The sequence below is a fragment of the Blautia sp. MSK18_10 genome (assembly GCF_020553185.1).
Taxonomy (GTDB): domain Bacteria; phylum Bacillota; class Clostridia; order Lachnospirales; family Lachnospiraceae; genus Blautia_A; species Blautia_A wexlerae.
Window position 1 is genome coordinate 57,672 of record NZ_JAJCGT010000004.1, and the last position, 91,662, is coordinate 149,333.

Here is a 91,662-nt window from a genome sequence, read left to right on the forward strand (position 1 = left end):
TATACTGGCAGCAGACAGAAGCAAAAATGGATATGTGACATTAAATGAATTATATGCATATGTCGAAAAGCATATATCAGGATTTGATAAAATGACAGTAAAAACATATGGCGGATACTTGGATGAACCTTTATTTCATTATAATGTTGCCATAGATCATACAAAGCTTTCCATGAATATAAAAGATCAGAAAAAACTTTGTGCATATGTAACAGGGACAAAAGTGAAAGCAAAATGGACATCGAGCAATACATCTGTTGCTACAGTAAATTCTGGAGGAAAGGTGGTTGCCCAAAATCCTGGAACAGCGGTTATTACTGCAAAAATAAATGGAACAGAAGCTACATGTACTGTAAAAGTAAAAGATGTGAAATATACTCTATCGCAATTTGAAGATTATAACAGACTCAATAAATTGGTTCATTGTTTTGATATACCTATTGGTTTCTGTGCAAATCCGGCAATGAATGTAGGAAAGAAGCCTTCTGGCGTAGATTCCAAATTTATGATAGCATGCAGCGCATGGCATGTGGATGAAAAGTATTGGAAGGAAATTCCTGGAGTAGAAGGTTATGGTGAGTTTTCGATTGATGGCAAATATGTTGAACAGGAATGTAAAAAATTATTTGGGAAAAGTTGTTCAATAATGAAACTGACAGAATCTTTTATATTTGCGACACGAAAAGGAAATAAGATAAACCTTCCAGGATGGTCATCACCGTATAATGTAACAAGCAGAATCACTGGAATTGTGCAAAAAACGGCTCTGTCTTATCAGGTATATGTAACTTATACTGCAAAATCAGTTTATGGAAATTTAAGTATATCGGGAAAGCAAACAAAAGCGGTATTTACTGTAAAAAAAGTTCAGACAGCTCCTCATGGATATTATGTATCTGGATTCAAATTTTCATAAGAAAAAGTGTAAATGAGAAGCAAAAAGAATAAAGTTAAAGGAATATTTACGGATGAAAGCAGAAAAAAGTGAAATTATTGTGTTTTTCAGGGATATAATCGGAATCAAAGATAAATATGCACTGGAACAGCTTGGCAATCATTCCAGAAGATGGACGTTAAAGGCAAAATGCATTTTACTTAAGGAAAAAGATGTGGTTTCGGAAGTTTCTTTTCTGTATCAGCGTGGAGGAGTAGTAAAAGCATATTATGCGCTGGATAAAGAGGGAAAAAACAGAATCCATTGTTTTGCGCATCATGTGGGTGAGCCTGTTACCGGGATTGTGAATCTGGACAGACATATGGTTTCACTTCTGACTGTGGAGGCAGTTAGAGACTGTGAGTTGATTTCTATCTCTGCAGACTGCCTCAGAGAACTGGTACAGAGCTGTCAGGAAATTGCTCTGGCGTGTAACCGTATGATCGGAATCAATGTTATCAGGAATATGGAATATGAAAAAGTGATCACTTCCAGCAGAGTGGAAGACAGGTATCGTTATTTTCTGGAAATTTATCCGGATCTGGTAGAAAAAGTAAGCAAAAAGGATATTGCTTCCTATCTTAATATGACACCTGAGAGTCTGAGTCGCTTATTAAAAAATATGAAAAAAGAAAATTCTGAACAGTGATTTCGCTGTATGCAGAGGTAATCTTGCATACATGGAAATAAATTTACAGCAAACGGAGGATAAAACATGAAGAGAAAAGTTTTAACAATGTTGTTAGCAGTAACAATGTCAGCGACAGTGGGAAGCCCTGTCTGCGCTGCAGATTTTACAAGTGGAACGGAGAATGTATCTGAATTTTCCGGGAATGTTGTGGACAGTGAGAATGCATCAGAAAATACAGCAGATGTGGATACTGCATCTGAAGAGGTAAATGAGACTATGGATGCAGAAGAATCGGAAGATTCACAGAAATCAGATATGCCGGAATTTACAGATGAAGAAAGCGCAGATGACGAAGACTCGATTCCGGAATTTAATGATGACCAGGAAGATATACTCACAGACAGTGCGGGAAAGCCAGGTACTTCTGCGAAATATCCTTCCATGAAAAAAACAGGAAATGTATATACAGCGACTGTAAAGAATGCAACAGAAAAGAATTATGTAAAATTTGTTCCAAACAAAACAGGAAAATATGTGTTAAAGATGACAATTACATCCCAATATGGAACTTATACAAATAGTGTCTATGATGCATATAATTCTAAATTCAAAATGCTTGAAGGCATTTCCACAGGTGGCTATGGTGCCTATAAGCTTGAAAAAGGGAAAACCTATTATTTTGGAATGGGGATGGGGAAATCCGCTTCAAAAGTTGTCTTTCAGGCAGAAATTCTGGCTGATGTTGTTTCAATCAAACAGGTAAAAATTGATAAATCTGTTGCTTTTTATACTCCTATAGATTTTTATCAGGATCAATACGGAACAGATAATAAAAATCAATATAACGTCGCAGAACGTTGGAGAGGAAAAGGAAAAATAAAAATCACATATAGTGATGGAAAAACAGAGACAATTCGTACAGACCAGAGAAATAGATATGGTCAATGGCTCAGCAGATATATTATTTACAACGGTAAGAAATCCAGTCCAGAGCCAGGAACCTATGACGTACATTTAAAATATGACAATTCAAAAGCAGAAGCAGTTGTAAAAAATGTCAAAGTAAAGAAACTATCCGGTTTACCGACAATCAATGGAAGTGGCAGTAAAAAGTTTTCTGTAACCAACAGTGGCATGTATGCATGCTTTAAAACAGGTAAGAGTACAAAATACCGCGTTTCCGTATCTTTCCCTGATTATAATCTTGGCAGTCAGGGAATCAGCATTGAACAGGAGAAAAAAGGAAAACTTGAACATATAAATCATGTGCAAAATGGAGGTACCTGTACATTAAAGGCGAATACAGTATATTATTTTTATGTAAACTTACATAGTGGATGGGCGAATAATTCGACTGGAACACTTAAAGTAACTCCTGTAAATTAACCATATCAAGTCAGGGGCAAAATACTTTTTGACCCTGACATCATAAAATTTATAAACAAACCCAGAGGAACAAATCTGTAAATGCATTTAAGTATTCATAGATTTGTTTCTTTGTGTTATATAAAATAAAGTTTTAGATTTGTGAAAATTATATCAAACTTACAAACAATTTCATGGTCCAAAACAAAAATTGGAATTTAAAAATTGTTCGGATTTCTGTACAAAAACTCTTGTCAATTTTTTGACAATGTGTTATCATTAAGACGTCAATTTTGTTAGGAGAAAAGGAGTATTAAGATTATGAGCAGTAAAATTACTATCATTGGAGCCGGCAGTGTCGGTGCCACCATCGCGTACACTTTATCAAGTCAGGATATTGCATCTGAAATCGTTCTGATCGATATCAATAAACAGAAAGCAGAAGGCGAAGTTCTGGATATCATCCAGGGAACCTGCTTCAGAGATCCTATTTCCATCATTGCCGGAGATTATGAAGATGCCAAAGACTCTGACATCGTTATCATCACATCCGGTATCGCACGTAAACCAGGACAGACAAGACTTGAACTTACACAGACAAACGTAAATATCCTTAAGTCCATCACACCGGAGATTGTAAAGGCTGCACCAAACGCTCTTTACCTGATCGTAAGTAATCCGGTTGATATCATGACTTATGTATTTACAAAGATTTCCGGACTTCCGGAGAACCAGATCCTTGGTTCCGGTACCATCCTTGACTCTGCACGTCTGCGTTGCGGATTATCCGAGCACTTCCAGATTGCACAGAGTAACATCCATGCTTATGTATTTGGTGAACATGGCGATACATCCTTTATTCCATGGTCCGGAGCTTATATTTCCGGTGTAAGTGTGGATGAATATTATGAACTGGAGAAGAAACTCGGAAAAGATATTGAGCCGATTGACAAAGAAGCAATGCTTCAGTACGTACAGAAATCCGGCGGTGAAATTATCTCCAAGAAAGGTGCAACTTTCTATGCCGTATCTTCATCTGTATGCAAGCTCTGTAGCTTACTGGTATCTTCTTCCGAATCTATTTCTACAGTATCCACTATGATGCATGGAGAATACGGAATCGAAGATGTATGCTTAAGCACACTGACACTGGTAGGTCCAAATGGTGTACAGGGTAAAGTACCGATGAGAATGAATAAAGCTGAAATCGAACAGCTCAAGAAGAGCGCAGATACACTGAAAGAAATTATTGCTCAGATTGATCTTAATTAATAAATAAAACGTGACTGGTTAAAATCGCCTGTGGCGATAAGATTTTGAATTCAGGGGAGCAGAGAACGCGTTGCTCCTCTGAGTAAAAATTATTGTTTACTCCTTTTTTTATTCATCAGTCAAAATTCCATATTGCAGCGGAGGCAGAGGAATTTTGACTCTTATGAATAAAATCAGGAACGAAATAAAAAAATATCAAAAACCTCTTGTTAAAATGTTGTCAATATGATATAATATTTTTCGGAAATCGAGCTGATACACTCCTTTAATTGCGGAGGAAGGGTGTGCGAACTCTTTTATTTTCTATGTCTCAACAAAGATATAAAAAGTAATTGTATTAGACTTGATTTATATTTTTGTCCATATATTGTTAAAAAAAAGACAAGGACTAGCGACTGTTATTTACGGGCGCTATATATCGGGGCAAATTGCTTTTGGACCCTGATATCATTATTTGAGCAACATGAATTTATCTGAACAACTAAGAAAGGATAATGTTAAGTATGAAGTACAGTTATTATCCGGGTTGTACCCTGAGAAACAAGGCGAAAGATCTGGACGAATATGCCAGAGCCAGCGCCAGAGCACTTGGGTTTGAACTGGAAGAGATCGAAGATTGGCAGTGCTGCGGAGGTGTTTATCCTCTGGGAACTGACGAGATTGCTACGAAGCTTTCTTCTGTACGTGCTCTTAATCAGGCCAAAGAAAAGGGCCAGGATCTGGTAACAATCTGCTCTGCCTGTCATCACGTGATCAAACGTGTCAATGATGATATGAAAAATGTGGAGGATATCCGCACCAGAGCAAATAATTACATGCAGCTTGATGAGCCTTATGAAGGCGAGACAACAGTGCTCCATTATCTGGAAGTACTTCGCGACAGAGTTGGCTTTGACAAGCTGAAAGAGAAAGTAGTAAACCCGCTTACAGGAAAGAAGATCGGAGCCTATTACGGATGTCTCTTATTACGTCCGGGCAAGATCATGGCTTTTGATGATCCGGAGAATCCGACAATCATGGAAGATTTCATCCGTGCACTTGGTGCAGAACCGGTGATCTATCCATACAGAAATGAATGCTGCGGCGGTTACATTTCTCTCAAAGAAAAAGAAATGTCCCAGAACATGTGTCAGAAAATCGAAGACAGTGCCCAAGGCTTTGGCGCAGATATGCTGATCACAGCCTGTCCATTGTGTAAATATAATTTAAATAAAAACGCTTCCAGCGAACTGCCTGTATATTATTTCACAGAGCTCCTTGCAGAAGCCCTCGGAGTAAAAGAGGAGGTAGCGAAATGAGAAACGAACATTCAGCAGCAGAGAAAATTAAAGAAATCTCAGGAACAAATCCGCTGAAATGTATGAAATGTGGAAAATGTTCTGCTACCTGTCCATCCTTCAATGAAATGGATATCAAGCCACATCAGTTTGTATCCTATGTTGTAAATGAAGATATCGAAGCACTTGTCAATTCAAAGTCTCTCTGGAAATGCCTTTCCTGCTTCGCCTGTGTAGAGCGTTGTCCAAGAGATGTAAAACCGGGAAAGATCATCGATGCAGCAAGACAGTTAGTTGTCCGTGAAAAAGGCGGCGATTATCTGAAAGCAGATGAGATACCACAGCTTCTTGATCCGGAACTGCCACAGCAGCTTCTGGTAAGTGCATTCAGAAGATACAGGAGGTAAGCCAGCGTGCAGAGAATTGGTGTATTTGTCTGTCATTGCGGAAGTAATATCGCCGCTACGGTAGATGTAAAAAAAGTTGTTGAATTAGCTGCCAAAGAGCCGGGTGTCGTTCATGCAGAAGACTACCAGTACATGTGCTCAGAAGCAGGCCAGGCTAAAATTCAGGAAGCCATTAAAGAGAAAAACCTGACAGGCGTTGTTGTCTGTTCATGCTCTCCACGTATGCATGAGGCAACATTCAGAAAAGCAGCTGAAAGAGCTGGCCTGAATCCATACATGGTGGAGATTGCAAATATCCGTGAGCATTGTTCCTGGATCCACAAGGATATGGAAGAGGCTACAAAGAAGGCCGTGATCCTTGCCAGGGCAGCAATCGCAAAAGTAAACTTAAACACACCTCTTCAGCCAGGAGAGAGCCGTGTTACAAAGAGAGCCCTGATCATCGGCGGCGGTATTGCCGGAATCCAGACAGCCCTGGATATCGCAGATGCAGGATATGAAGTAGATATCGTAGAGAAGACTCCAAGTATCGGTGGAAGAATGTCACAGCTTGATAAAACATTCCCGACACTTGACTGTTCTGCATGTATCCTCACACCTAAGATGGTAGAGGCAGCAGCACATGAGAAGATCAATATCTATACATACAGTGAAGTAGAACATGTCAGCGGTTTCGTAGGTGATTTCACCGTTGATATCAGAAAGAAAGCAAGAAGTGTAAATATGGACAAATGTACAGGCTGCGGTGTCTGCCAGGAAAAATGTCCGTCCAAGAAGATTCCGAACGAATTTAACAGAGGATTAAATAACAGAACTGCTATTTACACTCCATTTGCACAGGCAATCCCGAATGTTCCGGTTATCGACCGTGAGAACTGTCTGAAATTTAAAACAGGAAAATGTGGTGTCTGCTCCAAAGTATGTCAGGCAGGAGCCATTGATTACGATCAGCAGGATGAGATCGTAACACAGAAATACGGTGCAATCGTAGTTGCTACAGGTTTTGATACCATCAAACTTGACAAATATGATGAATATGCGTACAGCCAGAGTAAGGATGTTATCACATCCCTGGAACTGGAACGTATCATGAACGCAGCAGGTCCTACAAAAGGACACTTAGAGCGTCTTTCCGACGGAAAGGCTCCGAAAGAGCTGGTATTTATCCAGTGTGTGGGAAGCAGATGTTCTGATGACAGAGGAAAGCCATACTGTTCCAAGATCTGCTGTATGTACACAGCAAAACATGCAATGCTGATCCGTGATAAATATCCGGATACAAATGTAACAGTCTTCTATATTGATGTGCGTACACCTGGTAAGAACTTCGATGAGTTCTACAGAAGAGCCGTAGAACAGTACGGCGTAAACTACATCAAAGGCCAGGTAGGAAAAGTTATTCCACAGCCGGACGGAAGCCTTCTTGTACAGGGATCTGACCTGATCGACAACAAACAAATCCTTAAGAAAGCAGATATGGTCGTTCTTGCAACAGCCATTGAACCGAACCCGGATGTTCGTAAGATCGCTACTATGCTTACAGCAAGTATTGATACAAACAACTTCCTCACAGAAGCCCATGCAAAACTCCGTCCTGTAGAATCTCCTACAGCAGGTATCTTCCTTTCCGGTGTATGCCAGGGACCGAAAGATATTCCGGAGACAGTTGCACAGGCTGGCGCAGCAGCAGTTAAGGCAATCGGCCTTCTTGCCAAAGATAAACTGACAACCAACCCATGTACAGCAAAATCCGATGAACTGTTATGTAACGGATGTTCTACATGTGCAAATGTCTGCCCATATGGAGCAATTTCCTATGAGGATAAACAGGTAAATGACCACGGTATCCGTGAAACAAGAAGAGTAGCCGTTGTAAATACAGCACTTTGCCAGGGATGCGGCGCTTGTACAGTAGCCTGCCCGTCTGGTGCTATGGATCTGCAGGGCTTTTCCAACAGACAGATTATCGCGGAGGTAGATGCAATATGTCGATAGAAACAAACGAAGAATTCAGACCTAAGATTGTAGCATTCTGCTGTAACTGGTGTAGTTACGCAGGTGCAGACCTTGCAGGAAGCAGCCGTCTTTCTTACCCGGCTGACGTAAAGATCATCCGTGTTCCATGTTCCTGCCGTGTCAATCCAATGTTCATCCTCCGTGCTTTTGAGAAAGGTGCTGACGGTGTGATCATGTGTGGATGTCATCCTGGAGACTGTCATTACAGCACAGGTAACTACTATGCAAGAAGACGTATGACACTTCTTTTCTCCATGCTCGACTACATCGGTGTGGAAGACGGAAGAACACGAGTAGAATGGGTTTCCGCTGCTGAAGGTGTGAAATTCTCCCAGACTATGAATGAGTTTGTAGAGAAGATCCATTCACTCGGTAAGAACGTAAGATTGGAGGATTTAAGATGCAGGAGCTGATAAATCGTGCAAAAGAACTGCTTGCTGACGGTACAGTTGCAAGAGTTCTGGGATGGAAAGCCGGAGATCTGCCTTACAATCCGGAACCGGCTTACTTTGAAACAGAAGAATCTCTGAAAGATTTTGTATATAACGGATTCTGCGGTGCAAACTTAAGCAAATATATGATCGAAGCTTCCAAACTGGAAGGCAAGACACTGGTTTGTTTAAAACCATGTGATACATACAGCTTTAATCAGCTGATCAAAGAGCATCGTGTAGACCGTGAGAAAGCTTATATCATTGGTGTTGGATGTAAAGGAAAACTGGATATCGAGAGAATCCGCAAACAGGGAATCAAAGGTATCGAAAGCATTTCCGGTGCAGAGATCACAGATGAGGCAGAAACACTGACTATTCAGACAATCTATGGTGAGAAGACCTGTGCATACAAAGATGCAATGCTTGAAAGATGTCACGTATGTAAAGGAAAAGAACATAAGATTTATGATGAACTTATCGGTGAGTCCAAAGACACAAAAGATGCAGACCGCTTTGCAGAAGTAGAGAAGATCGAAGCAATGAGCCCGGAAGAAAAATTTGCATTCTTCCAGAGCCAGTTAAGCAAATGTATCCGCTGCAATGCCTGCCGTAATGTCTGTCCTGCATGCAGCTGCCGTAAATGTGTATTCGACAGCAATAAGTTTGACAGTGCGCAGAAAGCAAATGTGGACTCCTTTGAAGAAAAGATGTTCCACATTATCCGTGCATTCCATGTAGCAGGAAGATGTACAGACTGCGGTGAATGCAGCAGAGTATGTCCTCAGGGAATCCCACTTCACCTGTTTAACCGTAAATTTATCAAAGATATTGATGCTTTCTACGGAGAATATCAGGCAGGAGAGGACACAACCTCCAAAGGACCTCTTACAAACTTTACATTTGAAGATGTTGAGCCGAGTATTGTGGCAGAAAGGGGATAATGTATGTATAAGATAGCAGCAGAAAATCTGCAGGCATTATTCCAGAAAATTGCCGCAGATCAGGATTTATATTTACCTGTCAAAGTCAGTGATCAGGTAAACTTCAGAGCATGGAGCCAGGACGCAGAAGTCTGTCTTGACACTTTAAAAACCGTAAAGTCACCAAAAGATGCTTTCTTTCCACAGAGTGAAAACCTTTATACCTGCGAAAAAGAAGGAAAGAACATTACCATCGAACCACAGGCATTACAGGAGAAAAACTTTGTTGTATTCGGTATGAAAGCCTGCGATGTACAGGGTGTAAAAGTTCTGGATAACGTATTTTTAAGTGATCCGGTAGATACCTTCTATGCAGCAAGAAGAGAGCATGGAACCATCGTTGCACTTGCATGTCATGAACCGGAAGAGAGCTGTTTCTGTAAGGTATTTGGCATTGACTGTGCAGATCCTGTTGCAGATGTTGCAGCATGGATGATCGAAGGCGAGCTTTACTGGAAACCTCTTACAGAGAAGGGCGAAGCTCTTACAAAAGCAGTTGCAGAACTTCTTAACGATGCGGATGAAGCAAAGGTAGAAGAAGAGAAAACTGCGATCCGCGCCATCGTAGAAAAACTTCCTTATTCCAATCTTTCTCTGGAAGGATGGGGACAGGAAGATTACATGGATCGTTTCAATTCTCCTGTATGGGAAGAACTTTATAAACCATGTCTGGCATGTGGTACCTGTACATTTGTATGCCCTACCTGCCAGTGCTATGATATCAAAGATTATGACACAGGACACGGCGTACAGCGTTACCGCTGCTGGGATTCCTGTATGTACTCTGACTTTACCATGATGGCACACGGAAATAACCGTAACAGCCAGATGCAGCGTTTCCGTCAGAGATTCATGCATAAACTTGTTTACTATCCGGTAAACAACAATGGAATGTTCTCATGTGTAGGATGCGGCCGCTGCGTTGAGAAATGCCCATCATCCTTAAATATCGTAAAAGTCATCAAAGCTTTTGAAAATCAGGGAGGTGAAAAATAATGAGCGAATGTACCTGCCATAAAAACTACACATTAGACACATTGATCCCGAAGGTTGGTGTGATCACAGATATCCGTCAGGAGACACCGGATGTTAAAACATTCCGTGTAAACGCTCCTGAAGGAGGAAAACTTTTTGAACATATGCCTGGTCAGTGTGCAATGGTCTGCGCACCAGGTGTAAGTGAAGGTATGTTTTCCATTACTTCTTCACCTACAAATAAAGAATATCAGGAATTCAGTATCAAGAAGTGCGGTGCACTGACCGATTATCTCCACAGCCTTCAGGTTGGAGATGAGATCACAGTCCGTGGACCATACGGAAATCATTTCCCTGTAGAAGATAAATTAAAAGGTAAAAACCTTCTGTTTATCGCAGGTGGTATCGGACTTGCACCTCTTCGTTCTGTTATCAACTATGTACTGGATAACCGTGCAGATTACGGAACAGTAGATATCCTCTATGGTTCCCGTTCCGCAGATGACCTGGTACAGTTAAAAGAAATCCAGGAAGTCTGGATGAAAGCAGAGGGAGTTAATGTTTATCTGACAATCGACCGTGAACAGGAAGGCTGGGACGGACACGTTGGATTCGTTCCTTCTTATCTGAAAGAGATTGGATTCGATACAAACAAAACAGCACTTGTCTGCGGACCGCCGATCATGATCAAGTTCGTTCTTGCAGGACTGGAAGAACTGGGCTTCTCCAGAGAACAGGTTTACACAACTCTGGAGCTTCGTATGAAATGCGGTATCGGTAAATGCGGCCGTTGCAATATCGGTTCCAAATACGTCTGCAAAGACGGTCCGGTATTCAGATGCGACGAGATTGATGAATTACCTGCAGAATATTGATAAGCAATGAGCAGTGCAGAAAGTGATGTGAAGGAATGCGTCATGCTTGCATATAAGCATTCTTTCACAGAACATTCTGTAGGGCGAACGCCCTCAAGCGAGAAGTAGCGTAGCGGATTCGAGCTTGTATGTGCTGCTGACGACAGATGATATATATAGAAAGGACTGGTAATCTCAAATGGAAAAGAATATGGTAAACGTATATTTTTTCGGTAAGAAATACAGCGTACCTGCAGAACTTACAATTATGACTGCCATGGAATATGCCGGTTATACATTAAAGAGAGGATGCGGTTGCAGACACGGATTCTGCGGAGCCTGCGCAACAATCTACAGAATCAAAGGTGAAAACGAGCTGAAAACATGTCTTGCCTGTCAGACACAGGTACAGGAAGGAATGTATGTAGCAAGCATCCCGTTCTTCCCTACAGATAAGAGACTCTACAACATCGAAGACCTGAAACCGAATCAGCAGGTAATGATGGAACTCTATCCGGAAATCTACAGCTGTATCGGATGTAATGCCTGTACAAAAGCATGTACTCAGGACTTAAATGTAATGCAGTACATCGCATATGCACAGAGAGGCGAACTTGAAAAATGTGCAGAGGAATCCTTCGACTGCGTAAGTTGCGGATGCTGTTCTGTAAGATGTCCGGCCGGTATTTCCCATCCGATGGTAGGTCTTCTGGCAAGACGTCTCACAGGTAAATATATCGCGCCTAAGAGCGAACATCTGGAGAAACGTGTAGAAGAAATCCACGAAGGTAAATATGATGATCTGATCGAGCAGATCATGCAGAAACCAATCACAGACATGCAGGAACTTTACAACAACAGAGAAATTGAGAAATAGGGAGGGCGTAAAACATGTATGCACCATATCCAGAAAATATGATGGAATCCATCAAAAAGGTAGAGGCTACAAGAGCACAGCGTATGGCAACAGAGCCAAGACGTCTGACAGCTGAAGAGAAAGACGCTCTTCTTGAGAAATTCCATCCGGATTATAATCCAGACGCGTTTGCAGAAATCAAAGTAGGACCGAACAAAGGACAGAAAGCTCCTCTGGAACTGGCAGAAATGCTTCATTCAACAAGCCGTCTGATCAACGAAAAAATTGACCTTACAAAAATTGATTATGATGTAGATGTACTTGTAATCGGCGGCGGCGGTGCAGGTTCTTCCTGTGCAATCGAAGCACATAATGCAGGTGCTGACGTTATGATCGTTACAAAGCTTCGTATCGGTGATGCCAATACAATGATGGCTGAAGGTGGTATCCAGGCAGCTGACAAAGAGAATGATTCTCCTGTACAGCATTATCTGGATTGCTTCGGCGGCGGACATTTTGCTGCAAAACCGGAACTGGTAAAGAGACTGGTAATGGAAGCTCCGGATGCCATCAAATGGCTCAATGACCTTGGTGTTGAATTTGATAAAGCAGAAGACGGAACCATGGTTACCACACACGGCGGCGGTACTTCCAGAAAGAGAATGCATGCTGCAAAGGATTATTCTGGATCTGAGATCATGCGTACCATCAGAGATGAAGTTCTGAATCTTAAGATTCCGGTAGTTGAATTTACTTCAGCTGTTGAACTTCTGAAAGATGAAAAAGGACAGGTTGCAGGTGCAGTTCTTCTTAACATGGAAACAGGAGATTATTCTGTTGCAAGAGCCAAAACTGTTGTAATCGCAACAGGTGGTGCAGGAAGAATGCATTATCAGGGATTCCCGACATCTAACCATTATGGCGCAACTGCAGACGGACTTGTACTTGGATACAGAGCTGGTGCTTCCCTTCTTTATCAGGATTCTATCCAGTACCATCCAACAGGAGCAATCTATCCATCACAGATCATGGGTGCTCTGGTAACAGAAAAAGTTCGTTCCGTTGGTGCACAGCTTGTAAATGCAAACGGAGAAGCTTATATTCATCCGCTTGAAACCCGTGACGTAAATGCTTCCGGTGTTATCCGTGAATGCGAAGAAGGCCGCGGCGTAGAAGTTCCAGGTGGACTGAAAGGTGTATGGCTTGACACTCCGATGATCGAGATCCTCGGTGGCGAAGGAACCATCGAAAAGAGAATCCCGGCTATGTTCCGTATGTACATGAACTACGGCATTGATATGAGAAAAGTTCCTATCGTTATTTATCCGACACTTCACTACCAGAACGGTGGTCTTGAGATTAACGGAGACGGATTCACAAAAGAAATTCCAAACCTGTTAGTTGCAGGAGAAGCCGCAGGTGGAATCCACGGAAGAAACAGACTGATGGGTAACTCTCTTCTGGATGTTATCGTATTCGGAAGAAATGCAGGTAAAAAAGCAGCTGCAAAATGCAAGAACGTAGAGCTTGGTGAAATGAACCTGGATCATATCTACAAATATGCAGATGAACTGGACAAAGCAGGCGTACATACTGATAAGGTATCTCCATTACTGCTTCCAAAATACGCTCGTCACGAACAGCGCTAATAAGATACTCAGAATGTAAAAAAGAGCTCCCGGTATCGATAAGGGATTACCGGTACCGGGAGCCTTTGATATAATGCAAAAGGGATATGTCACCTCCCGGTGAATATCCCCAAATGAAAGAAGGGAGCTTACCAGAATGCGTGAAGTAGAAGTAAGCAGACTTACAGATGTCATCGAAAAACTCTGTATCGAAGCAAATGAACATCTTCCGGAAGACGTAAAATGTGCGATCAAAACATGCCGCGCATGCGAAGACGGAGAGATTGCCAAGGGTATCCTTGACAATATTATTGAGAATTTTGATATTGCAGATAACGAGAACGTGCCGATCTGCCAGGATACAGGAATGGCATGTGTATTCCTTGAAATAGGACAGGATGTACATTTTGTTGGCGGAGATCTCACCGATGCGATCAATGAAGGTGTACGCCGCGGATACGACAAAGGATATTTAAGAAAATCTGTAGTAAAAGACCCGGTACGCCGTGGAAACACAGGGGACAATACACCGGCTATGATTTACACAGAAATCGTTCCTGGCGATAAAGTTAAGATCACAGTAGGACCGAAAGGTTTCGGAAGTGAGAACATGAGTCAGATCCGTATGTTCAAACCATCCGCAGGATTGCAGGGAATCAAGGATTTCATCCTTGAAGTAGTAGAGACCGCAGGACCAAACCCATGTCCGCCAATGGTAGTCGGAGTTGGTATCGGAGGAACCTTTGACAAATGTGCACTTCTTGCAAAGAAAGCACTGATGAGACCTCTGGATACTCAGAACCCGGATCCGTTCTATGCTGATCTTGAGAAAGAAATGCTGGAAAAAGTAAACAAGCTTGGAATCGGACCTCAGGGATTTGGCGGAAAGACAACAGCCATCGGCCTGAATATCGAAACAATGCCGACTCATATTGCAGGTATGCCATGTGCGGTTAATATCAACTGCCATGTAACCCGCCATAAATCGGAGGTGATCTGAGATGGAAAGAAAGAAAATTACACTTCCACTTACTAGAGAGCTGGCAAGAACTCTCCATGCAGGTGATCAGGTATTATTAACAGGTACTATTTATACATCACGTGATGCAGGACACAAGAGAATGTGTGAGGCCCTTGCAAAAGGTGAGAAAATTCCATTTGATCCTACAGATGCAACCATCTACTATGTAGGACCAACTCCTGCAAAACCAGGCGCAGTCATCGGCTCCGCAGGCCCTACAACCAGCGGACGTATGGATGCCTATGCACCCACAATGATGTCTGTGGGAGCAAGAGGAATGATCGGAAAAGGTGCCCGCCTTCCGGAAGTAGTAGACGCCATGAAGAAATATGATGGTGTATACTTCGGAGCTATCGGCGGTGCAGGTGCGCTTCTTGCAAAATGCATCAAAAAGGCCGAACTGATCGCATATGAAGATCTGGGAGCAGAAGCACTTCGTAAATTGTATGTAGAGGATATGCCTCTTGTAGTCATCATTGACTCAGAAGGTAATAATCTGTACGAGATGGGAAAAGCAGAATATCTCAAAGAACACGGAGATAAGTAATTCTGCAGATACATAAAAAAATAACTTCCATATGCTGTAGACATACAGTATATGGAAGTTGCTTTATATAGCCAAAATTATATATATATTGTATCCAATATATAAAAATCATATATACAATAATATGAATTATATCTTTTACATTTGACCTATAAACGTATAACATGATAATCAGGGTCAGGGACCCGCCAAACATGAGAAAGCAGCGATTTACGCAGTAAATCAGCGGATTTCGAATGTTTGAGAAAGACGGTAAAAGAATAAAGGCAGTTATCCGTACAGGAGATAACTGCAAATAAACTTGAACGGGGAAAATCATGAAAGATCATAATCAACACGAAATACAAATGTCGGAAGCCTTTTTAAACAGTGCATTCCTGGCACTGTCAGGAGGTTTTCAGGATGCTTACACCTATAATGCAAGAAACGAAGTATTCTGTAATGCACAGACAGGAAACGTCGTTCTTATGAGCCAGCACTTTATGGCAGGAGAACTGACAGCAGGACTGGGATACTTCTTTCCTATTATTTTCTTTGCACTGGGCGTATGGGTTGCGGAGAAAATACAGGCAAATTATAAATATGCGCAGAAGCTCCACTGGAGACAGGGTGTTCTGCTGGCAGAAATCCTGATCTTATTTACAGTAGGTTTCCTGCCAACCGAATACAATATGCTGGCAAATGCCATGGCATCTTTCGCCTGTGCAATGCAGGTACAGTCCTTCCGCAAGGTAAACGGATATTCCTATGCAAGTACTATGTGTATCGGTAATTTGCGCAGTGGTACAGCTGCGTTGTCAGTTTATTTTCGTGAAAAAAAATCAAAACAGCTAAAACAGGCGATGTATTATTTTGGAATCATCCTTATGTTTGCCTTGGGTGCCGGCATTGGTGGAAATCTGTCCATACGCTATGGAATCAGAATGATCTGGGTTTCCTGTGGATTCCTTATGATCAGCTTTCTGTTGATGTTTATAGAAAAATATAAGCATTTCCATGAGGAACATGAAATTAAATAATGCAGCCATTTCCAGAAAGGTCATTGAGAAGAAGATAATATTCTTTTCAATGATCTTTTTTTGTTTTGATATTGCTATTAAATTAACAACCCTGTTAAAGAAATTGCTTTTCATTTATATACATTTATGAATACTATACATCTATAACAAATTGTTATAAATTAATTTCAGAAAATTTCAAAAATGATATTGTGCAAAACAACTATATAATGTATAATATCAACAGCACATATGTTGAAAATAACTAAAGCTGCGTGGGAATCGATATATCGGTACTATATTAAAACCGATGTATCAAAATTACTATTTAAGGAGGGAACCGAATGTTAGACCAGTCTTATTACAGAAAAGCGGATGAGATCATCGAGCACTATGGACGTACAGCAGCATCGCTGATTCCGATCATGCAGGATATTCAGGCGGAATATCGTTACCTGCCGGGAGAATTGCTGACTTATGTAGCGAAAGAAATCGGAGTAAAAGAAGCCAAGGCCTACAGTGTAGCCACATTCTATGAGAATTTTTCTTTTGAGCCGAAAGGGAAATATGTCATTAAAGTGTGTGACGGAACAGCCTGTCATGTGAGAAAATCCATGCCTGTAAAAGAGGCTTTGATGAAGGAACTTGGACTGAGCAACAAGAAACACACTACAGATGACATGCTTTTTACCGTAGAAACAGTATCCTGTCTGGGTGCATGTGGACTTGCCCCCACACTGACTGTCAATGATGAAGTACATCCGAAGATGACTCCTGAGAAAGCTGTAGAACTTTTGAATAAACTGAGAGGAGAGTGCGTATGAGTATTAAGAGTAAAGAAGACCTGTTAAATAAGCAGGCTGAAGTAAATGAGCAGATTAAATCTTATACCTGCCGCGTTCTTGTCTGTTCAGGTACCGGATGTATCGCATCCGGAGCGCAGAAGATTTATGAAGAGATGTCAGTACTCTGTGAGAGAATTGATGGAGTAACAGTTGAAATGCAGAAGGATGTGCCTCATGTAGGCGTGATCAAGACAGGGTGCCAGGGCTTATGTGAACTTGGACCTCTGATGAGAATTGAACCATATGATTATCAGTATGTTCACGTACAGCCGGAAGACTGTAAGGAAATTGTGGAGAGAACTATATTGGAAGGGAAACCTGTAGAGAGACTGTTTTATCGTGATAATAATACAGTCTGTCCACATCCTGATGATATTCCTTTCTTAAATCAACAAACACGTATCGTTCTTGAAAACTGCGGAAAAATCGATGCGGAATCTATCGAAGAGTATATTGCTGTGGGAGGCTATCAGGCACTTGCAAAAGTGATGGGAAGCATGTCCCCGCAGGAAGTTATTGATGAAGTAACTAAATCCGGGCTTCGCGGTCGTGGCGGTGCAGGATTCCCGGCAGGCAAGAAATGGTCTCAGGTTGCACGCCAGGCAGAGAAAACCCGCTATGTTGTATGTAATGGTGATGAGGGTGATCCCGGTGCATTTATGGATGGTTCCGTCATGGAAGGTGATCCATATAAGATGATCGAAGGTATGACTATTGCAGCCTACGCAGTCGGTGCGGAGAATGGATATATTTATGTTCGTGCAGAGTATCCTCTTTCTGTAAAGAGACTTAGGATGGCGATTGAACAGGCAGAAAAATATGGCCTGTTAGGTGATAATATTTTAAATTCCGGTGTAAACTTCCATTTACATATCAACAGAGGTGCCGGAGCTTTCGTATGTGGAGAAGGTTCGGCACTTACCGCATCTATCGAGGGTAACAGAGGTATGCCTCGTGTAAAACCGCCCCGTACAGTAGAGAAAGGTCTGTGGGGTAAGCCTACAGTTCTTAATAATGTAGAAACCTATGCTAATGTACCGAAGATTATTCTTCAGGGAGCAGACTGGTTCCGCACCATCGGTACAGAGGGAAGCCCCGGAACAAAAACCTTCTCACTGACCGGTTCTATCGAGAATACCGGTCTGATCGAGGTTCCTATGGGAACCACACTCCGCCACATTATCTATGATATCGGCGGTGGATTGAAGAGTGGCGCCGCATTTAAGGGCGTCCAGATCGGCGGTCCGTCCGGCGGATGTCTGATCCTGGATCAGTTGGATGCACCTCTTGACTTTGATTCTGTCAAAAAATTAGATGCGATCATGGGATCCGGTGGTCTGGTAGTTATGGACGAGAATACCTGTATGGTTGAGGTTGCCAGATTCTTTATGAACTTCACCCAGCGTGAGAGCTGTGGCAAATGTGTTCCATGCCGTGAGGGTACCAAACGTATGCTGGAGATCCTGGAGAGGATCGTAGATGGCAAGGGTGAGATGTCCGATCTGGATGAGCTGGAAGAGCTTGCAAATATGGTTCAGAACATGGCTCTGTGCGGACTTGGCAAGAGTGCACCTCTTCCTGTTATTAGTACTCTCAAACGCTTCCGCGATGAATATGAGGAACATATCCGCGATAAGAAATGCCGTGCAAAAGTATGTACTGCTCTTCGTCAGTTCCACATCAACCCTGAGTTCTGTATCGGCTGCGGTAAATGTGCAAAGAACTGTCCGGCAGGTGCAATCTCAGGTAAGATTAAACATCCATATCACATTGATAACGACATCTGTATCAAATGCGGTGCATGTAAGGACAACTGTAACTTTGATGCAGTATATGTGGAAGCATAGAAGGGAGGATACACTATGGGCCATATGATAATTGACGGTAGAAAGGTAGAATTTACCGATGAAAAAAATGTCCTGTCTGTCATCCGCAAGGCAGGGATCAATATTCCGACACTGTGCTACCACTCAGAGGTATCCACTTTTGGTGCCTGTCGTTTATGTACAGTTGAAGACGAGAGGGGAAAAACATTTGCCTCATGTTCTGAACAGCCAAGAGATGGAATGGTGATCTATACCAATTCCGGAAGAGTCAAGAAATACAGAAAACTAATTGTAGAATTATTGCTTGCAGCACATTGTCGTGACTGTACAACCTGTGTTAAGAGTGGTGAGTGTGTCCTTCAGGAACTGGCACACAGGCTGGGCGTACAGACAATCCGTTTCAAAAATACCAGGGAATATCATGAGTTGGATACAAGTTCTCCTTCTCTGGTTCGTGATCCAAACAAATGTATTCTGTGTGGTGACTGCGTACGTGCCTGCGAAGAACTTCAGGGAATCGGAGCTTTAGGATTTGCATTCCGGGGAACTGAGGCCATGGTAATGCCTGCATTTAACAAAAAAATCGCAGAGACAGAATGTGTAAACTGCGGTCAGTGTCGTGTATATTGCCCAACAGGTGCGATTGCGATCAAGACACATATGGACGAGGCATGGGAAGCACTTGCTGATCCGAATATACGTGTAGTTGCTCAGATTGCTCCTGCAGTACGTGTCGCAGTAGGTGATCATTATGGACTGACCAAAGGCAAGAGTGTTATGGGTAAGATTGTCAATGCTCTCCACAGAATGGGATTCGATGAAGTTTATGATACTTCATTCAGTGCTGACCTTACTATTATGGAAGAGAGTGCCGAGTTCCTTGACAGAATTAAGAAGGGTGAGAAACTTCCGCTTCTTACTTCCTGTTGTCCTGCATGGGTGAAGTTTATCACAGACCAGTACAAGGAGTATATTCCTAATCTTTCTACCTGCCGTTCTCCACAGGGAATGCTCTCAGCAGTAATCAAAGAGTACTTCCGCGATCCGGAACATGCCGGCGGCAAGAAAACAGTTATGATCTCTATTATGCCATGTACAGCCAAGAAGGCAGAAGCAGTTCGTCCGAACAGCTTCACAGACGGTGAACAGGATACAGATATCGTTATTACAACTACAGAGCTGCTCCGCATGATCGATAACTTTGGTCTTGACTTTGCAACTCTTGATCCGGAAGCCTGTGATATGCCGTTTGGCTTCGGCTCCGGTGGTGGTGTTATCTTCGGTGTTACAGGAGGTGTTACAGAAGCAGTTCTCCGCCGCCTGACTCCGGATCACAGCAAAGAAACCATGCATGAGATCGCAGAATGCGGTGTTCGTGGAGATGAGGGAATCAAGGAATTTACAGTTCCTTATGAAGGAATGAACCTTAATATCTGTGTTGCCAGCGGCCTTGCAAATGCAAGAACCGTTATGGAACAGGTTAAGAATGGTGAGAAAGAATATCATCTGATCGAGATCATGGCATGCCGCCGTGGATGTATCATGGGTGGCGGACAGCCGACAAGATCCGGCGACAGAACCAAAGCTCTGAGAGCTAAGGGCCTGTATAATGCAGATAATACAACTATCATTAAGAAATCCGATGAAAACCCGTTAGTTCTGGAACTTTACAACGGACTTCTGAAAGGCAAAGAGCATCATCTGCTTCACAATGATTCCTATTAAGAAACATCTGTGATACCTGCCAGTAACAATATGTCCAAATGATAAATAGAATATTTTAAAGCTTCCTTGCATATTTTATAACAATACATGAAGGTTATGTGTAAATATGCAAGGGGGCTATTTTTATGGAAAATTTTCAGGTGTATCGTGATATCCAGGCCCGTACAGGGGGAGATATATACATAGGGGTCGTAGGACCTGTCCGCACAGGAAAATCTACATTTATCCGCAGATTCATGGAACTTGTTGCATTGCCGCAGATGTCAGATACAAAGCAGGCAGAGATCAGAGATCAGCTTCCTTTAAGCGGATCAGGCAAAATCATCACCACAGCAGAAACAAAATTTATTCCCAAAGAAGCAGTTCCCATCACTCTCGGAGAAGATCAGCAGGTAAAGATCCGCCTGATCGACAGTGTGGGTTTTCTGGTAAAGGGTGCATCCGGGCAGACGGAGGACGGTAAAGAACGAATGGTAAAAACTCCCTGGTTTGAGCAGGCAATCCCATTTCGCGAGGCCGCACGCATCGGAACACAGAAAGTAATTCAGGAGCATTCCACAATAGGTATTGTGGTCACAACTGACGGAAGTTTCGGTGAACTTCCCAGAGACAATTTTCCGGAGGCAGAAGAGAAGACTATTCAGGAACTGAAAAAACAGCAGAAACCATTTATCGTGCTGGTAAATTCGCAGATGCCATATAAAGATGCGGCTCTGAAAACAGCGGAAGAAATCCAACAGAAATATAAGGTAACTGCTCTGACAGTAAACTGTGACCAATTGAGAAAAGAAGATATTGCCAGGATTCTGGAGAAGGTTTTATATGAATTTCCTGTCAGTCAGATTCAGTTTTTTATTCCGCGCTGGGTAGAAATGCTTCCCCTGGAGCATGAGTTAAAACAGCAGATTCTTTCACAGATCAGGGATAAAATGAAAAGTATGCAGCATATACGTGATATCACAAAGGAATCTGTAAAATTATCCGGACCTTATGTACAGGATTCCCTTCTGGAAGATGTAGGCTTATCCGATGGAACAGTAAAGGTAAGAATACGCATAAAGGAAGAATATTATTACAGGATGCTCAGTCAGATGAGTGGAATCGAAATGGAGAGTGAATATGAACTGATCCATACAATGCAGGAACTGGTACATATGAAAGAGGAATATGTAAAAGTGCAGGCTGCACTGGAAGCAGTGCGTGGAACCGGTTATGGTGTGGTTGTCCCGAATCTGGATGAGATTGAGATCGCACAGCCTGAAGTGATCCGACAGGGAAATAAATATGGAGTAAAGATAAAATCAAAGAGTCCGTCTATCCATATGATAAAGGCAAATATAGAAACTGAAATTGCTCCCATAGTAGGAACAGAACAGCAGGCAAAGGATCTGATCCAGTATATTGACGAAGGCAGCCAGAGGGGGGAGAGTATCTGGGAGACTAATATTTTCGGTAAATCCATTGAGCAGCTGGTACAGGATGGCATCCGAAGCAAGATTGCAGCTATCAGCGAAGAAAGCCAGGTAAAGCTTCAGGATACCATGCAGAAAATTGTCAATGACAGTAAGGGCGGGCTGGTGTGTATCATCATATAGCTGCCGTATAATATGGTTCCTTTTAATTTTGCTTTTTAGCCGAACTGTGAAACAGTTATTCAGTTACAGGCAACGGAGAGCTCAGGTTACTGTGTCAATTACCGGTTCGTCAGTTTTTTTACTGTCAGTACTTTTTTCCCCTTCAATAACGACTTTATTAGGGAGGCATACGATGGTGCCTCCTTTTTCATCGATTGCCTTCTGTTTCATACACAGATGATCGGGGCATTGTGCAGAGATCATACGTGCCTGACCGTCTTTGATCTCACAGACATTTGTATCGTTGATTTTAATCGTCTGATCCTTTTCCAGAGAATAAGTTCCATATTCTTTTCCGTCTACAGTAATACGGATGGAACCATGACTGCCCTTATTTATAAGAGACATTCCTCCCCACATCGCAAGTGCAAGAATAAGGATACCACCTATAAAAATAAATTCTTTTTTCTTCAAAATATTGTACTCCATCTTTCTATAATAGCAGTAAGGTTTGTGTTACTGTTCACTGATAATATCCTGCAAAGCGTATTACTGAGAACGGAGTGAACAATAACAGGTTTGTTTTGTCTGCATCATAACATGAATAAAAAAGAATAGCAACCTTCAGATGTTTGTGGTATGGTTATAATAATAAAATGTACTCTCGGAGTCTTTATTGCACTTGCTTTTGCGGCTGATTTTTTGTTAGCTGCACCCGAATTTTATCAACGTACGCACCGCGTACGCCTCAAAAATTTGGGCACATCTAACAAAAAATCTTCTCACAAAATCAAGTACAAAAAGATTCCGAGAGTACATTGAAAGAGAACGGAGGAAATCTTTTATGGGAAAATATATTATGGCACTGGATGCCGGGACGACCAGCAACCGCTGTATCCTGTTTAATGAAAAGGGAGAACGTTTAAGTGTTGCACAGAGAGAATTTACCCAGTATTTCCCGAAACCGGGCTGGGTAGAACATGATGCAGATGAGATATGGGCCAGTATGCTGGGTGTGGCAGTAGAGGCAATGACCAAGATCGGAGCAGATGCTTCAAAGATCGCTGCGATCGGAATCACAAACCAGAGAGAAACTGCAATCGTATGGGATAAAAATACCGGCGTACCTGTCTATCATGCGATCGTATGGCAGTGTCGCAGAACATCGGAATACTGCGACTCGCTGAAAGCCAGAGGACTGACTGAGAAATTCAGGGAGAAAACAGGGCTTGTGATCGATGCTTATTTCTCTGCAACAAAAATAAAGTGGATTCTGGACAATGTAGAAGGAGCCAGAGAGAAAGCGCAGAAAGGGCAGCTTTTGTTTGGAACTGTGGAAACCTGGCTGATCTGGAAACTGACAAAGGGCAGAGTCCATGTTACAGATTATTCCAATGCATCCAGAACCATGCTTTTTAATATCAATACTTTACAGTGGGATCAGGAAATTTTGAATGAACTTGACATTCCAAAGTCCATGCTTCCCAAACCAATGCCATCTAGCTGTATTTATGGAAAAGCAGATCCGGCAGTCCTTGGCGGTGCTATCCCTATTGCAGGTGCAGCAGGTGATCAGCAGGCTGCTTTGTTTGGCCAGACCTGCTTTAATGCCGGAGAAGCAAAAAATACTTATGGCACAGGATGTTTTCTTCTGATGAATACAGGAGAGAAACCTGTCTTTTCAAAGAACGGACTGGTTACTACGATTGCGTGGGGATTGGACGGAAAGGTAACCTATGCATTGGAAGGATCAATTTTTGTTGCAGGTGCAGCTATCCAGTGGCTGCGAGATGAATTAAAGGTAATTGATTCCTCTGAAGATTCCGAGTATATGGCAAATAAAGTATCAGATACACATGGATGTTATGTTGTGCCGGCCTTTACAGGACTGGGAGCTCCCCACTGGGATCAGTATGCGAGAGGTACGATCGTAGGAATTACCCGCGGTGTGAACAAATATCACATTATCCGCGCAACGCTGGAATCTATTGCCTATCAGGTAAATGACGTACTAAATGCCATGAAAGCAGATTCAGGCATTAATCTGGCGGCATTAAAAGTTGATGGCGGAGCCAGTGCCAACAATTTCCTGATGCAGACACAGGCAGATATTATCAATGCACCGGTCAACCGTCCATGCTGTGTTGAGACAACTGCAATGGGGGCTGCTTATCTGGCAGGTCTGGCAGTAGGCTACTGGAGCAGTAAAGAAGAAGTGCGCCACAATTGGTCTATTGACCAGAAATTCTATCCGTCTATCACCGAAGAAACAAGAGAGCAAAAGATTAAAGGATGGAATAAAGCTGTGAAATATTCTTACGGATGGGCGAAGGATGAATAAAGCCGTTTCGGGATATGAAGTGAGAATTAACAGTTGCTTACATTTTATCAGCAAAGCTAAATAAAATTCAGTGTATTGACAATCTTACAGAGATAGTGGTACGGTAATACAGTAATTTCGGCAAAGGCCGATGATTTTGGAGTTTTACAAATTACATAACGAATATTGAGGTGCGAAAAAATGCAGGAAATGAAACCAATCAAAGAAGGTAAAGTACGTGAGATTTATGACAACGGTGACAGCCTGATCATGGTTGCGACAGACCGCATCAGCTGCTTTGATGTTATCCTGAACAATCAGGTAACCAAGAAGGGAACTGTACTGACTCAGATGTCCAAGTTCTGGTTTGACATGACAGAAGACATTCTGCCGAACCACATGATTTCTGTAGATGTAAAAGATATGCCTGAATTTTTCCAGCAGGAGAAATTTGATGGAAACAGCATGATGTGCCGTAAGCTTGAAATGCTGCCTATCGAGTGTATTGTGCGTGGATATATTACAGGAAGCGGCTGGGAAAGCTACAAGAAGACAGGTAAAGTCTGCGGCATTGAATTACCGGAAGGACTGAAGGAATCTGACAAGCTTCCTGAGCCGATCTATACTCCGTCCACAAAGGCTGAGATTGGCGATCATGACGAAAATATCTCCTATGAGCAGAGTATCGCTCACCTTGAGAAATATTTCCCGGGAAGAGGAGAGGAATTAGCTGCAAAACTTCGTGATAATACAATTGCACTTTATAAGAAATGTGCAGAATACGCATTAAGCAAGGGAATCATTATCGCAGATACCAAATTTGAATTTGGCCTGGATAAAGACGGAAACATGGTGATCGGTGATGAGATGCTCACACCGGACAGCTCCCGTTTCTGGCCTGCTGAAGGATATGAACCGGGACATGGTCAGCCATCCTTTGACAAACAGTTTGCACGTGACTGGCTGAAAGCAAATCCGGACAATGACTGGACACTTCCGCAGGATATTGTAGATAAGACAATCGGAAAATATCTTCAGGGTTATGAAATGCTTACAGGTAAGAAATTATAATAATTCAGAGATATAGCAGATACTGCTGTTCGAAACATTGATAAAAGTTCGGACAGCAGTATTTTTTGCTAAAATGCCACAAAAGTGTGGAAATCAGATAAATTTTTTGTTACACTAAAGTGAAGAAGGGAATGGAAGAGACAGGATCGTAATCATGGTATATGGTTATATTTTTTGTTTCTGGATTCACGAGAATATGTAAGGAGAAAAAGGGTTATGAAAACACTGAAAAAATTACTTTATATCATAATGGCAGTTGCTGTTTTGGCAGTGCCGGTATTTGGTGTACAGGCTGCGGAAAATGATATTCCTGTTACAGAGCAGTCCGGGGTATCCCCGACGTCATCTCCGGTTCCCATAAGAGAACTGGTTACAAAGGGAAACAAGATTTACTATTATTATAAGGGAAAAATGGTTAAGAACAAATGGAAGAGATATAATGGCTATAAGTATTATTTTGGCGCAAATGGAAATGCTGTGCGAGGAGGACAGCGTATCAACAATGTAGTTTATGTTTTTGATGAGAAAGGACGTTTATTTGAGAATAAACAGAATAAAATTGTAAAATCCGGATCCAATATTTATCATATAAGGACAAAACACGGCCGCGCCAGTATTGGATATTTTATCTATAAGAATAATCTGTATTATGCGGATCCAAAAGGAAGGCTGTATCAGAAGAAATCCAGACAGAACGGTCAGCTTTATTTTACCAATTCCGGTGCTGCGAGAAAAGATTATAATGCTCTGCTGAAAATGCGTGTGATGCAGATTGTATCGTCAATTACAAATTCAGGTATGAGTCAGAGCCAGAAGCTTTATGCATGTTGGAAATATGTTGTTTACGGAGGATTTTACTATGGTGGTCCGGATCCTAACATTTACCAGAGTGGCTGGGCGCGCAGTGAGGCATTGAGGATGTTTCGTACAGGATATGGCAACTGTTATGGATTTTCCTGTATTTTTGCTGCTCTTGCAAGAGAAATAGGATATACACCGTATATGATCTGTGGCCGGGTACCGGGAAGCAGAGATGGAGCGGCAGATGGATTTACCCGTCATTGCTGGGTAAAGATCAATGGTCTTTATTATGATCCGGAAGCACAGTATGCCGGCTGGATGAAAGGGGTTTATGGTTATGATTCCTATCCGATCAGTCACCAGATTCAGAGAATTGTTAACTTTTGTAAATTCTGATGTGCAGATAAGTTGATTAATTATATGAGAGGTGTTTCTATGGAAAGCAGAATTGCAGTGATCAGTATTATAGTAGAGAATTCAGATTCTGTAGAATGTCTGAACAGGATTCTTCATGAATATGGCATTTATATCATCGGCAGAATGGGGATTCCTTACAGGCAGAGAGGGATAAGCATTATCAGTGTGGCAATAGATGCACCTCTGGATATAATCAATGCACTGACCGGAAAAATTGGCCGGCTGGCAGGGGTTTCAGCAAAAACAGTCTATTCGAAAGCTTAGAGGAAATGAAAATATATGGCATCAGCAGAGTTGCAGATACCTGAACACATTCAGGAGACACAGAATATTACCAGAGAAGAACTGGAAATGATTTTACATACACAGAATCCACTGGTAACGGAAGAACTACGAAGAAGAGCACAACAGACCGCAAAAGCAATTTATGGAAATAAAATTTATGTCCGCGGTCTGATCGAATTTACAAATTACTGCAAGAACAATTGTTATTATTGTGGTATACGCTGTTCAAATACGGATGCAGACAGATACCGGCTTTCTTTGGAACAGATTCTGTCCTGCTGTGAAACAGGATGGAATCTTGGTTTTCGGACTTTTGTTCTGCAGGGCGGAGAAGATCCGCATTTCACAGATGAACATATTTGTCAGATTGTCCGCACGATTAAAGAAATATACCCTGACTGTGCAGTGACTCTTTCTATTGGAGAAAAGAGTGAAGAAAGCTATCAGACATATTTTAATGCAGGCGCTGACAGATATCTCTTGCGTCATGAGACAGCAGATGAAGATCATTACAGAAAACTTCACCCGGAACAGATGTCCCTGGTTTTCAGAAAAAATTGTCTGAAAAACCTGAAGAAAATAGGATATCAAACCGGATGTGGATTCATGGTAGGATCTCCGGGACAAACTGTAGATACACTTTACTGCGATCTTTTATTTATTAAGGAATTAAAGCCTGAAATGATAGGAATTGGACCGTTTATTCCTCACAAAGACACCCCGTTTGCTAAAGAATCACCCGGAACGCTGGAGCAGACGCTGCGATTATTGTCAATTATCCGCCTGATCCACCCACATGCGCTTCTTCCGGCAACAACAGCCCTTGGAACCATAGATCCCAAGGGCAGAGAGAAGGGAATTTTGGCAGGGGCCAATGTAGTAATGCCCAACTTATCACCGGTCAATGTCCGGGATAAGTATACCCTTTATGATAATAAGATCTGTACAGGTGATGAAGCTGCTGAATGCAAAGCCTGTATGGCAGCACGTATGAAGAGCATTGGTTATGAAGTAGTGACAGACAGAGGCGATTATAAAGCATGACTGCAGTTCACTCCTGAATAACTTAAGCACCCGCAATAAGCGGAACATAAAACTGAATATAGAAAAAACTAATCGGAAAGCGGCAGATAAGGAAGCCCCTGACCGAAAAGAAAGGAAACCAATCTATGTATAATCCAAAATCATTAAAAGCAGAGGAATTTATTTCCGACGAAGAGATCAGAGAAACCCTTGCATATGCAGATGCAAACAAAGAAAATGTGGAGCTGATCGACCAGATCCTTGCGAAGGCAAAAGAATGTAAAGGACTTACCCACAGAGAAGCCTCTGTCCTTCTTGCCTGTCCCATTCCTGAGAAGATTCAGGATATGTATGATCTGGCAGCGGAGATCAAGAAAGAATTCTACGGAAACAGAATCGTTCTGTTTGCCCCTCTGTATCTTTCCAACTATTGCGTAAACGGCTGTGTGTACTGTCCGTATCATAAGAAAAATCAGCATATTGCCCGCAAAAAACTTACTCAGGAAGAAATTGTAAAAGAAGTAACTGCTCTTCAGGATATGGGACATAAACGTCTTGCTATTGAAGCCGGAGAGGATCCGATCAATAATCCCATTGAGTACATTCTGGAATGCATCCAGACAATCTACAGCATTAAACATAAGAACGGTGCCATCCGACGTGTCAATGTAAATATTGCGGCCACAACTGTGGAAAATTACAGGAAATTAAAAGATGCAGGAATCGGTACCTACATTCTTTTTCAGGAGACTTATCATAAAGAAAGTTACGAAACACTTCATCCAACAGGTCCGAAACATAACTATGCCTATCATACAGAAGCAATGGACCGCGCAATGGAAGGCGGCATTGATGATGTAGGACTGGGTGTATTATTTGGTCTTGAACTTTACAGGTATGAGTTTGCCGGGCTTCTGATGCATGCGGAACATCTTGAGGCAGTTCATGGAGTAGGTCCTCATACTATCAGTGTGCCTCGTATCAAACATGCGGATGATATTGATCCTTCTGCTTTTGATAACAGTATCAGTGATGAAATTTTTGCCAAAATCTGTGCACTGATCCGGATTGCTGTGCCATATACGGGAATGATCATTTCCACAAGAGAAAGTAAAGCAGTTCGTGAAAAAGTACTTCCTCTGGGAGTTTCTCAGATCAGCGGTGCCTCCAGAACAAGTGTTGGCGGGTATGACGTTCCTGAAACAGAAGATGAAGTGACATCTGCACAATTTGACGTCAGTGACCAGAGATCTCTGGATGAAATCGTTAACTGGCTGATGGGTATGGGAGATATCCCAAGCTTCTGTACTGCCTGTTACAGAGCAGGAAGAACAGGTGACCGTTTTATGTCTTTGTGCAAAAGTAAACAGATTTCCAACTGCTGCCATCCCAATGCGCTGATGACATTGATGGAATATCTCCAGGATTATGCAAGCCCTGAGACGAAAAAAGTCGGACTGGAGCTGATTCAAAAAGAACTGGAAAATATCCCGGGCGAAAAGATAAGGAAACTCACAGAGGAACACCTTGCAGATATTGTAAACGGACAGAGAGATTTCCGATTCTGACATTCTCTGCACTTTTAACGATCAATAACAACACCTGAAAGAAGGGATTAATATGGCAGTGACATTGAACGAAACACCTTCCGGAAACCGTCTGCATATCGGAATCTTTGGCAAAACCAACAGTGGAAAATCCTCATTTATCAATACTTTTTCCGGACAGAAAGTATCGATTGTTGCGGATGTTGCCGGAACTACCACAGATCCTGTATACAAATCAATGGAAATCTATCCTCTTGGTCCCTGTGTCCTCATCGATACGGCAGGATTTGATGATGAAGGAGAACTGGGTGCATTACGAATAGAAAAAACCAGTCTGGCTGCACAGAAAACTGAACTGGCGATCATCCTTTTCTGTGGGGATGAAATGGCACAGGAATTAAAATGGTATAACTATTTTAAGAAACGGCAGACACCGGTAATCCCGGTGCTTGGTAAAGCTGATCTATATACACAGGAACAAAAAGAATATCTGATTCAGATGATTCAGAAAAATACAGGAGAAACGGTCTGTCCTGTCAGTTCTGAAACGGGAGAGGGAATCCGGAAATTAAAAGAGCTTCTGGCAGAAAAAATCCCGGAAGGCTACGGTAACAGAATGATCACCGGGAATCTGGTTTCCAAAGATGATCTGGTACTCCTTGTAATGCCACAGGATATCCAGGCACCAAAGGGACGGCTGATCCTGCCCCAGGTACAGACTCTACGAGAACTGCTGGATAAAAGATGTCTCATAATGAGTGTAACTACTGACCGGTATCCGGCTGCATTGCAGACTCTTTCCAGACCACCGAAGCTGATCATCACAGATTCTCAGGTGTTCCCATACATCTATGAGAACAAACCAAAAGAGAGCATGCTTACTTCCTTTTCTGTACTGTTTGCGGCATACAAGGGAGATCTTTCTTACTACATAGAGGGAGCAAAAGCAATTGACAGTCTGAAAGAAACTTCTCATGTACTGATTGCCGAATGCTGCACACATGCACCTCTGAAAGAGGATATTGGCAGAGTGAAAATTCCCCGGATGCTGAAAAAACGATTTGGAGAAAACCTGCAGGTAGAGCTGGTAAGCGGAACCGATTTTCCGGATGACCTTACCGGATATGATCTGATCATCCAGTGCGGAGCATGTATGTTTAACCGGAAATATGTGATGTACCGCATCGACAGGGCAAAGAAGCAACAGGTACCTGTGACCAATTACGGGATAACCATCGCACATCTTACCGGAATACTGGATCATGTGGCATTGCCGGAATGATGATTCCAATCCCGAAAAATAACAGATATTAACAAATACATAAAGACTGCTGTACAGTTAGATTACTGTATGGCAGTTTTATTGTTATATTACAGGAAATTAATCCTGCTAATCCTGCAAGCAGGATTCTTTTTTATAAATAATTGCTTCACAATTTGGATGAATTTCGCAAAATTTTCATGAAGATATTGACAAGCAGCCTATGTTAGTTTATACTAACTTACAGTTAGAGAAAGTTAACCATACCCAAAGTATTATCAATGCCCGATTATCAGGCAAGGGATAAATACTTTCCAATCCCCATATTAATATATCTAAAAGAACAAAAGGAGGATAATACATGAGTATTGTAATCGTAGGCGGACATGACAGAATGGTAGGACAGTACAAAAAAATCTGCAAATCTTATAAATGCAAATGTAAAGTATTTACACAGATGGAAGCCGACTTTGGAAAAAAGATAGGATGTCCGGATCTTCTGGTACTTTTTACAAATACTGTATCCCATAAGATGGTAAAATGCGCACTGGACGAGGTTGGCGCTTCTACAGATATTGTGCGCTGCCATACCAGCAGCGGAAATGCACTCAACGGTATTCTCGAAGCACGTTGCTGATAAATACTTTTCTTGTATATATTGCATAATATAGTGATAAATTAATGAAAAAAATTATTAATGTTTTAAACTGAAAAACTTTATCATTAAAAATTTCAATAAAGTTATTGACATCTAACCAAAATTAGAATACACTAACTACATGATAAAGATAATGTTTATCACTTATTAAATGCAAAGGAAGGGATGAAGAAATGCCGTTATCAATGGTAAATGCAGGTGAACCTTTTACAATCAAAAGGATCGGAGGCAAAGAAGAAGTGAAGAGACATCTTGAGGAGCTTGGCTTCGTAGTAGGAGGAGTTGTCACAGTTGTTTCTGAGATTAACGGAAGCCTGATCGTTAATGTTAAAGAATCCAGGGTTGCCATTGGAAAAGATATGGCAAGCAAAATTATGGTCTGAACCATAATTTCTTCCTGAAAGAAAAATAAAATTCCAGAGCGTATAGATTATGAAAATGATTTTTCAGACACGCTCCGGGGAAAGAAGGGAAAGAAACTTGAAGACATTAAAAGAAGTTCATGTTGGAGAGACCGTTAAAGTCCAGAAGCTTACCGGTGAAGGTCCGGTCAAGAGAAGAATCATGGATATGGGAATTACTAAAGGCGTGGAAATTTATGTAAGAAAAGTTGCACCTCTGGGAGATCCTGTAGAAGTAACTGTAAGAGGATATGAATTATCCTTACGTAAAGCAGATGCCGAAATGATTGTCGTGGAATAATTTTTTTGACATCATGTTAGGTCTTTCTAACAATTAGTGCCATCTAATAGTTAATAAAAACTAAGTATTAGTGATGACTAATAACTGTTGAGTGTGATATCAACAGCAGAAAGATTGGATAAAGCGATCAAAATAAAAGAGATCAAGAAATCAGAGGAGAGAGATTATGTCAGTAAAAATTGCACTCGCAGGTAATCCGAACTGCGGTAAAACGACATTATTCAATGCACTGACCGGCTCAAATCAGTTTGTAGGTAACTGGCCAGGTGTAACTGTCGAGAAAAAAGAGGGTAAGCTGAAGGGACACAAGGATGTGGTCCTCACTGACTTACCTGGTATTTATTCTTTATCACCATATACACTTGAAGAGGTAGTTGCAAGAAATTACATTCTTCAGGAAAAACCGGATGCGATCATCAATATCGTTGATGGTACCAATATTGAACGTAACCTGTATCTTACAACACAGATTCTGGAACTTGGGATTCCGGTCATCATGGCAGTCAACATGATGGATATCGTTGAGAAAAACGGTGATACAATACATATTGATAAACTGAAAAAGAAACTTGGCTGTGAAGTTGTTACTATTTCTGCTCTGAAGGGAACTGGAATCACAGAAGCTGCAAACAAGGCAGTTTCCATTGCCCAGAGCCACCGGAAAGTAACACCTGTCCATGAATTCTGCGATAAAGCAGAAGAGATCATCGGAGCAGTTGAGAATAAACTGACCGGTGTGGTACCGGAAGAACAGAAGAGATTCTTCGCGATCAAGCTTCTTGAAAGAGATGACAAGATCATTGAGCAGATGAATACATCCGTAAATGTATCTGCCGAGATCAAAGAAATGGAAAATGAGTTTGACGACGATACAGAAAGTATTATCACAAATGAGAGATATGTTTATATTTCTTCTATCATTGGTCAGTGTGTGACTAAGGCAAGAAAAGATAAGCTTTCCACATCTGATAAGATCGACCGTATTGTTACCAACAGATGGCTGGCACTGCCGATCTTTGCAGTTGTAATGTTTATCGTATATTATGTATCTGTAACTACAGTTGGTGCTTTCGTAACTGACTGGACAAACGATGTTCTGTTTGGTGAGATCATTCCTCCGGCAATTGAATCAGGGCTGAATGCGATTGGCTGTGCAGCATGGTTACAGGGACTGATCCTTGACGGTATTGTAGCCGGTGTGGGAGCTGTTCTCGGTTTCGTACCTCAGATGCTTGTACTGTTTGCATTCCTTGCATTCCTTGAGTCCTGTGGTTACATGGCTCGTGTAGCATTCATCATGGACAGAATTTTCCGTAAATTCGGTCTTTCAGGTAAATCCTTCATTCCAATGCTTATCGGCAGTGGATGCGGTGTTCCAGGTGTTATGGCTTCCCGTACGATCGAGAATGACCGTGACAGAAAGATGACAATCATGACAACTACATTCGTTCCCTGCGGAGCTAAACTTCCGATCATTGCCATGATCGCAGGTGCATTCTTCGGAAACAGCGGATGGGTTGCAACAAGTTGTTACTTTGTCGGTATTGCAGCAATTATCTGCTCCGGTATCATCTTAAAGAAAACAAAAATGTTTGCCGGTGATCCGGCTCCGTTCGTTATGGAGCTTCCTGCATACCACTGGCCAACAGTCAGCAATATCTTAAGAAGTATGTGGGAAAGAGGCTGGTCCTTCATTAAGAAAGCCGGAACAATCATCCTTCTTTCAACAATCATTCTGTGGTTCTTAATGAGCTTCGGATGGGAAGGCGGAAGCTTCGGTATGGTTGAAGAACTTAACGAGAGTATCCTTTCTAAGATCGGTACAGCAATCGCATGGATCTTTGCACCTCTTGGCTGGACAAAAGCCGGCGAAGGATGGAAGATGGCAGTTGCAGCTGTTACAGGTCTGATCGCAAAAGAGAATGTAGTAGCTACATTTGGTATGCTTTATGGATTCGCAGAAGTTGCAGAAGACGGTGCTGAGATCTGGGGTAACCTGGCAGCAGCCATGACACCGATCGCAGCTTACGGCTTCCTGGTATTCAACCTTCTTTGTGCTCCTTGCTTCGCAGCTATGGGTGCGATCAAGAGAGAGATGAACAATACAAAATGGTTTTTATTTGCAATCGGATATCAGTGTGGACTTGCATATCTTGTGTCTCTGTGTATCTATCAGATCGGTACACTGGTTACAGGCGGCGGTTTCGGTATCTGGACAGTGGTTGCATTCGCAATTATCATCGGATTTTTATATCTGCTGTTCAGACCTTATAAGGAAAGCGGCAGCCTTAATGTAAAGGTAAAGGGTATGGCAAAAGCCAGATAAAACAGTAATAAGATCAGAGCCTGCGTCCCATCTGGTGGTGCGGGTTCTGATAAACAGAATTGCAACTGTTTCATACCTTTTTCATCGCGGAGCGTGTTACTGAGAACGAAGTGAACAGTAACGTATCTTCACAGTTAGTGGACTGCTGATTATCAGATTGCAGTATAGTGATTATATGTGTATGATAATGATATAAAGCAGGAGGTGTCATTTATGGGAACATTGATTGTAGGAGCAATTTTGATTTTAATTGTCGGACTGATCATAAGAGGAATCGTCAGAGACAAAAAAAGCGGCAAGTCATCATGTGGCGGAGACTGCAGCCACTGCAGAGGGTGCCATTGAGAATCAGGCATATTACTGAAACCTGATGCCAAACAGCAGCCATATGTCAGGAAACAGAAATTAACAAGCGGAAGGATGATGTGATTTTGGGAGCAGCAGCATTACAGAGACAGGAAAATTGTAAAGAGCCCAATTACCAGAGAACCCGAATGCAGAAAGATGTTGTAATCCAGGAATTAAAGAAGCGAGGATGCAGGATTACCAAACAGAGAAGAATGCTGTTGGAAGTCATTCTTGAAAATGAGTGTTCCTGCTGTAAAGAAATCTATTACAATGCATCCCGCCTGGATCCGGGCATCGGATCAGCTACGGTTTACCGTATGGTAAATCTTTTGGAAGAAATTGGTGCGATCAGCAGAAGAAATATGTATAAAATCGTGAGAAATCCGGATTGTAAAGATGAAAGTGTATGCACCATTGAGCTGGATGACAATACAGTCCAGAAATTATCAAAAGACAGTTTTAACAATGTAGTTCTGACAGGACTGAAGGCCTGTGGATACATTGACAAACAGGAAATTGAGCGGATGTTCGTAAATTCCTGTGATTTTAAACATTGAAAACAAGTAAAAATTTAAATAGAGAACGAACTGATGACCGCCGGGAAATACTGAAGAGTATAATTTCCGGTGGCTTTCTTATATTTCTTCAGTTTTTTACGCTCTTTTGGCAATATGGTTTCCGGTAACCATCTTAACATGTCTGAAATGAGAACATTTCTCAATAAGAAAAAAAAAGTAGAAATACAGAAACTTTGGCTGTATAATACATGAAATATAAATAAGCTGATGTCGCAATAATGCGTTTGCCCATCATATTTATCTGAAAACAGTTCATAACTGTTCAGCACCGAAAGGATGCTGAGTGGTTACAATAAATTAAAAATCACAACAGGAGGATACATCAATGATTAAATTTGACGGTAAAAAAACAGGAATCTTTGCAGCAGGAGTAGCTTTCGGTACAGCAGGTATCAAGATTCTTACAAGTAAAGATGCAAAGAAATTATACACAAACTGCACAGCAGCCGTTTTACGTGCAAAGGCATGTGTAATGAAAACAGCTTCCGCAATTCAGGAGAATGCTGAGGATATTTATGCAGAAGCACAGCAGATCAACGAAGACAGAGCAGCAGCTGAGGAAGTGGTAGAAGATACAGCTGACGAAGCAGCAGAAGAAACAGAAGAGACAACAGATTTCAAAGAAGAGACAGAAGAAACAGAAGAAGGCAGCGAGGAATAATGAAATTTGCTATTAAGCATGAAATAAAAGGACGAATTCGTATCCACCTTGCGCAGAAACACATGACCTACAGACAGGCGGATATTCTGCAGTGTTATCTGGAGAAAGAGGCAAATATCAGCAAGGCATCGGTTTATGTAAGGACTCAGGATGTCGCTGTTGTCTATACCGGCAGCAGAGATGGGCTGATTCGTTTACTGAGCAGATTTTCCTATGAAACTGCTCAGGTATCTGAATCAGCACTTGAGAATTCCGGACGTGAATTAAACGAAACCTATAAAGAAAAACTGATCAACTCTGTAGTAATGCGTACATTAAATAAAATGTTTTTGCCATACCCGGTACGTGTAGCGATCACTACAGTGAAATCAGTGAAATACATTTATCATGGTGTACGTACTTTGATGAAGGGAAAACTGGAGGTACCTGTTCTGGATGCAGCAGCAATCGGTGTATCTATGCTCCGCGGTGACTTCAATACTGCAGGTTCCACCATGTTCCTGCTTGGAATCGGTGAGATCCTTGAGGAATGGACACATAAGAAATCCGTCAATGACCTTGCAAGAAGCATGTCTATCAATGCAGAGAAAGTATGGTTTGTAAATGAAGACGGACAGGAGGTTCTTATATCTGCTTCTTCTGTTAAAGCAGGTGATCTGATACGCGTACATATGGGTAATGTGATTCCGTTTGACGGAGATGTTGCAGCAGGAGAAGCAATGGTCAACCAGACTTCTCTGACAGGTGAATCTGCGCCTGTACGTAAAGCAGAAGGCAGCTTTGCCTATGCAGGAACTGTTCTGGAAGAGGGCGAACTCACTGTTAAGGTTAAAGAAGCAGCAGGTTCCAGCCGCTATGAGAAGATCGTCAACATGATCGAGGATTCTGAGAAGTTGAAGTCCTCTGTGGAAAGTAATGCAGAACATCTTGCAGACAGACTTGTACCATACACTCTTGCAGGTACAGGGATAACTTATCTGCTTACCAGAAACATGACGAAAACCCTTGCGGTACTTATGGTAGATTTCTCCTGCGCACTGAAGCTTGCCATGCCTGTTTCCGTATTATCCGCTATACGTGAGGCAAGTACTCACAGTATTACTGTAAAGGGCGGTAAATATATGGAAGCAATGGCTGATGCCACGACTATTGTATTTGACAAGACGGGTACACTTACAAAAGCAAAGCCTGTAGTTTCAGATGTGGTATCTTTCAGTGAAGAGCTGAGTTCAGATGAGCTTCTGCGTATTGCAGCATGTATGGAGGAACATTTCCCTCATTCCATGGCAAGAGCAGTTGTCAATGCAGCCAAAGAGAAACATCTTGTTCATGAGGAAATGCATTCAAAAGTAGAATATATCGTAGCTCATGGTATTTCTACAACTATTGAAGGCAAAAAGGCAGTGATCGGAAGCTGGCATTTCGTAATGGAAGATGAAAAGTGTGTAATTCCGGAAGGAATGGAAGACAGATTTGAACACCTGCCATTAGAATGTTCTCACCTGTATCTTGCAATCGAAGGAAAACTTGCAGCAGTTATCTGTGTAGAGGATCCGCTTCGTGAAGAGGCTGCAGATGCAGTACGTGAATTAAAAGAAGCCGGCATTACAAAAGTCGTAATGATGACTGGTGACAGTGAACGTACAGCAGCAGCTATTGCGAAACGTGTAGGCGTAGATGAATATTACTCCGAAGTTCTGCCGGAAGATAAGGCATCTTTTGTAGAGAAAGAAAAAGAACTGGGGCATAAAGTTATTATGATCGGTGATGGGATCAATGATTCTCTGGCACTTTCTTCTGCAAGTGTGGGAATTGCTATCAGTGATGGCGCAGCTATTGCACGTGAAATCGCAGATGTTACAATTTCTGCAGATAATCTCCATGAGATTGTTACGTTGAAGAGACTGAGTACAGCGCTGATGAAGCGTATCCACAATAATTACAGAACTATTATCGGTATAAACGGCGGTCTGATCGCACTTGGAGTTACAGGTATCATTATGCCTACAACATCTGCACTGCTTCATAACATGTCAACACTGACTATCAGTTTAAGAAGTATGAGAAATCTTCTTCCAAAAGAAGAGGAAGCATAAAGATAACCATAAAAACCATATCCGGGATTTCATGATAAAGCAACAGATGCTTAGTCTCTGAAAATCCGGGATATGGTTTTTATTATGTTTTTATTTAATTTTCATGCGTGCCTGCAATAGACTTCTTAATGGCAGCAAAACTCTCTGCACTGATCGCATGCTCCATCTTACAGGCATCCTCGGCAGCAACCTTCGGGTCAACTCCGATAGAAGTCAGCCATCCGGTCAGAAAGGTATGTCTTTCATAAATCTTATCTGCAATTTCCTGCCCTGTTTCCGTCAGATTGATAAATCCGTTCTCATCAATCGTAATGTAATTACTGGCTTTCAAATTCTTCATTGCAACGCTGACACTCGGTTTTGAAAAAGACAGTTCATGTGCAATGTCGATAGAGCGGACATTACCGTTTCTTTTTTTGATCATAAGGATCGCTTCGAGATAATCTTCTCCTGATTCATGTATCGCCATATTGATACTCCTTCCTTTTTTATTTCCGATATTGCTGCTGTGAACTGCTGTACGCAAACAGTACAGGCAGTTATGTTCTGTCAAAGAGTATCATATTTCTTTTTATGATTTTGATACCTGCCGGATAATAATATCCTGTTTTTTTAACATTAAAGCAATACGTTAAACTATAATAACATGGATTATAACATAACTTTTTATTTCCGTAAAGAAATCTCCTCAAAACTATTGACAGAAGAAAAAATAATGCTATAATAAAATCAAACAAATGAACAAGTGCTCATATGTTAATATAAGAGAGATGAGCGGAAAGGGAAAATATTATGAAGAAAACTTATAAAATCGACGTAGACTGCGCAAACTGTGCTAATAAAATGGAGGAGGCTGCTAAGAATACAGCCGGTGTTAAAGATGCAACTGTTAACTTCATGATGCTGAAGATGATCGTTGAATTCGAAGACGGACAGGATCCGAAAGCAGTTATGAAAGACGTATTAAAGAACTGCAAGAAAGTAGAAGACGACTGCGAGATCTTCCTTTAATAAAAGTATTTCAGGGACTGCTGCATAAAGAATAATTTACCGCCATATCTGCCGGTGGATAAACTTTTTGCCGGCAGCCCCTGTTTTTTTACTGATTGGATTCGGTTATAGGCAAGCAGTAAAGCGGATGATTTTATCCGCCTGACTATGGAACAGTTATAAATTGTAATAAGAAAAGAGGTATTGAGATGAATAAGAAGCAGAAAAAAATGCTGGTAAGAATTATCATATCCCTTATTCTGTTGGTTGTTTTTTCCCAGCTTCCGGTTGAGGGTTATCTGCGGTTTGGTCTTTTCATGATCCCTTATCTGATCATCGGATATGATATTCTGAAGAAAGCATTCAAAGGGATTAAAAATAAGCAGGTCTTTGACGAAAATTTCCTGATGGCAGTGGCTACCATAGGTGCCATCCTTCTGGGAGATTATACAGAGGGCACAGCAGTTATGCTTTTCTATCAGATCGGAGAGCTTTTCCAGAGTTATGCAGTAGGAAAGAGCCGCAGAAATATCAGTGAACTGATGGATATCCGTCCTGACTATGCAAATGTAGAAAATAACGGCCAGCTGGAACAGGTGGATCCGGACGAGGTAGCGATCGGAACTATTATTGTTGTACAGCCGGGAGAGAAAGTACCCATTGATGGTGTGATCACAGAAGGTACTTCCACATTAAACACCAGTGCATTGACAGGGGAAAGTCTTCCAAGAAATGCAAAGGTAGGAGATGAAGTGATCAGTGGCTGTATCAACATGACCGGTTTATTGAAAATCCGCACAACAAAGGAATTTGGTGAGTCCACAGTATCTAAAATCCTGGAGCTTGTAGAGAATTCCAGCTCCAGAAAGTCAAAATCCGAGAACTTTATTTCCAAATTTGCAAAATATTATACTCCTGCTGTGTGCTACGGTGCCCTTGCCCTTGCTCTGCTCCCGCCAATCGCATTGCTGATCATGGGAAAACCTGCAATGTGGGGTGACTGGATCTACAGAGCACTTACCTTCCTGGTAATCAGCTGTCCATGTGCACTGGTGATCAGTATTCCGTTAAGCTTTTTTGCAGGAATCGGCGGTGCCAGCAACCAGGGAGTGCTTGTCAAAGGCTCCAACTATCTGGAAACACTGGCACAGACCAAATATGTGGTATTTGATAAAACAGGTACCATGACCCAGGGTGTATTCGAGGTAAGTGGTATTCACCACAATGAAATGTCTGATGAGAAATTGTTAGAGTATGCAGCACTTGCAGAGTGTTCTTCTTCCCATCCCATCAGCAAGAGTCTGCAGAAAGCATATGGCAAACCTGTTGACAGAAACCGTGTTGCAGATATTGAAGAGATCAGCGGAAACGGTGTGATCGCCAAAGTGGATAGTGTCTCTGTAGCAGCGGGAAATGCAAAACTGATGAAGAAGCTTGGTGTTGCCTATCAGGAATGTCATCACGTAGGAACCGTGGTACACATGGCTGTAGATGGCAGATATGCAGGACATATCCTGATCTCTGATATTATCAAGCCTCATGCAAAAGAGGCCATTACAGAACTGAAGAAGGCCGGCATTTCCAGAACTGTTATGCTTACCGGCGACTCCAGACGGGTTGCAGATCAGGTTGCCTCAGAGCTGGGAATTGATGAAGTTTACAGTGAACTTCTTCCCGCTGATAAGGTAACAAAGGTGGAAGAACTTCTGGATAAAAAAACAGCCAAAGAAAAACTGGCATTTGTAGGTGACGGTATCAATGATGCCCCGGTATTGTCCAGAGCAGACATCGGTATTGCCATGGGTGCCCTTGGCTCCGATGCAGCGATCGAGGCAGCAGATATTGTGCTTATGGATGATGACCCGCTGAAGATCTCCAAAGCAATTAAGATCGCACGTAAATGTATTCGCATTGTATATGAAAATATCTATTTTGCTATAGGTATCAAAGTTATCTGCCTGATCCTGGGTGCCATTGGTATTGCAAATATGTGGATGGCAATTTTCGCAGATGTAGGAGTTATGATTATTGCGGTATTGAATGCCATCCGTGCGTTATTTGTGAAAAAACTGTAAATATAGATAAAATTGGCAGTAATGAGAAAGGAAACAGGTGACAGAATGGAAGAACGTAAAGATGAAGTATGTGATGGTTTTGAGGTTCATGAAGATCTGTTGAAGATTGTAAATGAGACTCTGCCTGAGGAGACAGAGCTTTATGATCTGGCAGAACTTTTCAAGGTTTTCGGAGACTCTACCAGAATACGCATTTTGTTTGTTTTGTTTGAGGCAGAGGTATGCGTCTGCGATCTCGCTAAAGCATTGAATATGACTCAGTCTGCAATCTCTCATCAGCTTCGTATTCTGAAACAGAATAAACTGGTAAAGAGCCGCAGAGAGGGAAAATCTATTTTCTATTCTCTGGCAGATGATCATGTCCGCACGATTATCAACCAGGGACGGGAACATATAGAAGAAGATTGAAAAAAGCATCAGTTATCTGAAAGATTATAAATTCAGATAACTGATGCTTTTAAAGTTATAGATGAACTCTTTTCAAAATCTCGTTAGTAAGTCCGCCGATCACTACTCCGGCAGCAACACCTGCCACCAGAAGTGCCGGTGCGTATACAAACACACTTGCATTTTGTACGATCAGCATGGCAATGATTAACTGACCGATATTATGGGAAACACCTCCTGCAACGCTGACACCGATCAGACTGAAGGAGGTTTTTTTCAGCATAAGTGTCATAACCGTCATACTAAGCGCAGCGCCTGCCAGACTGTACAGGATACTGAACAGATTTCCGAACATAAATCCGATCACCAGAATGCGGACAACAGAAACCAGGGCAGCCTCCCTGAATGAATATTTCTTCAAAATAAAAAGTACTCCCAGATTGGCAAGTCCAAGTTTAATCCCCGGAATCCCCGCAAAAACCGGAATCAGTGATTCCACATATCCCAGAATGATCGCCACAGCTGAAAAAAGCCCGAGGCAGGCTGTTTTTTGCTTCATAAATCTATTTTCTCCTCTCAAAAAAATCCAAAATGGAATTCTCGGAATTCTTCAGACATTTTAACATAGAAAAAATATTCCCGCAACCATAAGTTAGATATAACTAATACTGATTTTTACTGAAGTATTTATTGAGAAAAAATGACGAATATCCCAGATAAAAAAGTGTGGATTTTCTCAGACAGACATGTTACTATTTTACAAGTTAGTAGTGACTAATTTATTTTATATAATTACTGCTGACAGCATACCTATAGCAATCCTATATGAATATCTTTGGCAGAAGTCACTCCCTTTTGGTAAAAGTAAAATCCCTTTGGTTAATAAGTTGATTAACCCTCTGGTAAGAGTGATTCCGCAAAAAGAAAAATTTTAGAAGAGGAGAAAACCATGACAAACAAAAAGCTTATGAAAAAAATAGCACCTGTTGTAATGAGTGCCGCAGTTGCTATGACCAGCATGCCATATGCAGTTCTGGCATCTGATTTTACAGACAGTGAGGTACTTACAGACAGTACAGATTTCTCTGTTTCCGAAGAGTTTGACGCCGAGGATGCGCAGGAAGAATTTACCACCGAAGATGTCCAGGATGCTTTTGCTGCAGAAGCACAGCAGGGCGAAGCCTATGTTCTTATGAACATCCCATATGATGATTTCTATAAGGCAGAATTGAAAAACAATGATGTAAAAGTGGATGCCTTTACATCTGCAACCCTTAATAAATCAAGAACTTCCGGAATGATGAACGGAAATTCCGCTTATCATGTAGACCCCAACGGAACCGATGTAACAGGTGTTACATTCCCTGTAAAAGTCAGTGATCTTTCCCTCCTGAAAGACCAGAAACAGGTAACAGATTCTGACTCTGTTACAATTACTGTGACAAACAAAGGACAGACAAGCAGCAATACCTATACAGGAAAAGATTCCCTGATTGAAAATGCCTCTTATTCTTATTACATTTTAAGCGAAACACCGTCTTATTACAAAGAACTTACTGTAAATGCAGATGGCAGCTATTCATTCTCAGCAATGAAAGGCGCTCAGACAAAGACAGTTGCAATTGATGCTACATTAAAAACAGAAACAAAATACGGTGATTATGAACTGGATCTGGACAAGGAAATTTTTTCATCACTGCTCGATACAACCACAGATAAGGTTTATGGTGTAACTGTAAATACTACAGACGGAACTAACTATGGCCTGCGTCATCTGGAGAATATCTGGCACGGAAGCAAGCTTGCCTGGGGAACCGGATATACAACAGAAGTTCACGGATGCCCTGTTTCTTCTGCACATTATAAATCAATCATGGGAAAAACCATTGACAGCGTTACTTATTACACAGATAAGGGAATGATCACCTTTGATGTTCCGGATGTAAAGGTACAGACAACTACAGGAATCAAGGCAACAGTAGCAGATATTATGAATACAGACACATCTGCAGCAGTTACCTTTGACCAGACACTGCCTGCTGATTTCAAGGCACAGTATGCCGTAGACGGAACTGCGGTTTCCTGCACAGACGGAAAACTTGCTGTTGGAACTCTTTCACTGGGAACACACAAGGTTGAAATTGCAGATGCCAGCGGAAACTACGCAGCTATTGTCACTGAATTTACAGTAAATACAGACAAAATGCCGGCTTCCTATGACAGTAACGAGACAAAGCTGGTTGCAGCAGAAGGCATTACTGCAGAAGAATTCTCTGCATACATTAAGAGCATCAGCAAAGTAAAAGTTGATGATACAGAATATGCCGCAACAGGAAAAGGAAGCAAAATCATTGTAAAAGAAGATGGAACTTTAGACCTCACAGATCTTCAGGTAACAGACACAACTGTATTTGAAATAACTGCTGTGGGATATAAGAATAATCTTACTTTTACTTACAAAGAAGTAGAAAATACATTTGAATTAAATACTTCTTCCAAGACTCTATATACAAAAGGCAGCACAAAAACCACTCTCAAAGTTACAACAAACCTTACCGATAAAATTACATGGGAATCCAGCAACACAAAAGTGGCTACAGTAAACAGCAAAGGTGTTGTAACTGCTAAAGCAAAAGGAACAGCAGTGATCACAGCATCCTGCGGAGAATACAAAGTAACCTGCAAGATAACAGTTAAGAATCCATCACTGAAACTTACAAAAACTTCAGCGACTGTAAAAGCAGGAAAAACAACAAAAATTTCCGCAAAAGCAACCCCATCCGGAAAGATTACTTACAAATCCAGCAACACCAAGATTGCAACAGTAAGCTCCAAAGGCATTGTAAAAGGAAAGAAAAAAGGTACAGCCAAAATCACAGTAACCTGCAACGGAGTTAAAAAGGTATTTACAGTAAAAGTAAAATAAATGATAACAGATCAATGACTCACACAATAAATGACCTCGGATTTTACTCCGGGGTCATCTTAATGAGAAAAAAACAACATTAGCAAAAGCCATTATATATAGATTTTTGGATACGAAAATGATATACTTCCAAAGTTAGTTGTGATTAAGTTTTGCTTCGCTCAAAAACAAATGTCATATCCGGCAAAAATAAAATGAAAGAGAGGAAACAACGTGAATAATCAAAATTTTTATCTGCGTCTGATTGCTCTTTTGCTGATCATCATGGCGGTATTTTTCTATAATGGAACAGTAAAGGATAAAGAACAGACTCAGGATATTGCAGACCTGACTGCAAAAGTAGAGAGTCTGGAGAATCAGCAGGACCAGATTCTTACAGCATTACAGGAAACTTATGAAGAACAGAAAACAGCAGCAGAAAGTAAAACTTCTTCTGATGCCTCTTCAGAAGCTGATAATAAATCCGAAAAGGATTCTACAGATAATAAGGAAAATACAGACCAGGCAGATTCTGAAGAAGCCGATGACTCTGACAATGTATATAAGAATGGCACCTTCGAAGGTTCAGGAACAGGATACGGTGGAACGATCACTGTTCAGGTAACTTTGGAAGACGATACCATTACAGCAGTCAGTGTAGTCAGTGCACCGGGTGAAGACAGTGCTTATCTGTCACAGGGTGAGAATGTCATAAACAGCATCATCAGCGAGCAGAGCACAGATGTTGACACCATTTCCGGAGCAACTTTCAGTTCTACCGGTATCTTAGAAGCAGTAAATGACGCATTATCAAAGGCGGAAAACGCATGAAAAAGAAACAACGAAAGGTACGGCTGATCCGTGCCGCCATACAGCTTATATTTTTTATAGCAGCGCCATCTCTTTTTTCTACTGCATTTGCAGGAGTAAAATCTATCTTTCTTGCAATCGGAGGACAGCAGAGCGTAACCTGGAACTCCTTTCTGGATATCACGGCATTGCTGTTGATCATTACCATTCTGTTCGGACGTCATTTTTGCGGTTATGCCTGTGCGTTTGGCTCGCTGGGAGATGCTCTGTATGAGCTTACCGCATTTATCCGTGCGAAATGCTTTGGAAAAAAGAAAAAACATGGATATCCGGAGGAATGGGTGCACAGATTACAGAAAGTAAAATATGTGCTTCTTATATTCCTGCTTCTCTCCTGCATAACAGGATTCTATTCTAAATTACAGGGAATGAGTCCATGGGATGTATTCTCCATGCTTACAACAGGCAGACTGCCAAAATCTACATATATTGCAGGAACAGTTCTGCTGATCCTGATCATGGTCGGAATGTGTACACAGGAGCGTTTCTTCTGCCAGTTTCTTTGTCCCATGGGAGCGGTATTTGCAATCATGCCGATCATCCCGGGAGCACTTTTCAAACGTAATCGTCCAAACTGTGCGCAGAAGTGCACTCTCTGTAAGAAGAGATGTCCGGCACATCTGGATATTGACGGCGATACTGCACATTCAGGGGAATGCATCTGCTGTCACGCCTGCACTGCAGTCTGCCCAAGAAAAAATATTCACACAGGCACTGTTATTGATAAAAATTAGCAATTACTAACTTATTGAGAAAATTTGATTAGTAAGAACTAACTATATTGGTAGACATACTATCCGTACAATGATATAGTCTATAGAGTTAGATAACAACAACAATAAGAGGATAAGGAATCAGAAATATATGACAAACAGACGCTCTTTTGTGCTGGGACTTTTCATTACGGCATCTCTTTTATGCACATCCCGGACTGCATGGGGAAACTCTGAAATAAACACTTACACCAAAACAGACTTTGCTATGGACACTGTAGTATCAGAGACTCTTTACACAACAGGTGAGGATATCACAGCAGACGTAATCTCTGCATTAAAAGATGTGGAAGAGAACTGGATCTCCTGGACAAAAGAAAGTTCTCAGATATATCAGATCAATCAAAATGCCGGAAATACAACAACGGTATCTGATGAAACTGCCACCTGTTTAAAACAGGTACTGGATTTGTCGAAGGATTCTGACGGAGCCATGGATCCTACTATGGGAAGAGTGATCCGCCTGTGGGATATTGACGGAGAGGATCCGCACATTCCTTCAGATGATAAATTAAATTCCCTGCTTGAAAATGTAGGATATGACAAGGTGACTCTGGATGGAAATAAAGTTACCATGCCGGAAGGAGTAACCCTGGATCTGGGTGCGGCAGGTAAGGGAATCGGCTGCGATGCAGCAAAGAAGATTCTTGATGCAGATAAGAATGTATCAGGCATGATTCTGAATCTTGGCGGCAGCAGTGTTATGAGCTATGGAAGCAAACCCGACGGCTCAACCTGGCAGGTAGCTGTCACTGATCCGCGGGATACAGAAGGTGATTACCTTGGAGTAGTTACTCTGAATGGTACTGAATTTTTATCTACTTCCGGAGATTACGAAAAATATTTTATAGAAGATGGTGTCCGATATCATCATATACTGGATCCTGCTACAGGATATCCTGCAAGAAGTGGTCTTACATCTGTGACGGTTGTGTGTGATGATGGTCTGAATGCGGACGGACTTTCCACTGCCTGCTTTGTACTAGGAAAAGAGAAAGCAGAGGAACTTTTAAAGAAATACAATGCAGACGGACTGTTCGTAGATGATTCTGATCATGTCTGGATGACGGAAGGCATGAAAGAAAGATTTCAATTACTGAAAGATACTTATTCCATCAGTGAATAGGCTTATCTTATATAAAGATCTCTGAACTGTCAAAACTTTCAGTTTTCCGGACAGTTTGGAAATATATTTATCGTTACTGTGAACAGTAACTATTTATCAAATCATATTCAGGAGGATTTAAAGGTATGCGCAAAGGAAATTTGATCAAAATGGCAGCTCCTGCAATTTTAAGTGCAGCAATGATGGTTTCAGGATTACCGGTTATGGCTGCGGATTTTACATCTGATACTGCTGTGGAGACTGAGGCACAGACAGATGAGTTTGATGCAGCAGATGACACCGCTGATGCTTTTGCAGGCGATGAGGAAACACCTTTTGTTGACGATCAGGCAGCAGCAGAAGATGAATTCGCTGCAACAGCAGAAACAGGCTACAAATATGTCTATGCAGGTCTGACATGGGCACAGTACTGGGCATCTGAGGGAGTTTATAATGCTGCAAACACAGCTTCCAATGGAACAAAAGACAGCCATGATGAACTTGACAAAGGCGGTTTCGACACAGTAACCAGAGCTACTGTAAACCATGGCCTGCACAGAGGAAGCTACCAGTGTGAAGCAATCATGTATGACAAAAACGGCGGTTCTTATGAGATTTCCTACTGGACCTCAGCTAATGATGCAGTTCTTACAGACGGAACAACTGTAAAGCTGAATCAGCCTGAAAGAGGACAGATTACAAAAGCTGATGGAAGTGTTGTAGAATTCGACCATTATAACGTAGTAGGCCTGAAATATGTACCTGTCGCAGTAAAAGCAGAAGATTATGAAGCCTTCAAATCCCAGTTCAAGGTTGTGGAAGACGGAAGCACAGTTGCCGGAGGATTTGGAGAAAACAATTTGCAGTCCTATAGTGCAGTTGCGGATGTTACCGCTGAAACAAACGGCTTAAAAGAAGCTGTAAAAGGTTCCGATGGAACATTCACATTCAAGGCCAGAACAAACGGTACAGGTTCCGGACTTAAAGATCAGGCACTCCAGACAGCATCCAATGTTACCGCAACAGTAAAAGAAGCAAGTGGAAGTTACGGCGAATTCTTAAGAGTAGATATTACAGGTGACGGATATGGTGCTCTTGGTGCTAAAATGTATGCTGTAAAATGGGATTACTACGGAAATGGTAATAAAGTTCTGGCATCTTACGGAACAAAATTTGCAGCAGATAACTGGATGCACAAGGCAATGGGAATCCAGCTTGGTCTGACAGATTCCTACCGCTGCCAGCTTCCAAAAGGAACAGATGGAACCGGCAAATGGAAAATCACCGTATATGCAATGGGATATGCAGATACTGTATTTGAAGTTAATGCAACAGATGCAAACATCGTAAAACCGGAAGCAGGAGAAGCAGATACAACAGCATTAAAAGCAGCAGTAGAAAAAGCAGAAGCCTTAAAAGAAGCAGATTACACAGCAGATTCCTGGAAGGCAATGCAGTTAGAGCTTCAGGAAGCAAAGGATCTTCTTGCAAAAGAAAAGCCAACTCAGGCAGAGGTTGATGAAGCTACAACCCATCTGAACGCAGCAGTAGAGGCTCTTGTTAAAGCAGATACGAAGGTAACAGTAACTCTCAACAAGAAAACAGCCACTGTTTACAAAGGAAAAACAACTACACTGAAAGCAACTGTAACAGGAGCAGATGCACCAAAAGTTACATTTACTTCCAGCAACCCAAAAGTTGCAGCCGTAAACAAAACAACCGGTAAAGTTACTGCAAAAGCAAAAGGTAGTGCAGTCATCACAGCTAAATGCGGAGATGTAAAGGTAACCTGCAAAGTAACAGTTAAAAATCCAACTCTTACACTGAGCAAAACATCTGTATCTGTAAAAGTCGGCAAAACAACTAAGATTACAGCAAAAGCAGCTCCGTCAGGAAAAGTTACATACAAATCCAACAACAAGAAAATTGCTACAGTATCATCCAAGGGTACAATTAAAGGTATCAAAAAAGGTACTGCCAAGATTACAGTAACATGCAATGGCGTAACCAAAACAGTTAAAGTAACTGTAAAATAATCTGACCGGACTGAAGTCAGGCTGATAATTGCAGTCGGATTCGCAGACAAAAGAAAAGAAATCCTGTATCCCACAGAAAGGGCAGGATTTCTTTTCAGCTGTAAAACTTTATACAGTTATTACAGTAATCACTTGAATATGATTACCTGAAACAAACTATTGAAGAAGGAGGAATTTATGGACAAAAATAATGAGCAGAAAAATAATAAGACTCCGGAAACGAAACCAAAACAGGACAGTTTCCGTCCATGGTTAAAGCTTATTCCTGCGGCAGCAGTTTTTGCAGCAGTCTGTGTAACCTGTTATCAGGCAGATAAAAGTCCTGTGGAAACCACATCAGTTTCCGATAATAATATTATGTCTACTGACGAGATTAAAGAATTGATTTCGCACGGAGCTGCAGGTAAGGATTTTGATTCAGAGAACTCTTCTGAAACCAATGGAACCTCAATTTCAAAAACATCAAAAAAAACAAAGAAAATAAGTAAGATTAAAACAGGAACAAAGAAAAATTCATCTACAGGTTCCTCTGCAAGTGGAGGTACAGCAGGGGGTGGTGCAGGAAGCACAGTCACACCGACTACAGAAGTTCCCGCCGGTGGATATGCAGACGGTACCTATACAGGCTCCGGGACCGGTTTCGGAGGAACGATCACTGTTCAGGTAACTGTCACTGACCATAAAATTACAGCTATCAATATTGTAGATGCATCAAATGAAACAGCCTCCTATTTTGCAAATGCACAGGGTGTGATCAGCAAAATTCTTGCAAGCCAGTCTCCGAACGTAGATGCAGTCAGTGGTGCCACTTATTCTTCAAACGGAATTATTACTGCGGTTCAGAATGCATTGTCACAGGCAATTCCATCAGGAAATCAGGCAGTTGTTACGCCAACTCCCACTCCATCACCGAAACCGACAAAGAAACCTTCTCCAATACCGAAGCCGGGAGACGAACAGATTTACAAAGACGGAACCTATACAGGAACTGGAAAAGGATACAGTGGAACAATTACGTTGACAGCTAAGATTAAAAAAGGTGTGATCAAGTTTCTGGAAGCAGAGCATACAGATACCCCTGTGTTCTTTAAGAAAGCATGGGATATCCTGGAAAATGAGATCATTCAGAATCAGTCTGTCGATGGCATTGATACTGTCAGTGGTGCAACCTACTCTTCAAAGGGTATCATAAACGCAATGAAAGATATTCTGAAACAGGCAGAAAAAGGCACCACAAAAGTGACACCAACTCCAACACCAGAAGTAACAGTTACGCCAATTCCTGAGGCAACCCCAACCCCGACACCGGAAGAAACTCCGACTCCAGAAGTTACTCCAACACCAGAGGAAACACCAGCTCCCACACCAACACCGGAAGAGACTCCGGAGCCTACGCCGGAACCTACAGGACCATATACTGACGGAACTTATACAGGCTCAAGCTACGGATACAGTGGAAGAGTAAATGTAACAGTAACGATTCAGGGCGGTCAGATTGCATCTATTGAACAGAGTAACAGTGATTCACCTGAGTACTTTGATTATGCATGGGAAACTATTTATCCTCAGATTATGGGAAATCAGTCAGCAGACGGAATTGATGCTGCAAGCGGTGCCACTTATTCCTCAGAAGGAATCCTTGGAGCAATTCAGAAAGCTCTTGCCCAGGCATTGGCATAAAATTATTGTAAGAGAAAAAATCCTGGCTATTTCTAACTTATAGCGTAAAATGGAGGACAACAATATGATTAAAACAACTGTAAAAGTAGACGGTATGATGTGCGGAATGTGCGAATCTCACGTAAACGATGCAGTGAGAAAAGTCTTTCAGGTAGATAAAGTTACTTCTTCCCACAGCAAAGGGGAAACTGTGATCATCTCAGAGAAACCTGTAGACGAAGCAAAGCTAAAAACAGCCATCAGCGCAACAGGATATGAAGTAAAAGGTATCAGTTCAGAACCTTATGAAAAAAAGAAAGGTCTGTTTTCATTTCTTCATAGATAATGAGCATGTTCAGTAAATATCATTAAATCATAAACCTATTAAAAAACCAGGCAGAAATTTTGCAGATTATACTGCAGTTTTTGCCTGGCTTTCTCTGTGCCAACAAATTGATTTCTCGACAAATCTCGAATAATGGCGTTAAAAAGTCTGAAAAATTCCCAAAAATCAGTTGCTTAATTTGTACAAAACATGGTAGACTATTTGTAGTTAAGAAGTGACAGAAATTTACAATTACTTAACCGAATCAGGTGAGACAAATGACTCTATCTGCCTGATTAATCAGGAGATGAAAGAATGAAAAGAAAGATAGAACTTGTCTGCTGGATTTTATTTACCTTATGTTCCGGTATTTGCTTCTTTATCAATTTTATGAGCAAACCTCCTGTAGACGATACACATAAATTTACCTTATATATGATCGGTGCTGCAACAGTATCTTTACTTTATCCGGGAACTATGTTTATCCTTGGACTGAGAAACAGTTATCTGTATGATAAATTAAACAAATTTGCTAAAGAAAAGGGCGAGACGGAAACTGTCAAATCTACACAGATTTCAAAACCATCCGTATCAGGATATACAGTCTCTGATATGAACATCCTTGTCAGTGCTCTGACCTCTGATCAGAAACTTACAGAGGAAGAGAAAGAATATTTATTAGAATACATTAAGAAGAAATGATGTGATGTTTAAATGGAACTGTTAGTTTGTATGTCCATTGCAGGAAGTATTCCTGTTGTGATCTGTTTACTTTTGTATATAATCCAGCGTGGAAACTATAATTACATTCTCGGAAGAAGATTACTACTGACAGGTGTGTTCTTTTATCTGGTACCTGTGCAGTTGGTTAAATATTTGCTTCCAAAAGATGCACTTCCAGAAACAATGTTAATTGGTAAAAAAGCTGATTCCTATCTTTCAGGTTCTCTAGCTTTCTGGAGTGAAAAGCAGGGTGATTACATATGGATACCTCAATGGATTAATATATTTGCCAGGATCTGGCTAGCAGGAATTATTATCTTCGCAATCTATGAGATTATTAAATACTGGAGAGGAGCACATTCTATCCGGAACTATATCTTTGAAAAGATTGAAGATCCAGAAGATAATCTCACCTATTATCTGATTCCAGATGAGATCTGTGGTCCATGTACCATTGGATTTTTCCGTCAGAAGATTGTGTTTCCAGAGAGTTTTCCTCTGCATCCTGATTTTATTATGGTATATAAGCATGAACATACACATTTGAAAAATCATGACAATTTAGTAAAACTTTTATGCCTTTTTGTTCTGTGCCTGCACTGGATGAATCCTGTGGCATATCTTTTACTTTTCCTTTACATAGATACAGCAGAAATAGTCAGTGATAGTGCAGCCGTCGATGGCTGTACAAAAGAAAAACGTCAAGACTATGCAAGTTTGCTGGTATTAGAAGCCGCAACTTCTGATATTCGCCCAGCCGTGTGGAAAAATAACCTTTCCGGACATAAAAACAATAAGGAAGGAAAGGATTTTAAAACATTAAAAAGGAGGATCAACTACATGATGAAGGAAAAGAGAAAAGGGGTGTTACAGAGAGGAATTATGGTGGCAGTGTCGGCGTTGACAGTTGTGGCGAGTGCCGGGACGGTAATGGCGTATGCGCCCGTTGCGTCATCGGATGAAAGTTTTGAAGAATTTATTTCTGATGATTCAACATATGATTTTGGATTTGATAATATGGATGACAGTCTAATGATAGAATCTATTGATTTTTCTGAAAGTGACACTGTATATGTTGATTCAACCGGAGATCAAATAGTAGATCAGAGATCATCAGATACTTATGCATTATGTACGCATAGTATGATTCCAGCAACTTTTTATACTCATACAAAGAATTCTTCTGGAGGATGTACTGTAAAAGTTTATAAATGTCAAAGATGTGAAAAATGTGGATATAGTGCTAACGCTCAGTATGATCATACTACTACATATGCGAAATGCCCTCATTAATTAAAAACTTATTTATGTAATATATAGTAAAAAGATCTTCAGATGTTTAAGAATTATTTTAAATGTCTGGAGATCTTTTTATTAATTTGATATTCAATATTTATAACTTAAATATCTTAATTTTAATACATTCATTCTTCTGAAATACTTTCTCAATATCCCTCCAATTTCCCTCTTGCATTTTTGTGAAAGTTAGAATATACTAACCAATAGAGTTAGATATAGTAAACTCTCGCGTGAATAAAATCATTTGAACTCCATCCGAAGACCTGCTGAATTCTTCGGAACATTGGATTACGTCTGTACTTTCTGAAATCACAGCTATGCTGAAAACCGTACCTCAGATATGATCCACTTGGTACATCAAAGCTACGGTGTACCAGGAGTCCAAATGCAAAACCAGAAAGGGGATTTATCATGTACTTAGAAATTGAGAAAGTAATTGGAAGAGAAATTCTGGATTCCAGAGGAAATCCGACAGTAGAAGCAGAAGTATATCTGATGGATGGCACTGTTGCAAGAGGAACTGCTCCAAGCGGTGCATCTACAGGAGAATTCGAAGCTCTGGAATTAAGAGATGGAGATAAAGCTCGTTACCTTGGAAAAGGCGTACAGAAAGCAGTAGAAAACATCAACACAACAATCAACGAGGCAATCGAAGGTCTCGATGCAGGCGATATCTATGCAGTAGACGCAGCAATGATCGCAGCAGACGGAACAAAAGACAAATCCAAACTTGGAGCAAATGCAATCCTTGCAGTATCTATCGCATGCTGCAGAGCAGCGGCAACTTCTCTTGAAATTCCGCTGTATCGTTTCCTTGGCGGAGTATCCGGAAATCGTCTCCCTGTACCAATGATGAACATCGTAAACGGCGGATGCCATGCATTATCATCCGGGCTGGATGTACAGGAATTCATGATCATGCCAGTTGGGGCACCTTCCTTCAAAGAATGCTTAAGATGGTGTGCAGAAGTATTCCATGCACTTGCTTCTATCCTGAAAGAACGCGGACTTGCTACATCAGTAGGTGATGAGGGTGGTTTCGCACCTGCACTGAAATCCGATGAAGAAGCAATCGAGACAATCCTTGAAGCAGTTAAGAAAGCCGGATATGAACCAGGCAAAGACTTCAGGATTGCCATGGATGCTGCTTCCTCTGAATGGAAGAGTGAAAAAGGCAAAGGATATTATAAACTTCCAAAAGCCGGCACAGAGTATACATCCGAAGAGCTCATTGAGCACTGGGCTAAATTATGCGAAAAATATCCGATCATCTCCATCGAAGACGGTCTGGATGAAGAAGACTGGGAAGGATGGCAGAAACTTACAGCCAGACTTGGCGACAAAGTACAGCTTGTCGGTGATGACCTGTTTGTTACAAATACAGAAAGACTTGCAAAAGGTATCAGCCTTGGCGCAGGTAATGCGATCTTGATCAAATTAAACCAGATCGGTTCCGTATCCGAAACACTGGAAGCAATCAAGATGGCTCACAAAGCAGGATACACTGCGATTTCTTCTCATCGTTCCGGCGAGACAGCAGATACAACAATCGCAGACCTTGCAGTAGCACTGAACACCTGCCAGATTAAGACCGGAGCTCCAAGCAGATCCGAACGTGTTGCAAAATACAACCAGCTTCTCCGTATCGAAGAAGAACTCGGCGCAAGCGCAGTATATCCGGGAATGAAAGCCTTTAATGTAAAGCAGGACTAAACAGAACTATAGCAATCCTCGTAAATAATGCATACCATAGATAAAATAAACCTGTAAAATGCAAAATGCATTTCTCATCTTAATCGTTTAGTGAGAAATGCATTTTTGTATATGAGACTTTATTATATTCACTCATCTGTATCAATACTGTCTGTTTCTTTCGAACTCTTCAGATATCCCCTTACAGCAGGCTCAATCGTCTGTTCCATAAGCCGGTGAAGCAGTTCTGTCGTCGTAATATTATGATCTCCCAGAAGCGAATTATACAGGAAGTTTCCTGACAGTTCTTCAGTAATAGAACTCAGTCCTGCCAGAATCATTTTTTTACCGGGTGTTTCGTTCCATCTGATTTCAATTCCATTATCTTCATGAAAGAAAATGTGCACTTTTCGTTTCACACATTCTTCTATAAAAGTAATTTCCAGCTTTAATACAGGGATATCGTTTTCATCCCTTGCAAATTCTCCCAGTGTAGCTACAAGGTAATGTTCTCCATGAAGATCAACACATCCATCCGCAGCCCTTCCAAATCCAACAGGAAGCTTATGGATCACCTCACCTTCGGTAAAAGAAACGTAAAAGTTTCCTGCATCATAAGTAAAAGAAATTTCAGAAATACCATCTGTCATATTATTGTGGAATACCTGCACAAACAACGGCGCAATTCCAATATTCTGCTGTTCCATAACATAAGTTCTGTCGCTTACAGCCCGCATAAAACTGTGATGATCAGATGGGCGATTAACGGCTGCTGAAATACGGTAGCTGTACTTTTTATCTGAATGCTTCCTTTTGGAAACTACATTTCTTTTCCATCCCCCGCGCAGAGAAGTACTTCTGTTATTATTTTCTACATTTTCCAGTTCTCCGCACAGTCGTTTCAGAAGACCATAGGAGAGTGGACTCTCAGGTAGAATATCGGCGGGATGATAATTAACAGGGAAGTATTTCCGGATGATATTCAGCATGATACAGTCCTGAAACATTTCTTTGTTTCCGGCATTTGTGACAAGAACCATATCCATATCAGGATAAATAATAACATTCTGTCCCAGCATCCCATTATATTCAAAGCTTCCCGGGCGCTGTTCCATCCATAGCTGATATCCATATCCATAGGTGTCATTCTGAGTTTTCAGATGTCGTGCCGTAGATATTTCTATCCAATATTCAGACACCAGCTGCTGACCATTCCATTTTCCCCTCTGAAGATACAGCTGGCCAAGTTTTGCCATGTCTTCTGCACAGAGAAACAGTCCCCAGCCGCCTTTTGTAATTCCTTTCGGACAGGTTTCCCAGTAATATTTCGTGATACCAAGAGGACCAAACAGTCTCGGAGTCAGATATTCGGTCAGGGTTTCTCCTGTACGTTTCGTCACGATTGCAGAAAGAACATAAGTATTCAGACTGTTATATTGAAACTCCGTTCCGGGTTTTCCATTGACAGATGCATTCAGAAAGCTTCCAAGCCAGTCATTTCCGGACACGATACCTGATTCATTAAAAGTTACGCTGCTTGTCATGGTCAGCAGATTCTCTACTGTGATTACAGGGCGGAAAATCTTTGAAAAGGCATTTATATGATCCGGAAAAATGTCATAAATATTTTCATCGAGCTTTAATTTTTCCTCTTCGATCAACATGCCGATTGCCATGCCTGTGATGCTCTTGCACATGGAATGTGTAATATGCCACATTCCCTTAGGATATGGTGCAAAATTACATTCACAGATTACCTTGCCATGACGCAGTGCCATAAAATGATGCATTTCCGTATCTTTGGAAGCATCCAGTTCCCGAAGAAGGGCAGCAAACAGATCAGAGGAGATTCCCTGACTCTCCGGTGTGGCACGTACAAATGCCTGCTCATAAACTGCATCAAACGGAAAATCCGGTTTCTGTGGGAAATAATCTACCCGTGTACCGCCTGTCTTTCCAAGGATCATATTTAAAACCAGTTCTGCAACTGCAATCTGTTCTTTTGCCATAAAAATACCTCCTTTTCGGATTTGTTTTGATTATACAGACCTCATACAACAAATGCAAATATATTTTTACAAGAAAGGATATTTCCAGTGAACAGTAATACAGGATTCTCTTTCTACGGCGTATCGCTTTACTGACATAATAAAACGGCTGCGGAATGAACCGCAGCCAGTAATAAGTTTCATCTGTTTATCTTTCTTCAAAAGCGACAAAATCTGTATGATGTCCTACATACTTATAAGCAGGACGGATGATCTTATTTGCATTGATCAGTTCTTCCAGACGGTGAGCACTCCAGCCTGGCATACGCGCAATAGCAAAAATAGGAGTAAATAATTCTTCCGGAATCCCAAGCATGCTGTATACAAATCCACTGTAGAAGTCCACGTTTGCGCAGACATTCTTAAACAGTTTTCTATGTTCCATGATCAGCTTACCTGCAACACTTTCCACACGGTCATAAAGTTTGAATTCCTCGGTCATTCCCTTCTCTTCAGCCAGTGCCTGAGCAAAACGTTTCAGGATTACCTCACGAGGATCGGAGAGAGTATAAACGGCATGTCCCATACCATAAATCAGCCCGGCATGATCAAATGCTTCCTTATTTAATACCCTCTTGAGATAATCAACAATCTCATCTTCGTTGTCCCAGTGTTCTACATGAGCTTTCAGATCTGCAAACATGTTCTGAACTTTCAGGTTCGCACCACCATGACGCGGTCCCTTCAGAGATCCGATAGATGCAGCAGTGGAAGAGTAGGTATCTGTACCTGAAGAAGTTACCACGTGAGTTGTGAAAGTGGAGTTATTACCACCACCATGCTCAGCATGAAGAATCAGTGCGATATCCAGAACCTTAGCTTCCAGTTCTGTATATTTACCATCCGGACGAAGCATAAGAAGAATATTCTCTGCAAGGGAAAGTCCTTTCTGTGGATTACGGATAAATAGGGTCTCATCTTTACGAAAATGACGATATGCATGGTAAGAATATACCGCAATCTCAGGAAGCTTTGCAATCAGTTCCAGTGACTGGCGAAGCACATTCTCAGGAGAAATATCTTCCGGATTATCATCATATGTATAAAGAGCCAGAACACAGCGCTGCATAGCATTCATAATGTTGGCATTGGTTCCTTTCATAACAACATCGCGTACAAAACGACCGCCAAGATCTTCCATGTCAGCCATCATATCCAGGAATCTGGAAAGTTCCTCTTTACTGGGAAGCTTACCAAAAATCAGAAGATAAACTGTTTCTTCAAATCCAAAACGTCTGCCATTCAGACCGCTGATAATATCCTGTACATTGATTCCCTGATAGTATAGACGTCCATCAGCCGGAATCTGTCTGCCGTTGATCAGATTATAACCATTAACATCAGAAATCTCTGTAAGACCGGTCAGAACACCCTTACCAGCGGAGTCACGAAGACCTCTTTTTACATTATATTCTACATACAGATTTGGATCGATATGATGATTCTTGAGCAGTTCCTGTTCAAAGAATCTCATTTTGTCACGAAGCTGTCCGGAATCTTCCAGACTCATCATTTCATGTTTTTCCATAATATCATTCCTCATTTCCCCGTTATTTATCTACAGTAATACTCGCAAATTCACTTATAGCAATACTCGTAAATAATGCATATTATAGTGAATTTTATTAAAAAACACTGATACAGTGAATTGCAGATGCATCCTTGCGATCAGTGTTTTACTATGGCGAACATTTGTATTTGTACCTATTTAAATATTGTACAGTAAAGTGATGGGAAAGGCAAGATAAAGATTGTATTTTTTTTTATACAATCATATTAAAGTGATAACGCTTTAAAATTATACAGAAGGAAAAATATTAAAGTGATAACGCTTTAAAATTATATAGAAGGAAAATTATGAAAAATATAACACAAAATCATGGAACGTGCTATAATAGCCAACAGAAAGCATGATAAAGGGGAAGTGAGAAAAGAAATGTCAGAAAGAAAAATGAAACGAGTTGAGGACTCCTTAACAGAGCAGTCTCATTTATTAATGCCAAAGTGTCTGAATGCCGCAGGTTATCTGTTTGGCGGACAGCTGCTTGCATGGATTGATGAAACAGCAGGTATTGTTGCCAAGCGTCATGCGGAAATGAATGTGGTAACTGTTGCAGTAGACAATATGTATTTCAAAGCCGGAGCCAGAGTGAACGATACCATCGTTCTCATCGGACGGCTTACACATGTGGGACGTTCTTCCATGGAAGTACGTATTGATACTTACTGTGAAGCCCTTGATGGAACCAGAACCATGATCAACCGCGCATATTTTATTATGGTTGGAACAGATGAACATCAGCATCCTGTGGAAGTACCGGGACTTATCATTGAGGGAGTTACTCAGCAGATAGAGAATGAAGCTGCACAGAAACGTGCAAAACTCTGGAAAATCCGCAGACAGGAAGGATTTTAACAAAACAGCCGCAAATGCGGCTGTTTTTGTTTATCAGTAACATTTACTGCAAGGTCCGTATCCCATAGCTTCGGCTTCTGATCTGGATACCTGTCTGGCTGTATCCGGGTTCATTCTTCCACAGTTGGGAATGCTGTGATATTTTTCGCCGGTTGCAGGGATCCATACCATTGTTCCTAGATCTGCATTGTTGGATTCTTCCTGTTCAGGTACCGGATCAGAAGTGGTAGTTTCTTCTTGCCAAGAGTTTCCACCAGTGCCACCTGCAGAAGCATTTACAGAGGAGTCTCCGGAAGAATAATCATTGCATGGCTCCTGTGACCAGGAAATATTTGTTCCATCGGAGACTGCTATGATCGTACCCTGTTTATCTGTTCGGAATACAGGGATTCCCATATCCGACAAACGTCCCATTGTATCTGCTGACGGATGATTATACTGATTATTGATTCCGCAGCTTATGACTGCGTAAGATGGAGAAGTTGCCTCAAGGAAATCCCAGGTAGTTGAACTTGCAGACCCATGATGACCAACAGAAAGAACATCACAGTCAAGGTTCATACCTGTACTGATCATATCCTGTTCACTGGTTTCCTCTGCATCTCCGGTAAAAATAAAGCTATTTGAACCATTTTCAAGTTTGATTACAAGAGAGTTATCATTACTGTTCTGGCTGATACCATTCGGTGCAAGAACAGTGAAACTTCCGGTGCCAAAATCAAATGTTTCACCTACAGAAGGATACTGTACGATAATTGCATTTGCAGTGGCAGTATTCATAAAATTATTGAATAAATTTGAAGTATGTACATAGTCTGGTCCGAATATATTACTTACAGAGAAATTGTCTATACATGGAACAAGACCGCCGATATGATCTTCATCATAGTGAGAAGCGATCATATAGTCAATGTTTTCCACATTCTGTTCCTGTAAGTAGGAGATGATCAGATCAGCATGGCTCTGATCCCCGCCATCGTACAAAAGATTTTGTCCTCCGGACTGTACTAAGATGGCATTTCCCTGTCCAACGTCAATAAAATGAACTGCCATCTCACTGTTGCCTTCAGCTTTTACCGTCAGTGCTGATTGCGGAACTAAGGTAAACAGCAGAAGGAACAGAGATAGAATTAGTGATAGTAACCTGTTTTGTTTCTTCATAAAAAGCCTCCTGAATGTTAATAACAGTTTGATTATACCATTTATTGAGAAACAAAAACATAATTTATTTTGCCAGAGGTGTTTTGGGTTTATTGATTATTTACGAGGACTGCTATAGTGTCAACACAAATCATCAGATAAAATTTCTCAAAAGTAAAAAAACGACTTCTTTTTGGAAGAATTCATGTTATACTGTGTTAGTCGAAGCTAACGACAGAAATAAAGAGGTAACTGTCAGCAGCGTTTTCAGCAGTCCTTAAAGAATGGAAGGATGTATTATGCCATTAAACTTAGCTCAATTTAACATCAAATACAAGATCAGTAAAGTCTGCGGTCAGGAAAAACAGCGGCATTATCTGGAATCCCTTGGATTCATTGCCGGCAGTGAAATAGAACTTCTGTCAGAAATCCATGGCTATTATATTGTCATGGTAAAAGGAAGCAAAATTGGAATTGAAAAGAGTATGGCAAAAAGAATCATCTTATATGCAGCTTAAACTTATGATAATGAATGAAAATGAAAGCAGGTTATTAATCAAAATATGGAAAAGAACAAGATTACAATACGTCTTTGTTATATAGAGCTTATAATATTTGCCGGAATCCTTGTAACCATGATTTTCCACTTCAGATGCAGATTTGAAAAATCTTTTTTTGCGCTTATGATTATTGCCGCACTGGCCGGATGCGGAGTTTCCCTTGCACTCAAAGATTATCTCAAGAGTATGATCCAGAGTTCTGCTTTTGATGTTGCAGGGGTTCATAATAAAAAAGCATTAGAAAAACAACTACAGCAGATTCAGGACGAAGACGATACTCTGGACACTGGAATTATGATGTTCGATTTAAACAATCTGAAAATAATCAATGATACCTATGGACATGAAGAGGGAGATGTATTTATCCAGACATTTGCATCTTTTCTCACCCGGATACTTACAGAAAACAGTTACCTTGCGCGATTCGGCGGAGACGAATTTCTGATTATTCAGAGAAATACTACATGGTCGCAGTTAGAGCAGATGAATATCCAGCTCCAGACACTGATTGATGAGCATAATCAGACAGCAGATCATCCGTTAAGTTACGCAGTAGGATATGATATCAGCTGTAAGAATCATTATTATCTGATCATGGATCTTCTTAAGATTGCAGATGAGAAGATGTATCAGGACAAAAAATATAAAAAACAGCAGCTTGCTCAGAAACAGCAATATCTGACCAAGAGTGGTCTGGCACAGAGCATTTCTTCAGATTCTCTGAAAGAAAAAATATTTACCATACTCACAAATGCTAACGGTGAAAAAGAATATGCATTTATCATGACAGACATTAGCAAATTTCATTTGATCAATGATTACTGGGGATATGAAACAGGAACAAAAATCTTGAATTTTGTACTCAGAAGAATGGAACTTTTTTCGGCTTCTCTGTTTGTAAACAGATATCATTCCGATGTTTTTGTGGCAGTGCTTGACATAACAGGGCGTAAATCATCTGATGTAAAAAAGCAGATTGAAGAGTATAATCGCCAGATCATACAGGAAATCCTCAAAACATTTCAAATTAATTATTTTCATCTGAATACAGGAATTTATTATCTCAAAGATACCAGCATTCCTGCAGAGCAGATCATATCACATACAAACATTGTTCGTGAAAAAGCTAAAACAGAATTATCCGGTGTATGTGAATATAACAACGATATTGCATTAAATGAACGGCACTGTGCGGATACCATCCACTCATTCAAAAGTGCATTGAAGCAGAAAGAATTTAAGATTTATTTCCAGCCGAAAATATGTGGCAAAGATCAGACAATCGCAAGTGCAGAAGCATTGGTAAGATGGCAAAGAGAAAATGATACCATGTGGTATCCTGATATGTTTCTCCCAATTTTGGAAGAGACCGGCGAAATCCAGGCACTGGACTATTATGTATATGAAGAAACCTTTGCATGGATGAACCAGCGTCAGAAAGAGGGAAAGAGGGTCATTCCTGTTTCTTTAAATGTATCACCTGTTCATTTTGGAAACATTCACAGTTTTGCAGAAAAAGTAATGGCACTGATCAAACAATATGAAATTAATCCATACCATGTAATATTTGAGATTACAGAAACTACTTTTATCCATAATATAAAAGCGGTAAATGAAATGATCTGTTTCTTCCACGAACAGAATATACGGATTTCCATGGACGATTTTGGTTCCGGTTATTCTTCTCTGAATGCATTAAAAGATATTCTGTTTGATGAAGTTAAAATAGATAAACGCTTCCTTTCCGATGATCTCTCTGAAAATGGAAAGATTGTCCTCCAGGAGATTTTTCATCTGTTGAAACGTACAAACAAATCTATCGTGTGTGAAGGTGTGGAAACAAAAGAAATGGTAGACTTCCTCGTAGAAGAGGGGTGTGATGAGCTGCAGGGCTATTATTATTACAAGCCGATGAGTCAGAACGCTTTTGAAAAGCTGCTGGAAAACATAGTTTGAATCATCCGAAAATCAGGCGGATAAAATTATCTATACGGAATCACTGATTTGGTGAAATAATATACTATGCCTTCAAAACAATGTAAAGTAAAATATAAGGACAGTTAAGTACGATACTGTCCTTATATTTTATTCTTCGATATTACTTAATACTCTATCTGCTGGACTTCCTCTCCATTGTCTTCCCATGCATCAGAGTTATCCAAAGAACCATCTGTGCTGTCATCGGAACCGTCATCGCTGGGATAATCAATCTGATTGGAAGAATCATCCCCTGCCTCGTCAGACGATGTCTGATCACTGCTTCCATCATCAGAAGATCCATCTCCTGTATCTGTATTATCATTCTCCTGCCCTGTATCATCCAGAGAACCGTCCTGCGTCGTATCAGTATTGTAAGAAGAGTCATCGTAAGAAGTATCATTATAACTGTTGTCATAATCAGAATCATCATAGTTACTTTCCTGAGTGTAAATGGTAAATCCATCCTCTTCAGCCTGAGCCTCTGCCTGTGCCTGAGCCTCAGCAGCAGTTTCCGGAGCTTCCGTAAAGTTTGTAACAGCTTTTGACACTGTATTACCGGTAGGTGCCACAGCAGAAACCGCAAACATCGCGCCACAAAGCAGGATTGCAGTTCCGGCAATCTGAATTTCATCTATATGTCTCATAGTTTATATTCTCCTTGCTTATCTATGTTTGTTTCTTTCTATTTCTATGCATATCCAGATTATTTACAGCAATATTATATACCTTAAGTGGATTTTTTTGTAGAGTAAATTTTAAGTTACTGTTCATCCATCACTATCCTGCGAGGTGTTTTGTCATGAATATGTCAAAATCCCGAGATATACAAGCCAAAATTGAAAAAAAACTGGATTCTGTCTGAAAAATCTGTTATTATAAGAATCGTATGAATATAATTTCAACTATAATACAGTTTATCTAATTATTTTCTTTCCTGTATGATATCAGGGTAAAAAAATCCCCATAAAATTGAAATTATAAATTTAAAAACAGAGGTGTCATTTATGAGCTGGTATAATGAGGCAATTTTCTATCACATCTATCCACTGGGTTTAACCGGTGCGCCGAAGCACAATGACTACAGTGCTCCTGTTTCCCGTCTGAACACATTACTTCCATGGATTGACCACATCAGAGAAATCGGATGCACAGCATTATACATCGGACCTTTATTCGAGAGTGTAGGACATGGCTATGAAACCACAGATTACAAAAAGCTGGATTCCCGTCTCGGAACCAACGAAGACCTTAAAAACTTCGTGGCAGCCTGTCATGAAAAAGAGATCAAAGTTATTTTCGATGGTGTATTCAATCACACAGGCCGTGATTTCTTTGCATTTAAAGATATTCAGCAAAACCGCGAACATTCCAGATATCTCAACTGGTACTGCAATGTGAACTTCGGAGGGAATACGGAATACAATGACGGCTTCTCCTACGAAAACTGGGGTGGATACAACCTTCTGGTAAAATTAAACCAAAGAAACCCGGAAGTACAGAATTACATCTGTGATGTGATCCGTTTCTGGGTATCAGAATTTGATGTAGATGGAATCCGTCTGGATGCGGCAGATGTCCTTGATTTTGATTTCATGCGTGCCCTGCGCCGTACAGCAGCAGAAGTAAAGGAAGATTTCTGGCTTATGGGCGAAGTGATCCATGGTGATTACAGCAGATGGGTAAATGGAGAAACGCTCCACAGTGTAACAAACTATGCCCTGCATAAAGCACTTTACAGCGGACATAACGATCATAACTATTTCGAGATCGCACATACTGTAAAATATCTCCAGAATATGGGAAATCTTGATCTCTACAACTTTGTGGACAACCATGATGTAGAACGTATTTATACCAAGCTTTCAAATAAAGCACATTTTGCACCTGTTCATGTCTTACTCTATACACTTCCGGGTGTACCAAGTATCTATTACGGTTCTGAGTTCGGTATTGAAGGAAAGAAAGAGAAATTCTCCGATGACAGCCTCAGACCGGCTCTGGATATTAAAGACTATGCAGATGCAGTACAGAAGAATCCATGTACAGCCCTGATCGCAGCTCTTGGAAAGATACGACAGCATACACCTGCATTAAGCTACGGAAGCTACGCTGAACTTCAGCTTACCAACCGCCAGTTTGCATTTGCCCGTGACCTTGACGGAATACGTGTGATCGTTACCGTAAATAACGATGATAATGCAGCAGATATGAGCCTTCCGGCAGGAAACTGTGCAGAATATATCGGAACCCTCACAGGCCGTAAAGTACCTGTTCAGGGTGGACATATCAATGTAACAGTAGCCGCAAACAGCGGTGAAATCTGGGTTCCGGCGGGTGAAATGCCAGAATATATACCAGTAAAAGCAGAAACTGCAGATGTCAAAAAAGTACAGGAAGATACAGAAGAAACAACTTCCCCACAAACTGAGTCTCCTGCACAGAAAACAATAACCGCAGCAGAAGAAACCGCAGCAGCAAAAGCAGAAGATATTCAGCCTGAAAAAACTGCCGATACTTCAGCCATATCAGCAGAAAACAGTTTTCCGGAAAATACGGAAGCCGCTGCTGAAAAGGAAAAGGCAGTAATTGTAGATATGAATAAATCCCCGGAAGACATGACTGTAGATGAATTACAGCAGGCAATCCTTGCCAAAATGGCAGGTAACGGCCTTGTTACAGACCAGATGAAGAAAACAGTATATGATAATATCTGGCATGATTCTCTGGTAAACTGGCTCAAGAGCTTCCACTGATCAGATTATCGTCAGTATTTTTCATCTTTTCTTTCATTAATAAAAGAGAAATTTTTCATGTGACAATTTTTTTGCCGTTGACTAAATATTTTTTTGGTGGTAAGATATGGATACAGATACAGACAATCAATCACACTAAATCGTACGGGAGGAATTCACTCATGAAAACACTTGAAACAAAAAAAGCACCAGCAGCAATCGGACCATATTCTCAGGCAAAAATGACAGGAAACTTCTTATTTGCATCCGGTCAGATTCCGGTAGACCCGGCTACAGGTGAAGTTGCAGGCGATAAAATCGAAACACAGGCAGAGCAGTCCTGCAAGAACGTAGGAGCAATTCTTGAAGAAGCCGGACTTACATTTGACAATGTTATCAAGACTACATGCTTCCTTGCTGATATGGCAGATTTCGCTGCATTCAACGCTGTGTATGAGAAATACTTCACAAGCAAACCGGCCCGCTCCTGCGTTGCTGTAAAACAGCTTCCGAAAAACGTACTCTGCGAAGTGGAAGCTATCGCTGTAGCTGAGTAATTCAGCCAAACCACAATATAATAGATATTCCAAAACAATTTCTGAATCTGATTCAGATTGGGAAAACAGCCAGGGAAAAATCTACCTGGCTGTTTTTTGTTTTCAGGCTACCTGCGATTACTGATATTTGCTATAATAGTATAAAAGAATTCCGGCAAAATGAAAGGTAAAAGTTATGAGATCAATATCCATATATGCACTTACGAGAAATCAGAATACAGATTCTCTGTCAAAACTGGAACGTCAGTTATCCGGTCGGGAATATTTCCTCAAAATACGGGAATGGGAACTTCAGAGTATGAAAGCACTGGTACGCCAGTTAGAATCGCATATGACTAAAGTCTGTTCCCTGCGCTTTTTCTATTCCTATCAGATTCCAAAACTCGGGAAAGAATTTGATCTTCTCCAGATCAAAGACGACCAGATCATAAATATTGAACTGAAAAGCGGAGCTGTATCTGAGGAGGCAATTCGTAAACAGCTTATGCAGAACCGTTATTATCTTTCCGTTCTCGGACGCTCCATACAGTCTTATACGTATATCAGCAGTCAGAATCGCCTTGTCAGGCTTACCAATCATGATCATATTGCAGAAGCCGACTGGACAGAACTGTGCGGATCACTGCAAAAGGAGAGCAGTGATTATCAGGGGAATATTGACGATCTGTTTCAGGCCGAACTATATCTGATTTCCCCCATCACAGAACCGGCCCGTTTCCTGAAAAAAGAATACTTCCTGACTTCCCAGCAGCGGGATATCCAGCGCCAGATCTTAAAGAAACTCCGTATCAGCCGGTTCGAATATTTCTGTTTTACCGGACTTCCCGGAACAGGAAAAACATTGCTTCTCTATGATATCGCCATGAAACTGTCCAGGCGTCAGCAGATATGCATGATTCACTGCGGCAATGCCGGAAAAGAATGGAAAATACTGCATAAACGTTTACAACGTATTGCTTTTCTTTCGGACAATCAGCTGACCGAAAATACAGAGCTGAAACATTACAGTGCAGTTCTGGTAGACGAAGCACATTTGCTTTCTTCAGAAAAACTGCAGATTCTGTTAACGCAATCGGAGGGGGAGTTTCCTGTAATATTTTCCAGCGATTCCGAAGATGCCATATGTCCTGAAGAATTAGGGGTAAATACATTAAAACTCATAGAAAACCTGCCGGAAATCCAGATGTTTCACTTAACCAACCGCATCCGTACCAATGCGGAACTTTCCTCATTTATCCAGAATATGATACACCTTACAGACAGAAAAACCTCAAAACCCTATCCGCATGTTTCTGTTGTATATGCAAATAATGAAGAGGAGACTGCTGCCTTACTGGAAGATTATATACATCAGGGTTATGAATATGAGATTACTGCCGTGAGAGACATAAAACGTCTTGTTATCATATTGGACGAACGATATTACTATGATCAGAACAGATATCTGCGTTCAAAACATTTCAAAGAAGGCAGTTCTGATGTCCGTAATTTATTTCACCAGCTGAATCAGGCCAAAGAGGAACTTTCTATAATCGTCAGAAAAAATACATATGTATACGAAACATTACTCACGCTTTTACAGCCTGATACTGTCAGATAAAAACTGCAAACTATCCGACTCTCCCTTGAAATCCCCCACCATTCCGTATATAATAGGAATATTGTGGGGGATTTTCCCTGCTTAACACAATGTTGATACAATAACCTCTGAAAGGAATACTATGAGAACTCTAGCTTTAAGCGATGAAATTTTAATGAAAGTTGACAAGGCTGCCCGTTACATCGGTGGTGAAGTCAACTCTGTAATGAAAGATAAGAATGACGTAGATATCCGCTTTGCCATGTGCTTCCCGGATGTTTATGAAATCGGTATGTCCAATCTGGGCATGATGATCCTCTATAACATGTTCAATGAACGTGAGGATGTCTGGTGTGAGCGTGTCTTTTCTCCGTGGATGGATCTGGATAAAATTATGCGTGAGGAACATATTCCTCTCTTTGCCCTGGAATCCCAGGAGCCTGTAAAGGAGTTTGATTTCCTTGGTATTACCCTTGGATATGAGATGTGCTATACCAATGTGCTTCAGGTACTTGACCTGAGCCATGTTTCACTTCTGGCAAAGGATCGTAAGGAAGATGACCCTATCGTCATCGGCGGCGGTGCATGTGCATATAATCCGGAACCGATCGCAGAATTTTTTGATATGTTTTATATTGGCGAGGGTGAGACTGTCTATGATGCTTTGTTTGATGCATATAAGGCAAACAAGGCAGCAGGCGGCTCCAGAGCAGACTTCCTGTTTGCAGCTTCCCAGATTCCCGGAATTTATGTTCCCTCTTTATACAATGTAACCTACAAAGAAGACGGCACCATTGCTTCCTTTACACCTGCAAAAGAGGGCGTACCTGAGAAAGTCTGTAAACAGCTGATCACCGATGTCACTAAAGACTACCGCGCGATCAAAGCTCCTGTAGTTCCATTTATTAAAGCTACTCAGGATCGTGTTACCCTGGAGATCCAGCGTGGCTGTATCCGCGGATGCCGTTTCTGTCAGGCAGGTATGATCTACCGTCCTACCAGAGAGCGCAATGTGGAGGATTTAAAGGCAAGTGCCAGAGAAATGCTTCAGAATACAGGACATGAGGAGATTTCCTTAAGTTCTCTAAGCTCCAGTGATTATTCTGAGCTGAAGGAACTGGTAAACTTCCTGATCGAAGAATTTCATGGCAATGCTGTCAATATCTCTCTGCCATCCCTGCGTATCGATGCTTTTGCCCTGGATGTTATGAGCAAGGTACAGGATGTAAAGAAGAGCAGCCTTACTTTCGCACCGGAAGCAGGCTCCCAGCGTCTGCGTAATGTTATCAACAAAGGTCTGACAGAAGAGAATATTCTTCATGGTGCAGGTGAAGCATTCAAAGGTGGATGGAATCAGGTAAAGCTTTACTTCATGCTCGGACTTCCAACTGAAACAGAAGATGATATGAAAGGTATTGCTCATCTTGCTCAGAAAATTGCAGAGACTTATTATGAAGAAGTGCCGAAAGAAAAACGTAATGGCAAGGTTCAGGTCAATGTAAGTACCTCTTTCTTTGTACCGAAACCATTTACCCCATTCCAGTGGGCAGGTATGTACAGAGAGGAAGATTTCGTGGAGAAAGCAAAGGTCGTAAAAAGCGAGATCCGCGCACAGTTAAACCAGAGAAGTATCCGCTACAGCTGGCATGAGCCGGATGTAACGATTCTTGAAGGTTTCCTTGCAAGAGGTGACCGCCGTTGTTCAAAAGTTATCCTCAGAGCATATGAAAAAGGTGCGATCTACGATGCATGGTCAGAGAGTTTTGACTATAATATATGGAAAGAATCTTTTGCGGAAACCAACACAGATATTGATTTCTATACTCTCAGAGAACGTTCCACAGATGAGATCCTTCCATGGGATTTCATTGATGCAGGAGTGACCAAGAAGTTCCTGATCCACGAATGGGAACAGGCAAAGAAAGAAACCGTAACACCAAATTGCCGTCAGAAATGTTCCGGCTGTGGTGCTATGCGTTATGGCGGAGGTGTATGTTATGAAGGTAAGAATTAAATTCAGCAAAGAGGGTCCTGTGAAATTTGTGGGACATCTGGATACCATGCGTTATTTTCAGAAGGCTATCCGCAGAGCCAATCTTCCGGTTGCTTTTTCCGGTGGATACAGTCCGCATATGATCATGTCTTTTGCCGCACCATTAGGAGTTGGTACGGAAAGTCTGGGAGAGTACTTCGATCTGGAGCTGGCAGAGACAGTTCCTACTTCAGAGATCACAAGACGTCTGGATGCAGTGATGGTAGAAGGGGTACATGTAATCAGTACCCGTCAGGTTGAGGACGGAAAGGCGGGTAAGGCAATGTCACTGGTGGCAGCAGCCGATTATTATGTAGAATTTCGTCCGGGAAAAGAGCCTGAAATTTCCTGGAAAGATAAAATCAGTGATTTCCTGGCGCAGCCGGAGATCACAGTAATGAAAAAGACCAAACGAAGCGAAAAGGAAATTGATATTCGCCCGTTTATCTATAAGATGGAACTTCAGGGAGACAAGATCTTTATGATGCTTGCTTCCGCAAGTGCCAATTACACAAAACCGGAACTGGTAACAGATACATTCTTTTCATGGCTTGGCATAGAACTTCCGGAATTTGCTTATTCCATCAAACGTCTGGAAGTATACGCAGATAAAGGAACAGAGGAAGAACATAAATTTGTAACTCTGGAAGCACTGGGTGAAGAAGTTGAGTAAACTGATTATTACCCAAATGAATATCCGGCAGATTCCGTGCTATGTATGTGCGTATGAAGAAGACGGTAAAGTAATGGAACTGCGCTTCGAACCTGTTGGGGAGAAATCTTCTCTTGGAAATATTTATGTTGGACAGATAGAGAATATAGCTGCCAATATCGGTGCTGCATTCGTACAGATTTCTGCCGGGGAAAAATGCTACCTGCAGCTTTCCGATGCTCCAAATGCGATTTATGCTTCTGTAAAAAAAGGTGACCGCCCATTAAAGGCAGGAGATGAAATCCTTGTGCAGATCAGCCGGGAAGCAATGAAGGGAAAACTACCGGCTGTAACCACGAATCTGAATTTTACAGGCAAATATCTGGTTCTTACAACCGGCGATAAGAAATTTGGTCTGTCTTCCAAACTTTCCAATGATGACAGAAGTCGTATCAGTAAGTGGATGGAAGCAGAAGTTAACTGCCCGGATAAAGAGTTTGGTATCATCGTTCGTACAAATGCAGCAGATGCATCAAAAGAAGAAATACTGAAAGAACTGGAATACCTGAAGGGCCTGTATCATAAGGCTGCTGTAGACGGAAGATCCCGTACCTGTTTCAGCTGCGTATATAGAACAGAGCCTTTTTATATCTCTGCAGTCCGCGACGCCAACAGCCGGAACCTGGAAGAGATCATAACAGATATCCCTGAGATATCCCGACAGATTTCTGACTATCTTAACAGTAACAGCCCGGAGGAAAAAGAGAAGCTGCGGTTTTATGATGATAAACTTCTCCCTCTTTACAAACTTTATCGCCTGGAAACTGTCTTAGAAGAAATCCAGCATGAGAAAGTCTGGCTGAACAGTGGTGGATTTCTGGTAATCCAGCAGACAGAAGCCTTCGTATCCATTGATGTAAACAGCGGAAAGTTTACAGGCAAAAAGAAAATGCAGGAAACTTACCGAAAAATCAATTTGGAGGCAGCAAAGGAAATTGCCAGACAGTTACGTCTCAGAAACCTGTCCGGAATTATTCTGATTGATTTTATTAATATGGAAAATCAGGATCATCAGGACGAACTGTTCCATGTCCTGCAGAAATATCTGCGCAAAGATCCGGTAAAGGCAAAAGCAGTGGACATCACTCCACTGCATATCCTGGAACTTACCAGAAAGAAAGTGCGAAAACCTGTGATTGAGGAAATCAGAGAATTATAGTTTGCCATAAAATAATTATGTAAATCAAACAAGCATCTGCAATTCTCATCGATATTTTTCCGTAACTGAATAACTGCTCTGCAGTTTGTATTTTATCACAGATCCTGACGGATACCGGATTGAAATTGTACCTGTAAAATAAAAGAGTTACTGTTCACTCCGTTCTCAGTAACACGCTTCGCGATGCACAGAATTTATGCTAATCGCATAAATTCGCGCAGTATGTCTCGGGTTTTCTGTGACCTTCGCTCACAAAAAACACCTCGCGGGATATTACCAGTGAACAGTAACATAAAAGAAAAAAATCAAAGAAATTGAAAAAACTTATTGACAAATCGAATTTTGTCCGCTATTATAAATGAGATGCCGCACAGAGAGGTACAAGCACCGAAAGGTCACCATATCTGGCGAGTAAAGATTATAGGAGGTGCCACAGATGTACGCAATTATTGCAACAGGTGGTAAACAGTACAAAGTTGCTGAAGGCGACGTAATCAGAGTTGAGAAACTCGGTGTTGAAGCTGGTGAAACTGTTACTTTTGATAATGTTATTGCAGTAAGCAATGACGGATTAAAAGCTGGTGAAGATGTGAAAGATGCCAGTGTTACCGCTACTGTAGTTGAGAACGGTAAAGCAAAAAAAGTTATCGTTTACAAATACAAGAGAAAAACTGGATATCACAAGAAAAACGGTCACAGACAGCAGTACACTAAAGTAAAAATCGAAAAGATTAACGGTTAATCTGGTGTCATTATGATTACAATTACAGTTAAGAAGAGAAATGGAAATTATCTGGAATTTGTTTCGAAAGGTCACGCCGGATATGCAGAGGAAGGACAGGATATTGTCTGTGCTGCTGTCTCTGTACTAGTGATCAATACTGTAAATTCTCTTGAGACATTTACAGATGATCAGTTTGAAGTGCAGGAAGATAACGGCTATGTATCTTTTCATTTTACGGCTCCGGTTACTGAGAGGGGAACCCTTCTCATGGATTCGCTGATTCTCGGATTAACAGAAATTGAACATAGTTATAACAATCGATATTTGACAGTAAAAGTCAAGGAGGTGTAACAACATGATGAAAATGAACCTTCAGTTATTCGCACATAAAAAAGGAGTTGGTTCTACAAAGAACGGTCGTGATTCCGAATCCAAGAGATTAGGTGCGAAGAGAGCAGACGGACAGTTTGTTAAAGCTGGAAATATTCTTTACAGACAGCGCGGAACTAAGATCCATGCTGGTGAGAACGTAGGTTGCGGTAAAGATTATACTTTATTCGCACTTAAAGATGGTGTCGTAAGATTTACCAGAAAAGGACGCGATAAGAAACAGGTTTCTATCGTTCCAGTAGAAGCAGAATAATCTGGTTAAGCGAAGGCTTCAAATCTAATATGGGTTTGGAGCCTTTCTTTTATAGTAGAATTGCTATAGATTAAAAGAGTTATATGATATAAAAGAAACCATAGCAATCCTTGTAAATAATGCATATTGATCCGACTCATCAGAGCGCGAAATCCTGCTGAACGGTCTCAAATGCATTAATTTAAGAAGATTACTATTACGAAATAATCATTAGTAAAGGACAGAGGTGTGTCATATGTTTGCAGACAGAGCGAAAATCTATATCCGCTCCGGTAAAGGCGGCGACGGCCATGTGAGTTTCCGCAGAGAATTATATGTTCCGAATGGCGGTCCTGACGGCGGCGACGGCGGTCGTGGAGGAGACGTGATATTTGAGGTAGATGAAGGCCAGAACACCCTTGGCGACTACCGACACAGAAGAAAATATAAAGCAGAAGACGGACAGGAAGGCGGCAAAAAACGCTGCCATGGTGCCGATGGAAAAGATGTTGTATTAAAAGTTCCGGAAGGAACTGTTATCATGGATGCAGAATCCGGTAAAGTAATTGCTGATATGTCCGGTGAAAATAAACGCCAGATCGTATTAAGAGGCGGAAGAGGTGGCAAAGGAAACCAGCATTATGCGACTGCAACCATGCAGGTTCCGAAATATGCACAGCCAGGACAGCCTGCGCAGGAACTGGAAGTTCTTCTGGAGCTGAAAGTAATCGCAGACGTAGGTCTGGTTGGATTCCCGAATGTCGGAAAGTCCACATTCCTTTCCCGTGTTACCAACGCACAGCCGAAAATTGCCAACTATCACTTTACAACCCTGAGCCCAAATCTTGGTGTTGTAGATACTGAAAACGGTGGCTTTGTGATCGCTGATATTCCCGGTCTGATCGAAGGTGCTTCCGAAGGTGTGGGACTTGGACATGAGTTCCTCCGCCACATTGAACGTACCAGAGTCATTATCCACATTGTAGATGCAGCATCTACAGAGGGACGTGACCCAATCGATGATATTTACAAGATTAATAAAGAACTGGAAGCTTATAATCCGGAAATTGCTGCAAGACCACAGGTAATCGCAGCAAATAAAATCGACTGTATCTATACAGAAGACGGCGAAGAGAGCCCGATTGACAAACTTAAGGCAGAATTTGAGCCAAAAGGAATCCAGGTATATCCGATTTCCGCTGTCAGCGGTCAGGGTGTCAGAGAACTTTTATTCCATGTGAAAGAACTTCTTGACAGCTGCCCACAGGAACCTGTAGTATTTGAACAGGAATTCTTCCCTGAAGATATGTTGATCGGAGAAAACCTTCCATATACAGTAGAGCAGAGTCCTGAAGATCCGACAATTTTTGTTGTCGAGGGACCGAAGATTGAAAAGATGCTTGGCTACACAAATCTTGATTCCGAAAAAGGTTTCGCATTCTTCCAGAAATTCCTGAAAGAGGGAGGCATCCTGGAAGAACTTGAGAAGGCAGGCATTCAGGAAGGTGATACTGTGCGTATGTACGGATTTGATTTTGATTACTATAAATAGATTCAATAATGAAACAGATGTGGTAAGACGGATGATTTTGTCCGTTTGCAGAGAATAACAGAGGAAAATAAAAATGACAAGTAAACAGAGAGCTTATTTAAAAGGTCTTGCAATGACCATGGATCCAATCCTTCAGCTTGGAAAGGGTGGTCTTACTCCTGAGAACACAGCCGCAGTAGATGAGGCGCTTGCAGCCAGAGAACTGATCAAGATCAGTGTTCTTCAGAACTGCCTGGAGGATCCGCGCCAGATGGCTGAGGTTCTGGCAGAACGTACACGTTCCCAGATCGTACAGGTTATCGGCAAGAAAATTGTTTTATACCGTGAAGGCAAAAACGAAAAGAAAAAAATTGAATTACCCAGAAAATAATACGGAGTTTTTTATGGCTGACATCAAACACAGAATTGGTATTATGGGCGGTACTTTTGATCCCATCCACATGGGGCATCTGATTCTGGGAGAGAAAGCATACGAACAGTTCCGACTGGAAAAGGTACTGTTCATGCCTTCCGGAAATCCGCCTCACAAGAGAAACCGTCAGGGACGTGCCACAGATGAAGAAAGAGTTGAAATGGTCCGCAGGGCGATTACCGGAAATCCTCACTTTGAACTGTCGCTGACTGAAATGCATGAAAATGGTTATACTTACACTTATCATACACTGGAAATGCTAAAAGAGAAGAATCCGGATACTGATTATTATTTTATAATCGGCGCAGACTCCCTGTATGACTTTGATACATGGCGTGAACCGGAAAGAATCTGCAGAAACTGCATTCTGGTAACTGCTGTAAGAAATCATTCCACAATCGCAGAGCTCGAAGCAGAAATGAACCGTCTTTCGCTTAAATATAATGGCACATTTCTGACACTGAATACCACAAACCTTGATGTATCCAGCGAAATGCTCAGAAACTGGATCAGAGAAGATAAAAGTGTGCGTTACTATATTCCTGATCCGGTGATTGAGTATATCAGAGAAAACCAGATTTACAGTCTGGCCGAAAAGAAAGGATGATCTTCCGATGGCAGAGTATGATTTTATAAAAATGCAGAAAAAATTAGCAAAATATCTGGATGAGGATCGTTATGAACATACGTTGGGAGTTATGTTTACATGTGCAGCACTTGCCATGGTTCATGACTGTGATCTGATCACAGCCCAGACTGCCGGACTGCTCCATGACTGTGCAAAATGTATTCCGAACAAAAAGAAGCTGAAAATGTGCAGCCAGCATCATATTTCGGTATCTGAATTCGAACAGGAGCATCCTTTTTTACTTCATGCCAAGCTTGGAGCTTACGTAGCTAAGGCTAAGTATGATGTGACAGATGAAAATATTCTTTCTGCCATCACCTGGCATACTACCGGAAAGCCGGAGATGACACTGTTGGAAAAAATCGTCTATATTGCCGATTATATTGAACCAAAACGTGATAAAGCTCCTAATCTTGCAATTGTACGTAAACTGGCTTTTCAGGATCTTGACGAATGTATGTATAAGATTTTGGGTGATACACTGGCTTATCTGGAGGAAAATCCGAAAGATATTGATAATGCTACGAAAGATGCTTTCTTGTATTACAGGGATTTACACATGAAAAGACAGTCCTGAGTATAAATTGTCTCGACTGGCAGAGTTTTACATATAGGGGACAGCACAACAGGGAGAACAGATTACGGATATAAATATTTATTTAGAGAAGATATATGTAGCTATTCAATAGTCTGTTGATCATGAAGATATTGAACAGTTACAAAAGCAGATAGAAAGAGAGGTTGTTTCCATGAACAGAGAACTTGAAATGGCAAAACTTGCCTGCCGCGCACTTGATGAGAAAAAAGGAAAAGATATTAAGGTAATAGATATCCATGAAGTATCTGTAATTGCCGATTATTTTGTAATTGCAAGTGCTTCCAACCAGAATCAGGTTCAGGCTATGGTTGACAATGTAGATGAAACACTTGGCAGAGCCGGATTTGAAGCAAAACAGATTGAGGGAACCAGAAACTCCAGCTGGGTTCTTATGGATTACGGCGATATGATCGTTCACGTATTTGACGAAGAGAATCGTCTTTTCTATGACCTCGAAAGAATCTGGAGAGATGGTAAGGTTCTTGACGTTAATGAATTTCTTGAGAAATAAGTAGAAAAAATTGTTACTGTTCACTCTGTTCACAGCAACATGCTTGCGATGCACAGACTTTATGCTAATCGCATAAAGTCGCGCGGTATGTCTCGGGTTTTCTGTGACCTTCGTTCACAAAAAACACCTCGCGGGATATTACCAGTGAACAGTAATGAAAAATTTACAGTTATTCGGTGTAGAACTGCGTAGCGAGGCGGATGATTTTATCCGCCTGACTTTGTGAAATTTGCAAAATAAAATACAGAGAAAATCAGATATCATCATCAAGAGATACCTGATTTCCTCTGTTGTTTTTTTGAATTGATATAGTATAATTTGCAGTGTATGGGGACTTGCTTGATTCGGTGTAGAGCTGCGTAGCGAAGCGGATTGCGAATATCTGCCTGACTATTCACGTATCAGTTATATTACTCATACAAACGGAACACACCAAATACTTTGCCAAGAATCTGAAGACCTTCATGTACAAGGATTGGCTCCATTGTATCATTTTCCGGCTGGAGACGATAGTATCCTTTTTCTTTATGGAAAGTCTTAACTGTAGCACCGTCATCGATCAGCGCAACAACAATATCTCCATCCTCTGCTGTGGACTGCTGTTTTACCAGAACCTGATCTCCGTCAAAAATTCCGGCGTTTATCATACTTTCCCCTTTTACTTTCAACAGAAAGCTCTGTGAATTAGGCATAAACTCTGCAGGGATAGGGAAATAGCCTTCAATATTCTCAACTGCCAGAAGTGGCTGTCCGGCTGCCACAGTTCCTATGATGGGAACATTCACAACCTCTCTGCGGACCAGATTAAAATTGTCATCAATAATCTCAATCGCACGTGGTTTCGTTGCATCTCTGCGGATATATCCATTTTTCTCCAGTGCTTCCAGATGTGAATGAACGGAAGAAGTAGATTTCAGGTTGACTGCCTCGCAGATTTCACGAACTGCCGGCGGAAATCCCCGGTTCAAAATCTCATTCTTTATGTAATCAAGAATCTCCTGCTGCTTTGGCGTGATTCTTCCATATGGCATAATTATACCCTCCTTTTTAAGTTATTTTTTGTTCGTACACTCTTCATAACCATTCAGCAGTCTGCTATTCTATGAGATACTGAACAGTTTCTGATTTTTTTATCATATCATAATTCCTGACAAAAAGCAAACTTATATTCTGAAAATGTGTTCTTACTTATGTGCTCCCGTTACTGTTTACTCCATTCTCAGTAACGGGATAGTGGTGTGTGAACAGTAACGATTATTGTGAATTCTTTATGAATAAACTTGTTTTTAAATGTGCAAAGTGTTACAATATTTTGGAAAATGGTGTAACTATTCAGCAGTCACTGTGAAATCGCTGAACAGTTATAGAATGATTATGAACTGCACAAAAAGGAGACATTCCATTGTCTGATAATAAATCAAAAAAAATGCCGGGAATCCTGGCAAGGCTTCGCATGGTCGTGGGGCTGAATATCGGAACGATCATGTTTGGCATCTTATTCATATATATGGCATTCAGTGCCATATTATATTTTACAACTACTCATATTGAGTCCTATCAGGTTACATCAGGACCTTTATCCCGCAACGAAACATATACCGGCCTTGCCATACGTGAAGAAAGTTTATGCAAGGCAGATTCATCAGGCTATATTACTTATTATGCAAGGGAGGGCAGTAAAATCAATGCTTCCGGAGCGGTGTACGGACTTAGTGATACAAAAACAGCTTCTGCTCCGGCATCTCTTGCCCCGGAAGAACTTTCAAAGGTACGGACTGATATGATGAGTTTTTCCAAAGGATTCAGTTCAAGTAAATTTAACAGCACCTACAGCTTTAAATATGAACTGAAGGGAAATATCCTTCAATATGCAGAGTCTGGCAATACCTCATCTGCTCCTCTTACTTCAGATGAGGACGGTGAAGGAAATGACAGTGGTGACAATGACAAAACAGCAGATATTTATCCCGGAAATCAAACTATCTGCCAGTCCCAATCTGATGGTATCGTTTTATATTCCATGGATAATTATGAAGGAAAAACAGTAGATGCTGTAAAGGCAGAAGATTTCGATCAGAATTCTTACCATGAAACAGATTTGAAAACTTCCGACAAGGTAAAAGCAGGAGATGATATTTATACCATTATCACAGATGAACGCTGGAGCCTTCTGATTCCTTTGAGCGACAGACAGGTTGAAAAACTGAAAGACCGTTCTACAATACGTGTCAAATTTTTAAAAGACGATATGACACAAAACGGAGATTTTTCCATTATTACCATAGACGGTGACAAATATGGACAGATTGATTTCAATAAAGGTCTGATTCGTTATGCATCTGACCGTTTTTTGGACATTGAACTTGTAACCAACACAGTTGTAGGTCTGAAAATCCCTCTTACCTCTATTGTAACCAAGGATTTTTATGTGATTCCATCCAGAATGGCCACTACACAGGATAATCAGACAGGTTTTACCCTTTATGAGGGGAAAAATAAAACAACATTTAAAAATGTGAGCATTTACGCAAGCATTGATGATTCATCTGTCTCCAAACTGGCAGTGGACGAAGCAGAACAACCTCAGATTTATTATGTTGACAAGAGTTCATTTAAGGAAGGGGATGCCCTGATCAATACGGATACCGGTGAAAAATATGTGATCGGAGAGACAGATACCCTGGAGGGAGTATACTGTATTAATAAAGGCTATGCGGTTTTTCGCCGTATTGAAATACTTGATGAGAACGAAGAATATGCTATTGTATCTAAAAACACCACCTACGGTCTTTCCAGATATGATCACATTGTTCGAAACGCTGATAAAGTAAAGGAAGAAGACATTTTATACTAATTAAGGAGGCTTAATATGTTAGCTGATAAACTAAACCTTGTAAAAAAGAATATTGAAGAGGCCTGCGATACTGCAGGGCGTTCTCCCCAAGAGGTAACTCTTATTGCGGTCAGTAAGACCAAACCGGTGGAAATGCTGAAAGAAGCATATGATGCGGGTGCAAGAGTGTTTGGGGAGAATAAGGTTCAGGAGATCGTAGATAAATACGATCAGATGCCATCAGATGTACAGTGGCACATGATCGGACATTTACAGAGAAATAAAGTGAAATATATTATTGATAAAGTATCTATGGTACACTCTGTAGATTCTGTCCGCCTGGCAGAGGCCATCGAAAAAGAGGCAGCAAAAAAAGATATCTGCATGCCGGTTCTGATCGAAGTAAATGTAGCAGGAGAGGAAAGTAAGTTTGGCCTTTCAGTCGAAGAGGTATTACCATTTCTGGAAGAAATTTCTTCTTATGAGCATCTTCAGGTAAAAGGACTTATGACAATTGCACCATTTGTAGCAAATCCTGAAGAAAACAGAGAAGTTTTTCAAAAATTAAAGAAATTAAGTGTTGACATTGCGGCCAAAAACATTAATAATGTTAATATGAGCGTCCTGAGTATGGGAATGACAAATGATTATCAGGTCGCAGTTGAGGAAGGGGCCACTATGGTGCGCGTGGGAACGGGTATCTTTGGCGAAAGAGATTACTCAATAAAAGAAGATTAAAATAAGATTGGAGATTAAAATGGGCGTTTTAGATAAATTTTTAGATGCCATCAAATTAAACGATGATTACGATGATGATGGATTCTTAGATGATGATCTGTTAGATGAGGAAGAAGATGATGACTTTCTCGATGACGATTTCGATGAGAAACCAAAGAAGAAATTTTTTGATAAATTCTCTAAGAAAAAAGAATCCGACGATAATGATGACTTTGATGATGTAGAAGAGAAAGCAGTAAAGACAGCTCCTAAACAGGCATCTGCTCCAAAACAGACCGCTTCGGCTCCGTCTAAGGTTACGGTTAAACAGGAACGCGCCGAACGCCAGACACGTCCTGCAGCATCTTCCAAGATTACTCCAATGAGAAGCAGCCGCAAATCAAATCAGGGCCCAAATATGGAAGTCTGTGTGATCAAACCTTCTTCTATGGAAGATACGCGTGAGATTGCTGACACTTTAGTAGATAATTCTACTGTTATTTTGAATCTGGAGGGAATTGATGTGGAACTGGCACAGAGAATCATCGATTTCACGTCCGGTGCATGCTATTCTTTAGGCGGCAGCCTTCAGAAAGTATCCAGCTATATCTTTGTACTTGGACCGTACAATGTAGATATTACCGGTGACCTTCAGAATATTCTGGGAGGCTCTGCTCCGTCTGTAAGAGCAGGATATTGATCCAGGATGGAAAAAGACGAATTTTTTCTTAAGAGAATCCGGGAATTGGCAAATCTCTCCTGGCAGAGAGATATCGTTACATTTTCGGATTTTCTTAATTTAAATGAACAGAATATAGTCAGTAGCCTGAAACATCAGTTTCCCCAGATTGTTATGGAGACGTCCGGAGGCTATGAGAATGCGGAGCGTCAGATGGTTGCATTTCATCCTGATGCTCTTGCTTTTACATGGGAATATCCCATCGACTGTCTGAGGATTGAACCAAAGGCTCTTAAATTCTCTGAAGAGCTTTCTCATCGTGATTATCTCGGTGCACTTCTCAATCTTGGAGTAGACAGAAGTGTGATCGGTGATATTGTTGTTCAGAAAAAAGCTGCCTGGTTTTTCTGCCAGAACAAAATGACGGAATTCTTTCTTGAAAATCTGTGCCGGGTCCGTCATACCAATATTCTGATCACAAAAGTGGAGGATTCTGATGAATTTCCACGCCCTGTCCTTGAATCTGTTAGCGGTACCTGCGCTTCGGTACGTCTGGATTCATTGATCTCGCTTGCTTTTAAGACATCCAGAAGCAGTATGGTATCTTATATTGAAGGCGGGCAGGTTTTTGTCAACGGAAAACTGATCACCAGCAACGGATATGAGCCGAAAGATGGTGACATTATATCTGTACGTGGGAAAGGACGGTTCATTTTTGACGGTGTTTCTCACCAGACAAAAAAAGGACGCTGCAGTGTGCGTATTATGCGCTATGTATAAATTTTGTAATAAAAGGAGAACAGGAAAATGGCAGAACAGAAATTACTTGTAAAACGGGAAGGAGATTTCCATTATCCTATTTATTTTAAAAATGACTTTCAGGATCTTGCCGGTGCAATCAGAGAAGAAGGACTTGAAAACCGGAAAATCTGTATTGTGACAGACAGTCATGTTGCACCTCTTTATCATGAGGCAGTTAAATCAGCTCTTCAGGAAATTTCCTCTGAAATATTCTCTTTTGTATTTGAAGCTGGTGAAAAGAACAAAAACCTGAATACAGTACAGGAATTATATAAAACTTTGATTGAGAATGAAATGGACAGAAAAGGTCTGCTGGTTGCGCTGGGCGGCGGTGTTGTAGGTGATCTGACAGGTTTCGGAGCTTCCACTTACCTGAGAGGGATTGATTTTATCCAGGTTCCTACTACGCTTCTGGCACAGGTTGACAGCAGCGTAGGAGGTAAAACAGGTGTTGACTTCCTTCAGTACAAAAACATGGTAGGAGCTTTCCATCAGCCCCGCCTTGTATATATGAATATGAGTACCCTGCAGTCTCTTCCGAATCGGGAATTCACCTGTGGAATGGGTGAAATTCTTAAGACAGGACTGATCTGCGATGAAGAGTTCTTCCGTTTTGTATGTAAGAATCAGCCTGAGATCAGTAAATTGGATCTGAGTATGCTTTCCAGAATGATCCGCAGATGCTGTGAGATCAAGGCAGGTGTGGTAGAGCGTGATCCGAAGGAGCAGGGAGAACGTGCACTTTTAAATCTTGGTCACACAGTCGGACATGCAGTCGAAAAAATGAAAAACTTTCAGCTGCTTCATGGACAGTGTGTTGGAGTCGGTCTGATCGCTGCCGCTTATCTTTCCATGCAGAGAGGATTATTAACAGAAGAAGAATACGAAGAGATCAGAAAAGGGTGCCATTCTTATAATCTTCCTCTTTCTGTTGATTCACTGAATGCCGGGGATGTCCTGGCAGCAACAAAAAAAGACAAAAAAATGGAAGCCGGTCATATTAAATTTATCCTTATGGACGGGATTGGTAAAAGTTTTATAGACAAAACTGTCACAGATGAGGAACTGCTCCAGGCAATCCGGGAGATTCTGATATGACAGCTGTTTCCTCCATATCTTCATGTATGCACTGGATTAGAGGCTGTATTATTATCCTTTTGCTGACAATCCTGGATCAGGGAAGTAAATCTCTTGTTCTGGCACAACTGAAAGATCATCCTGATATCTCTCTCATTCCAGGAGTTCTTCAATTACGGTATCTCGAAAATCGTGGAATGGCCTTTGGATTGTTTGAAGGTAAAATTCCGGTGTTTGTGATTTTGTGCCTTTTGTTTTTTGGTGTATTTATCTATGTATATGCCAGAATCCCGAAAAACAGATATTATCTGCCGCTGTCAGTAACTGCACTGGTAATGGTTTCCGGTGCTCTTGGAAATTTTATTGACAGAGTATGCAGAGGCTATGTTGTGGATTTTATCTATTTTTCACTGATTGATTTTCCGGTATTTAATATAGCTGATATGTATGTGGTATGCAGTGGCATATTACTTGTTATGCTGGTGTGTTTCAGATACAAAAATGATGAAGATTATGACTTCTTAAGAATAAAAAAGGATTAGTATTATGGAAATTCTTAATTATCAGGTTTCTGACGGTCAGTCCGGTATCCGGATTGACCGCTATCTTTCTGAAATGAACGAAGAACTGTCACGTTCTTATATTCAAAAGCTGCTTAAAGAGCAGAAAATAACCGTCAATGGTTCTGCTGTAAAAGCCAACTACAAAGTTCAGGAAGGAGATGAAATCTCCGTAGCAGTTCCTGACATAAAAGAGCCGGATATACTTCCGGAAGATATCCCTCTGGATATTCTTTATGAAGATGATGATGTACTTATTGTAAATAAACCAAAGGGGATGGTGGTTCATCCCAGTGCCGGACATACTTCCGGAACATTGGTAAATGCTATTATGTTTCACTGTAAGGACAATCTGTCGGGGATCAATGGTGTTCTGCGTCCTGGTATTGTCCACAGAATCGATAAGGATACCACAGGTGCACTTCTTGTATGCAAGAATGATAATGCACACCGCAACCTGGCAGAACAGTTAAAAGAGCATTCTATCAGGCGCAGATACCGGGCAATCGTAGCAGGAGTACTGAAAGAAGACGAAGGGACGATCGAAGGTCCCATCGGGCGCCATCCGATTGACCGCAAAAAGATGGCTGTCAACTATAAAAACGGCAAGGATGCTGTCACACATTATAAAGTTCTGGAACGTTTCAAAAATGCCACTTATGTGGAATGCCGTCTGGAAACAGGCAGAACGCATCAGATTCGTGTGCATATGACAAGTATCGGTCATCCACTTCTGGGTGATGAAGTGTACGGTTCTGGTAAGAATCCTTATCATCTGCAGGGACAGACGCTTCATGCAATGATTCTTGGCTTTGTTCATCCATCAACGGGCGAATATATGGAGTTTACAGCTCCTTTACCTGAATATTTCGTTAAATTATTAGAAAAATTACGAAAGTAGTTTGCATTTTTTTGGAAATATTGTATAATATGTCTATCGAATATGTAACAGAAGGGAGTGCAGACTATGAATAGTACGAGTTCAATTATTACAATTGGTCGTGAGTACGGCAGTGGAGGAAGACAGATAGGTCAGGAAGTTGCCAAATATTTTGGTATTAAATGTTATGATAAAGAACTTCTCGAACATGCAGCAAATGAAAGCGGTATCTGCAAAGAACTTTTTGAGAATCATGATGAAAGACCAACTAACAGCTTTTTATATTCTCTGGTTATGGATACCTACTCATTTGGTTATTCTTCTTCAGGATTTACAGATATGCCTATGAACCACAAAGTATTTCTTGCACAGTTTGACGCAATCAAGAAACTGGCCTCCGAAGGTCCATGCGTTATGGTCGGAAGATGTGCAGATTATGCGTTGTCAGAGTATAAAGACTGTTTCAGTGTATTTGTACATGCAGATACAGACTGGAGGATTAACCGTCTTTCACAGAAACATAATAAAACTGCAAAAGAAGCAAAAGACATGATCAATAAGACAGACAAGAGCCGTTCCAGTTACTATAATTACTACACTAATAAGAAATGGGGTGCTGCTTCAAGCTACAATCTCTGCGTAGACAGCAGCAAACTTGGAATTGATGGTGCAGCAAAAGCAATCATTCAGGCAATTGAGATTTTTGATTCCATAAAAAATAAATAGGATTATATTTTTACAGATACTTTACCACATCCTTGGTAAAGTATCTGTTTTTTGGATGAATTTATAACAGTCTTTTCAATTCATTCCAGATTGCCTGCGGCAATGGAATTTTGGCTTGTATGCCTCGGGATAGTGGTGTATGAACAGTAACAAGACTGCTATAATTTTTTTTAATATATATTAAATTTTCATGACATTTGTCAAAATATATGCTATAATCATACCATGTTAAAAAGGAGGACATTATGAAATTTCGTTGGGACAACCGATATTTACACTGGGGTGTAACCGCTTTTCTGGTAATTGCCGCCAGTATGCTGTTTTATTATGGCATATTTCACATGAAAACCCTGATCGTGGGAATCAAAACTTTTCTGGGAATTATGGCGCCTATTATCTATGGTGTAATCCTTGCTTATATTCTCAGTCCGCTGATCAATCTCTTTGAGCAGAAGCTGATCTATCCGCAGCTGGAAAAGCATAATATTAAGTTACAGAAAAAAGGAAAACGGGCTATTCGATGGGGATGTGTCCTTTTTTCCATGTTCCTGTTCTGGATTATTATTTACGCATTACTGATGATGGTGCTTCCTCAGTTGATCCGAAGTATCATGAGTATTATTTACAGTTTTCCGTACTATATAAAAGTTATTGAAAAGTGGCTCAATTCATTTGTTGAGCATGGATGGAAACTGAATCCTGAAATGCTCGATATGATCAACCAGTACTCTGCAAAAGCACAGGAATATCTTACTACCGATATTCTTCCGCAGATGCAGGATATGCTCAAAAATGTTTCAGCAGGTATTTTTGATATCCTGATCTTTATGAAGAATTTTCTGATCGGTGCCATTGTAGCTTTGTATGTACTTGCAGACAAAGAGAAATTTGTTGCCAAAAGCAAAATGATGGTATATGCTATATTGCCTCATAAATGGGCAAATATGCTTATACGCGTTATGCGTTTTACAGACAAGACTTTTGGTGGTTTCATATACGGAAAACTTCTGGATTCTGCTATTATTGGAATTTTGTGTTATTTTGGAATGTTGCTTTTGGATTTGCCGTATCCAATTCTTATCAGTGTAATTATCGGTGTGACAAATGTCATTCCGTTTTTTGGTCCTTACATCGGAGCCATTCCATGTATTTTGCTTATTTTAGTAGTAGATCCCATAAAAGGTCTGTATTTTGCAATTTTTATCCTGCTTCTTCAGCAGTTTGATGGAAATATCCTTGGTCCGAAAATTCTCGGAGACTCTACCGGACTTTCCAGTTTTATGGTTATTGTTGCCATCATGATCGGGGGCGGTCTCTTTGGGGTTCCGGGAATGATCGCAGGAGTTCCTGTATTTGCCGTACTTTATGCTCTGATCTGGAGACTGATCAATCATTCTCTTAATGACAAAAAAATGCCGGCAGAAGAGGAGACATATATAAATATTGACTGTCTGGATGAACAGACAGGTGAAGTACTTCCTCTTTGCAAGGAAGAAAAACACAAGGTTTCACCGGAAGAACTGGAAGCGAGAAAAAATAATTTCTTTATGAAAATATGGAATCCGCTTTCCGGACTGGTCATAACCATATGGAAATATCTCCTGCGGATTTTAAACATAATATGGGGATATATCAAAAAAGCAGGGATTTTCCTGAAGAACAGATATGTTGAATTAAAGAATAAACGAGAGAAAAATAAGTAAACCTTCACAGTTACAAAAAACACACACACAGGAGTTACTATGAAGAAAAAAAAATTATATTTGACAGCTTTTCTTTTGGTTCTGGCACTGGCTCTGCAGGGTGGAATCTTTTCAGATTTCTCTGTACCGGTTCAGGCTGCAGCAACTTCCAAAAAGCAGACAGGATTTGTGAAAAAAAACGGAAGTTGGTACTATTACGATAAAAATGGAAAAAAAGCTACCGGATGGTACAAAAGTGCTGCAGGAAATCAGTACTATTTCGGAAAGACCGGTGCAGCTAAAGCCGGAATTCTGACCATCAGTGGAAAAAAGTACTGTTTTAATGAAAAAGGTAAAATGCTTACTACCTGGCAGACAGTAAATGGAAAAACGTATTTCTTTGATGAAAAAAAAGGGTATATGCATACCGGATGGGTAACTACAGCTGCAGGGAATAAATACTATTTCTGGAATGACGGGGTGATACGATCCGGTTTCCATCAAGTAAATAATGTATATTACTGCTTTAATGAAAAAGGAAAAATGTATAAAAACTGTTTTCGCAAAAGCGGGAATTCCACCTATTATCTTCAGGCCAATGGCACTATGGCAAAAGGGCGTCTGAAAGTAAAGGGAAGCTGGTATTCCTTTAACAGAAATACCGGTCAGCTGGTCAGAAGCGGATGGTATAAAGAAACAGACGGTTCTTATTATTATGCAGCTTCAAATGGTAAACTTGTCAAAGGCTTCTATAAACCGGATTCCTATTATCGGTATTTCAGGAAATCAGATTGTAAACTGGTTACGGGATGGCAGACGATCAACGGACACAAGTATTATTTTAAGAAAACGAATGGAATCCGTTACGATGATATTATCCTGAAATCGTCATCTGGGAAAAGATATTATTTTGAGTCTGACGGAAAACTTGCCAGCAGTAAGTGGATCACGAAAAAAAGTGCTCATTATTATGCGAAATCAGATGGGGTGCTGGCCTCTGGATGGCTGACAGTAGACGGAAAGAAATATTATATGAATCCTTCTACATGTGAACGTGAAAGTGGGTGGATTACTGTAGATGGAGAGAAGTATTACCTGAGTTCCTCCACAGGTGCTCTGGTTACAAATCAGTGGATTGATGATAATCATTATGTTGGAGAAGATGGTTCTCTTATTCCTGACTATCAGAACGGAGTTTCTTTTCGGTGGCCTTTAAGCTCCGGTTATTCCTATATCAGCAGTTATTTTGGAAACAGGGAATCTCCGGGAGGAATCGGTTCTACCAATCATAAAGGAATTGACATTCCTGCTCCTACAGGAACACCGATTTATGCGGCAGCATCAGGAACCATTGTTGCCATGCTTTCACCGGCAGCGTCAGGCGGTGCCGGATATTATACCAAGATCAATCATGATGGAAAGGGACTTATCACAGAATATATGCACCAGTCTAAATTTAACCCAAATCTGAGTGTAGGAGATAAGGTCAAAAAAGGTGATATCATCGGATATGTAGGAAGCACCGGGAACAGCACCGGTCCTCATCTTCATTTTGGGGTTATGGTTAATGGGGTAAATCAGAATCCTCTGAATTATGTGAAGAGACCGTCATAATCAACCGGTTTCAGACACGCTATAGTACATCGTTTCGCAGACAAGCGAGTGGTATAGTTATTTTCATTTTATAAATATATAAAAAAGGATATATGGTATATGAAGGAAGACTCAGAAAAAACATACACTTATTACAGAAAAGCGCAATATCATGAAACAGACCAGATGGGCATTATCCATCACTCTAATTATGTAAAATGGATGGAAGAGGCCAGGATTGGATATATGAGCCGGATGGGTTTCAGCTATAAGAAAGTAGAAGAGTTGGGAGTGATCTCCCCTGTTGTGGAAATTTCAGTTGCATATAGAAAGCAGGTTTTCTTCGATGATGAAATCCGGATTCGCGTTGGCATTAAGCAGTATACTGGAATTTCTCTGGAATTTAATTATGAATTTTTTAATGCGAGCAGAAATGAAATCTGCACAACCGCTTATTCCAGACATTGTTTTCTAAAAGATGGGAAACTGATCGCTCTCAAAAAAGAGCTTCCGGAATTGAATCGCATTATTACAGATTGTCTGTAAAACTATAGTTTTCCGGGAAAAATAAATCCGGAAACAATAAATGGATGTACTGGTTGGCAACAATAAGATAACATAAAAACATACGAAAGTAGTATGTTTTTATGTTATCTACATCTATACGACAAACGCGAGTTTTTCATATAGATGTAGGCTGCAGCTGTCTTTGCGCTGTAATCGTTTATTGACAAAGGCATTTTCTCTGCAATTATTAATCATTATCAACTTTGATGATTTATATGTCTTAAATATTCTCAACAATATTCTTAACATTAAGAAGTTATAAAATAATTTTTTTAAGGAGATTTTTTATGGATAAATATATTGATTATTATAATGATAGCAAGAAAGTCACTTACCACGAACAGACCGATATTTCAAATATTTTGAAGCTTCGAGCTGTTTTGAAAACACTGCCTGATTTCTGCAAGGATTATTTTCGTGCTATGGATCCGCTTACTACTACCAAAACACGAATTTCCTATGCGTATGATATCCGAATCTTTTTTCAGTTTCTCCTGGATGAAAATCCTGCCTTTAAGGACTATTCCATGAAAGACTTTACCGTTGATGTTCTGGATCAGCTTAAAGCTATAGATATCGAGGAATATCAGGAATACCTTAAAGTATATAAAAATGGTGATAAAACAGAAACCAATGGTGAACGTGGCCTGAAAAGAAAAATTTCTGCATTGAGAAGTTTTTATGCATATTATTATAAACATGAATTTATCCAGACGAACCCAACTGTTCTTGTAGATGTTCCGAAAACTCATGAAAAAAATATTATACGTCTTGATGCTGATGAAGTTGCCATGTTATTGGATCATATAGAGCACTGCGGCGATGAGCTTACCGGACAGAAACGTGTTTATTATGAAAAAACCAAGGAGCGTGATCTTGCCATCGTTACTCTCCTGCTTGGTACCGGGATTCGTGTATCTGAATGTGTAGGACTTGATGTTGAAGATGTTGATTTTAAAAATAATGGGATTAAAGTCACCCGAAAAGGTGGAAATGAAATGGTTGTATATTTTGGACATGAGGTAGAAAAAGCTTTGAAAAAGTACTTGGAAGTTCGTAAGAATATCGTTCCTGTAGCAGGGCATGAACACGCTCTCTTCTACTCTACCCAGCGAAAAAGGATTGGCATCCAGGCTGTTGAAAATCTGGTAAAAAAATACGCAGGTGCCATTACGACCACAAAAAAAATCACACCACACAAGCTTCGCAGTACTTACGGTACTACTTTGTATCAGGAAACAGGCGATATTTACCTTGTAGCTGATGTATTAGGTCACAGAGATGTAAACACCACAAAGAAACATTATGCAGCTATGGATGATGCAAGACGTCGTAAGGCGGCCACAGCGGTGCATTTACGCGAAGATTAAAAACATAAAAAGATAAAGTATGAAAAATGACAGATATGTCTTATGTCTGGAGTTTTGTATAGACTTTAAATAACAGACATAAGACATATCTGTCACATACTTGATTCTGTTTGGGTTATGATATGTTTTTCAGAATTCTATTTACTAACTGTTAAAGCTATTTTTATTTATCAAAATCAGTTTCAAATACGCCTTCCGGAGTACGTATTGTCAGTAACCCAAGATTGAATTCATCATCCATTACAGTAATATGATATTCAAAAATAACATCATCTTCAACCTTGGAAAGTAAAACGTAAGAGCCATTTTCTTTTCCTTCAATTTGGTCGCAGATATCTCCGTAAACCATTTCACCGGAAATTGCTCTTGGATATCCTGCATCTTTAATTTTTTGCTCAATTATTCTGTATAATTCTTCCATATATCTCTCATCTCCTAATATTTATTGTTTTTCCATGATAACAGGTATGCTTACAAAATGCAATAAAAAGGATATCTGCTGAAAATATCTTAACAGGTATCCTTTTTATTTATGTTATGTAGTTTTTAGTATTAATAATAAAAGATGGTTATAAAGCTACACTGATCTTACCATGGAGCGCTTCAGGAATCTCTTCTTTGTCTAAAGATACGCTAATTACAAAAGTAACATTAAATTGTTTACCAATCTCATCTAACTGTCCCAGAGTACCTGTAATGTCTTTATCTTCCAATTTTGCTACCTTAAGGAAACTGTCAAGATAAATCTGCTCAAGATCGTGATCCTGAGAAAGGATACCACAGATAAATCCTACAAATTCATCTGCATTCTTAATAGGGAATCCGGATACATCAATAAGACGTACTTTATTGTTGAGTTCATACATATGTTTTGTGCTCTTGTCTAAGTAGACAATACTTCCATTTGCCTCTTTTACCGCACCATTTACCTTATCTAACAGTACTTTTGTTTTGCCCTTGCCTTTCTTTCCTACAATCAGTTCAACCATGCTGTTTTCCTCCTTAGACACATATAATATTAATTTAGACTAAAAACTTTAATTAATATGTTTTATATTATAGTGCATATTATTCAAAAACACAAGTGGTATTTATATTTTTTTGTGAAATTTTGTTG

The 91,662-nt window shown here is 40.8% G+C and carries 87 protein-coding genes (1 of these 87 cut by a window edge); 77 read left to right on the forward strand and 10 right to left on the reverse strand.

Going from position 1 to position 91,662, the window contains the following annotated elements:
• The 20 genes from LI074_RS03340 to spoIVA form a co-directional block, all read left to right on the forward strand.
• On the forward strand, positions 1-916 hold the 3' portion of the coding sequence (locus LI074_RS03340) for an Ig-like domain-containing protein (protein ID WP_243278821.1). 692 nt of this gene lie to the left of the window's left edge; 916 of the gene's 1,608 nt are visible here — the last part of the coding sequence; its start codon lies off the left edge, out of view; the stop codon is at positions 914-916.
• Positions 917-968: 52 nt separating this feature from the next.
• Positions 969-1,583 (forward strand): Crp/Fnr family transcriptional regulator, encoded by a 615-nt coding sequence (locus LI074_RS03345; protein WP_173697939.1) that lies wholly within the window; start codon positions 969-971, stop codon positions 1,581-1,583.
• A 66-nt stretch (positions 1,584-1,649) separates the two neighbouring features.
• Positions 1,650-2,951 (forward strand): hypothetical protein, encoded by a 1,302-nt coding sequence (locus tag LI074_RS03350; RefSeq protein ID WP_173697938.1) that lies wholly within the window; start codon positions 1,650-1,652, stop codon positions 2,949-2,951.
• Positions 2,952-3,251: 300 nt separating this feature from the next.
• Positions 3,252-4,202, forward strand: a complete 951-nt coding sequence (locus tag LI074_RS03355) for an L-lactate dehydrogenase (protein WP_173697937.1) — start codon at positions 3,252-3,254, stop codon at positions 4,200-4,202.
• A gap of 503 nt (positions 4,203-4,705) precedes the next feature.
• Entirely contained in the window at positions 4,706-5,500 is a 795-nt protein-coding gene (locus LI074_RS03360) for a CoB--CoM heterodisulfide reductase iron-sulfur subunit B family protein (RefSeq protein ID WP_173697936.1), read from the forward strand.
• Entirely contained in the window at positions 5,497-5,886 is a 390-nt protein-coding gene (locus LI074_RS03365; protein ID WP_173682905.1) for a 4Fe-4S dicluster domain-containing protein, read from the forward strand. The genes LI074_RS03360 and LI074_RS03365 overlap by 4 nt, the downstream gene beginning before the upstream one ends.
• A 6-nt stretch (positions 5,887-5,892) precedes the next feature.
• On the forward strand, positions 5,893-7,881 hold the full coding sequence (locus LI074_RS03370) for a CoB--CoM heterodisulfide reductase iron-sulfur subunit A family protein (protein ID WP_022380681.1): 1,989 nt from the start codon (positions 5,893-5,895) through the stop codon (positions 7,879-7,881).
• Entirely contained in the window at positions 7,872-8,315 is a 444-nt protein-coding gene (locus tag LI074_RS03375; protein ID WP_173697935.1) for a hydrogenase iron-sulfur subunit, read from the forward strand. Before LI074_RS03370 ends, LI074_RS03375 begins: the two co-directional genes overlap by 10 nt.
• Positions 8,303-9,277, forward strand: coding sequence for a 4Fe-4S dicluster domain-containing protein (locus tag LI074_RS03380; protein WP_008703027.1), 975 nt, complete (start codon positions 8,303-8,305; stop codon positions 9,275-9,277). Before LI074_RS03375 ends, LI074_RS03380 begins: the two co-directional genes overlap by 13 nt.
• A 3-nt stretch (positions 9,278-9,280) precedes the next feature.
• Entirely contained in the window at positions 9,281-10,312 is a 1,032-nt protein-coding gene (locus LI074_RS03385; protein WP_022380683.1) for a 4Fe-4S dicluster domain-containing protein, read from the forward strand.
• Positions 10,312-11,166 carry an FAD/NAD(P)-binding protein gene (locus LI074_RS03390; RefSeq protein WP_022380684.1) on the forward strand — a complete coding sequence of 285 codons (855 nt, stop codon included), beginning with the start codon at positions 10,312-10,314 and terminating at the stop codon, positions 11,164-11,166. Before LI074_RS03385 ends, LI074_RS03390 begins: the two co-directional genes overlap by 1 nt.
• Before the next feature lie 178 nt (positions 11,167-11,344).
• Complete coding sequence (locus LI074_RS03395) at positions 11,345-12,022, forward strand: 2Fe-2S iron-sulfur cluster-binding protein (protein WP_008703029.1); 678 nt, start codon at positions 11,345-11,347, stop codon at positions 12,020-12,022.
• A gap of 14 nt (positions 12,023-12,036) precedes the next feature.
• Positions 12,037-13,650, forward strand: coding sequence for an FAD-dependent oxidoreductase (locus LI074_RS03400; RefSeq protein WP_008703030.1), 1,614 nt, complete (start codon positions 12,037-12,039; stop codon positions 13,648-13,650).
• 136 nt (positions 13,651-13,786) lie between these two features.
• Entirely contained in the window at positions 13,787-14,629 is an 843-nt protein-coding gene (locus tag LI074_RS03405) for a fumarate hydratase (protein WP_118409384.1), read from the forward strand.
• A gap of 1 nt (position 14,630) precedes the next feature.
• Entirely contained in the window at positions 14,631-15,197 is a 567-nt protein-coding gene (locus tag LI074_RS03410) for a Fe-S-containing hydro-lyase (RefSeq protein ID WP_022380686.1), read from the forward strand.
• Positions 15,198-15,514: 317 nt separating this feature from the next.
• Positions 15,515-16,216: a YoaK family protein gene (locus LI074_RS03415; protein WP_025576998.1), complete on the forward strand. Its 702-nt coding sequence runs from the start codon at positions 15,515-15,517 to the stop codon at positions 16,214-16,216.
• A gap of 323 nt (positions 16,217-16,539) precedes the next feature.
• Entirely contained in the window at positions 16,540-17,019 is a 480-nt protein-coding gene (locus LI074_RS03420) for a complex I 24 kDa subunit family protein (protein ID WP_008703034.1), read from the forward strand.
• On the forward strand, positions 17,016-18,887 hold the full coding sequence (locus tag LI074_RS03425; RefSeq protein WP_022380689.1) for an NADH-quinone oxidoreductase subunit NuoF: 1,872 nt from the start codon (positions 17,016-17,018) through the stop codon (positions 18,885-18,887). Before LI074_RS03420 ends, LI074_RS03425 begins: the two co-directional genes overlap by 4 nt.
• Positions 18,888-18,902: 15 nt before the next feature.
• Positions 18,903-20,591 (forward strand): [FeFe] hydrogenase, group A, encoded by a 1,689-nt coding sequence (locus LI074_RS03430; protein WP_055149631.1) that lies wholly within the window; start codon positions 18,903-18,905, stop codon positions 20,589-20,591.
• A gap of 125 nt (positions 20,592-20,716) precedes the next feature.
• A complete protein-coding gene (spoIVA, locus tag LI074_RS03435; RefSeq protein ID WP_008703041.1) occupies positions 20,717-22,186 on the forward strand; it encodes a stage IV sporulation protein A in 1,470 nt (489 codons plus the stop codon).
• 81 nt (positions 22,187-22,267) lie between these two features.
• Here the strand turns inward: spoIVA and LI074_RS03440 are convergent, their stop codons facing one another.
• A complete protein-coding gene (locus LI074_RS03440; RefSeq protein WP_173680806.1) occupies positions 22,268-22,639 on the reverse strand; it encodes a NusG domain II-containing protein in 372 nt (123 codons plus the stop codon).
• Between the two features lie 370 nt (positions 22,640-23,009).
• On the opposite strand from LI074_RS03440, the gene glpK reads away from it, so the two are divergent.
• The 15 genes from glpK to LI074_RS03515 all read left to right on the forward strand — a co-directional run bounded on the left by glpK (position 23,010) and on the right by LI074_RS03515 (position 38,259).
• Positions 23,010-24,506: a glycerol kinase GlpK gene (gene glpK / locus LI074_RS03445; RefSeq protein ID WP_025577002.1), complete on the forward strand. Its 1,497-nt coding sequence runs from the start codon at positions 23,010-23,012 to the stop codon at positions 24,504-24,506.
• A 180-nt stretch (positions 24,507-24,686) separates the two neighbouring features.
• Positions 24,687-25,556 carry a phosphoribosylaminoimidazolesuccinocarboxamide synthase gene (locus LI074_RS03450; protein WP_020993888.1) on the forward strand — a complete coding sequence of 290 codons (870 nt, stop codon included), beginning with the start codon at positions 24,687-24,689 and terminating at the stop codon, positions 25,554-25,556.
• Between the two features lie 216 nt (positions 25,557-25,772).
• Positions 25,773-26,753, forward strand: coding sequence for a transglutaminase domain-containing protein (locus tag LI074_RS03455; protein WP_265107636.1), 981 nt, complete (start codon positions 25,773-25,775; stop codon positions 26,751-26,753).
• 39 nt (positions 26,754-26,792) lie between these two features.
• Entirely contained in the window at positions 26,793-27,038 is a 246-nt protein-coding gene (locus tag LI074_RS03460; protein WP_020993889.1) for a TM1266 family iron-only hydrogenase system putative regulator, read from the forward strand.
• A gap of 15 nt (positions 27,039-27,053) precedes the next feature.
• Positions 27,054-28,103 carry a [FeFe] hydrogenase H-cluster radical SAM maturase HydE gene (gene hydE / locus LI074_RS03465; protein ID WP_195303550.1) on the forward strand — a complete coding sequence of 350 codons (1,050 nt, stop codon included), beginning with the start codon at positions 27,054-27,056 and terminating at the stop codon, positions 28,101-28,103.
• Positions 28,104-28,228: 125 nt separating this feature from the next.
• Positions 28,229-29,650 (forward strand): [FeFe] hydrogenase H-cluster radical SAM maturase HydG, encoded by a 1,422-nt coding sequence (gene hydG, locus LI074_RS03470; RefSeq protein WP_055059774.1) that lies wholly within the window; start codon positions 28,229-28,231, stop codon positions 29,648-29,650.
• A 52-nt stretch (positions 29,651-29,702) separates the two neighbouring features.
• Complete coding sequence (gene hydF, locus LI074_RS03475; RefSeq protein WP_265107637.1) at positions 29,703-30,911, forward strand: [FeFe] hydrogenase H-cluster maturation GTPase HydF; 1,209 nt, start codon at positions 29,703-29,705, stop codon at positions 30,909-30,911.
• Between the two features lie 340 nt (positions 30,912-31,251).
• Positions 31,252-31,527, forward strand: coding sequence for a DUF2325 domain-containing protein (locus LI074_RS03480; protein WP_008703057.1), 276 nt, complete (start codon positions 31,252-31,254; stop codon positions 31,525-31,527).
• Between the two features lie 194 nt (positions 31,528-31,721).
• Entirely contained in the window at positions 31,722-31,931 is a 210-nt protein-coding gene (locus tag LI074_RS03485; RefSeq protein WP_008703058.1) for a FeoA family protein, read from the forward strand.
• Between the two features lie 97 nt (positions 31,932-32,028).
• Positions 32,029-32,250, forward strand: coding sequence for a FeoA family protein (locus tag LI074_RS03490; RefSeq protein ID WP_022380698.1), 222 nt, complete (start codon positions 32,029-32,031; stop codon positions 32,248-32,250).
• Between the two features lie 166 nt (positions 32,251-32,416).
• Positions 32,417-34,576 (forward strand): ferrous iron transport protein B, encoded by a 2,160-nt coding sequence (gene feoB / locus LI074_RS03495; RefSeq protein WP_008703061.1) that lies wholly within the window; start codon positions 32,417-32,419, stop codon positions 34,574-34,576.
• A gap of 213 nt (positions 34,577-34,789) precedes the next feature.
• A complete protein-coding gene (locus tag LI074_RS03500) occupies positions 34,790-34,921 on the forward strand; it encodes a FeoB-associated Cys-rich membrane protein (protein WP_008703063.1) in 132 nt (43 codons plus the stop codon).
• A 149-nt stretch (positions 34,922-35,070) separates the two neighbouring features.
• On the forward strand, positions 35,071-35,481 hold the full coding sequence (locus LI074_RS03505) for a transcriptional repressor (protein WP_008703065.1): 411 nt from the start codon (positions 35,071-35,073) through the stop codon (positions 35,479-35,481).
• A 346-nt stretch (positions 35,482-35,827) separates the two neighbouring features.
• Positions 35,828-36,163 (forward strand): DUF6110 family protein, encoded by a 336-nt coding sequence (locus LI074_RS03510; protein ID WP_008703066.1) that lies wholly within the window; start codon positions 35,828-35,830, stop codon positions 36,161-36,163.
• The gene (locus LI074_RS03515) at positions 36,163-38,259 is read left to right on the forward strand and encodes a heavy metal translocating P-type ATPase (RefSeq protein ID WP_025577010.1); all 2,097 of its coding nucleotides are present in this window, start codon (positions 36,163-36,165) and stop codon (positions 38,257-38,259) included. Before LI074_RS03510 ends, LI074_RS03515 begins: the two co-directional genes overlap by 1 nt.
• Before the next feature lie 94 nt (positions 38,260-38,353).
• Here the strand turns inward: LI074_RS03515 and LI074_RS03520 are convergent, their stop codons facing one another.
• Entirely contained in the window at positions 38,354-38,728 is a 375-nt protein-coding gene (locus tag LI074_RS03520) for a metal-dependent transcriptional regulator (protein ID WP_118330769.1), read from the reverse strand.
• A 323-nt stretch (positions 38,729-39,051) separates the two neighbouring features.
• On the opposite strand from LI074_RS03520, the gene LI074_RS03525 reads away from it, so the two are divergent.
• The 3 genes from LI074_RS03525 (at position 39,052) to LI074_RS03535 (ending at position 41,732) form a co-directional block, all read left to right on the forward strand.
• Positions 39,052-39,270: a cation transporter gene (locus LI074_RS03525; RefSeq protein WP_019161536.1), complete on the forward strand. Its 219-nt coding sequence runs from the start codon at positions 39,052-39,054 to the stop codon at positions 39,268-39,270.
• Between the two features lie 188 nt (positions 39,271-39,458).
• Entirely contained in the window at positions 39,459-41,324 is a 1,866-nt protein-coding gene (locus tag LI074_RS03530) for a heavy metal translocating P-type ATPase (RefSeq protein ID WP_118330757.1), read from the forward strand.
• Positions 41,325-41,369: 45 nt separating this feature from the next.
• Positions 41,370-41,732 carry an ArsR/SmtB family transcription factor gene (locus LI074_RS03535; protein ID WP_118330770.1) on the forward strand — a complete coding sequence of 121 codons (363 nt, stop codon included), beginning with the start codon at positions 41,370-41,372 and terminating at the stop codon, positions 41,730-41,732.
• A gap of 55 nt (positions 41,733-41,787) precedes the next feature.
• On the opposite strand, the gene LI074_RS03540 is transcribed toward LI074_RS03535, so the two are convergent.
• Positions 41,788-42,270: a Gx transporter family protein gene (locus LI074_RS03540; protein ID WP_118330758.1), complete on the reverse strand. Its 483-nt coding sequence runs from the start codon at positions 42,268-42,270 to the stop codon at positions 41,788-41,790.
• A gap of 390 nt (positions 42,271-42,660) precedes the next feature.
• On the opposite strand from LI074_RS03540, the gene LI074_RS03545 reads away from it, so the two are divergent.
• From LI074_RS03545 to eno, 10 genes are all read left to right on the forward strand, one after another.
• Positions 42,661-44,637, forward strand: coding sequence for an Ig-like domain-containing protein (locus tag LI074_RS03545; protein WP_118521882.1), 1,977 nt, complete (start codon positions 42,661-42,663; stop codon positions 44,635-44,637).
• 213 nt (positions 44,638-44,850) lie between these two features.
• Entirely contained in the window at positions 44,851-45,447 is a 597-nt protein-coding gene (locus LI074_RS03550) for an FMN-binding protein (protein ID WP_117674512.1), read from the forward strand.
• The gene (locus LI074_RS03555; RefSeq protein WP_118521883.1) at positions 45,444-46,220 is read left to right on the forward strand and encodes a 4Fe-4S binding protein; all 777 of its coding nucleotides are present in this window, start codon (positions 45,444-45,446) and stop codon (positions 46,218-46,220) included. The genes LI074_RS03550 and LI074_RS03555 overlap by 4 nt, the downstream gene beginning before the upstream one ends.
• A gap of 130 nt (positions 46,221-46,350) precedes the next feature.
• Complete coding sequence (locus tag LI074_RS03560) at positions 46,351-47,385, forward strand: FAD:protein FMN transferase (protein ID WP_118521884.1); 1,035 nt, start codon at positions 46,351-46,353, stop codon at positions 47,383-47,385.
• A gap of 125 nt (positions 47,386-47,510) precedes the next feature.
• The gene (locus tag LI074_RS03565) at positions 47,511-49,400 is read left to right on the forward strand and encodes a penicillin-binding Tp47 domain C-containing protein (RefSeq protein WP_118521885.1); all 1,890 of its coding nucleotides are present in this window, start codon (positions 47,511-47,513) and stop codon (positions 49,398-49,400) included.
• A 177-nt stretch (positions 49,401-49,577) separates the two neighbouring features.
• A complete protein-coding gene (locus LI074_RS03570; RefSeq protein ID WP_265107638.1) occupies positions 49,578-51,080 on the forward strand; it encodes an FMN-binding protein in 1,503 nt (500 codons plus the stop codon).
• 64 nt (positions 51,081-51,144) lie between these two features.
• The gene (locus tag LI074_RS03575; protein WP_118521887.1) at positions 51,145-51,405 is read left to right on the forward strand and encodes a heavy-metal-associated domain-containing protein; all 261 of its coding nucleotides are present in this window, start codon (positions 51,145-51,147) and stop codon (positions 51,403-51,405) included.
• 294 nt (positions 51,406-51,699) lie between these two features.
• Positions 51,700-52,086 (forward strand): hypothetical protein, encoded by a 387-nt coding sequence (locus LI074_RS03580; protein ID WP_118572331.1) that lies wholly within the window; start codon positions 51,700-51,702, stop codon positions 52,084-52,086.
• Positions 52,087-52,098: 12 nt separating this feature from the next.
• A complete protein-coding gene (locus LI074_RS03585) occupies positions 52,099-53,400 on the forward strand; it encodes a M56 family metallopeptidase (protein WP_265107639.1) in 1,302 nt (433 codons plus the stop codon).
• Positions 53,401-53,814: 414 nt separating this feature from the next.
• Complete coding sequence (gene eno / locus LI074_RS03590) at positions 53,815-55,119, forward strand: phosphopyruvate hydratase (protein ID WP_442860834.1); 1,305 nt, start codon at positions 53,815-53,817, stop codon at positions 55,117-55,119.
• A gap of 128 nt (positions 55,120-55,247) precedes the next feature.
• Here the strand turns inward: eno and LI074_RS03595 are convergent, their stop codons facing one another.
• Complete coding sequence (locus LI074_RS03595) at positions 55,248-57,107, reverse strand: serine hydrolase domain-containing protein (RefSeq protein ID WP_265107641.1); 1,860 nt, start codon at positions 57,105-57,107, stop codon at positions 55,248-55,250.
• Between the two features lie 187 nt (positions 57,108-57,294).
• Positions 57,295-58,674: a citrate/2-methylcitrate synthase gene (locus LI074_RS03600; RefSeq protein ID WP_119241937.1), complete on the reverse strand. Its 1,380-nt coding sequence runs from the start codon at positions 58,672-58,674 to the stop codon at positions 57,295-57,297.
• 408 nt (positions 58,675-59,082) lie between these two features.
• On the opposite strand from LI074_RS03600, the gene LI074_RS03605 reads away from it, so the two are divergent.
• Positions 59,083-59,562 carry an acyl-CoA thioesterase gene (locus LI074_RS03605; RefSeq protein WP_008703099.1) on the forward strand — a complete coding sequence of 160 codons (480 nt, stop codon included), beginning with the start codon at positions 59,083-59,085 and terminating at the stop codon, positions 59,560-59,562.
• A gap of 33 nt (positions 59,563-59,595) precedes the next feature.
• Here LI074_RS03605 and LI074_RS03610 read toward each other — a convergent pair whose 3' ends face one another.
• A complete protein-coding gene (locus LI074_RS03610) occupies positions 59,596-60,723 on the reverse strand; it encodes a ComEC/Rec2 family competence protein (protein ID WP_055059760.1) in 1,128 nt (375 codons plus the stop codon).
• Between the two features lie 278 nt (positions 60,724-61,001).
• Here LI074_RS03610 and LI074_RS03615 point away from each other — a divergent pair, with 278 nt between their 5' ends.
• Together LI074_RS03615 and LI074_RS03620 are read left to right on the forward strand one after the other, a co-directional pair.
• A complete protein-coding gene (locus tag LI074_RS03615; RefSeq protein ID WP_020993897.1) occupies positions 61,002-61,220 on the forward strand; it encodes a FeoA family protein in 219 nt (72 codons plus the stop codon).
• 45 nt (positions 61,221-61,265) lie between these two features.
• Positions 61,266-63,218: a GGDEF and EAL domain-containing protein gene (locus LI074_RS03620; RefSeq protein ID WP_173680793.1), complete on the forward strand. Its 1,953-nt coding sequence runs from the start codon at positions 61,266-61,268 to the stop codon at positions 63,216-63,218.
• A 146-nt stretch (positions 63,219-63,364) separates the two neighbouring features.
• On the opposite strand, the gene LI074_RS03625 is transcribed toward LI074_RS03620, so the two are convergent.
• The gene (locus tag LI074_RS03625) at positions 63,365-63,886 is read right to left on the reverse strand and encodes a hypothetical protein (protein ID WP_265107642.1); all 522 of its coding nucleotides are present in this window, start codon (positions 63,884-63,886) and stop codon (positions 63,365-63,367) included.
• Between the two features lie 360 nt (positions 63,887-64,246).
• Between LI074_RS03625 and LI074_RS03630 the strand changes: the two genes are divergently transcribed.
• The 14 genes from LI074_RS03630 (at position 64,247) to rsfS (ending at position 77,060) form a co-directional block, all read left to right on the forward strand.
• On the forward strand, positions 64,247-65,995 hold the full coding sequence (locus tag LI074_RS03630) for an alpha-amylase family glycosyl hydrolase (RefSeq protein WP_173698298.1): 1,749 nt from the start codon (positions 64,247-64,249) through the stop codon (positions 65,993-65,995).
• 161 nt (positions 65,996-66,156) lie between these two features.
• On the forward strand, positions 66,157-66,531 hold the full coding sequence (locus tag LI074_RS03635) for a RidA family protein (RefSeq protein ID WP_008703111.1): 375 nt from the start codon (positions 66,157-66,159) through the stop codon (positions 66,529-66,531).
• A 175-nt stretch (positions 66,532-66,706) separates the two neighbouring features.
• Positions 66,707-68,131 carry a DNA/RNA helicase domain-containing protein gene (locus LI074_RS03640; protein ID WP_022381235.1) on the forward strand — a complete coding sequence of 475 codons (1,425 nt, stop codon included), beginning with the start codon at positions 66,707-66,709 and terminating at the stop codon, positions 68,129-68,131.
• Between the two features lie 121 nt (positions 68,132-68,252).
• Positions 68,253-70,124 carry a TIGR03960 family B12-binding radical SAM protein gene (locus tag LI074_RS03645; protein WP_022381236.1) on the forward strand — a complete coding sequence of 624 codons (1,872 nt, stop codon included), beginning with the start codon at positions 68,253-68,255 and terminating at the stop codon, positions 70,122-70,124.
• Positions 70,108-70,815: a TIGR03936 family radical SAM-associated protein gene (locus tag LI074_RS03650; protein ID WP_025578444.1), complete on the forward strand. Its 708-nt coding sequence runs from the start codon at positions 70,108-70,110 to the stop codon at positions 70,813-70,815. Before LI074_RS03645 ends, LI074_RS03650 begins: the two co-directional genes overlap by 17 nt.
• Positions 70,799-72,013, forward strand: a complete 1,215-nt coding sequence (locus LI074_RS03655) for a ribonuclease E/G (RefSeq protein WP_330593919.1) — start codon at positions 70,799-70,801, stop codon at positions 72,011-72,013. The genes LI074_RS03650 and LI074_RS03655 overlap by 17 nt, the downstream gene beginning before the upstream one ends.
• 436 nt (positions 72,014-72,449) lie before the next feature.
• Positions 72,450-72,755: a 50S ribosomal protein L21 gene (gene rplU / locus LI074_RS03660; RefSeq protein ID WP_020993901.1), complete on the forward strand. Its 306-nt coding sequence runs from the start codon at positions 72,450-72,452 to the stop codon at positions 72,753-72,755.
• A 12-nt stretch (positions 72,756-72,767) separates the two neighbouring features.
• Complete coding sequence (locus tag LI074_RS03665; RefSeq protein WP_173698299.1) at positions 72,768-73,088, forward strand: ribosomal-processing cysteine protease Prp; 321 nt, start codon at positions 72,768-72,770, stop codon at positions 73,086-73,088.
• 4 nt (positions 73,089-73,092) lie between these two features.
• Positions 73,093-73,380, forward strand: a complete 288-nt coding sequence (gene rpmA / locus LI074_RS03670) for a 50S ribosomal protein L27 (RefSeq protein WP_008703124.1) — start codon at positions 73,093-73,095, stop codon at positions 73,378-73,380.
• A gap of 235 nt (positions 73,381-73,615) precedes the next feature.
• Positions 73,616-74,911 (forward strand): GTPase ObgE, encoded by a 1,296-nt coding sequence (gene obgE, locus LI074_RS03675; protein WP_020993902.1) that lies wholly within the window; start codon positions 73,616-73,618, stop codon positions 74,909-74,911.
• A 73-nt stretch (positions 74,912-74,984) separates the two neighbouring features.
• A complete protein-coding gene (yhbY, locus tag LI074_RS03680) occupies positions 74,985-75,281 on the forward strand; it encodes a ribosome assembly RNA-binding protein YhbY (RefSeq protein WP_008703127.1) in 297 nt (98 codons plus the stop codon).
• A 13-nt stretch (positions 75,282-75,294) separates the two neighbouring features.
• Positions 75,295-75,930: a nicotinate-nucleotide adenylyltransferase gene (gene nadD, locus LI074_RS03685; RefSeq protein ID WP_022381239.1), complete on the forward strand. Its 636-nt coding sequence runs from the start codon at positions 75,295-75,297 to the stop codon at positions 75,928-75,930.
• 7 nt (positions 75,931-75,937) lie between these two features.
• Complete coding sequence (gene yqeK / locus LI074_RS03690; protein ID WP_020993903.1) at positions 75,938-76,528, forward strand: bis(5'-nucleosyl)-tetraphosphatase (symmetrical) YqeK; 591 nt, start codon at positions 75,938-75,940, stop codon at positions 76,526-76,528.
• Between the two features lie 172 nt (positions 76,529-76,700).
• Positions 76,701-77,060: a ribosome silencing factor gene (gene rsfS / locus LI074_RS03695; RefSeq protein ID WP_008703130.1), complete on the forward strand. Its 360-nt coding sequence runs from the start codon at positions 76,701-76,703 to the stop codon at positions 77,058-77,060.
• Positions 77,061-77,470: 410 nt separating this feature from the next.
• Here the strand turns inward: rsfS and lexA are convergent, their stop codons facing one another.
• Positions 77,471-78,091 (reverse strand): transcriptional repressor LexA, encoded by a 621-nt coding sequence (lexA, locus tag LI074_RS03700; RefSeq protein WP_008703132.1) that lies wholly within the window; start codon positions 78,089-78,091, stop codon positions 77,471-77,473.
• A 371-nt stretch (positions 78,092-78,462) separates the two neighbouring features.
• Between lexA and LI074_RS03705 the strand changes: the two genes are divergently transcribed.
• From LI074_RS03705 to LI074_RS03760, 12 genes are all read left to right on the forward strand, one after another.
• Positions 78,463-79,914, forward strand: a complete 1,452-nt coding sequence (locus LI074_RS03705) for an HlyD family efflux transporter periplasmic adaptor subunit (RefSeq protein ID WP_020993904.1) — start codon at positions 78,463-78,465, stop codon at positions 79,912-79,914.
• A gap of 15 nt (positions 79,915-79,929) precedes the next feature.
• Positions 79,930-80,631: a YggS family pyridoxal phosphate-dependent enzyme gene (locus LI074_RS03710; RefSeq protein ID WP_026648676.1), complete on the forward strand. Its 702-nt coding sequence runs from the start codon at positions 79,930-79,932 to the stop codon at positions 80,629-80,631.
• Between the two features lie 19 nt (positions 80,632-80,650).
• Positions 80,651-81,310 (forward strand): cell division protein SepF, encoded by a 660-nt coding sequence (locus LI074_RS03715; RefSeq protein ID WP_008703136.1) that lies wholly within the window; start codon positions 80,651-80,653, stop codon positions 81,308-81,310.
• A gap of 6 nt (positions 81,311-81,316) precedes the next feature.
• On the forward strand, positions 81,317-82,069 hold the full coding sequence (locus LI074_RS03720) for a YlmH family RNA-binding protein (RefSeq protein WP_008703137.1): 753 nt from the start codon (positions 81,317-81,319) through the stop codon (positions 82,067-82,069).
• Positions 82,070-82,096: 27 nt separating this feature from the next.
• The gene (gene aroB / locus LI074_RS03725; protein WP_008703138.1) at positions 82,097-83,188 is read left to right on the forward strand and encodes a 3-dehydroquinate synthase; all 1,092 of its coding nucleotides are present in this window, start codon (positions 82,097-82,099) and stop codon (positions 83,186-83,188) included.
• On the forward strand, positions 83,185-83,709 hold the full coding sequence (gene lspA / locus LI074_RS03730) for a signal peptidase II (RefSeq protein ID WP_173698300.1): 525 nt from the start codon (positions 83,185-83,187) through the stop codon (positions 83,707-83,709). Before aroB ends, lspA begins: the two co-directional genes overlap by 4 nt.
• 4 nt (positions 83,710-83,713) lie before the next feature.
• Positions 83,714-84,628: an RluA family pseudouridine synthase gene (locus LI074_RS03735; protein ID WP_008703141.1), complete on the forward strand. Its 915-nt coding sequence runs from the start codon at positions 83,714-83,716 to the stop codon at positions 84,626-84,628.
• 66 nt (positions 84,629-84,694) lie between these two features.
• Positions 84,695-85,333, forward strand: coding sequence for a cytidylate kinase-like family protein (locus tag LI074_RS03740; protein ID WP_020993906.1), 639 nt, complete (start codon positions 84,695-84,697; stop codon positions 85,331-85,333).
• Between the two features lie 245 nt (positions 85,334-85,578).
• Entirely contained in the window at positions 85,579-87,036 is a 1,458-nt protein-coding gene (locus LI074_RS03745; RefSeq protein WP_022381245.1) for an AI-2E family transporter, read from the forward strand.
• Between the two features lie 39 nt (positions 87,037-87,075).
• Positions 87,076-88,629 carry a peptidoglycan DD-metalloendopeptidase family protein gene (locus LI074_RS03750; protein WP_243868836.1) on the forward strand — a complete coding sequence of 518 codons (1,554 nt, stop codon included), beginning with the start codon at positions 87,076-87,078 and terminating at the stop codon, positions 88,627-88,629.
• A 99-nt stretch (positions 88,630-88,728) separates the two neighbouring features.
• Positions 88,729-89,154: an acyl-CoA thioesterase gene (locus LI074_RS03755; RefSeq protein WP_173698301.1), complete on the forward strand. Its 426-nt coding sequence runs from the start codon at positions 88,729-88,731 to the stop codon at positions 89,152-89,154.
• A gap of 308 nt (positions 89,155-89,462) precedes the next feature.
• Entirely contained in the window at positions 89,463-90,545 is a 1,083-nt protein-coding gene (locus LI074_RS03760; RefSeq protein WP_055052780.1) for a tyrosine-type recombinase/integrase, read from the forward strand.
• Between the two features lie 163 nt (positions 90,546-90,708).
• On the opposite strand, the gene LI074_RS03765 is transcribed toward LI074_RS03760, so the two are convergent.
• Positions 90,709-90,966 carry a hypothetical protein gene (locus LI074_RS03765; protein WP_008703150.1) on the reverse strand — a complete coding sequence of 86 codons (258 nt, stop codon included), beginning with the start codon at positions 90,964-90,966 and terminating at the stop codon, positions 90,709-90,711.
• Between the two features lie 148 nt (positions 90,967-91,114).
• Positions 91,115-91,534, reverse strand: a complete 420-nt coding sequence (locus tag LI074_RS03770; protein ID WP_008703153.1) for a hypothetical protein — start codon at positions 91,532-91,534, stop codon at positions 91,115-91,117.
• Positions 91,535-91,662: the final 128 nt, after the last annotated feature.

Excerpts from the sequence above, each read along its gene's own strand:
- LI074_RS03345 (WP_173697939.1), top strand. The coding sequence starts at position 969 with ATGAAAGCAGAAAAAAGTGAAATTATTGTGTTTTTCAGGGATATAATC.
- LI074_RS03350 (WP_173697938.1), top strand. The coding sequence starts at position 1,650 with ATGAAGAGAAAAGTTTTAACAATGTTGTTAGCAGTAACAATGTCAGCG.
- LI074_RS03355 (WP_173697937.1), top strand. The coding sequence starts at position 3,252 with ATGAGCAGTAAAATTACTATCATTGGAGCCGGCAGTGTCGGTGCCACC.
- LI074_RS03360 (WP_173697936.1), top strand. The coding sequence starts at position 4,706 with ATGAAGTACAGTTATTATCCGGGTTGTACCCTGAGAAACAAGGCGAAA.
- LI074_RS03365 (WP_173682905.1), top strand. The coding sequence starts at position 5,497 with ATGAGAAACGAACATTCAGCAGCAGAGAAAATTAAAGAAATCTCAGGA.
- LI074_RS03375 (WP_173697935.1), top strand. The coding sequence starts at position 7,872 with ATGTCGATAGAAACAAACGAAGAATTCAGACCTAAGATTGTAGCATTC.
- LI074_RS03380 (WP_008703027.1), top strand. The coding sequence starts at position 8,303 with ATGCAGGAGCTGATAAATCGTGCAAAAGAACTGCTTGCTGACGGTACA.
- LI074_RS03385 (WP_022380683.1), top strand. The coding sequence starts at position 9,281 with ATGTATAAGATAGCAGCAGAAAATCTGCAGGCATTATTCCAGAAAATT.
- LI074_RS03390 (WP_022380684.1), top strand. The coding sequence starts at position 10,312 with ATGAGCGAATGTACCTGCCATAAAAACTACACATTAGACACATTGATC.
- LI074_RS03395 (WP_008703029.1), top strand. The coding sequence starts at position 11,345 with ATGGAAAAGAATATGGTAAACGTATATTTTTTCGGTAAGAAATACAGC.
- LI074_RS03400 (WP_008703030.1), top strand. The coding sequence starts at position 12,037 with ATGTATGCACCATATCCAGAAAATATGATGGAATCCATCAAAAAGGTA.
- LI074_RS03405 (WP_118409384.1), top strand. The coding sequence starts at position 13,787 with ATGCGTGAAGTAGAAGTAAGCAGACTTACAGATGTCATCGAAAAACTC.
- LI074_RS03410 (WP_022380686.1), top strand. The coding sequence starts at position 14,631 with ATGGAAAGAAAGAAAATTACACTTCCACTTACTAGAGAGCTGGCAAGA.
- LI074_RS03415 (WP_025576998.1), top strand. The coding sequence starts at position 15,515 with ATGAAAGATCATAATCAACACGAAATACAAATGTCGGAAGCCTTTTTA.
- LI074_RS03420 (WP_008703034.1), top strand. The coding sequence starts at position 16,540 with ATGTTAGACCAGTCTTATTACAGAAAAGCGGATGAGATCATCGAGCAC.
- LI074_RS03425 (WP_022380689.1), top strand. The coding sequence starts at position 17,016 with ATGAGTATTAAGAGTAAAGAAGACCTGTTAAATAAGCAGGCTGAAGTA.
- LI074_RS03430 (WP_055149631.1), top strand. The coding sequence starts at position 18,903 with ATGGGCCATATGATAATTGACGGTAGAAAGGTAGAATTTACCGATGAA.
- spoIVA (WP_008703041.1), top strand. The coding sequence starts at position 20,717 with ATGGAAAATTTTCAGGTGTATCGTGATATCCAGGCCCGTACAGGGGGA.
- glpK (WP_025577002.1), top strand. The coding sequence starts at position 23,010 with ATGGGAAAATATATTATGGCACTGGATGCCGGGACGACCAGCAACCGC.
- LI074_RS03450 (WP_020993888.1), top strand. The coding sequence starts at position 24,687 with ATGCAGGAAATGAAACCAATCAAAGAAGGTAAAGTACGTGAGATTTAT.
- LI074_RS03455 (WP_265107636.1), top strand. The coding sequence starts at position 25,773 with ATGAAAACACTGAAAAAATTACTTTATATCATAATGGCAGTTGCTGTT.
- LI074_RS03460 (WP_020993889.1), top strand. The coding sequence starts at position 26,793 with ATGGAAAGCAGAATTGCAGTGATCAGTATTATAGTAGAGAATTCAGAT.
- hydE (WP_195303550.1), top strand. The coding sequence starts at position 27,054 with ATGGCATCAGCAGAGTTGCAGATACCTGAACACATTCAGGAGACACAG.
- hydG (WP_055059774.1), top strand. The coding sequence starts at position 28,229 with ATGTATAATCCAAAATCATTAAAAGCAGAGGAATTTATTTCCGACGAA.
- hydF (WP_265107637.1), top strand. The coding sequence starts at position 29,703 with ATGGCAGTGACATTGAACGAAACACCTTCCGGAAACCGTCTGCATATC.
- LI074_RS03480 (WP_008703057.1), top strand. The coding sequence starts at position 31,252 with ATGAGTATTGTAATCGTAGGCGGACATGACAGAATGGTAGGACAGTAC.
- LI074_RS03485 (WP_008703058.1), top strand. The coding sequence starts at position 31,722 with ATGCCGTTATCAATGGTAAATGCAGGTGAACCTTTTACAATCAAAAGG.
- feoB (WP_008703061.1), top strand. The coding sequence starts at position 32,417 with ATGTCAGTAAAAATTGCACTCGCAGGTAATCCGAACTGCGGTAAAACG.
- LI074_RS03500 (WP_008703063.1), top strand. The coding sequence starts at position 34,790 with ATGGGAACATTGATTGTAGGAGCAATTTTGATTTTAATTGTCGGACTG.
- LI074_RS03505 (WP_008703065.1), top strand. The coding sequence starts at position 35,071 with ATGCAGAAAGATGTTGTAATCCAGGAATTAAAGAAGCGAGGATGCAGG.
- LI074_RS03510 (WP_008703066.1), top strand. The coding sequence starts at position 35,828 with ATGATTAAATTTGACGGTAAAAAAACAGGAATCTTTGCAGCAGGAGTA.
- LI074_RS03515 (WP_025577010.1), top strand. The coding sequence starts at position 36,163 with ATGAAATTTGCTATTAAGCATGAAATAAAAGGACGAATTCGTATCCAC.
- LI074_RS03520 (WP_118330769.1), bottom strand. The coding sequence starts at position 38,728 with ATGGCGATACATGAATCAGGAGAAGATTATCTCGAAGCGATCCTTATG.
- LI074_RS03525 (WP_019161536.1), top strand. The coding sequence starts at position 39,052 with ATGAAGAAAACTTATAAAATCGACGTAGACTGCGCAAACTGTGCTAAT.
- LI074_RS03530 (WP_118330757.1), top strand. The coding sequence starts at position 39,459 with ATGAATAAGAAGCAGAAAAAAATGCTGGTAAGAATTATCATATCCCTT.
- LI074_RS03535 (WP_118330770.1), top strand. The coding sequence starts at position 41,370 with ATGGAAGAACGTAAAGATGAAGTATGTGATGGTTTTGAGGTTCATGAA.
- LI074_RS03540 (WP_118330758.1), bottom strand. The coding sequence starts at position 42,270 with ATGAAGCAAAAAACAGCCTGCCTCGGGCTTTTTTCAGCTGTGGCGATC.
- LI074_RS03545 (WP_118521882.1), top strand. The coding sequence starts at position 42,661 with ATGACAAACAAAAAGCTTATGAAAAAAATAGCACCTGTTGTAATGAGT.
- LI074_RS03555 (WP_118521883.1), top strand. The coding sequence starts at position 45,444 with ATGAAAAAGAAACAACGAAAGGTACGGCTGATCCGTGCCGCCATACAG.
- LI074_RS03560 (WP_118521884.1), top strand. The coding sequence starts at position 46,351 with ATGACAAACAGACGCTCTTTTGTGCTGGGACTTTTCATTACGGCATCT.
- LI074_RS03565 (WP_118521885.1), top strand. The coding sequence starts at position 47,511 with ATGCGCAAAGGAAATTTGATCAAAATGGCAGCTCCTGCAATTTTAAGT.
- LI074_RS03570 (WP_265107638.1), top strand. The coding sequence starts at position 49,578 with ATGGACAAAAATAATGAGCAGAAAAATAATAAGACTCCGGAAACGAAA.
- LI074_RS03575 (WP_118521887.1), top strand. The coding sequence starts at position 51,145 with ATGATTAAAACAACTGTAAAAGTAGACGGTATGATGTGCGGAATGTGC.
- LI074_RS03580 (WP_118572331.1), top strand. The coding sequence starts at position 51,700 with ATGAAAAGAAAGATAGAACTTGTCTGCTGGATTTTATTTACCTTATGT.
- LI074_RS03585 (WP_265107639.1), top strand. The coding sequence starts at position 52,099 with ATGGAACTGTTAGTTTGTATGTCCATTGCAGGAAGTATTCCTGTTGTG.
- LI074_RS03595 (WP_265107641.1), bottom strand. The coding sequence starts at position 57,107 with ATGGCAAAAGAACAGATTGCAGTTGCAGAACTGGTTTTAAATATGATC.
- LI074_RS03600 (WP_119241937.1), bottom strand. The coding sequence starts at position 58,674 with ATGGAAAAACATGAAATGATGAGTCTGGAAGATTCCGGACAGCTTCGT.
- LI074_RS03605 (WP_008703099.1), top strand. The coding sequence starts at position 59,083 with ATGTCAGAAAGAAAAATGAAACGAGTTGAGGACTCCTTAACAGAGCAG.
- LI074_RS03610 (WP_055059760.1), bottom strand. The coding sequence starts at position 60,723 with ATGAAGAAACAAAACAGGTTACTATCACTAATTCTATCTCTGTTCCTT.
- LI074_RS03615 (WP_020993897.1), top strand. The coding sequence starts at position 61,002 with ATGCCATTAAACTTAGCTCAATTTAACATCAAATACAAGATCAGTAAA.
- LI074_RS03620 (WP_173680793.1), top strand. The coding sequence starts at position 61,266 with ATGGAAAAGAACAAGATTACAATACGTCTTTGTTATATAGAGCTTATA.
- LI074_RS03625 (WP_265107642.1), bottom strand. The coding sequence starts at position 63,886 with ATGAGACATATAGATGAAATTCAGATTGCCGGAACTGCAATCCTGCTT.
- LI074_RS03630 (WP_173698298.1), top strand. The coding sequence starts at position 64,247 with ATGAGCTGGTATAATGAGGCAATTTTCTATCACATCTATCCACTGGGT.
- LI074_RS03635 (WP_008703111.1), top strand. The coding sequence starts at position 66,157 with ATGAAAACACTTGAAACAAAAAAAGCACCAGCAGCAATCGGACCATAT.
- LI074_RS03640 (WP_022381235.1), top strand. The coding sequence starts at position 66,707 with ATGAGATCAATATCCATATATGCACTTACGAGAAATCAGAATACAGAT.
- LI074_RS03645 (WP_022381236.1), top strand. The coding sequence starts at position 68,253 with ATGAGAACTCTAGCTTTAAGCGATGAAATTTTAATGAAAGTTGACAAG.
- LI074_RS03650 (WP_025578444.1), top strand. The coding sequence starts at position 70,108 with ATGAAGGTAAGAATTAAATTCAGCAAAGAGGGTCCTGTGAAATTTGTG.
- rplU (WP_020993901.1), top strand. The coding sequence starts at position 72,450 with ATGTACGCAATTATTGCAACAGGTGGTAAACAGTACAAAGTTGCTGAA.
- LI074_RS03665 (WP_173698299.1), top strand. The coding sequence starts at position 72,768 with ATGATTACAATTACAGTTAAGAAGAGAAATGGAAATTATCTGGAATTT.
- rpmA (WP_008703124.1), top strand. The coding sequence starts at position 73,093 with ATGATGAAAATGAACCTTCAGTTATTCGCACATAAAAAAGGAGTTGGT.
- obgE (WP_020993902.1), top strand. The coding sequence starts at position 73,616 with ATGTTTGCAGACAGAGCGAAAATCTATATCCGCTCCGGTAAAGGCGGC.
- yhbY (WP_008703127.1), top strand. The coding sequence starts at position 74,985 with ATGACAAGTAAACAGAGAGCTTATTTAAAAGGTCTTGCAATGACCATG.
- nadD (WP_022381239.1), top strand. The coding sequence starts at position 75,295 with ATGGCTGACATCAAACACAGAATTGGTATTATGGGCGGTACTTTTGAT.
- yqeK (WP_020993903.1), top strand. The coding sequence starts at position 75,938 with ATGGCAGAGTATGATTTTATAAAAATGCAGAAAAAATTAGCAAAATAT.
- rsfS (WP_008703130.1), top strand. The coding sequence starts at position 76,701 with ATGAACAGAGAACTTGAAATGGCAAAACTTGCCTGCCGCGCACTTGAT.
- lexA (WP_008703132.1), bottom strand. The coding sequence starts at position 78,091 with ATGCCATATGGAAGAATCACGCCAAAGCAGCAGGAGATTCTTGATTAC.
- LI074_RS03710 (WP_026648676.1), top strand. The coding sequence starts at position 79,930 with ATGTTAGCTGATAAACTAAACCTTGTAAAAAAGAATATTGAAGAGGCC.
- LI074_RS03715 (WP_008703136.1), top strand. The coding sequence starts at position 80,651 with ATGGGCGTTTTAGATAAATTTTTAGATGCCATCAAATTAAACGATGAT.
- LI074_RS03720 (WP_008703137.1), top strand. The coding sequence starts at position 81,317 with ATGGAAAAAGACGAATTTTTTCTTAAGAGAATCCGGGAATTGGCAAAT.
- aroB (WP_008703138.1), top strand. The coding sequence starts at position 82,097 with ATGGCAGAACAGAAATTACTTGTAAAACGGGAAGGAGATTTCCATTAT.
- lspA (WP_173698300.1), top strand. The coding sequence starts at position 83,185 with ATGACAGCTGTTTCCTCCATATCTTCATGTATGCACTGGATTAGAGGC.
- LI074_RS03735 (WP_008703141.1), top strand. The coding sequence starts at position 83,714 with ATGGAAATTCTTAATTATCAGGTTTCTGACGGTCAGTCCGGTATCCGG.
- LI074_RS03740 (WP_020993906.1), top strand. The coding sequence starts at position 84,695 with ATGAATAGTACGAGTTCAATTATTACAATTGGTCGTGAGTACGGCAGT.
- LI074_RS03745 (WP_022381245.1), top strand. The coding sequence starts at position 85,579 with ATGAAATTTCGTTGGGACAACCGATATTTACACTGGGGTGTAACCGCT.
- LI074_RS03750 (WP_243868836.1), top strand. The coding sequence starts at position 87,076 with ATGAAGAAAAAAAAATTATATTTGACAGCTTTTCTTTTGGTTCTGGCA.
- LI074_RS03755 (WP_173698301.1), top strand. The coding sequence starts at position 88,729 with ATGAAGGAAGACTCAGAAAAAACATACACTTATTACAGAAAAGCGCAA.
- LI074_RS03760 (WP_055052780.1), top strand. The coding sequence starts at position 89,463 with ATGGATAAATATATTGATTATTATAATGATAGCAAGAAAGTCACTTAC.
- LI074_RS03765 (WP_008703150.1), bottom strand. The coding sequence starts at position 90,966 with ATGGAAGAATTATACAGAATAATTGAGCAAAAAATTAAAGATGCAGGA.
- LI074_RS03770 (WP_008703153.1), bottom strand. The coding sequence starts at position 91,534 with ATGGTTGAACTGATTGTAGGAAAGAAAGGCAAGGGCAAAACAAAAGTA.